Below are 115,343 nucleotides of genomic sequence, written 5' to 3'. Positions count from 1 at the left end.
CCGGGTCCACACTTCTATCTGGGCGGTCGCACCCACGTCAACCGCCATCTCTACCTCGGTGCCAACAGCCGGGCGTGGTTTTTCGGTCCAGTTACGGTCGCCGGTGAAGTTGTGCGCCAGATCACGCCCAGCAACAAAACCCGCGATGACTATTCATTTGTGCTTGATCCCAGCCGTAGCCCCAGCGGCTCATCGGCGCAGCAACTTGCCGATAGCGTCACGCTGCCTATTACGTCCAGCTTGCCGGTGACAAAAGGGCCGGGCGGCTACTCTACTAACCCTGACGTTTATCGTGTCGCTCCGATCAACTGGCTCATCAACGACATCAACTTGCCGAATGGCTACGGTCCAGCAGCCCCGATTGTCGGTGCCGGCCCAAACAACAACGGCATTGGAACACCGTGGGGTGTAACCAATGGTCATTCACCCGGCAAACAGCGCATCGTGCCCTTGTTGCTGCCAACACAAACCAACGGCTTCAACGCGATTGAAATCCTTCGGCGCGCAAACCCGAATGAGAACCGCGAAGTGTTGCGTAACTCGCGGTTCTTCGAAGGACAAGTCTCGACTCGTGCGACAACCATTCGCATCCTGCTTGACGATGACCTTGACCACTTCCCACCCGAGATACCGGGCGGCACGCGCGCGTATGATCTTGAGGCGCTGTCCAACCCTAACACACCGCTGTTTCAACAATTTTGGATTCAGAACAACCCGAACGTTGTGGAGTTCAATCCCCTCGCTGGTAGCGACCATCCTGACCAACCGGCCAGTGTGCTGCCAGCCGGTAGCGGTGGTCAGCCGCGCAAATACAATCAGAATGATACGTTGACGGTAGCGACCGGTGCGCAACGGCGCGTCCTGCCACCGCAGACGAACTTGGTCAATCAGCAGGCGTACTTCCAAGCTACAGCCAATAACGCCGACGATCAGACGCGCCGCAAGCGGACCTACATCAAGATTGAGCTGCTGGTGAACAACAACCCCGGCGGAGACCCGAACGTTCGTCCGGCGCGCTATGACATCACCCCGCACATTCTTAACCTTGGTATTACATCAGGACCGATTCCGGTTTTGCGCGACCTGCCGGCGAACAACCTGCAAGCCGGCCAGCCAGAGCCGGAGACGACATATGCCGCTGTTTACGCCCTTAACGACGGCGGGAGCATCACGCGCCTTCAGGACCAAAATCCGAGCAACATTCCGCGCAACTTCTTGCCCTTCCTAACTGAAAGCAACTCACCCAGCTTCATTGGGCGATTCATGCACACCTTTGGAGGGCCGAACGAAGTGCCGCCGGTCGCCATCAGCAGTCCCGTCGGCCCGGTCAATCAGCGCATCACCTACTGGTACGAACCCAACACCATTTTGACACTCCAACGGACGATGCTGCCCTTCACGCCGCAGACCAACGTCAACATGACCAACGCCGATCCGCCGCAGACGGACGACCGCGGCCGGCCCGTCGATGCGACGGAAACGGCGTCGTTGCGTGGGCGATTGACGAACGCCGGCGATCCGTCCACAACCGGCTACCCGGCGCGCTTCAAGAGCCTGCTGGCCAAGCCCTACTTCCGCTTCACGGACGACTTTGACAACCGGAGCTATATCAAGGGTTCGTATGACGTTGGCCCCGACGGAACGCGCAACACGGCGGACGACATGTTCCTCATGCCGAACCCGATGAAGAGCGACATCCCGCGTGAGGAAATCTTCAACGGCGAAAACAGCAGCGGCGACAAGCGGCAGGAGCGTTTCATCCGGCGCGTGCGTGTACGAGCGGCTCGCCTAAGGCAGCCGTCGGCAGGAGCCACACCAATTCCAGACGGACACACTCCACTTAGGTTTTTACTTCCTGACCTGACAGTACCCGGTGACAACCCAAGCTATGACACTGGTATTGTCAACGGTGTGAGGTACCAGACAAGCTTCAACCAAATCATGCGTTCGCCTAACTTCTGGACGAACGATCCAGCCAGCCCGGCGCGCGTGCTGCGGGTGGAACGCCAGTTGGTGCGCCTCCTGCGGCACTTTGTCTTTCGCCCCGGCATCCCCGGCTTCTACGCCATGCGCCATGACAACCTAAATATTCTGGGCAATCCGGTGGCGCCCGGCGCGGGCGCCGGCAGCCTTGGCGATGGGCGACTGGACAACGATTTGGACTACCTCAACCAAGGTCCGGCGACGTATCCGGCTTCACCGGCGAACGCCTACATCACTGGACCTTACACGCCTACGTACAACGTTAACCTCAACACGACGACGCCCGACGCGCCGGCGAACGGCGCACCGCCGGTCGGCTATCCGGGGGCCGGACCGAACGGCGTCATTGACCTACAGGACATGACGCCGTTTGCCAACGTCAACGACCAACAACTGCTGGCCAAATGCCTTTTCAACCCGACCGGACTAACCACGGCGGAACAAGTACGGCTGTTCCCGCATCTGCTGCGTGCGGCACCGCAGTTTACGGTGAACTTCCTTCAGACGCTGCGGAGCGCGGAGCTTGGCACGCCGGGCCGCTCAACCGACCCGTCGCTGGGCAACATCACGGGCATCGGCGACTTTGCGACGGCCGGCATTCGTGGCGTACCGGAAGTGGCGCGCGAAAACCTGACCTTCGACTGGAACGGCGACGGCGTGATTGAGCCGCCGCACTACCCGTTCGAGAATCAGCGCGTTGACTTGAATGCGGCGCGGCAAATTCCAGCCAATGAAAACGGCGAGTGGTTCCCCGGCGACGGCGACACCGACGATGCCGGCGAACAGATGAGCGCCGTCCCACGGCTCGTAGGTGTTACCGATCCCGGCACGCAAGGCGTTCCCCGCATGGGCTACTCGCCGGAGAGCAACATCAATTCGCTACTGCCTTCGACGTTGCGCGTCTTGCACACGCCCCCACCGGCAAACAACATCAATCGTGTGGCGCGTCGCACGACCTCGATGCCGATTGAAATTATTTTCTGGGAGGCAGGGCCGTCCGAACCAGGCTTTGAAGCCCTTCCTGATCCCGAAGGCGGACTTAATACCGTACCGGGCGATCCAGTCGGCAACACCGCCGCCACTCTTCCCCCTTCAGCCGGTTTTACGGAATCCGGCGAGTTCCAAAACTGCTTCCGCATCAAAGTTCCATTCAACACGTTCCTTGGTAAAGCCGAGGCTCAAGTTGGCACGCCACCAACACTAACTCGTTACAACGTCCGCGAGGCGGTGGCGATTATCTTCCAGCATCCGCTGGCTTCGCGAGTCTATCCAACGGCAGTTGGTGTTGATACGACCGGCATTGGACCGGTTACGCCCGCCTTTGATGCCGGAGCGGCCAACAATCCGCCAACAATCATTGGCCCAGCGGCCGGCACGCAAAACCTTAACCTTGAAACCCAGATCGGTCGGCGTTTGGGCTTGAGCGATGCCAACTACGCCTTCCCGGGTCACGCCTACATCGCCTTCGCGCCAAACCCGACCAATCCGACGCTGCCGCCGGAAAGTAACGCGACGCTGATACCGCGAATACGCATCGAGATGGATCGCGCCTTCCCGATTAACGTTTATGACCAGCGCGAAGGGCGCCACGTCAACCGACGCTATGGTTTCCAAGGGATTCCCACGGCATCCGATTACTACAGCGGCGATATTGGCGGAGCTCCCAACCGTGTTGTCGCCGCAGTCTGGCCGGCCTGGCCCGGCACTGATCAACTGCCTGATGATCAGCGCCTTCTGGCAAACATGGCGTACCGGTTGCCGATGCCCAGCCCAATTTGTTATGAGCGGCGCGGGCTGATGAACCTCACCGACCTAAACGTGGGCAACCTCAAGCGGTTGTTCCGCGGCGACTTTGACGCCTACCTTGCCAATGTTGAGGCCGCCACTTCCGGTCTGACGGCCAATCCAGGCGGCGGCTTCACGTCGGGGCGTCCTGTACAATCAGGCGTGCCTGGAGCCAAGATAGACGTGTCGGACAACGGCTTCATCGTCTATTTCTCCGACCGGCGCGGTGATTTCAATAACGACGGCATCTATGATTTCAACGATGTCTATGGCGAAAACAATGTCCTCAACCCGCTGGACGACAGTTGTGAGACCGACCCGGGAATGGTGAGCGATCCGCAGCAAGGCGGCATTATGGTTTCATACGCCAACGTCGCCAACGGCCCTGGTCCTAAACCCGGTGACGGACGGCTGCGGCGGGATATCGCTTGTGAAACCCAGCCGCTCGACCCGCCAACGCTGACCAACCCAGCCCGTTGCGGCGAAGCGCCGCACGGAGCCGTACCTGTTAACGACGGCTATGAATACTTTGGAGCCTCGGCCAATCCTGCCGCCCCAACGGCTGGCACAGGCCATGGTGTGGTAGCACAGTCCACACGCTACACCTACACGCCTAACCCGGACGGCACGCGGAGTGTTTCCGCGACGTTCACCGGCTTGGCCTATCAAACCAGCGGACCGAATAACCCGTTCCCCAGCGAACTAACGGCAGCGGTCAACGGCGGCGCTGGGATGCGTGTCTGGCGGATTGTGGATTCTGCTAAGACCGGCCGCATCCGCGCCTTCCGGCGGGCGCTCCGCATCACCAACGCTATGGATATTCCGCGTCACTTCATTAATCGGCCGGCTGGCAACGGACGCGGCTACACGGGGTTGACAGTGGTGACGGAAAATCCGTCGTACCTCCACGGCAACATCAACGCGATCGGCGTCTTTGAGAACTTCCAAAATGAGGACACCTCGCTCAACAGCCGGATTCCGCGTGGCGGGCCGACGCCTTCGGAAAACTATTGCCAGACCGGCAACATCCACAGCGCGTCGCCGCCGCCGAACGATTGGTGCACCAACTCGCTTGAACCGAATGACCCGCTGTTGCACGGCTCGATGGGGATATACGCCGACGCCGTCTCGATTCACTCCAATGGGTGGTCGGATGCGCGGATGTTTATGACTGGTTTCAACTACCTGTATCGTCCACAGGCAAGCTTGCGCCGCATCGCCGTCCGTACAACCGTCAAGGCGGCGTGGCTGACCGGGGCGCCGCGCACTGGAGCAGGCAACAACAACCCCGGCAACCTCACTGGGCAGGTTCAAAATAGTAATGCTGACGCACCTGACCCAGAAAGCTCAATGAACTTCGACAACAACACCGATGGTGGCTTGCACAACTTCCCGCGTTTTGCCGAAGACTTCGGTGGTGACCTACACACCCGCAACTTCAACTACAACGGGTCGTTCATCTTCCAGTTCTTCAGCCATCAGGGGAACGGACCGTTCCTGATTGGCGGTGACGGCAACTACACGCCACCCAACCCACGCAACTGGAACTTTGACACGGCCTTCCTAGTGCCAACCGGTGTACCGGCCGGGACGCCCTTCTATTTCTTCTACAAGAACGGCAGTTACCGGCAGGTCTTCCTCGAAAACAACCCGAACTAGTGCGCACGCACGTCGGCTTTCTCTTAGGCGGAGTCGCCCTTCGGCGGCTCCGCTTTTTTACGCTCAAACTTTTTCTGGGTAGAAAGGCTTGCTCGCCTTAGTCAGACAAGAGGCTGCCTGCCGCTCCCGAAGCTGTCGTTACTGTGGTGCGTCAGAGATTCCCTGAGAGTCCACACGCAAGCGCTCGGTACGGCCAGCCCCTGGTCGGCTACGCAGCAGTTTGCGGCGTGTGACCCGCCAAACGTGCTAGCAAGCGCGCTAGAAACGCCTCATCACAACCACGACATTCAGCCGTTCGGCGGGCGGCTTGGTCGCAGGCTTCCTGCTCCGGGTGACCGGCATGGCCCGGCGTCCAAGTCCAAGTCACATGGTGCGGCGCGGCGGCGCGGTCTAATCGTTCCCAGAAGGCATGGTTGGCCTTGCGCCGAAAGCCGCCTGTCATCGTTTCCACGACGTAACGCGAATCCGTCACGACCTCCACTTGGCACGGACGAGTCAGCGCCTCCAACCCGATGCAGGCGGCGACGATCTCCGCCTGCTGGTTCGTCGCCGGTCCCAAGTATTCGACGACCAGCTTGCGTGTTGCGCCTTTCGCTCCAACGTATGTCAGCAGCGCCGCAGCCGCTGCCGCTGCTTCCTCACGACCGTTGCCAAGGCTTGATCCGTCGCACACAAGCCGCACCTGTGGAAGCTGCATTCTCGCCACCCTGTGACTTGTCGTTCACCACCGGGAACGGCAAGATACGCCGACAACGGGCATTCGGACAACACGTTCAAAACCGGCTTTATTATGACGATTTTAGTCACCGGCGGCGCGGGCTACATCGGCAGCGTCACCGTAGAGCAGCTTCGACGGGCGGGGCGGCCCGTCGCCGTTCTTGACAATCTTTCTCGCGGCCATCGGGCGGCCGTCCCACCGGATGTTCCGCTCTACGTCGGCGACATCGGCGACCGCGAGCTTGTCCGCCGCATCATCCGCGAGCAGGATGTGACGGCGTGCATCCACTTTGCGGCGCTGGCGCTTGTGCCGGAATCCGTCGCGCATCCAGCGCTGTATTACGACAACAATGTACGCCGCTGCCAAACGCTGTTGGATGCGCTACGGGAAGCCGGTGTGCGGCGGTTCATTTTCTCATCCACATGCGCGACCTACGGGCTGCCGCAGACGATACCGATGACTGAAAACCATCCGCAGCAGCCGATTACGCCCTATGGATGGTCGAAGCTCTTTGTCGAACGTATGCTCGCCGACTACGACCGAGCCTACGGGCTGCGGTTCGTCGCGCTGCGCTACTTCAACGCCGCCGGTGCGACGGACGACCACGGTGAAGACCACGAACCGGAAACCCATCTCATCCCGAATGTTCTGCGCGTCGCACAGGGCAAGGCGGAGGCTGTTGAGGTTTACGGCGACGACTACCCGACGCCGGACGGGACGGCTGTTCGGGATTACATTCACGTCGGCGATCTGGCGGCGGCGCATGTCGCCGCGCTAGACGCCTTGGCTGCGGGGCAACCGTCGGCCTTTCTCAATCTAGGGACGGGACATGGCTATTCCGTCCTCGAAGTGATTGCGACAGCCCGGCGCGTGACAGGGCATCCAATTCCGGTGCGGATAGGAGCGCGCCGACCAGGCGACCCGCCGCAACTCGTCGCCAACCCGCGCGCTGCACAGGATTATCTCGCCTGGCGGCCGACCCGCTCGGACCTAGAGCCAATCATCGCCTCTGCGTGGCGCTGGCACTGCCGTTATCCAAGCGGTTACCCCACGGCGGAAGCCGCCGCACGAGCCGTCAGCGAGCCATAGCCAGCAGCGTCGCCATGCGCCTGGCGATGGCGTCCGGCGTCACATAGAGCGCCGAAATCAAGGCCACGGCGTCGGCTCCAGCCGCCCGAACCGCCGCCATTTGATGTTCGTCAATCCCGCCGATGGCGACGAGCGGTTTGGTCGTGACGGCGCGCACGGCCCGGACGCCTGACAAACCGACCACCGGATCGGGGTTGTCCTTGGTGCGGGTTTCAAATACGGGGCCAATCGCCAGATAATCCACCGGCAGTTGGTCGGCCGCCATCGCCTGCGCAACGTTATGGGTAGAATAGCCGATGACGGCGAACGGACCGAGTATCTCCCGTGCGGCGACCGGATCAAGGTCGTCTTGCCCCAGATGGACACCGTCCGCACCAGCGGCTTTAGCGACATCTACGCGGTCATTGACAATGATCCGCACGCCGCGCGGCCGCGCCGCCGCCAGCGCCGCACATACAGCTTCGTAAAGCGTTTTAGCGTCCGCCTGTTTGTCACGAATCTGAATGAGCGTCGCGCCGCCCGCGATGAGGTCTTCCACCAGAGACGGCAGCGGACGCCCAAGCGTTGGCGAGGTAATTGGGTAGATGGGCGGCAATTGCAGCGACATCGGACAAAGTATGGTTTCCACAGGTTCAGGTGGCGGCGGGCGAGCGTTGTATCTCGCTTTTCATCCGGCTTTCAAGGTATGTTCGAGGCAGTAACCCTCGCAATCCAACACTCTGTACCGACATCGTTTTTCAATGCCTTCCGTGTCCACATCCGCAGCGCGCGCCAGCGACGCCGCCGACCACGCCGACGTCAAGCCCGTGAAAACCACGCCGTCACGCAAAACTAAAAAAACCGCTCCCGCCGACGGTACGCCGCAATCGCTTGCCGACGCCCAGCCGGTGTTTCCCTTCACCGCCATTTTGGGGCAGGAAGAAATGAAACGCGCCCTGCTCCTCAACGCCGTCAACCCGAACATTCGCGGCATTTTGGTGCTTGGCCATCGCGGCACGGCGAAATCCACCTCGATTCGCGCCCTAGCGGACGTACTGCCGCCCATCGAGTTTGTCGCCGAGTGTCCCTACCGTTGCCCGCCGGAGAAGCCGGCTGGGCTGTGCGACACCTGCCGCACCGCCAAGCCGCGCGCTAAGCTCCCGACGCTGGTTGGGCGCGTCCCAGTGGTTGATCTGCCGCTGGGCGCAACGGAAGACCGCCTGTGTGGGACGCTTGACATAGAACGCGCCCTGAGCCAAGGGCAAAAAGCCTTTGAGCCGGGGTTGCTGGCTAGAGCGAATCGAGGCTTTCTCTACATTGACGAAGTCAACCTGCTCGAAGACCACTTGGTGGACGTGCTGCTGGATTCGGCGGCGGGCGGCGTCAACATTGTCGAGCGGGAAGGCGTTTCAATCGCTCATCCAGCGAAGTTTACGCTCATTGGATCGGGCAACCCTGAAGAAGGCGAATTGCGCCCGCAACTGCTCGACCGTTTTGGGCTGATGGCCGAAATTCGCACAATCACAGACATTGACACTCGCGTTGAGATTGTCAAACGGCGGCTGGCTTTCGAGCGCGATCCGGTTGCCTTCCGCGCCGCCTACGAACCGGCTCAGCAGGCATTGCGCGCGCAGCTTATCGAGGCGCGCGACCGGCTTGACGCGGTTGAAGCGCCTGACGACATCCTACGCTTTATCGCCAAGCTGTGCGTCGCACTCGATGTGGACGGCCATCGAGGCGAGATTACGTTGCTCAATGCGGCGCTCGCCAACGCCGCGTTTGAAGGACGAATGCAGGTCACGCTTGATGATGTGCGCGCCGTGGCGACACTCTCCCTGCGTCATCGCCTGCGCAAAGACCCACTTGATCGGACAGACGGCGGCGAAAAAATTCGTTGGGCGCTTGAAAAACTTGAAAAAGAAGCCGGCTGAACCCACCAAACCATCACACTACGGGGAAGCCTTCCTATGGCGCTGATTGGTCAAACGGCCCGCGTGAGCGCCGCGCTCGCAGCGGGACTGATGCTGGGACTGGGGCTTGGTTCGACGGGGACGGCGGTGCTCGGGCAACGCAGTGAGGCAGCGCTGCGCGTCAACCCACAGGAACGGACGCTGGACGCCAACTTGTTCGTCCAAACATCGGCGGAGTACGTCGCCTGCTGCCTGCAAACCTACGCTTGGGCAAGCGAGCGCCTGCGGCAACGGCTGGCGACCGCGCCGCCTTCGGAACTGCCTCCGGCGGTGATTATGGATTTGGATGAGACCGTTCTGGACAACGCCGGCTTTCAGTCGTATCTCGACCGCGAAAGCAAAGTGTATGACCAGGCAGCTTGGGATCGCTGGGAACGTGACTTCTCGGCCGAAACGCGCCTTGTACCGGGCGCGAAAGGCTTTATTGAGGAAGCCGAACGGGCCGGTGTAACGGTGTTTTACATCTCGAATCGCACTATGGCGGAGCCGACCATTGCCGCGCTGCAGCGCAACGGACTGTCAGTTGAGCGCATCGGCGAGCGATTGTTGCTGCAAACTGATACATCGGACAAAACGGCGCGGCGTAGGGCGGTTGAGGAGAAGTACCGCGTGCTGCTCTACGTCGGTGATAATCTGCGGGATTTTTCAGAAATCTTTGTAACGCCCAAGCTCGCGCCGGAAGATGCAATCGCCGCACGGCGTACGGCGGTTGAACGCCAGGCCTATCGGTTCGGGACGGATTGGTTTCTGTTGCCCAATCCGGTGTACGGCGAGTGGAAGAAGCCGTTAGGCGATGAACCACGCCGCTTTTTGCGGCCGACGAAGATGAAATGAAACCAACGCGAGACGCAGCGTTGCGCTGATTGGGTGACGCAGGGCTCGTCTTTCGAGACGCCTGCCGAACCTTTACGTTTGGCCGACGGCCGCCGCAACGCTGCTGTCCACTGTGCGAGCGTCCGGTCCGCAGGATAAAAAGTCCCAGCTTTGCCCCAGGTTGCGACCGCTATGCCGCTCGCGCCTTACGCAGGACAAAGCCCGCACACCCGACTCGAAAAGCGGTGAAAGCGGTTATGACGTGGTGGTTTCCGTAAGCGTTAGTCCCTGTGCTGTAAGGTGAGCATCTAGGACCTCTCCCCCGTTTGCGGTAAGCGCAGCGCAAACCTCAGCGCGGCGACCCTCGGCGACAATAAACACCACGCAACCACCGCCGCCGGCACCACATACTTTGCCGGCTAGCGCCCCCGCTTCCTGTGCCACCGCCATCAACCGCTCGATGCACGGTGTAGAAACGCCCTCCGCCAGTTGGCGTCGGTGATTCCATTCCCACCGAAGGCAATCCGCGACAGCCGCGATGTCGCGTGCGCGCACCGCCGCGCACATCGCCTGCGCTAGATCGCGGATTCGCGCCAGTGCAGCTTGCGTCGCCGCGTCGCCGTCAATGTGGCGCTTGAAGATTTCCCAGTTGTTCGCTCCCGAAAAATGCGCCTGTCCGGTGTGGCAAACAACTGTATGGGCGTCGAGCGTCGGCAACCAGTCGGCGGCCAATGTTTCACAGTGTACACCGCCAACGCCGAGATGAATGGCGTTGATGCCGCCGTACATCGCCGGGTAGTAATCTTGGACACCAGCCGGTACGCGAATCACCTGTGTTTCAATATCGGGAGCGACAGCGAGTAAACGCTCCGGCGAATATCCGGCGTTGGTCAGTTGATTAAGCGACCCAGCCAGCGCGATGACCAGCGCCGACGAGCCACCCAACCCTGATCCGTGGGGCGCGGCGCAGTCGGTCACGACTTCTACCCCGCTGGGCGGCGCAAAGAAAGCAACCAGCCGCGCCAAAAGCTGGAGTGGCGTGTCAAACCGCAAGTCGGCGCATGACGGATACACCTCGCGTCGCCCAATGTCGCGCGATTCAAGAACAATCGTCGCATCGGCGCGCGTGCTGACCGTGCAGGTCGCCGGCAGGTCAAGCGCAACATTGACCGTCACCGCGCCGGGATGGAACAAATACAGCGGCGGCAGGTCGAGCGTCCCGCCAGCCAAATCAACGCGGGTTGGCACCGTCGCCGTAATCGTTCTTGTCATGAGGCAGCGGGCTTGGTCTTGACGTAGCGGAGACGTTCAACGGGCCGCCCACCCAGCAGGTGTTCATGCACGATCGCCGGAGCGTCTTCTACCGTGACGCGACTATACCAAACCTGTTCGGGATACACGACGACCATCGGGCCATTGCCGCACTGAGCCAGACAGCCTGATTTGTTGATGCGAATTGTCTCCAGCTTGCCGGCGGCTTTGACTTCATCCCGGAGCGCCTGCCAAATTGCCTCGCTACCTTGCGTTGGGCAGGTTTTGCCGGAAACGCACACAAACACATGCTTTTCAAAAATACTCATCGGGATTTCCTTTGCTTGCGTGAAGAGGTGCGTATGGGGCGCATCTTGGCGAAAAGTCCAGAGCTTGAAAAGCGGATTGTGCGCATTCGCCTGGTTGTTTCCATTTGGACTGTCTGTGTAAAGTAGCGCCGACGCCGCTTTGGGGCGCTACTCTCCCCTAGGTTGATTCAGGCACCGTTATGTCAAAACACCGTCTTCCCGACTCGCCGATGCGCGTTGTTCCACACACGCCGCCCGGCGGCCTCAACGGTCAAGAGCCGACTGCCGCCGCTAAGAAACCACGCCCTAAAGACGACATCAAGCCCCCAGAAAAGTACACCTCATTGCTCAAAGCGGGCGCTGGCGTAGGCATTGCGTTAGGCATCGCCACCGTAGGCAGTCTGCTGCTGTTTCGCCTCCTCAACCGCCTGAAGGTTGAGGGTTTGGAAAACATTCCTGACTCGCACGAGAACGTCCTCTACTGCCCAAACCATTCGTCGCTGCTGGACAACTTCGCGCTCGGCGTCGGCCTGTACATCCCACGCATGCTGTTCCGCCCGGAGTACATGCCCATCAACTTGGCCGACCGGAAAAACTTTTTCGGCGACCCCTCCTCGCGGCGATTCAAGGATCGGGTATTGCGCGTCTTGGGTGAGTATTTCTTCAAAAACCTACGCACCTTCCCAGTTGACCGGCGCGGCGTCGGCCTCGAACAAGTTGACCAGTGGGTGGAAATGCTCCGGCACAATATCGTGATTGTGTTTCCAGAAGGGACGCGCTCACGCACCGGCGAGATCGGCCGCGGCCGCGCTGGCGTCGGAAAACTCATTTACGATGCGCGCCCAACGGTCATCCCGGTTCGGTTGATCGGGACAGACGAAGTGCTCGGCGTTGGGAAACTGATTCCCAGCATTTTTCGTACGGTGCGCATCATCATCGGTAAACCGCTTGACTTGAGCGATCTGCTCAATCAACCGCTGCCGGAAGACGAACGGGCGCGGCATGACCTCTATCGCGCGATTTCCAGCCGGGTAGTGGACGCTATCCGCGCCCTGGGCAACGGTAAACCTCTCCCGATGGACAGCTCCCGGCAAACAGATGAAGCGTCCGAAAGCAAGTCGAACGACGCGGCGCAGCAGTCCGCCGAACAGCAAAGTGCGGATACTCTAAAGCAAATTTGAAAAAAATCAGGTTTGACCGCAGAGGGCGCAAAGGAACGCAGAGGTTAAGGGCATGGGAGCACACGGATAGCTGGAAAATGCTTACGAGGCTTGGCCTCGACCCCTCCGCCTTCCTTGCGTCCTCTACGGTCAGACCTCCTACCGCGCTGGGAAGGTCACTTTCATCCCAAGCGTTTTCACAAGGAACGCCCAGATGTCGGCGGCCTCCTCGATCAGCTTTGCCGTCGGTTTCCCGGCGCCGTGGCCGGCCTTGGTTTCAATCCGAATCAGCACCGGCGCATCGCCTTTGTGCGCCGCCTGCAACGCCGCTGCGAACTTGAAACTGTGCGCCGGCACCACGCGGTCGTCGTGGTCGGCTGTCGTTACTAGCGTCGCCGGATAGCGCGTCCCTGGCTTGAGGTTGTGCAGCGGCGAGTAGGCGTACAGCGCCTTGAACTCCTCCGGGTTCTGCGGCGAGCCGTAATCCGACTCCCACGCCCAGCCAATCGTGAACTTGTTGAAGCGGAGCATATCCATCACGCCCACCGCCGGCAGCGCCGCACCGAACAGTTCCGGGCGCTGCGTCATGCATGCCCCAACAAGCAACCCGCCGTTGCTCCCACCTTGAATGGCCAGCTTGGCCGGCACGGTGTACTTCTCTTTGATGAGCCACTCGGCCGCCGCGATGAAGTCGTCGAACACATTTTGTTTGTTGAGCTTCGTGCCGGCTTGATGCCACGCTTCGCCGTACTCGCCACCGCCGCGCAAGTTGGGAATCGCCAGCACGCCGCCCATCTCCAACCACGCGATCCGCGCCGGTGAAAACGCCGGCGTGAGTGAAATGTTGAAGCCGCCGTAGCCATAGAGCAGCGTCGGGTTCTTGCCGTCCCGCCTGAGACCCTTACGGTGCGTGATAAACATCGGGATGCGCGTCCCGTCCTTGCTCGTGTAGAAAACCTGCTTGGTTTCGTAATCCGCCGGGTTGAATGTCACCTTGGGCTGCTTGATTAGCGTGCTTTTGCCGGTTTCCAGATCGTACCGGTAGATGCTCGTCGGCTGCGTAAAGCTCGTGAAGGCATAGAACGTTTCGGTATCCGTCGGCTTGCCGCTAAATCCGGTCGCCGTACCAATACCGGGCAAACTCACTTCGCGGATGAACGCGCCGTCTGTCGCAAACACCTTGACCTGGGTTTTGGCGTCAGCCAGATAGAGCGCGATAAACCGTCCGCCGACGTAGTGCACGCTTTCGAGCGTGTCCACCGTCTGCGGAATAATTTCGCGCCAGTTCGCCGGTTCAGGGCGCGTCGCGTCAACAGCAATGAGGCGGCCGCGCGGCGCTTCCCAGTCGGTACGGAAATAGAACGTCGTTCCGTCGTTGCCGACCGGTGTAAAGTCGGCGATGAAATCGGCGATTAGCTCGACGACCGGCGCGTCCGGCTGCGTCAAGTCCTTGTAGAAAAACAGATTCTTTGGGCTCGTACCCATTGTGACGACGATGCCGAGGTAGCGCCCATCGTCCGTCACATAACCGCTGAACCCCCATTCCTTGTGATCCTTGCGCTCATAAACCAGCCGGTCTTCGGACTGGGGTGTGCCGACGCGATGGTAGTAAAGCTTCTGGAAGTAGTTTGTGGATTGCAGCAGGTTGCCCTCTTTCGGCTCGTCATACCGGCTGTAGAAGAACCCTTTTGAGTCCTTTGTCCATGATGCGCCGGAGAACTTAATCCACTGAAGACGGTCGGGTAGGTCTTCGCCAGTTTCAATGTTGCGGACGCGCCACTCATTCCAGTCCGAGCCGGCCGTAGCCAGTCCGTAGGCAAGTAGCTTACCGTCGTCGCTGACGGCGTAGCTCGTCAGCGCCACCGTGCCGTCCGCCGACAGCTTGTTGGGGTCGAGCAGAACACGGGCCTGCGGGTCGTCGGGCGCATCGCCGACATAGAGTACGCTTTGGTTTTGCAGCCCGTCGTTGCGTGTGAAGAAGTACTTGCCGCCCTCACGGAAAGGCACACCGAACTTTTCGTAGTTCCACAGCTGAGTCAACCGTTCGCGGATGCGCGCACGTTCGGGAATGCTTTCCAGAAAGGCGAAGGTAACTTTGTTTTGCGCCTCAATCCATGCCTTCGTGTCTGGGGCGTCAGCGTCTTCAAGCCAGCGGTACGGATCGGCGACCTTAACGCCGTGGTAGTCGTCCACTTGGTCAACCTTTTTCGACGGCGGATAGGTGATAGGTGATTTCGAGGCTTTCATCCTGTCAGAAAAACTTTGGGCGAACAGCGTTGGCGGAGCAGCCAACATCAACAGCGCCACACCAGCCGTCAGTGAGCGTCGCCACGCTCGTCGCTTGAACATTGCACAGTTCCTCGTGTGGTATGGAATTGCGCCCGCCGACGTTTATCCCCGGCGGCTTATTCTGCTGGTAACCATGACACGCCGCGCAGTAAAGGCCTAGGCACTTGGGTATCTAACCGCGATAACGAATTGCTCGCCGACCTTCGACCCCGGTTCGACTCACAGCCCAGACGGCGACGGCGCGCGCCGCCTCCGGTAGCGTCACCCGGCGCTGCGCCGCTGGTTGCACTTGCAGCTCCCATGCTTCACCAGTCTGAATGGCGATACACCAGCACGCTGTGCGTTCCGGGGTATCCGTACGCCAGACGGCGACGGGACGCCCCACCATCGGGTCTATGAGCACCTCCAGAGCCGGCGCCGGCGGTGGCGTTGCGTCCAACCACGGTGAAGCCGGCACGAGCGCTGGGACGGCGTACACTTCGTGCCGGAGCAAATCCGCCAAACCGCCTCGGTTGCGCCGGAAGACCCGGAAACTGAAGTGAATATTGCCGCCTTGCCGATTGAGGCGACGCGCCACTCTGACCTGCGCCGCGATTTCGCTTGCAGGAACAGCGCGCGGCGTCCCGTCAGCTACCTTGAAGGCGGCGCTGCCGGGCCAGACGTGGCGGCTGCGCCGGTTCTGCGCCAACCACCACTCAAGCAAACGTAGGTAGCTTTGCTGTTCGCGTTCAATCGGCCAGTATAGCTGTGGCGCGAGATAATCCACTAATCCTTCCGCCAGCCAGCGCCGGGAGTCGGAACACAGTTCCATGTAGGAGTTAAGGCCCTGAATACCCGGCGGGTGATTTGGCTGCCAGATGCCAAACGGACTAATTCCAAACTTGACGTGCGGCTTGAGCCGGCGTATCCCGTCAGCAACTTGCTCAAGAAAGACGTTGATATTGTGCCGGCGCCAGTCGTCGCGCGTCCGCCATCCCCTCCCCTGCCCGTACCGCGCCCAACTGTCGTCATCGGGAAAGGGGATCACATACCCCGACACGAGACGTTCCTTGTAGGGGTAGAAGTAGTCGTCGAAGTGCACAGCATCAATGTCGTAACGCTCCACGACATCGAGAATGACACGGAGCGAGTGGGCGCGCGCTTCCGGCTCGCCGGGGTCAAGCCAGTGATAGCGTCCGTAGGGTTTGGCTAAGTCCGGCCGGCGGCGCGCAATGTGCTGTGGGTCAACGCCGCCCTGCCGCGCCCGATGCAGCGCCCGAAAGGGATTGAACCAAGCGTGCAGCTCTAGTCCGCGCGCGTGCGCCGCTTCTACAGCGAACGCCAGCGGATCGTAGAACGGCGTCGGCGTCCGCCCCATCACGCCGCACAAATACTCCGACCAAGGTTCGTACGGACTGGCGTAGAGCGCGTCGCACATTGGTCGGATTTGAAAAATTACCGCGTTGAAACCAAGCGCCTGCGCCAAATCAAAAATCGCCGTCAGTTCGGCCTGTTGCTGTTCCGGGCTGAGGTTGCGCGCCGAAGGAAAGTCAATGTTCTCGACGGTCGCCACCCAGACGCCGCGAAACTCGCGCGGCAAGCGTGGGATGTCGGCGATGAGTTCTTCGGCGGCGACTACCCATCCGGCGTCTTGAACCGGACGACCAAAAACGCCGGACGCCGGTTGAAGCAGACCCCAGCCAACGCCGAGCAGCAGGTTTTTGAGGAACTCACCGCGTGTCATGCCCCGCCGACCACACGTACCAAAACTTGCCCCGGTCAGAAGCGAACCATTCAGAAATGAACGATGAAGTTGTCGCCAATCCGTTGTCCGCGCCCTTCACCGGACTGACGCACCGGCGACGCCTCTTGCATCAGATCGGCGCGGACAACCGCCGCCCGCGAGAGCGTCGTCCCGTCGGGAATGGTCACGCCGTCGCCGACGATGACCTCCCGCAGCCGCACTTTAGCGCCGATTGTGACACGGTTCCAGAGGATCGTACGTGCCACGTCGGCGTCGGCGGCGATGCGACAGCCCACGCCCTGAACAACGGCTTGTTCCTGCCCCGCTAGACGACAGGAAAAGTCAAGGTATCGCTCTAGCGTACTAAATTCGTACCAAGCCTCGTCCGGTGCGGCAATGTGCGCCGTAATGCGGCGGCCGTCGGCAATAGCGCGCGGGTACACGTCGGTTGTCGTATGCGAGAAGACACCCGGCGGGATGTAATCGAAAATGTCCGGTTCGAGAAGTTGGATGCCGGTGAAAAACAGCGGCGGCGGCTCATCCGGCGCGGCTTCAACGGTCGGGGCAGGGCCGAAGCCGCGAATGGCTCCGGCGTCATCTACGTCAACGACGCTGAATCGCTCGCGCCGAACATTTGGCTTGAGGATCAGCGTCGCCAGAGCGCACGTTTTCCGGTGGGTTGCCAGCGCCGCCCGCAAATCAATCGTCGTGACGAGCTTGCCGTTCATCACGATGAACGTCTCAGTCGGGTTGAGCAGCAATTTGGCGTGATCAAGCGCCCCACCAGTACCTAGGATGGCATCATGTTCGTAACTGTAGGCAATCCGACAACCGAACGCTGACCCATCGCCAAGCGCTGCGACAATCGCCTCGCCCCGGTAATGCAGGTTGACGACCAGTTCACGACAGCCAAAACGCGCCAGATAGGCGGCGCCGTACGTGATGAGCGGTCGTCCTAGCACTGGCAACGCCGGCTTGGGGCGATCCAGCGTGAGCGGAAAAAGCCGCGTCCCAAATCCGGCAGCCAAGAGCATGGCTTTCATAAACACTAGAGCAGTTTCCACGTGAGTGGAGCGGCCACTCCAGCGTGAAACACGTCAACAGTTTTGGAGTGCGACGGAACACCACCGCACTTCAAACGGTGAGCTGATCCGCTGCGTTTTCTTGGAAAGTGCACTTTGGCGCTCTCCGGCCTTGTCCAAGCTCTAGCCCTTGGTTCTACGAGCTGAACAGAGGCCAAAATGAAATCCGGGCAAGCGCGTTCAAGTCGAATCAACTCTGCCCGCTGCCGACATACAAATCAGTCACAGCCGATTATCGCTTGAACAGCTTACTGATAAGTTCTCCAACATCCTGTTGCAGAATGCTCTTCTTGGGTTCGTCCGGCTTGGCGGGCTTTGTCGGGGAAGCCTTTGACTTATCAGCTGGCTTTGGCGGCGCAGCAGCGCTGGTGGACGCCGGTTTGAGCGCTAGCATCTGCTTGGCTATGGCGTTGTCCGGCTGAATCGCCAACACCGCTTCAAACTGCTTGCGCGCCGATTTTTCCATCCCTGCCTGATGGTACATGTGACCCAGCGCTAGCCGCGCATCCACGTAGTTTTCGTCCAGCTTCAGAATCGCCAACAGTTGTTCTTCGGCTTCCTTCCGCAACTTGGGATTTTGCATACACAGTGACGCCAAGCGCGAACGGTAACGAATGACATCCGGGGCCAACCGGACCGCCTCCCGCAAGTAGGTCATCGCCGTGATGAAGTCCTTCCGCTCAATAGCCGCGCAGGCAAACTCATAGCTTCGCGCCGCCGCCTCAGCCGCCGCTTCAGCCGGTGCGGCAATTGAACCGGTGGTGCTACTGCCCGTCGGCATCCCCTGTGTATTAGTCCCTGTTACGCTCCCAAGGGGCTGCGTGGCGGACGGCGACGCTATGCGTCCCGTCGTTCCGCCGGGCGGCGCTGCAACACTTGGCGGGGTTGGTATCCGCCCTGTTGCGTCGGGGGCGGCGGCAGGCGGTGTGGTGTGGACTTGTTCAGTGAACGGTGCGGCAGGTGACACAGAAGGCGGCGTCGGCGTCCTGCTCGGCGCGGTCACAGAAGCGACTTTGGCTTCGGTGCGTTCGGTACTCTCTGGCGTCAACCCAATGAACTCGTCATACCGCCGGCGCACGTCCGGGTCACGCAGCTTCTCATACGCCTCGGTGAGGCGGGCGAAAATCCACTCGGCGTTGTCTAGTACATCCGGAGCGCCCAGCGTTCGATACCGGTCGGGGTGGTACTTCTTCGCCAGCTGGTAGTACGAGCGTTTGATGTCGGCGTCGCTTGCCGTTGGCGCTAGGTTCAGAATGTCGTAGTACGTGGTCGTCTTGAGCGACAGAAACTCGCGCAGCATCTGAAGCTCGAAGCGAGCTTCATCGGGATTGACGGCCTCCGGTTCGGGCGAACCAACTGGCGTGGAGGGCGTTGCCGACGACGGAGGAGCCGCCGACGATGCGACTGAAGCCGCAACCGGCGCAGCCGGTTGTGGATTGGCCATGGTCGGACGTGGATGCTCAGCCGTTAGGATACCAGCGCAGACCAACCCGTACACCACGCGCAAAATCGTCATCTCTGGTACGCCGCTGACCAACACCAGTTCATCAATCGTCATTCGCCCTGTAATCCGTGACAGAACAAAGCCCTCCGTACCATCAAGCGTCGCTCGTTGTAGTTGCGTCGCGGCGTCCGGAGAAAGCTCGATGTGCTGGGTCGTTGGCCCTAACGAGCGCCGGATGGCGTCCTCATTCGTCATGCGCCGTACGCCCATCAGGATGATGTTCGGTGTCAGTAGGTCAAGTTTGACATCGTGGGCGGCGCGTGTGCCTTCCTCAAACGAGAATTCGCCGCTCGTCCATTCGAAAGCGGCCAAAATGATGTCTGTCAAATGCTGGCGGGCGTAAGTTTCGACTTTCTCGCGCGGCATGACGCCCATTTCGACAAGCACCTGACCAAAACGCTGTTTGGCGTTCGGCCGTTGCACGGCGGCGTCGTACTGCTCACGGGTAATAAGGTCACGCGCCAGCAAAAAGTCGCCCAACCGTTCGTGAGGCAGGTTTGAAAGGGCAAACACCAAGTTGCCCTGCTCGACAAACACGGCGCGCAGCTCACGGTTGCGCGTCATCCGCAACAGACCCGTACGCCGGGACAAATGCAGGTCACGAATAATGTCGGCGAAGTTGAGGAGCGAAAGCGTACCGTTCATCAAACTAGGGTCGGGGTTGTGAACTGTCGGTGATCGAAGCAGGCTATAAAAGACAGCTTCGATTGTGCTTCGCTTTCGACAGGCGCACAAGCCAAATGAGCTAAAAATCCTTATCGAAGGATCGCCTCCCACCGGGACGAGGCTAATCGGCGGAGACGACTTCCATGGCGCATCCAACCTCCCCCGCCGGCGCGCCACCTAAGAAATCCTCACTGAGACCGGAGCGTGCTATGGTTGACCTTAGCCGTACCGGGCGGCCCAACAACTAAATCAGGGATGCTTGACCGAAGAGGTGCTCAATGCGTCAGCGTTTGTCCCGTTTCTGCGCCTTGCTTTGTGTTCTGAGCGGCTTTGTCGCCTTCCAGTTCACTGGTGTCACTGCCCAGACGCCGCCACAACCGGCAACCTCCGCCGCCGGCGAAGACGAATACACCCTCGACGTGGTCAATGTCTCGCTGCCGGTTACAGTTCTGGATCGGGAGGGACGATTCATCCCCAATCTTGGACAAAACGACTTTGAAGTTTTTGAAAACAAACGTCGCCAACCCATTATTGCCTTCCAGCGCCGTGACGGACTGGCACTCAATGTCGCCATCTTGATGGATACCAGCACTAGCGTTCGCTACCGGCTGGCGTTTGAACGTGAGGCAATTACGGAGTTCCTAAGTAAGCTGCTTGACAACCGCCGCGACCAAGCTTCGTTTGTGACGTTTGATGACGAACCCCGCATTCGCGCCGGTTTCACCAACGATTTCCAGCAGTTGGCGCGTGTCGTCAACAGCGTGACAACCGCCAACGGTCGTACTGCGCTCTATGACGCCGTTAAGAAAGTCTGCTTGGAGCAAATGCCGTCGGCAAGCACCCGGCGGCGTGCGATTCTCTTGGTGACGGACGGCGGCGACACAGCTAGTGAGACGACCTTGGACGAGGCCATCGCCATTGCGCAACGTACGGAAGTCACCATCTACGCCATCAGCACCAAAGGCGGCGGCGTGTTTCGTGTCGAGGGCAACCCGTATTTCAACCTGGACGACCGCAAGCTCAAGCGTCTCTGTAAGGAAACCGGCGGTGATGTCTTTTTTCCAAGCGATTCAAAGCAAACCAAGCGTGCGTTTGATCTGGCCAAGGAGTATCTTCGCAACCAGTACTTTCTTGTCTATGAACCCCGCGACGGTCGAACCGGTAAGCACTTCCGAGAAATTGAAGTTCGAGTGCCCAAATACCGTGACGCCCGCGTTCTCACGCGACGAGGTTATTTCCCAGCCGGGCCGGCTGCCGACGCCAACTAATTTCCGGCGTTTAGAAAGCTTCCCTAGCACAAACGAAGAAACCCCACTCACTAAGGCGACACCTCTATGAACCACCGCCTTCGGCTCTCATGTATTTTCCTTGCCGCTGCAGTCGGCTTGCCAGCCGCCGTCACCCACGCTGACACCATCCGGCTCAAGAACGGCCAGACCATCGTCGGCAAGATTGTGCGCTATGAAAACCGTCAGTTCGTGATTGTGTATGAACGGTCGTCGCCGACCACCCAAGCGACCATCGCCCTAGAGGATATTGAGAGCGTAGAGTTTGATGGGCGACCACTGCCGCCGGGCTATGACGGGCGACCAACGGATGCAGGCGGCGGCCGACCGTCCAGTCCGCCTGAACCACCGCCAACAGGCACATCGCCTGCCGCCGGCGACCTCGTGCAAACCGTCGCTGTTATTGCCCGCGACGATTGGACGTACACCCAGCTTGATGTACGTCGTGGCGATCGAATTCGGATTTCGGCGCGCGGAACGGTGTATCTTGACGCCCGCCGTCAGTCCACGCCGGAGGGCATTCCCGACGATGACCCCAACAAATTGATGCCGGGACGGCCGACGGGGGCGCTGATTGCCGTTATCGGCGATGACAATAACGACTTCATCTTCATCGGCAGTTCCCGCGAGTTTACGGCGCAGCGTAGCGGCAAACTCTACCTGAGCGTCAACGAAGGCGATCTGTCGGACAACAGTGGTAGCTATGAGGCCCGCGTCGAAGTTCAACGCAAACCCTAACGGGTCAAACGGCCTTAGGCGTCCACAACGGGTAAATTGTTTCCAAACACACTTTCTAGGTTGGGATGGCTCCGTAACTTTTGAGAGTAAACGCTTTATACTCTTAGGTCAGGAAGGATGTCAGGCCATGCCCATCTACGAGTATATGTGCGACAACTGCGGCGACCGCATTGAAGTGATCCAGAAGTTTTCTGATGCGCCGCTCGTCACCTGCGCAAGTTGCGGCCAAGATGCACTAAGTCGCGTCGTGTTCGCCCCTAGCCTCTCCTTCAAAGGCTCCGGGTGGTATATTACCGACTACAGCGCCAAGGGGCGTCGGGAAAATACCTCAACCGACCATGAAGAAAGGGCATCTAAGGCAACGTGCGGCAGCGATGCAGCGATGGACTGCGACGCTGGTTCATGTGCGCAAGCCGCGTAACAATCGTCGAACGACAGCGCGCGGCGTTATCTGGATTCTACCCTTGGTGAGCATGCTGCTTGTTGGAGCAGCGTCGCTCACCGCCTGCCGATCGTCGGCTGCTCAGTCCGTCGCCGTCATCAAAACGGAGTTCGGCGACATTGTTTTTGAGTTTTTTCCCGACGTCGCCCCTAAACATACCGCTCAGATCCAGTCACTTATTCGCAGCGGCTTCTACAATGGGACAGCCTTCCACCGCGTTGAGCCGGGAAGCCTCATTCAAGGCGGCGATCCAAACTCCAAAACCGGACGCGAAGATACTTGGGGCCTGGGACGACCCGACCTACCTAAAATTCCAGCGGAGTTTAGCGCCCTCAAACACGTACGCGGCACGGTGTCCGCTGCCCGCGTCGCCAATGACATCAACAGCGCCACAACGCAGTTTTTTATTTGTTGCCGTGCGCATCCCGAATGGGATAATCAGTACACCATCTTCGGCCGGGTGATCGCTGGCATGAACGTCGTGGACATCATCGCCAACGCGCCGACGGTTGAAGGCACAACTCGTCCGAAGCAGAAGATTACGATGCTTTCCGTGACGCTCGAACCACGCAGCAATTACCCTCCGACGCCCCCCCAGTATTGAAAGGTCACCGTCCACGCTTATGTCCGACCGCAACTCACGTTCGCCGGATGCGGATACGACGCGCACACCCGGTTCGGGGCCTTTGCCGCCGGAGACGTCCCCACGTGTCGAAGAAGGCGACGACGACATTGCGGCGGCCATTGACGAACTGATTCATCCGACTGGGGCTTTCGCTCCACCCTCGCTTGAGGACCAACTCGCGACCGAGCGCCGAACGGAAGCCGAGCTGAAAAGTATGTTCAGCTCGATTGTGTGGGAGTTTCTCGAGCCGGTAGGGCTGTCACTCTACACGCTTGCGGACTACGTTGCCCGCGCTGGCAACGCCTCCGAGCAAAGCCGTGTTGTCAAAGGCACGGTGGAAGCCTGCATCGGCGCGTTGCGGCCGCTGATCAAAGCCTCCGAAACGATCCAGTACCATGACATTCTCGACGTTCTCAAAGGTATTGAGCGACCGCTGCTGGATGTTCGGATGGGGAAACGCACGCTCACCGAACGCGATACGAAGAACCTTACCCGCGACTTCAACGAACTACGGCGGTTGATTCGTCAAAGCCTCGCGTCAGAGCCGCCGTCCCCACCGACCGAAACTGACGCCGTGCTGGCTGCTACGCCACACATTGCAGACGTCGCCGCCTATTTCAAGACGATTGATCCGGTCAACCTACAACGGTTGCATGCCGCTGGCATTACACGGCTGGGCGACATTGGTACGGCGTCGGCTTACGAGTTGGCGACGGCAGCCGGCATTCCCGTCCAAGTCGCCGAACAGGTCAAAGCCTGTGCTTTTCGGGCGATTCTCGACAACGCCGGCGCACCCCCGCCAAACAACGCGCCGAGCGCCACACCGAGTCCGCTCTCAGGCTCTCCGGTTGGGAGTGCGCCGGGGACATCACCCACGTTGGAAACGCCGGATGGTGGCCCGCCGTCGCTTGACCTCAGTGGAGAGTTTGCAGTTTTCGACGCCGACCAGCCTATTACCGAAGCCCGCCGGCTGGCGCACCTGCGCGACCTCATACAGCAGGAAGGGGCGCGTTATACTCAAGCAGGCGCCCGCCTAAGCGTTGAGTTGCACCGCGCCCACCGAGCGTTGTTGCAGTTGCGCGCCGAACATAATCGCTTGCGCGGCGAAGTCGAATTTCACCGCGAGGAATTACGGTCGCTGTTTGATGCATCGCCGGTCGGCGGCGAAGCCGAAGACGCACACAAAAACCTGCTGGCGGCGACCCAGCAAACGCTCGACGCACTAACGGCGGCCGTCAAGAAGGCCAACCTGTTCACTCAGCAACTGGCGGAGGCGCTGACGGAAGCCCGCGAACTGATAGGCGAGGTGAATGAGTTGCGCCGCCGACGGCGTCTTCGGCGGGGCGATTCGCGTGAGCCGTAGTCAACCAGAAGGCGTCGGCGTCAGACGCCGCTGCCGAACAGCCTCGTACAACACAACGCCCGCCGCCACCGATACATTCAACGACGTGATGCGGCCCAAAAGCGGCAGCGACACCACGACATCGCACCGTTCCCGCACCAAGCGCCGTATCCCCTTGCCTTCACTTCCAAGGACAACCGCTGTCGGGAGCGTGAAGTCCCAATCAACGTAGGGGCGTTCGCCGTCTCGCTCAACGCCAACGACCCAGATGTTCCGCTCACGCAGCGTATCGAGCGTTGCCGCCACGTTGACGACGCGGACGACCGGCAGGTACTCCGTTGCGCCGGCTGAGGTCTTCACCACAGTCTCGGTCAGCCCGACGGCGTGATGCTCTGGGATGACGACGGCGTGGGCGCCGGCACACTCCGCCGTACGAATGACGGCTCCAAGGTTGTGCGGGTCCTCGACTTGATCCAGTACAACCAGCAAAGGCGTGTCGGCGACGCCGGCCAGCACGTCGGCCAAATCGGCGTAGGCGGCCGGTGTGACATACGCCATGACGCCCTGATGGTTGGCGCGGCGCGTTGCAGCGTCGAGATGCGTGCGGTCGGTTTCAACGACCGGCACGCCCATCTGTCGCGCCAACGCGCGAAGCTCCTGCAACCGATGCGGTTTGCTTCCCTGCGCTACGAGGATTTCACGGACGCGCCGCCGTCCGCTGCGCAGCGCCTCCAGCACCGGCGCGACGCCATAAATGACCGACATCTTCCCAACGCCTCCCTTATGACGTTACCAGATGATTGCACCAGATGACTGCCTCCAAGGACGGACAAGCCGCTGGTTCACTTACCGGACTGATTCGGCTAGGGTACGAGCGTACACGTTACCGCCGCTGCAAGGACACATCGTCTCTATGCTTCATCGCCTGACCCTGCTCTGCTGCATACTGATGGTCTGCATATTGATGGTCACCGTCTCGACGGCCTGCTCCACCGACAAGCCGGTCTCCATCGCCGCCGCCGCTCCCGCTGCACCGCCAGCGACCGCGCCGCCGTCCGCAACGCCTAAGCCGTCCGGCGGAACCATCGCCGGACTGAGGCTCGTCAAGAAGCTCAATGTACCGGCCGGGCCGAAGTCGCTGCGGGTTTTGCCCGACGGCAAGCGCGTCATGACGTGCAACCTGTACGGCCGTCAGGTGACGTTCATTGACGCCCAAACATACGAAATTCTCAAGCGTGTGCCGGTCGGCGGCGAACCCGTTGAATGCACCTTTACGAAGGGCGGTAAGTACGCTTGGGTGTCCCTTTACGGCAGCGAGCGCGTCGGCGTCACTAGCGTCGTCGTCGTGATTGACACCGACACCTACCAGATTGTCGCGCGTGTTCCGGCGGGACGTGTCCCAAAGGTTGTGGCGGAAAGTCCCGACGGCAAGTGGGTCTATGCAGCCAACTAGCTGTCGAAGCCCATCACGGTGATGGATGCGGAGAAGTTCGTCAAAGTCAAAGATGTGCCGGTTGGGCGCGTACCGCGCGGGATTTGCTTCGTACCCGACGGCAAGCTGGCCTACGTCTGCATTATGGGTGGGTCCTCGCTAGCCGTAATTGACGTGGAGAACGGACACCAGAAGATTCGAAACATTGACACTGGCCGCAACCCGCGTCACGTCTGCGTGTCGCAGGACGGTAAGACGCTCTACGTGACGCTGAACGCTTCGGGGATGCTTATCAAGATTGACCGCGCTACGGAAACCATCATCGGACGCGCCAAAACCGGGACGCAGGCACGCTCCATGTCGCTGTCGGTGGATGACCGCTATGCCTTTGTGTGCAACTACGAAGACAACAACTTGGGCGTCGTTGACCTCGAACGGATGCAACAAGTCTTCACGGCCAAGACTGATGTTCACCCGATTGGGGTGACGACGATGCCGGATGGCAAACACGTCTGGGTGTCGAACTATCGGCCGAGTACGGTGTACGTTTTTGAAATCGAATACGCCGGTACGCCTGAAACGGTAGGTCATGACCGACCATCCGGTTGTAACCAATGTGCAGATGTGACGGGTCGGGCGGCGGCGTGAACACTTAGCCTCCGGCGAGTCCACCAACTCGTCATGTTCAAAGCACGGCTGAGCTTATGGCAGGCAAAAAGCCGCTTGGGCGTTGCCCTACATTTCCATTTTCACTGGGTTTTTCACCCTTGGAAGGTCTTTATGAACCCACCTGTGGTTGGGAAGGCAAGGCAGCGGTTCCACTGGAGCATCAGGTTGCTCTGGCTATGCCTGTGCCTGAGTCCGTCGCCTACGCCGGCGCGTCCGCCGGACGCCGTAACGGCGGTTCGGATGCTGCTTGATCGCCAAGTCGCCGCTTGGAATCGCGGCGACCTAGAGGGCTTTATGGACGGCTACTGGCGCTCACCCGAACTGATGTTCGTCTCGGGGACGACCGTAACTAAGGGGTGGGAAGCCGTACTAACGCGCTACCGCCAACGCTACCAAACGGAAGGGCGGGCGATGGGAACGCTTGACTTCCATGACCTCGTGATTGAACCGGTCGGGTCGCGGATGGCGCTTGTCCATGGCGGTTGGCGGGTGGTCTTACCAGACCAGACCGTCTTGGGGGGACGATTCACCCTGTTGGTACGCCGTTTCTCAGTCGGCTGGCGCATTGTGTACGACCATACCTCTTGAACGGCGACCTCAATGGGAGCGCGTTCCGGGGCCGACACGGAGGATGGCGACCGTGAGACGCGCCGTCGCTCCGTCGTACGCCGGCGTCACAGCCCCGTCAGGCGGTCGGCGATGTATTCTTCGCCGGGCTCTGGCGTCGCCGGTATGGACGACGGTGACGAAACTGGCGGCGTACCTTGACTATGGCCGTTGATGAACCGTGGTTTGGCGACGGCGGCGTAAGCCGGTTGCGCCGGCGCCGCCGAAGCCATTGGTAAAGTTGCGGTTTCCCTCACCAACTCAGCCTTACCGCGATGTTTGAGCGCTTCGATAAGGAAGTTTTCAAACATACGCCGTCCGTCACGGCTTTCGTTGCGGTGTTCCCACGGGCTGGGCAACTTGCGCCAGTCCTCAAAGGATTTTTCAAGGTGGAACTGAACGCCGTAGAGCAACTGTCCATCGCTACGCTTGACCATGATCTGGTTGCGGGTGAGTTCGCTCTTCGCCAACAACGAAAAACCGGGCGGGACGCGCTCCAACATCAGGCCGTGGTTTTGCCACACCCGCAGCGTGTTTTTCGGTAGTCGTCGTCCACGCTCGGTCAAAATACCGGCGAAAAGCGGGTCCTGTGGGCGCAGGACATGAATGAGGTAGTACTGGTACTCGCGCATGCGCTCCGTACGCTTCTCCCACGGATTGAGGCCATCCAGCGTCACTACGCGCGCACCAAACGCCTGCCCCATGATCTGGTGGCCGCCGCAGATGCCCAGCACCGGGATGGTCGTCCGCTGAAGGAATGACTCCAAGCGTGCAATTAGTTTGGGATTGTAGAGATCAAAGTCGCGCAGCGTCCCGCTGATAATGATGGCGTCAGGGTCAAAGTCGGCCACCTTGGCGTCGGTCAATTCATTCAAGCGCGCCACCAGCCAGTGAGGCTTCATGACCAAGTTGTTAATGTTCTGTGTGATGTTGCTGATGGCAAAACTGGCGACCTTGCGCTCCTCCGCTACCCAGGCTTCGGCGTCGAAGTTCGGTTCGTCCTTGGCCTTTTCACTAAGGTCAGACGTACAGGCGATCAGGTTGTCCAACACAAGCACGCGCATGTACTCAATGCGCTGAAGGATCGGCTCAAACTCGCAGTAGTCTTTCCACTGTCGCGCCATGCGGAACCACACCTTTCCTCGACGGGGACGCGAAACAACAGGGTTACAAATGATCGGCTCAATTGCCGCACCCTAGCCAACTTAGCCGGAGTTTGTCAAAACACACCGCAACGCCGTCGCCTGCTTGTTCTACGCGAATTGCGTCGCGCCGACCGTTGCAAGTATGCTTACCGCCCGGTTTCTTGAATGCTGTTTCAAAAAACCGAACTCATCTTCAGGAAAGTTACCATGTCCACTCCGGTTATCGTATCCACTACCGGCAACGCCACGGCGGAGGCACTGCTGCAAGACGCTCGCGCCCGCCGTGCTACCTTTCCCGACGAGCGTTTTCACGGGTTTACGGCGACCGTGGTCTTTGATGAAAACGCCCGCACCTTCAGCGGTTGCCTGACATTCAAAAACGCCCGCGAGATTATCTTTGAACTGCCCGGTGTGAGTCCTGAAAGCATCCAGTGGCTCCAGGACGTTCTTGCGATGAACATCGCCCACCGGCTGGAGCGAACGGGCGGCATGCCGGTTCCGACCGACTATCCGGTGCGGATTGTGCCGGGAGAGGAAAATGCGCTGGGCGTCAAGCTGGTTTTTGACGGTGACCCGATGGCGTCAAGCTACCGGATTCGGGATGGGGTAATTACCGAAGTGAGCCGGCGGATGCACGGCTCCCGCTTCACCATCACGACGCTTGAAGTCGTGACGACTGCGGACGGACGAAACCTACCGAAGCACTACGTTGTCACCTACTTCGATCCGGAAACCGGTCGCCTGGCGCGCGTGGCGCAATACACGGAGTTGTATGAACAGGTTGGGGAGATGTATCTCCCCAGTTACATTCGAGTCATCGAGACCGACGACGAAAAAACTACGGTGCGCGCGCTCGTCCTGCGCGACCTCAAGCTTTTGTCGGACTGACGGTTATGACACTTCGTGAACGCTTGCTGGCCGATTTGACCGCCGCGCTCAAAGCCAAGGACACAACCCGCCTTGAAGCTTTGCGCATGGTCAAGGCGGCGCTGCAGAAGCAAGAAATCGAGGTTCAACATCAACTCGACGACACCGAGATGACGGCGTTGCTTTCGACGCTCATCAAGCAACGCCGTGAAGCGGCGGAGTCGTTCGCTAAAGGTGGTCGTGAAGATTTGGCGGCTAAGGAACGCGCCGAGCTGGAGCTTCTGGAAAGCTACCTGCCGCCGCCGCCAAGCGCCGCCGAACTGGAGACGCTCGTGACTTCCGTCATTACCGAAACCGGCGCCGCTTCCGTCAAGGACATCGGGTTGGTCATGAAAACCGTAATGGCGAAGCTGGCCGGGCGGCCTGTGGATGGCAAAGCCGTCAACGAGTTGGTCCGCGCCAAACTTTCCCAGTGATCGGCATTTTGAGGAACGCCGCTATGGATCATACGGCGACTGCCGGCCCTCATCATCTCGTTGTGGATAGCCTGACCGAAGGCTTTGCCCGACTGATCTTCCACGGCGACGCCCAAGTGTACTTTGACTGCCCGCGACGGCTGCTTCCGGCCGGCATTCGGGAAGGCGACCATTTGCAAATGACCTTCACCCGCGACGACGAAGCCCGCGTGCGCGAGCAGGCCGAGGTCAAAAGTCTGCTCCGCGAGCTAACACAAGGGAATGACCCAGACCAAAAGGACTTCTACCTCTGACGGGCCATCTTTCCATGATGAGTTACCGCGACGCCGGTGTGGACCTTGACACCGCCAATGAAGCCAAGCACCGAATTCGAAACCTAGCGCGCGCAACCTTCAATTCGCAGGTGCTAAGCGACATCGGTGGGTTCGGCGCGCTGTTTCACCCTGATTTTAAGGGGGCCTCTGACCCAGTGCTCGTCGCCAGCGCCGATGGCGTGGGGACGAAGCTCAAGGTCGCTTTCCTTACTGGCGTCCACGATACAGTCGGCTATGACCTTGTGGCGCACTGCATCAATGACATTCTTGTACAGGGCGCACGGCCGTTGTTTTTTCTCGACTACCTTGCGACGGGAAAGCTCGCCCCAAGTATTGTCGCCGCCGTCGTGGACGGTCTGGCGCGCGCCTGCCGTGACTTCAACTGCCCACTCATCGGCGGCGAGACGGCTGAAATGCCGGGGTTTTACGCCGACGGCGAATATGATGTCGCTGGCTTTATTGTCGGCTGGGTGGATCGTGCACGCATCATTGACGGGAAGCGCATCGCCGTCGGCGACGTGGTGCTGGGCTTGCCCTCTGTCGGGCTGCATACGAACGGCTACAGTTTGGCGCGGAAACTCTTTTTTGAGACGGCTCGCTACGAAGCCGATACGTTTGTTGACGCCTTGGGCTGTACGGTCGCAGAGGAACTGCTCAAGCCGCACCAGTGCTACCTACCTGTCCTTGACCCCTTGCTCGACGGCGGACGGCTCAAGGGTTTAGCGCATATCACCGGCGGCGGTTTGCTTGATAACCTGCCGCGCATTTTGCCCGATGGCTGCGCCGTTGCGGTTCAGCGCGGGAGCTGGCCTACCTTACCCGTGTTCACCCATCTGGTTGAGCTTGGGCGGCTGTCGGAAACGGAAAGTTACCGCGTGTTCAATATGGGCGTCGGCATGGTGGTGGTAGTCGCCGAGGCAGACGCCGACGCTGTCCGTGACGCCATTCAAGCTCAGGGCGGCGAAGCTTTTACAATTGGACGTGTCATTAGCGGCGACCGAACCGTTCAACTGGTTTGAGCGCCGCAACGACGACCAAGGGGAGAACCACACCGATGCCGCTCCACCCGCAAGCCGAAGCTTTTCTGCAGCAGGTCGCCGCACTGGGCAACCCGCCACTCTGGACGCTTTCTCCAGCCGAAGCCCGTCAGGCGTTTCTTAGGCTGCGGGCGTTAGCTGGCTCGCCGGAGCCGGTCGCCCACGTCACACACCGCCTGATTCCGGGCAGCCAAGCGAGCATTCTCCTTCGCCTGTACGTCCCGGACGGCGACCGCCCGCTGCCGGTTACAGTGTACTTTCATGGCGGCGGGTTCGTGATCGGCAACCTCGACAGCCACGACAATGTTTGCCGTGCGCTGGCCAACCGTACGCCGACCATTGTGGTCGCGGTGGATTACCGTCTTGCGCCCGAAAGCCAGTTTCCGGCGGCACCGATTGACGCCTACGACGCGCTGCAGTGGGTCATCAGCCATGCCGAAGAGCTTGGCGGCGACCCGACACGCGTCGCCGTCGCTGGAGACAGCGCCGGCGGGAATCTGGCGACCGTAGCGACGCTCATGGCGCGGAATCGCAAGGGTCACCTTCCAGTGTTCCAAGTGCTGGTGTATCCCGTCACCGACGCCACTCACAGTCAACCTTCCTACGAAGAGAACGGTGAAGGATATTTTCTCACCAAGGATGCCATGCAGTGGTTTTTGGGGCATTACGTCCCGGCCGACCAAGACAAACGCCATCCCTACCTCTCACCGTTGTTCGAAAAAGACCTGACAGGGCTCCCGCCGGCGCACATTATCGTGGCGGAATACGACCCACTGCGCGACGAGGGGACGGCTTACGCCCGGCGCTTGGAAGCCGCTGGCGTCCGGGCTTCCGTTTCCCACTACGCTGGTATGGTGCATGGGTTTTTCTCACTGACAGGCTGGTTCGACGACGCGCAACGGGCGATTGACGAAGCCGCCGCTGTCCTTCGCCAAGCTTTTGCGGCGTCTTCAGCGCCAACCCCATAGCAGCACGATGACGCCCTGGCTGAAAAGTCTTACCGAAGGCATCCAGCCTCCTGACCAAACGTTCGCCGCCAAGGCGCGGGCGCGACAGGTGGAACTGGTCAAACCGCCAGGCAGTCTGGGACGGCTTGAAACGTTGGCTACTCAGCTTGCGGCCATCCAAAGGACCGAACAGCCGCAGGTTCGGCCGCGCGCCATTGTTGTGTTTTGTGCCGATCATGGGGTGTGCGCTGAAGGCGTCAGCGCTTTTCCGTCACGGATCACCCATCAGCATTTGCGGAACTTTATCGGCGGCAGAGCGGCCGTCGCCGTCCTTGCGGAAATGACCCAGAGTGAGTTGGTCGTTTGCGACGTTGGCGTGGACGCCGATGTTTCCGGTTTGCCCGGTGTTCGGCATCGTAAGGTGCGACGCGGCGCACGTAACTTTGCCGTCGAGCCGGCGCTGACGCCGGCGGAAGTTGAGCAGGCTGTTCGCGTCGGCTTTGAAACCATCAGTGAACTGGCCGAACGGGGCATACGTGCGGTCGCCGTCGGTGAAATGGGCATTGGTAACACGACAGCGGCGGCGGCCGTCACAGCGGCGTTGACCGGACAGCCGCCGGAAGCAGTGACCGGGGCTGGAAGCGGCCTTGCACCGGAAGGTCTGGCACGCAAAATCGCTGTCGTTCGACAGGCGCTGGAACAGCGCCAACCACGCGCTGCTGAGCCGCTTGACATCCTTGCAAAGGTAGGCGGCCTGGATGTGGCGGCGATGTGCGGCGCGTACTTGGGCTGCGCCGCCTGTGGCTGCGTCGCCGTGGTGGACGGCTTTGTTTCAACAGCGGCGGCGGCGCTGTCCGTCGCCTGTGCGCCAGTGGCGCGTGAGTATATGGTGTTTGGGCATCGTTCAACCGAGCCAGGGCATCAAGTCCTTCTTAGTTTTTTGGAAGCGACGCCACTCCTACACCTTGACATGCGGCTTGGCGAGGCGAGCGGCGCAGCGTTGGCGTTGACCATCCTTGAAGCGGCCTGTCGGCTGCACGGCAATATGGCAACCTTCCGTGAAGCGCAAATGGAGTAAACTGCGCAGCAACCACTGAACCATCCCCCAGAAACCCCACGACGGCGAGGTTCCAGCAATGACTTTCGACCAATCTTCACTCGTAGGACATACCATAGATGGCAAAGTACGGCTGGAAGCCATCCTCGGTCAGGGTGGGATGGGCGCAGTCTATCGTGGACGTCACTTGCTGCTGGGACGGACGGTCGCCGTCAAAGTGCTTCGACCTGAAACTCTGACAGTTGAAGGCGCGCTTGAACGCTTTTTCCGAGAAGCGCGCATGGCAGCGGCGACGGAGCATCCCAACATCGTCACGGTGTATGATTTTGGTCAGTTGCCCGACGGCGGTGCGTACCTAGTCCTGGAGTTTGTTGAAGGCAGAGGGTTGCGCTCGCTCCTACAAGAACAGCGAGTGCTGCCGCCGTCGTTGGCGTTGCCGATCTTAGGCGAGGTCTGCGCCGCCGTTGAGTTTGCCCATCGGCGCAACGTTATCCACCGCGATCTCAAGCCCGACAACATCATGCTCAAGCGGCGCGACGACGGCAGCGCCACGGTCAAAGTGCTGGATTTCGGTTTGGCGAAAACGCTGGAGGAAGCTGAAACATCGTCGAGCATTACGCGCACCGGCGAACTTGTTGGGACGCCGGCTTACATGTCGCCCGAACACTGCACCGGCGAAGAGCTTGACGCCCGGTCGGACCTCTACAGTTTGGGCATCATCGCCTACGAAATGCTCTGTGGACAGCCGCCTTTTCGCGGGCGTGTCGCCGCCATTTTGACGGCGCAGATTCAGCAACCGCCGACGCCGCTACGCGAGCTCAACCCGAATCTCCCAGCGACGTTGGAAGCAGCCGTGATGTCGGCTTTGGCGAAAAAGCCAGCTGAGCGCCCGGCGTCGGTAGCCGAGTGGTGGGCGCGGCTGGAGGCGGCTTACGTTAGCGCGTATGGTGAAAAGCCGAGTGCGACGATCCTACTGCCGCCGCCACCGGCGGCAGCGGTTACAGCAGTGGCAGCCGCCAGCGGCGTTGCATCGCAGCCGGTCGCTTCCGGTCAGTCGCCAGCGCTGCGCAGTGGCGGAGCGCTTCCGCCTCGGTCAGATACCGGTACCGGCATGCTCGGCGCGCAAGCACGTCTAGACAACCAACCAGCGCCGCCGTCCCACTCAAGTGTTCCAGCGTCTGTTCCGATACCTAGAGTTGAGACGGGGACGCTGGCGATTGGCGCACTGCCGGCGCAGGTAAGAGAACTGGCGCAAGAATCGGTCACGGCTCAGACGGTTGTAAGGGACAAAGCGCTTGTCAGCCGGCTTCGTTTGGAGCGCTTCCAGCGAGTCGGCTTGGTGGTTGGCGGCGCATTAGCGCTAGTCGCCGTCGGCGGGCTGGCGGCGACCAACTGGATGCGCAGCGCCACGACGCCGGTCTCCCAACCCCCACCGAATCAGCCGTCCGCTGTTACCCTTCCAGTTGAAGCCTCTCCTACGTCAACTGGGACACCTGCCGGTCTCCCTACGCCGCCGCCCGCCGTGGAAACCGCCGAAGCAAGTCCTACTCCGAATCTGTCTCCCAACGAAAACGTGTCACGGCGTTCTCCCAGCAAGGCCCGAGCGAACGCCGATACCGACCGTCCGTTGAGCGACCCGGGTCTGCGCAGCGGTAATGACAGCCGACCTGCATATCCGGAACCACCGTCCCCAGAACGGGCTGCACCGCCGCCGACCGCTCCGCCTCGGCCGCCGAGCGAAGCGCAGCCGCCGGCCAACACTACTCGCCCGACCTCGCCGCCAGCGTCACGGCCGCAACCTGAAGCCGGTACGGCGCGCAACCGTTCTGATGAGCGGCGACAGGAGCAAAACAAACGCCGATGGTGGGAATTTTGGAAAATCGGACGTGACAAAGATAAAGATAAATCCCGACGCCCACGGGATTAAGCGACCTGCCGACAGTTGCCTGTGCAGGTTTGTTCACTGTCATTTTTATGAAGGAAAACCCACGCATCGGATGCCCGTCGGCATGGCGGCTATCGCAAAACCCGTACGTAGCATTTACCAGGCAACTCGGACAGTGCACCGTTGAGCGTTAGATTGAGCAACGCCGCCATAGCGCGCGGCTGTCCGAGTCCGCTTTGAACGATGAGCGTATCAATGTGCACCGGTTGATCAAAACTAACCAGCGCCAGTAGAGCCTGTTCGTCTTCGGTCAGGGCAAGAGGCAAGGGATGTTGCGCCGGCGTCTCCGGTGACTGTTTGTGTCGCAGGCGGCGGCGCAGTTCATAGGAAAATTCCTCCACCACATCGCGCCAATCCATGACCAGTTTTGCGCCGTCCTGAATGAGCCGATTGGTACCGACTGAACGGCTGGACGTAATGTTGCCCGGTACGGCGAACACTTCGCGTCCCTGCTCAAGCGCCAACCGCGCCGTGATCAACGAGCCGGATTGCTCCGCGGCCTCGACCACCAATACACCGAGGCACAGTCCGGCAATAACCCGATTGCGGTAGGGAAAATTTTTGGGCGTCGGCGCTTTCCCAAAGGGAAATTCAGTCACCAGCGCCCCGGTTTCAGCGATTCGGTCGGCGAGCTTGGCATTTTCTCTGGGATAGACATCGTCCAAGCCCGTTCCGAGGACGGCGATGGTGCGCCCCTGCGCGTCTAGCGCGGCTTCATGGGCAACGGCGTCAATGCCGCGCGCCAGTCCTGAAACAATTGTGACGCCGCATGCCGCTAGGTCGCGCGTTAGCTTGGCGGCAGCGTTGCGGCCGTAGGTTGAGCAGGCGCGCGAACCCACCACAGCGATGCAGGGCTGGGCGATGGCTTCCCTCCAGGCGCCCTTGACGAACAGGATCAACGGCGCACCGTAAATCTCCCGCAACAGCGTTGGATAGTCACTATCCGCCAACGTGATGGCTCGGCCGCCGGAGCGCGCCAGCGCCGCTAGTTGCCGCGCCGCCTCTTCCGCCGCCTGCCCTTCCGCCAACGCCGTCACCACTTCGTCCGTCAGACCCAACGCGCGCCATTCATCCGGGGACGCCCTCAGCGCCGCCGTTGGGGTTTCAAAGTGGTCAAGCAACCGACGCCCCGTGACCGGGCCGACGCCGGACGTCAGCACCAAACGCAACCAGTCTTCCAGATCAGAGCGCATGTCGGTCGGCATGGGCGTCGGCGGTGGACGGTGACACATCGAGCGTAGCGGGTGCGGCGACCCGCTTGACAGCCTCCCAAATGGCGTTGAGTTCAGCAGGGTGGCTCTCAGACAGGCTCTTACCCTGCGCTGCCAATGTTCGCTCGACGGCGCCGAAGCGCTGGCGAAACTTCCGATTAGCTGCTTTGAGCGTGGCTTCAGGATCAAGGTGGAGCTTACGCGCGAGATTGACGACGACAAACAGCAAGTCGCCAACCTCTTCAGCGACTTGCTGTGGGTTGGCGTCCGGTGAGGTGAGCACCGCACGAAGCTCACGGGCTTCTTCATCAAGTTTGTCCAGAACAGCTGTTGCGTCAGGCCAGTCGAAATCGTAGTATGCGGCCCGCTCAGTCAGTTGCCGCGCCTCAATAAGCGCCGGCGTCTTCGGCGATACGCCGTCCAGCACCGACGGTGCGGCGTCCGGCTGACCGGCGGCGGCTTTTTCTTGCGCCTTGATCACCTCCCAGTTGCGCGTCACCTCGCGCGCGTCGCACACGTTGACTTCGCCGAACACATGCGGGTGTCGGCGGATAAGCTTCTCACGCAGCGTTTCAACCACATCGTAGATGTCGAACCGCTGCGCTTCGGCTGCAATCTGCGCATGGAAAATGACCTGAAGCAGCACGTCGCCGAGTTCTTTGCACAGTTCAGCGTCATCGCCTTCGTCAATGGCGTGCAGCACCTCATACGCCTCTTCCAGCAAGTAGGGCTTGAGGGTGTGATGGGTTTGCTCCCGATCCCAAGGACAGCCATCCGGCGCACGCAGCCGCGCCATCACCTCCACCAGTGCCTGAAAACGGCCTTCCGCCTCGCTCTCTGGCGTTGCTTGTGCCATGAAGACAACCTCCCGGTGTTTGCGCACACCACCTAACCATCAAGCGAACATTGACTTTGCCCCTCGGACAGGTCAAGCCGGAAGCGGCCGCAGGTTGGAAATTTTGGATAAGCAATGCTAGGTTGGGCGTTCATCTGAGCTTTCTTCCGTACTTCGACCGAACACAAGTCAAGCCGCAGTCGCTTGGCGGGAACTCACACATAAGGACTATGGACGCCAAATCACCAACGCCGTCGGCGGGGTCGTCTTCGCAAAATCTTCAGGACAACTTCCTCAATCAGGTGCGTCGTGAACGTACAACGGTAGCCATCTACCTCGTCAGCGGCGTGAAGTTGACCGGCCGCATTCGTGGCTTCGACAAATACTCGGTCGTTTTAGAAGCGGGTAACCAAGAACAGCTCATCTTCAAGCACGCGATCTCTACGATTTCCGTCCTGCGCAGTGGCCAAAGCCGGAGCGCCGCCCCACCGGCCGGCCCGGCGTCTGAGTCACCGACCGACGACAAACCGGCCGGCGATCCTAACGGCGGTGCGGCGTCGTAAGGCTCACCACCTATGCTCCAAAACAGCGGTTTCTTTATTAGCTTCGAGGGCATAGACGGCTGCGGGAAGACCACCCAAGCCGCTTGGCTGGCGGAGGATCTCGCACACGCCGGACGCCGCGTGACAAATACCCATGAGCCGGGAGGGACGTTGTTCGGCCAGCGGCTGCGCGAGGTACTGTTGATGACCGCCGCCCCACGTACGCCCAAGGCTGAAGCGTTGTTGTTCGCCGCCGACCGCGCCCAGCATGTCGCCGAAGTCATCTGTCCCGCGCTCGAACGCGGCGATGTCGTGATTTGCGACCGCTTCGCCGACTCCACCCGCGCCTACCAAGGCGGAGGCCGTCGCCTCCCAACCGACTTTATCGAGACAGTGATCCAGCTGGCGACAGGCGGTCTTGAACCGCACCTGACTTTTCTTCTTGATCTTCCCGTGAGGGAAGCGCGGGCGCGACTGACCGGACGTGGGGGTCCAACCAGCGGCTTTGACGCTGAAGACGGCGACTTTTACGAGCGTGTCCGGGCGAAGTTTCTCACGCTGGCGCGCGCACATCCGACGCGAATTTACGTTCTTGACGCTACGCAGCCGCCGGACGCCGTTCATGCCCAAGTCTGGGAGGTGGTTGGAAAGCGTCTTGGGCTTTTTTGAGCTTTTGTCCCAGTGAGTCTTAGGGCATGCGAGGATTTTGGCGCATTTTCCGCTTCAGCGTCCCCTGTCTATGCGAGCCAGCGTCACCCTCTGTTCCGTCCCGGAGAGGAGAATGCGGCGTGCATGATGCGCCTGCCCGGGGTATGTGACTTCCCTCTATGACCGTTGAGCTTGACTCGCAGACCGGTTTGACTCCAACCCAGCAGCAAGCGGTGGAAACGCTTAACAAGCCGCTGGTCGTCACGGCCGGACCCGGCGCTGGCAAGACGCGCGTCCTGACGGAACGTTACCTGTGGTTGCTGATGCAGCCGGGGGTCGGCGTCGAAAACATTGTCGCCGTTACCTTTACCAACAAAGCCGCCAATGAAATGCGTGAGCGCATCCGCCGCCGGATCGACGCCCATATCGCCGCCGCCTCAGGGACGGCCGAGGAACTCCGATGGCGGCAACGCAAGCGGCATCTGGAAGCCGCCGCCATCGGGACGATCCATGGCTTTTGCTCGCGCCTCCTACGTGAGTTTCCGCTGGAAGCCGGCGTTGACCCGTACTTCGCAACGCTGGACGAGTACACTGCAACGGTCATGCTCGACCTTGCGGCGCAGCAGGCCGTCACCGGAGCGATTGACGGCGGCGGGGCGCTGGTCGCGGAGTTGGTCGCCGCCTACGGACGAGCGGAACTGGTCGAGGCGCTCAAACAAGTCTTCACCCAACTGCGCAGCCTAGGCCTGACATTGGACGAAGCCGAACGGCTGACCAGTCAAAACACGCTTGCGGCAGCCGACTACGACGCACGTTGGCGGGAAACGGCGGCGCGCGTTGATGAGCTGCGGGGTATCGTCGCGGACGAAAGCGCCGCGAAAAAACCGGCGCAGACGATCCTTGCCGCCCAAAATTTCCTTGCCGTTTGGACTCAGGAAGCGGACGCTTTGGCGCAACCGCCGGCGTCTGAGCGGCTGCCGATGTTCCTCGCAGCGGTCGCACGTCTTCGGCAGGCGTTGCCTGACGCACGCGGTAAAGTGAGCGCCGTCGTCAAGGCGCTACAGGCTTGGTTGGGCACGCGCGCCAAAGACGGCGGCCAACTAGAAGCCGCCTACTTGGATGTGTGCGCGCGGGATTACCAGCGCGTTGTATTTGACCTCCTGCGCAGTGTTGACTTCCTGTACGACAAAGCCAAGCGCGAAGCGGGAGCGCTGGACTTCGAGGACTTACAACTCCGGGCGCGGGCGTTGCTGCAATCGGACGACATGCGGCGGAGAGTCTGCGCGCGCTACCGGCATTTCCTCGTGGATGAGTTCCAAGACACCAACCACCTTCAGCGGGACATCCTCGATGCGCTGGGGGCGGCGGAGTCGGCGGCGGGGCGAACGTTTTTCTTCGTTGGTGACCGTAAGCAATCCATCTACGCCTTTCGCGGGGCGGAAGTGGAGGTCTTTGAAGAAGTCATTGAAGCCGTCGCCAAGCAGGGCGGCGACCATCTGCGGCTGGATGTCAACTTTCGCAGCGATCCGCGTCTGGTGGCGTTTTTCAACGCGCTGTTCGGTCAAGTCATGCGAGCGCCGACCGGAAGCGACCCAAGCCGGCTGCGGGAAAGCGGCTTCATCGCCTATGAGAAAGGAGAGGCGGCGCGTCCGCCGCTGGACGCCGCAGCGCCCGCCGTCACCTTCCTCTACACCGCCGTACCGCGCCCGGAAGGCGGACGGTCGCCCCATGACGACTCACTGCGCGACATCGAAGCGGCGCGGCTGGCGCAGTACGTCAAAATGTTGGTGGAAAGACAAATCCCACTGGTCAACGCCAACAGCAGCCAACCGCGTCCGCCGACCTACCGCGACATGGCGCTGCTGCTGGGCGCGCTGACGGATGTGAAGGCGTATGAACGCGCTTTGCGGCACGCCGGCGTACCTTGCTACGTCGTCGCCGGACACGGTTTTTACGGACGACCGGAAGTCTCCGACCTCCTGACCTTGCTGGAGTTTCTCGACAACCGCGCCGACGACATTGCTCTGGCGGCATTGCTGCGGTCGCCGTTGTTTGGTTTGTCGGATGAGACGTTGTTGCGACTTCGGCTTGCGGATGAGGCGGTCGGCGACGGCGCGGCGCGCTCCCCGGCGCTATACACCAGCTTGCGGCGGGAGGTGCGTCAGCGGCAGGCCGCCCTGCCCGACGACCAGCGCCGGTTGCTTGAAGAAGCCGTCGCATTGCTGGACGACCTGCTGGCGGTACGCAATCGGCTGCCGTTGCCCGATCTGATCGAGCAGGCGGTGCGCCGGACGGGGTATGACGTGGTGTGTGCGGCGGCTGAAGACGGTCCGCAACGCCTGTCCAACTTGGACAAACTCATGGCGTTGGCGCGTGGGTTCTCTCGCCGGGAAACCCACTTGTTGCGCGACTTTGTGGCCTACATTCGTGAGTTCCGCCGCCTGGACGCCCGCGAAGCCGAGGCGCAACTGGAACTCGGTCTGGACGCCGTCGCCTTGCTGACGATTCACAAATCGAAGGGACTGGAGTTTCCCATTGTTCTGCTACCGGATTTGCAGCGCCGGTGGACTCACAAGGCTGGAAAATTCGTTTTTGAGCGCAACAGTGGGCTGGGGTTTGACATCCCGGACATGATGAGCAACCTGCGCCGGCCCGAAATAAAAACCAAGGTGCTCGACCGGCTCGCGCGCCGTGAGTACTTTGAACGCATGCGCCAGCTCTATGTCGCCATGACGCGGGCGCAAGACCACCTCATCCTTTCCGCCGCTGAAGAAGCGGCCGGCGGCGACACAGCTAAAGGCGCAGCCGGGTGTTTTCTCGACTGGATTAAGGCGGCGCTGCCGTTGCCAGACACGCCGTGCGAAACGGAAATCGTGGTAGGCGACGCGCGAATCCGTTTCATTGGCGTGGATGCGCCGGAAACCGCCCCAGCGGAAACCATTGCGCTGGAGAGAGAGCCGCCAAGCCGAGAGGTTTTCGTGCGGGAGACCGAACGCGACGCCCGCCGACGGGAACGCGAGCGGCGGAATCTCATCCGTGACCTTGAAGAGCAGCTGGCGCCAGTGCTAGCCGACGAGGACGCCGCCGCTGGTTGGTATCGCTACACGGCGCGACAACTGGCAAGCTTTGTCAACTGCCCCCGCCAGTTTTACTTTGCACGGTATTTGCACCCACTGGAGGACGAAGAAGGCGGCGCGACGCGACGCGGCGACGATGTGGAGCGCCCAGAAGCCCAGGCCCGGCTTTCGCCGGCGACGCGCGGACTCGTCATCCATCGGCTGTGCGAAACGTTGGAGCCGGAAGACCAAGACGACCGAGCGTTACACCAAGCCCTGCGAGCAGCGATCGCCTTCCTGCGGGCGGTAGGACAGTTGGACAATGTCGCGCTTGACGACAACGCCATAGCGCACGACGTTTGGTGGCTCGCACGGCGGTATGCGCAGAGCGAACTGCGGAAAACTGTTGACGAAGTGCGTGTCAAGTCGCGTGAAGATCAGCGCTACGCCGTCTGGAGTGAACGCGAGTTTATTATCCGGCGCGAAGCGGCGTTGGTCGTGGGCGTCATGGACAAAGTGCTCATCACGCCGCACGCGACAGGAGTAGGCGTAACAGCGCATGTGATTGACTTCAAAACCAATGCGTTCAAGGCTAAAAGCGGCGAACCCGGTTTTGAGGCGGAACTATCGGAAAAAGTCGCCCAGTACCGCCTGCAGTTACAGACCTACGCGCTGGCGTTGTGGGCGCTGACGCCGGAGGTGCGAGAAGTCCGCGCCACGCTGCACTTTGTTGCGCCTGATCGCGCCTTCACGCTGCCACCGGAGCAGGTTCAGCGGGAAGCGGCGGCGCGCGTCGTCGGCGACACAGTACGGGCGCTGACCGCCATTCGGACATTCGCTGCGACTGACTTTGAGGCCAAGCCGGGCGCGCGTTGTTTGGTTTGTCGGTATGCAGCCGTCTGCGCCGACGCCGTACGGGAAGAACCGGCGGCGCGCTAGTGGGCTTTCCGCAAAGCGGCGGAGCGGGTGTCCTGCTCGGGCAGACAAAAGATGATGGATTGATTGGGAAGCGTTCCGCACGCATCGGCGGTCTTGGTCAACACTCTGGCGACCGGACGGAAACGGCTGATCTCCGCAAGGAGGTCGTCGGGTAGTTGAGCTTCGTGGGCGCACCCGATCACCCACTGCGGGAAATGCGCCAAGCGACGAAGCAAGGAACGAAGGGCGGCTAGATACTCACGGCGTGAAGCCAGACGGCCGCCGAAGCGTCCAGTGTGCGCCAGCGTAAGCTGCACTAGGGCATCCGGCGCATCGCGAACCCACAGTTCGCGCCAGCCGTCGCGGTAATAAAGCGCCTGATCGTAAGGCGTCGGTGACGGTAGGCGGAGATAGATGACATCGGCCGTCGTCTGCACGACGAACACATGCGCCGGCAAACAAGTCGCCTGGTTCGCCAGCCCGTTGTCTATAACGCAATTGACGCGCGCCAACGCCTCAATTGCCGCATCCTCAAATGTTTGGCGCAAACGCTCCACGCTCGGATCAAAGGCCAGCCAGTAGTCGCCAAGATGCAACCCTAAACTGACACCCAGCGCCTGCGTAACGCGGTCGGCGGCGCGGAGAACCGCCTGACGGAAGCCGGCCAACCAGCGCGCCGCCGCTGGGTTAAACCACTGGCGCAAGGCCGGATTGTATGGGAAGTCAGGGTTGGCTTCGGCGTCGCGCGCCGCCTGCAACCAAGCGTCCACTTGGGACGCCGTAAGGACGTAGCCGTTGTTTTCAACCGCCGCCACAGCCAGACAAGCCTCGGCTTGACGTGCGTCATTGCTGAACACCTGCTTGCCAAGCAGTTTGAGCCGCCAACCAAGCGAGCCGTCGCCGCCGTAGGGCAAGGCGATGGATTGAAACGAGAGCGTCTGAAGCGCCGCCAGCTCGAAACCGAGGAAGGCAGCTTGCCGTCCATCCACCACCGTCATCCATGGCGTCGCCGCAGGCAGGGAGCGCTCACAGTTGTCACCGACCGTTGGGTCGCCGGCGGCGACGCTATCCAACCAACAGGCTGCAGCCACCGGGTCAAGCACCGTACCCAGCATGCCGCGCATCCGCTCCACAGCTTCAACTGGCGTGTACGCCGGCCGGAAAGGACGGTCGTTGGTCAGCGCGCACCAGACATCCGCGATGCGGAGCAACCGCGCCGGCAATGGAATCTGCTCGCCGCGCAGACCATCGGGGTAACCTGACCCATCCCAGTTTTCGTGGTGCCAGCGAACCAGCAATCCAACGGCCTCGGGCAAACCGCGTTTGCGGGCAAGGCGCTCACCGACAATCGGATGCCGCCACAGGGCACACCGTTCGGAGAAGGTGAGCGGACGCGCCGCCGTCAGAAACGGGAAATCGCCCCCGCCTTCGCCGACATCATGCAACAGAGCCGCCGCCCGCAGGTCGCGCCGTCCGCGTTCGGAAAGCCCAAAAGCTGCGGCGAGCCGATCCGTAACGGCGGCCAACCGAACGGCGTGGGGAGCAGCGTAGCCTTCGAGAGCGTCAAGCCGCGCCGCTTCAGCCTCGCACTCAGCCAAGCGCGCCGCCCATGGGTTCGGCATGGGAGCAACGTCGGCCATAGCCTAGAATGGCGTCGGCCGGCGGCGCAGCGGATGGTTGACGGGAATCAAAACGCTGAGTACTGCGCCGATGAAGCCGCCGCCCAGCGCAAAGATCAGCCCTCCGAAGGTGCAGAACGCCAAAAAGCGCAGGAAATCTAGGCCGTCGAGGTCGGGTGAGGCGAACCGCAGCAGGTAAAGTAATCCGGTCAAAATGCCGCCGAACACAAAGCCCAGCATGGCGTTGTGCGCCGCAATGCGCGGCGTGTCGGCATGACCGCCGTGGCGGAGAACGCCGGCGAACGTTCCAATGAGAAACCCGATCTCGGCGAACATCGCCCCGTTGCGTATCGGGTGCGTATCCGGCAGAAGTGTTTGGCGGAGCAACACATATAGAGCAACAACCAGCAGGCTGCTCACCAAACCGACGCGACTGCCGGCCAGCAGCATCGTCCAGAAGCGTTCGAGCGAGTCAAATGTCGGCTCACGAATCGCTCGCGGCGGCGCAACCAGCGGCAACACGTCTCGGCAGCGGGTGCAAATGTTGGTCGCCGGATCGTAACAATCGGCTTGGTGGCAGACTTCACAACGTACGGCAAGGGAAACTGATCTGACCCGTAACGGCTGGATTTCCTCCGCCATAAGGCATGACCTCTCTAGGAAACATGACCGGGGACGCCGACTGCACCCTTCCATGGTCTGCGGTGCAGGCTGTACGCAGTCGGCAGTGTACCGTGAGGCGGGTTTGCGACACTATGCCGACCGTGGCAAGTCGCCGACTGTGTGTCCAACAACGATGACGGGCGATTTTCACTGGGGATTCCAAGCGCCGAAAAGCTGCCTTGGGTATGGCTGCCGGTTTGCAATCATGAGTGGTATTGAAGTACAAACAGCGGCGGCGATTCCGCAACGTTACTCTGCCAAGCGTGAACACCTCAAGCTGAAATCCTTCCCTACGGGGCGGGGCAAGCGATGTGCATGCCGACCAAACCGGTTTTACTGATTGTTGACGATGACGAACTCATTCTGGATTTGTTGACCGACGTTCTGCAGGATGTGTTCACCGTCGTGACCGCTGAGAACGGCTTATCGGCGCTGGAAAAGTTGAGACGCTTGAAACCGTCAACGGCGTCATCACCGATTTCCAGATGCCTCGGCTGGACGGCATTGAACTGGCGCGGCGGCTGCGGCGGCGCCCAGACCTCCCGATTCTCGGTCTTTCGGGAACACTTGGCCCTCCTAAAGGATGCGCGGACGTGTTTGAGAACATCGTGTTCCTCCAAAAACCGTTTGAGATCGCAGAGTTGTTAGATGCGGCTTGTCGGCTCTTCCTTGCGACGGCGGACTAGGGGTATGCTGCGGGGACACGATCCCAGCAATGAAAGCATGACCCATGGCACACCGTATTCTTGACCTCTGCCGGCTGCTGCCCGGCCCTCTGGCCGGGCGAATGCTCGCCGATCTTGGTTTTGAAGTTCTGCGGCTTTTGCCGCCGACAGGCGATCTGACGCAGGCGCTTTCGCCGCAACTCCACGACTGGCTAAACGCCGGTAAGCAAACTGAAACCCTTGATCTGAAAACCCCGGAAGGCGTTGCGCGGCTCAAAAGTCTCGCCGCCGAAGCCGACGCGCTGCTTGAAACGAATCGGCCGGGGGTGATGGAACGATTGGGCGTCGGTCCTGACGTACTTCGCGCCGTCAACCCGAAGCTGACCTACGTTCGGGTGGCGAGTTACCGCGATGAAACCTTTCACGAAGCGCCGGGTCATGACCTGACCTACTTGGCGAGCGGTGGTTTCCTGCCGCGTTTCGGCGATGGCTGGAGGCATCTGCAAATCGCCGACGGCGCCGGCGCGCACTGGGCCGTCATCGCCGTGTTGGACGGTCTCCGCAAAGGCGGCGGCTTTTATGAAATCTATCTTTCCGAAGCCGCCGCCGGCTTCGCCTACCCGGTTCCGGTCAAACTTGACGGCAGCATCGTCTGTTACGGCGTCTACCCGACACGCGAGGGACAGCTGGCGCTGGCGCTGCTTGAGCCGCATCTCTGGCAACGGTTTTGCGCGGCGGTCGGACGCGAGGATTGGAAGGCTTCTGCTTTTTCACCGGCGATTGAAAGCAATCCGGTGTACGTCGAAATCAAGGCCTTGCTCGCGGAGCGTACCGCTGACGAGTGGGAGCAACTGGCGCTGAGACACAGCTTTCCGGCGCGTAAGGTGCAGTCCTACACCGTACCGGCGACGACCATTCCGTGGCGCGAAACGCACTGAACCGGCCTTACCAAGTCCAGGGAGTCAATCCGCATGCTGAAAGAACGACGGCACTACCGAACGTGCAACTTATGCGAGGCGATGTGCGGGCTGGCCATCACCGTACGCGGCGACGAGATCGTACGCATCGAGGGCGATCGCGAGGACCCTTTTAGTCAAGGCTACATTTGCCCGAAAGGCGTCGCCCTTCAAGACCTTCACTATGACCCTAATCGCCTGCGGCATCCGCTGCGGCGGACGCCCGGCGGGAACTGGGAGCGAATCTCGTGGGAGGCGGCTTTTGATGAAGTCGCCGCGCGCCTGCACGACATCCAGGCGCGCTATGGACGGAACGCCGTCGCTACGTACCAAGGCAATCCGGCGGTACACAACTTTGGTACGGTGCTGTCGTTTCCGTCCTTTGTACGGACCCTGAAGACGAAAAACATCTACTCGGCCAGCTCGGTTGACCAGTTGCCGCACATGGTGGCGGCGCACGCGATGTTCGGTCACGGCTTACTGCTGCCTGTGCCGGACATTGACCGAACCGCGTTTTTTCTCGTCATGGGGGCGAATCCGGTCGTCTCCAACGGCAGCCTGATGACGGCACCGGGCGTGTCGCGCCGGCTGGAAGCGTTGCGCCGACGCGGCGGCCGACTCGTGGTCATTGATCCACGCCGGACGGAGACGGCCGAACTCGCCGATCAGCATCTTTTCATTCGCCCCGGAACGGACGCCTACCTGCTGCTGGCAATACTGCACGTTCTGTTTGCCGAAGGGCGCGTCAGATTGGGACGATTAGCCGACTTCACGGACGGCGTGGAAACGCTGGCGACCATCGTGCGTGAGTTTCCGCCGGCGCGCGTCGCCTCTGTGACCGGCATCGCCGCCCCAACGATTGAGACCCTCGCCCGTGAGTTCGCTGATGCACCTTCCGCCGTGTGCTACGGCCGGGTTGGGCTGTCTGTTCAAACCTTTGGGACGACGGCGCAGTGGCTGGTCAATGCGCTCAATATCGTGACGGGCAATCTTGACCGACCCGGCGGCGCGATGTTTCCTAAAGCGGCGCTCGACCCCTTGGAACGCTTCACCGCCGGACACTTAGGCGCGTGGAAGAGCCGTGTCCGAGGGCTGCCGGAGTTCGCCGGTGAGTTGCCGGTGGCGGCGTTGGCGGAGGAAATTCTGACGCCCGGCGAAGGGCAGGTGCGCGCGCTGATCACAATCGCCGGCAATCCCGTCCTCTCCACACCCAACGGCAGACGACTTGATGCAGCGCTGGCGACGCTGGAGTTTATGGCGGCGGTGGACATCTACATTAACGAGACCACCCGCCATGCGCACATCATCCTGCCGCCGACAGGCTCGCTGGAGCATGAAAACTACGCAGCGATTTTTCACCATCTGGCCGTACGCAATACGGTCAAGTACTCTCCAGCGCTTTTTGCGCCTGCCGAAGACACGCGCCACGACTGGCAAATCTTCCTTGAGTTGGAAACCCGGCTGGCAAGCCGGACGCCTTTTGAGGCCATCAAGGCGCAGTTTTGGCGCGGCGTCCGACTCGGCCTCGGCATAGACGGCATGCTCGATTTGGCGTTTCGCTTTGGGCCGTATGGGACAGGGCTGTTCGGTGATGGACTGACGTTGGCGAAGGTCAAGGCGGCAGTTCACGGCATAGACTTAGGGCCGTTGCAACCGGCGCTACCCGGCCGGCTCTGGACAAAAAACAAGCGCATCGCTCTAGCGCCGGACCTTCTGACGCGCGACCTGCCGCGCGTTAGAAACCGTCTTGCTGAAGCCAACGGAGCGCAGACTGCTGATGACTTGCTGCTGATTGGTCGCCGCCAGCTCCGCAGCAACAATTCATGGATGCACAACAGTGAGCGACTAGTACGCGGCAAAAACCGCTGTACCCTACTGGTTCATCCCAGAGACGCGCAGCGGTACGGCGTCAAGTCAGGCGAGATGGTTAGGGTAACGTCGCGCGTCGGTGCGATTGTCGCGCCGGTCGAGGTTTCCGATGAAGTTATGCCCGGTGTAGTGAGCCTGCCGCATGGGTGGGGACATGACCGTCCGGGCATTCGGCTGGACGTAGCACGGCGCTACGCGGGCGTCAGCATCAACGATGTGACGGATGAACAACTAGTGGACGAAGCCAGCGGCAACGCGGCGCTGAGCGGCGTACCGGTGCGTCTGGAGCGTGTCTGAAATGTGATTTGATATGCGCCGCAACTTCACGGAAGGCTTGGTCTAGCTTTGTGTCTGAGGCGATTGATCACGACCGGCTGTTTAAGGAACTTCTGAGCGTCTTTTTCATCGAGTTTCTTGAACTCTTCGCCCCCGATGTCGCTGCGCTGGTGGATCGAGGTTCGCTCGAATTTCTGGACAAAGAGCTGTTTCTTGATGTTGTGAGGGGTGAGCGCCGCGAGGTGGATTTGGTTGTGAAAGGAAGGTTTCGCGGACGGGACGCCTTCTTTCTTATTCACGTCGAGACACAGGCGACACGCCGTGCGGACTTCGCCGAGCGAATGTTTCTATATGGCGCGCGGCTCTATGAAAAACACCGCCTGCCGATTTATCCGGTGGCGGTGCTGTCGTGCGACGCGCCGCGCAGCCTTGAACCCGACACCTTCACGTTTCAGTTCGGTGAGCGGACGCCGCTCAAATACACCTTTCTGGTCGTACAGTTGAATCGCCTCAACTGGCGCGACTTTGTCAACCGTCCAAATCCGGTAGCGAGCGCCCTGATGGCGAAAATCGGGATGGCGGCGGAGGAACGGGTAACGCCATTTGGATTGTGGCGGCGTTCCGCCACAATCCAAATGGCGTTACAACCACTGTGGCCGCGCGGTAATCGCATCTTTCGGTGCAACCTTGGGCATCGCGGAAATTTTATGAGCAACTCTACTGCGCGGCACGCTTGTGAAGGCGAGCGCGTGTCGCCAGCCGGCCAGTTGCGCTATAGTCGGCGGGCAAGTTCTGCATAAGGATTCACCAGAATTCAACGATGTCGCTTGAAATCTTGGACTCGCCGCCAGCGGCGGCCGCGCACCCGCCGCTTTCCACGGAACAACTCCACGAAATCTACCATTACCTGAAGCTGACGCGCCTGCTCGAAGAGCGTCTGGTCAATCTCTACCGGCAAACCAAAGTCGTCGGTGGGCTGTACCGTTCGCTGGGACAGGAAGCGACGGCCGTCGGCAGCGCCTACGCGCTTGACAAGTCGAAAAACGACATGATTGCGCCGCTCATCCGCGACCTTGGCGCGATGCTGGTCATGGGCGCGACGCCGCGCGAGTTGCTCTTGCAGTACATGGCTAAGCGCGACAGCCCGACCCGCGGACGCGACCTACAGATTCACTACGCCGACTTACGGCGCGGCTTTATCGGCCCGATTTCGCACTTGGGCGACATGCTGCCGGTAATGTGCGGCGTCGCGCTGGCGTCGCGTCTCCGGCGTGAGCCGCGCGTCTGCCTTGTGTACATAGGCGACGGCGCATCCTCAACTGGCGCGTTCGCGGAAGGGATGAACTTCGCCGCCGTCCAGCGCCTGCCGGTCGTCGTCATCTTGGAAAACAACGGCTACGCCTACTCGACGCCGACAAGCAAGCAAACGGCGGTCGAGCGTCTGGTGGATAAAGCCGTCGGCTTCGGCGTGCGCGGCGAGCGCGTGGACGGCAATGACGTATTGGCGGTGTACGAGGTAACGCGCCGCGCTGTGGAACAGGCCCGCGAAGGCGGCGGCCCGACGCTTATTGAGGCGGTGACGTTTCGGATGAAAGGTCACGCGGAGCACGACGATCAAAGGTATGTTCCAAAGGAACTGCTTGAAGCTTGGGCCGCCAAAGACCCGCTGGCGCGCTATGAACGCTATTTGCTTGACAACGGACTAGCGACGCCGGCGGATTTGGACGCCATCACGAGCCGGATTGCCCGCCAACTCGATGAGGATGTCGCCTTCGCCGAAGCCAACCCGATGCCGGAGCCAAGCTCGGCGCTGCTGGACGTTTATGCTTCCGACGCCGCCCAAGGCGGGTGAAGATATCTATGGCCGTTGCTTGTCCATCCGTTTCGTTTCGCTCGGCGCCCCCGCTGGTCAGCCTAACGAAAGCTTTTCCGACGCCGTTCAAGAACGTCGTCGCCACGGCGAAGACCTGTTATTCGGCGCGCGGGATTGTCCGCGACGAGGACATTCGGGAAGGCTTTGAGCCGTTGGCGCGCAGCATCTACGCCGCCGGCCACCATACGACCTACCAGCACGCGCACTTTCAGTTCGCACTGGCAAACGTGTCGCGGCAGTTCATCTGGAGCTTCCTGCACGCGCATCCGTTCTACAACTCGGAGCAAGTAAGCCAGCGGTATGTGCCGGTCAAGCCCGGAACGTACTTTATTCCAGCACTCACAGGCGAGGCGCTGACCGTCTATGAGACGACAGTGGCGCGGCAATTTGCCGCTTACGAGCAGTTGACGGACATGCTGCGCCCAGTCGTGACGGCGGAGTACCTGAAGTTATTCTCGAAGCATGACCCGGCGCATCCCAAGGTGCGGAGCAAAATCACCAAGCGCGCCATGGAAGTCGCCCGCTACGTGTTGCCGGTAGCGACGTTTGCATACCTGTACCACACAGTGTCCGGCGTGACGTTGCTGCGGTACTGGCGGCTGTGCAACCAGTATGACGCGCCGGAGGAGACACGCGCGGTAGTGGGCGCGATGGTTGCGGCGCTGCTGGCGCACGACCCCCTCTACCAGACGGTGCTGGAGGAGCCGTTGCCGCCAGAGGCGCATCAGGAGTTTGTTTTTGCGGGCTGGGGCGCAGATGACGGCGCGCGGCGGGCGTTTCGGGAGGCGTTTGACGCCTCGTTGGAGGGGCGGGTGTCGCGTCTGGTGGACTGGAAGGCGCACAATGAAGAAGTCGTGGCGGCGACCGTCCGCGAAGTCTTGGGTTTGCCGCCGTCGGCGCTGACCGACGACGAGGCCATCGCGCTGGCGCTCGACCCGGCGCGCAACCGGCTGCTAGGAGAAAGCTTGAACTTGACGACGCACGGGAAGGTGACGCGCGCGCTCGTGCATGCGCATTACACCTTCCGCAAGAAACTCAGCCACACGGCGGATTCGCAGGATCAGCGCCACCGGATGACGCCTGCCTCGCGTCCGCTGCTGACTGGGCATTTGGATGTGGAACCAGACTACGAAACGCCGGCGCTCATTCGACTGGATGAGCGGGCGGAACGGTTTTACGGCGAGACGATGGCGCGCGTATGGGAGGCTGTCGGGCGTTTGAAGGCGCTGGGCGTCGCGGCGTCGGACGCGGCGTATCTGTTGCCGAACGCCGTCTCGATTCGCTTTACCGAGTCGGCGGATTTGCTCAACCTGCACCATAAGCACCGGATGCGCCTGTGCTACTTGGCGCAGGAGGAAATCTGGCGGGCTTCGGTCGAGGAGGCGCAGCAGATTCGCGCCGTCAATCCGCGCATCGGGCGCTGGCTGGCACCGCCGTGCGCGCAGCGCGCCGTGGCTGGGGCGCGTCCAATTTGCCCCGAAGGCGAACGTTTTTGCGGTGTCCGGGTCTGGAAGCTGAACCTCAACGAGTACCAGCGCACGTTCTAGGCTGCGGCGGAAGGCTTGGTTTGGCGCAGAATGGCCGGATTGGAGCAGCGCAGCCAGTCCGCCTGCCAGCCTCCTCAGAAGGCAAGCCGCGCACCGCGCAAAAACCATTGCTTGACAGGCTATGGTGAGGCGTCTATGTTCGGCGACTTGACCTTTACGGGAGCAAAAGATTTTTCTCTATGGCCATTGGCGTAAAGCTCACAACGACTCGCAACAAGAAAAAGGCTGAAGCGAAAGCCGCTGCGGCTCCAATGACGCCAGAGCGGGAGGAACTTCTTCGTCCGCTGGCTTTTGATCTTTTTCTCCAACGGATACGCCAAGCCATTGAAGACACTGACCTCCCACTCGTCAAGATTGGTCTGGCCGTACTGATTGTGGCGACGATTTCCGGCGGCGCCTACTGGTTTTACAGTTACAACCGGGCAAAGGGTGAGCAGGCTTTCGCAGAAGCGCTAGCGATCTACAACGCCGAAGTCAAAGAGCCGCCCAAGGAAGGCGAAGCTCCCAAGGAAGAAGACCCACCGATTCCGGGCAAGAAGACTTTTACGGACGAAAAGACCAAGTACACCGAAGCGGCGGCGGCTTTTGACCGGGCGGCCGCCTACGCTTCACAGAGCTTCATCAGTCGTTACTACGCGGCGCTGAGCCGGCTCAAGCTTGATCCCGCCCAAGGCATCAAGGAATTACGTGACCTTTCTGTAACGCCGGGCGCGGTCGGCCAACTGGCCACGTTGGCGTTGGCCGATGCTCTGGCGGCCGAAGGGAATGTAGATGAAGCCATTGAGCAGTACAAACGACTGCGCGAAAAACGTGACCAGGCCGGGGCAAACGCCGTCGTCTCACCGGAAGTCATTGCTTTTGCGCTTGGGAAGCTCTACGAAAGCAAGCAGGACACCGCCGCCGCCGCCAAAGAATATGCGATTGCGGCCAAATCGCGGAGCGTGGCGCTGCTTGGACAGCAGGCTTACCAGCGGCTGGCGGCGCTTGACCCGGAAATGGCCCGGCAGCTCCCCGAACCAAAGCTGGGCGATGACGATGCCTTCTGACGACCACTCCTTCTAAGGCGCATCCATTTGACGCAGCCGCCGCGCCCATGTCCAATCTTGTTTGGCGCGTCATCACGGCGCTTCTCGCACTCCCGTTGTTGTTCTGGAGCGTATGGCTGTCCACGCCGCTGCTCTTTGTCGGGCTGGTCGTCGTCGCCACGCTGCTTGGCTTGGTTGAGTACTTCCGCCTTGCCGAGAAACTTGGCTTCGCGCCTTTTACGGCGATTGGCGTCTGCGGCGTTCTGGGCGTTCATTTGCTCTTCTACGTGCGCGCGATTGAACTGCTACCGGCTTGGTTGGGCGTCTTGCTGGGCGCGACGATGGTGCAGGGCGTCCTGACGGAGCGTGACTTCAAGAAATCCCTACCCTCTCATGCCGCCACCCTACACGGCGTTGTTTATGTCGGCGTTTTGTGCGGGTTTCTCATCGGACTCAAACGACTCGAACCCGTCGAACTCGGCAGCCGCTTCCTGACGTTTTTCTTTGTGGTCATCATGGCGGGCGACATCACGGCGTACTTTGTCGGCCGCGCCTTTGGCCGGCACAAACTAGCACCGCTTGTCAGTCCGGGGAAAACCATTGAGGGCGCAGCCGGGAACGTCTTCGGCAGCCTGATAGCGGCCGTGGCGGTGCACTACTGGTTTTTCCCTGCGCTGCCGCTGACGCACGCCGTCGCTTTGGCGCTGGGCATGAACATCATCGGTCAGCTCGGCGACCTGTATGAGTCGCTCCTCAAACGCGGCGCCGGCGCGAAAGACGCCGCCGCCGTCCTTCCGGGCCACGGCGGTTTGCTCGACCGATTAGACAGTTTGCTCTTCAATGCACCGGTGCTTTATTACTACGCAAGGTACGGACTGCCGTCAGATTGAACACTCCCCAACACGCCGACGGTAGGACACACCAAATTCCGACGACGGCGACGTAAGCGTTACGCTGTGTCCCAATGATGGAACACGCATGAAACAATCCACACTGGTCGTTGGCGTGACCTGCCTTGTTATTGGCTTCTTTATTGGGTTCGCCTATACCAATAGTCGCAATCGGGAATTCATCCGCGAGCAGACGGAAAAAGCCCGCGCCGAAGCCTTTGCGGCAAACAACGCCTCGGCCGGCGGCCCCGGCGGAGCGGCGCCAAACGACGCCATTCATCGCAACCCCAACGTTGAGACCGCTATCGCGGAAGCCGCCGCCAAACGCAACGACTTTGAGACGCAGACGCGGCTTGGCGTCTTTCTGGCTGAAAACGGCCGGATCGCCGAAGCGCGTGAATGCTTTGAAGCGGCGGTCAAGCTCCGTCCCGACGACTGGCAGGCGCTAGCCATACTGGGTCGCCTCCTAGCGGCTGAAGCGAAGTACTCGGAAGCCGTAGCGCGCTTTGAGGCTGCTTACAAACTCCAACCCAACAATGCTCAGATTGTCGTCGGGCTAGCCAATGCTCTCTTTGACGCCAAACGTTACGAAGACGCCCAGAAGTGGTATGAGAAGGCGCTAACGTTGACGCCTAAGGATGTCAATGTCATCACAGACTTAGGCTTGACCTACTACTTCCGCCGGCCGCAGCAACTGGACAAGGCGATGGCGTATTTCAAGCAGTCGCTAAGTATTGACCCAAATCACATACTGACTATTCAGAACTACGCAGTGGCGCTGCTTGACGCCAACCGGATTGAGGAAGCTAAGCCGTTAGTGGCCAAGCTGGAACAACTTGCACCGCAGAATGAAATGCTGCCTGCCATCAAGCAGCGGCTGGCGCAAGCCAACACAACCGGCAACATTCCGCCGCACTAAACCCCAAAGCGCAGGCTGGTGAATCTTCCAACGACGTATGGCGTAGCCCGTCTAGATCGCAGTTCATGCCGCGAGTCGCTCCACGCAAGCGGAAACAGCTCTAACGCGGTACGGCGACGCGCCGAACAATAGCGGCAATGATCTCATCCGGGGTTACGCCGTCAATTTCGGCCTCCGAACGCAACACGATCCGATGACGCAACGCTGGGGCGGCGACCGCCTTGACATCATCCGGTGTCACAAACGACCGGCCGTCCATAGCGGCGTGCGCCTTCGCCGTCAGAAGAAGCGCCACGGCCGCACGCGGACTCGCTCCCCACGTCAAGTTCGGCGCGGCGGGTGGGCGCGTATTGCGAATGATGTCCACGATGTAACGTCGGACGCCTTCCTCGGTAGCGACATCCCGAACCGTTGCCCGACACTGAAGAATCACGCTGACATCCGGCAGACTTTCCAGCGGTACGGCGTCGAGCCGACGGACATTGAAGCCGGTGTTCCAGTTGGCGACGACCTGCAACTCTTCCTCCAGCGTGGGGTAGTCCACCAGAATCTTCAGCAGAAAGCGATCCAGTTGGGCTTCGGGAAGCGGGTATGTGCCCTCGTACTCAATCGGATTCTGCGTCGCCAGCACCATAAACAACGGCGACATGCGATGGGTTTCACCGTCCACCGTCACCTGCCGCTCTTCCATGGCTTCCAGCAGGGCGGATTGCGTCTTGGGCGGCGTCCGGTTGATTTCATCGGCAAGCAGCAAATCCGTAAAAACGGGGCCGGGCCGGAAGGTAAACAAGCCGGTTGCCGTGTTGTACACGTTGGTTCCGGTCACATCCGCCGGCATCAGGTCGGGCGTGAACTGGATTCGATTGAAGTCCGCACCGATGACGCGCGCCAGCGTTTTGACCATGAGGGTTTTGGCCGTACCGGGCGGACCTTCGAGCAGGACATGGCCTTCAGCAAATAGCCCAATGAGGATTTGGTCAATGACGGCGTCCTGACCGACGACGACGAGATGCAGTTGCCGCCGGATGAAGTCGGCGACTTCCTGCACGGATAGGGTCATGACGGGAAAACACTTCCTTTCTTGCTAATGGTTAAGGGTTGCGCCTAGAACGTCGCCCTACAGGTCATCCGTCTCCAGCCCAAGCGCGCGCAGCCGCTCCGCCAACCGACGCGCCTGCGCTTCCGCCGCCTCCGCGCGCCGCCGCTCAGCGTTCGCACGCTGTCGTTCCACTTCCAACAACCGCCGCGCCTCCAACGCTTCCTCCTGCGCCTGCGCCAAGCGCGCCAACTCCTCCTGCACCACCTCCTCCGGTGACGGCGGCGACAATAGGCTTTCCACCGGCGTCACAAACCCTTCCAACACCCGCGAGCGCAACGTTCCCCCAGGCCGCAACACCTCTTCGACATACTTCCCATCCTGCCCAAACGCCAATGCCCTCATCTGCCGCCGCCGATCTATCACCCAGTACTCCGGTATCCCGCACCACTCATACTCGGCGCGCTTCTCGTCGTAGTCCTCTCGCCAGTTCTCGCTCGTCACCTCCACCACCAACCGCATTGGCTCTCCAAGCCGCAGCACCGCCGCCCCGCCCTCCCGCAACAACCACTCCCAAACTACCGCGTCGTACACCGCAATATCCGGCAACCGCGATGTGTCCACCTCCGTCTGCACCCCGGCGTTAACTCGCACTACATACGGCAGCCCATGTCGCGCCACATGCCGCAACAACACTCCAGCCGCATAGCTCACCACCAACTCGTGTTCCGCAGGCGGATTCGCCATCGGTACCAAAAGCCCGCGCACCAACTCGTAGCGCATATCCGTTCCGTCGTCATAACGCAGGTACTCTTCAAACGTCATCCGACGTTCAGCTGTCGAAGCCGCCGGCGTGTGCGTCATGGCTACCCCTTCCGCTCGTCAGAACGTCACGCCACATCTTGAGCAACCGCCCTCGTCATGTCGCTTCCCTTACCGAAGCTCACCGAGCATATCGGAAAAACTCAAATCGCTGGTCGGCGGCAAGCTGAACAAGGTTCGCAACACCGGCCGCCCTTCCAAACTCCGCCGAACTTCTGCAAGCAGACGTTCGGCTTCTTCTACGGTCGGCCTCGTGTCAGCCAAATCACGCAAAGCCTGAGCGAAGCGAAGCGCCAGTTCCTCATCCCGCTGCGCCAGCGCCGCCGCCGTCAAACGCGCCAACGTTTGGCGCTGTTCCGTCAGCCGCGCCGTACGTTGCTCGTGCTGCGCTGACACATACAGCGCCGCCGGCAGGGGTACGACCGGCTGCTGATAAACCACGCTGGGGAGACTGGACAGCCCGCTGCCTTTTGCCGCCTGTAGATTGCGCGCCAACGCCGTCGCCGTCCCCACGCGGTTGGCGGCCAGCGCCGCGCGAATGACATCTGCGCGGTCGGAGGACTGACCTTCTCGAACGGCCTGCATGTACATTTGCATAGCCTGTTCGGGACGATTGGTTTGTTCCAGAAATCGGCCGTAAGCCAGACGGGCCACTGTGGCGTAGGGCATCAGCGCCGCCCGTTCAAAGGTCTTTTGCGCTTCGGTTGTTCGTCCGGCGGCGTCTTGAAGCGCCGCTATGATGGTCAGCGTTTCCGCGTCCTCTCCCGCCGCGCCGCTCACCGGTATGTCCGCCGCACCCTGCCGGCGTACAATGTCAGCAAGCTGCTTGAGGCCAAACAGGCGCGCTTCCAAGGTCAGCCGCCGATCCAGCGCCAGCTCATAAAGCTGCTTGGCGGCGGCTCCGAGGTCGCCCAGACGCGCGCTGATGCGAGCCATTTCAACCCGATTTTCAGCGTCGCCCGGCGTACGCTGGTGGAGACGACGACGCCATATGAGAGCTTGCTCATAAGCGCCGTACTTCGCGGCCAACGTCGCCGCATCGGACAGCGCCTGCAGCGTTCCTTCACGCTCGACAAACTGTTTGAGCCGCCCCAGCGCCGCTTCCGTTTGCCGACGCATGAACTGCGCTTCAATCTGTCCCAGCACCGTCGCCGGGCTGTCATCCTGCAGAATGCGCAGCCGGTAGTAAGTTTCCAAAAAGGCGACAGCCTCCTCCGTCCGGCCTTCATTGAGGAGCAGGTGGTAGGCATGCTGCGCCCGTTGACTGGCGTCCGGGGCTTTGGCGTCACGGTCGGATTCCGAATCAGATTCCGAATTATTCGACGGCGGGGCCGGCGCGGCGACAAAGCGCCGTAATCGTTCCACGGCCGCCGCAACGCGGCCGGTGCGCAGTTCCACCGCCGCTTGCGCCATGACCAACCATTCCGGCTCAATCATGAACGCCTCTGGGTTAGCGATATACGTATCCGGCGGCGCGTCTTCACGCATGCGGCCGAAAAGCGTTTGCCGGAGCGCCGCCATCGCCTGCAGTTCGCGTTCCGCTTCCGTATAGGCCTTTGAAGCCACAAGCTGCTCCGCCCAAGCCTGCTGCACTTTAGACAGCGCGTCCGCCAACGTACCGCCGTCGGCAAGGTCTTCGGGGATGCCCTCATCATAGAGGTCATACTCCCCGCGCGAGTACGCATTCAGGATTTGCTGGGCGAGTTGCTCACTCACCAGCCGGTACAAGGGCAACCGGGCGCGAACCGGCAGCATCTCCGTCAACGTTAGTTGCAGACCCAAGGTGAAAGCCTCTGGGACCGCCGCTGTGACGCGCGTCAACAACGCGACCATCGCCGCCTCGGAAGCGGCGTCGCGGCGGGACAGCGCCGCCAGCAGAGCGACCAAAGACTCGTATGCCTCCGGGCGGGCGCGCTCGCGCAGCTTACGAACAAGGTACGTTTCAACCGGCGGCAGCGCCTCGTTCAGCAGGCCATAGTCGGCAAGCACCGATAAAAAGGTCAGATATGGCTTCAGCGCATCGCGCTTCCCTTCCAGCATCCGCCGCCAGACGCCCAACGCAGCCGTGCGATCGCCCATTTCGTACAGCGCCGCGCCTTCAGCGGCGAGAGCTTCCGGGTCTTCCGGGGCTAGTTCGCGCGCCAGCCGTGCATGCTCCAACGCCTCCGGGTAACGCTTGCGCGCCCGCAGGAAGTTCGACAACGCCGTTTGCGCCGTCGCCGAGCGCGGCGCGGCTTCGGTTTCGGCCGTCAAGAAGCGCAAAGCATCAGCGGCCCGTGCGTCATCCAGCGTGAGCCAAATCCCGTAGTTGCGCGCCGTACGAAACCAGTCTTCACCAACGACTTCTGCCGCCGGGTCTGGTTTCCGGTTGGCTTGTTCGCCGATTGGACGAATGCCCAGCGCCTGCCGGTACAAGGCTTCGACTTCCGGCGACTGGTTGCGGAAGTACAGCTCAAGCTGCGCCAGACGTGCCTTTTGCCACGCGCCCGACTGTCCAGCGTTTTCAATCGCCGTTTGCGCCAACGCCTGCTCACGGACGGACACAAGGAAGTTGATGAGCTGAAGTTGGTACGGTGAATACGCGGCGGCCAACTTCTGAAGCGCAGCGCGGTCGCCCTGCCGATAAAGCAACTGTAGGAAACGCCCCACCAGCGGGTCTTCGTCAGTCGCCAACGCTCCAGTGCGCCGCCAATAATACTGCTCCAGCGCCGTCCGCTCAGCTACTACATCCCCCACGTTGCGGCAGAAATCAGCCCGCGCGGCTGTAAAATCAAACGTTCCGGGAAAACGGTCGCGTGCTTCTTCAGCCGCCAACAACCTGAGCGCGGCGGGCGTATCGAGACGCGCTTCATAGAAAGCCAACAGCGACCGCAACGCGCCGATGTAGGCTTGATCGTCAGCCGACCGCCGCGCCGCATATGCGGCATCCTTGGCGCGGATCAGCGATGTTTCACAGGCTCGGTACAGACCCGCGTTGGCGGCAAGACTGGTCAACCGCTGGAAGTCGGCCGAATTAACCTCCGCCCGCGTCAAACGCTGCGTCACGGCGTCATCTAACTGCGCCAGTTGAGCCGCCGTCGCATAATCGCGCAGCACCTTGGGGAACAGCTCCCGACGCACCTTGTAATCCAGTTCATATCGCCTGTTCGATAGGACGCCGTTTTGCGGGGCTTTGGCCAGCGCCGTTTCCAACATTTCGAGCTTACTCAACGCAGCGACCGCCGATTCACGGTAAATCACCGTACGCAACCAACCGGCGACGATGCCTTCATCAAAAGCTTCCGTCGCAGGCGAGGCCATGACGCGCGCAAAGCCCTCATCGTAAAAACCGCCGGCTTCGGCGACAAAACCCGCTTCCAGCAAGGTTTCACCGGCCGAAAAATAAACCTCCGCCGACAGTCGCTTGCGCTTCAAAAATGACTCGCGCAACGCGGCGACGGCTTGCTCCGGCTTTCCTTGATCGAGATACACCTCCGCCGTCGCCGCCGCCCAGTTCGGATTTTGCGGGTCGAGTTCCGCCGCTCGCTTCAGTACGGCGAGCGCGTCATCATAACGTCCGGCCTGACGGTAAAGAGCGGCGAGCCGTTCCCTGAAATCACCGCGCTGCGGTTCATTGACAATCGCCTTGGCGTACTGCTCCGCCGCGCCGCCGATGTTCCCTTGAAACCGATACACCTCTGCTAGTACGACGTTCCAGCGGTAGTTGCGGTCGGCTTTGGTCGCCAAGTCCACGTAGTAGCGCGTCAGGCGCTCCAAAAGGTTGTATTGCTCGGCGTACCGCAGCGCCAAGCGCAGCCGCGCGTCATCCTCCGGCTCACGGTTGATGAGTTCAATGTACTGGTCAATGGCTTCTTCGTGCCGGCCAAGGCTTGTCAGAACTTGGATATAGCCCTTGCGGAATTCAAACTCATTCGCGCCGGCAGCCAAGGCGGCGAGACCTTGCTTGTACAGCGCCGCCAAGTCCTCGTTGCGACCGGTTTCTCCCAGCAGATTGGCCAACTGCGTAAACGCCTCAGTGTCAGTTGGGTTGGCGGCGTACCACTCACGCAGCGTTTGTTCCGCCTCAGCCGTCCGGCCGGCCTCGCGCTGCCGCTTCGCCAGCTGAAGCGTCAGCGTCCGACGGTAGTCGCCGACGGCGATGTCGCGCGATTGGCGCGCCAGCATTACGGCTTTGTCAATCGCCCCCAAACGGCCATAGAAACGCTCGACTTCCTGAACGACGCCAAGGTTGGTAGGGTGGTCACGCGCTATGGCGTCAAGCGTTTGCAAGGCGTCGTCGCGCTGGTTGCGGGTCTCAAAAAAGGCCGCCAGTTGCAGCCGATACTTGATGTTTTCGCGTTCGTCGCGCGCCAACGCAACCATCCGCTCCAACACTTGACGTTCATCTCCGGCGCGGCCGGCGGCGCGAAACTCGTCCCGAACGGCTTCGAGAAACGGGATGTCGTCCCGTTGGGCGGCTTCGCGCGCCAGCAACGCAAAGGCGGCGTCCTGCCGCTCGGCCGCCTTCAAAAAGTCGGCGTAGCCAAGGATGAGCGCCGGCGTGCTTTGTTTGGCCAACCGCGCTCGGAACGCCGCTTCGATGCGTCCCGGAAAGCCTTTGCGCCGGGACAGTACGGCGAGCCGTTCAATCACCTTGGCGCGTTCGGGGCCGGCGACGGCCAACGCCGCCATGTACTCGGCCAACGCCAAGTCGCGCTGCTGACGCTCCTCATACAGTGCGCCAAGCTGGTAGGCGTAGAGCGTGTCGTCGCCCGACCGTTCACGCAGCGCCCGCAGTGTTCGTACGGCGTCGTCATAGCGGTAGTAGTCCCAGTAGAGCGTCGCCAGTTCGAGGTACGCCTCCGGGTCGCCGGGCGCGCGGCGGACAATCTGCTCCCAGTAGGTCTTCGCGCCGTCCCAGTCCCCACTTTCAGCCCGAATCTCGCCAGCCAGCGTCAGAAAGCGATTTTCCGTCGGATGGACGGCCGCCAACTTCGCCCACAACTGCGCGGCTTCGTCACGCGCGGTGGGCTGCACGGAGGACAGTGAGCGCAGCAGCGTCGCCAGCCGTTCGGCGTAGTACGTCTCGCCGGGATACATCGCGGCCAGTTCCCGATACGCCTCAACCGCCTCTTCGTGCCGGGACAGCCAGAGTGCGGCGTCGGCGGCGAACTGCCGATGGGCGACGCCGGCCTGCGACTTGGCCGCCGCATAGCTTGCCGCCAGCCGGTTGTTCTCGGAGAGATACGCCAAGTATTCACTGCGCAGAGACGGATCGGCGAAGTAGTACCGACCGGCGAGCCGCGCCCACTCCGCCATCCGGTTCGTCGCGCGGTAGGCGTTGAGCATCCCGCGCACGAAAAACAGGTTGGTCGGAAAGCGATCATGCGCAAAACGGAAGAGTTGCAGGTACAGGCGGGCGTCGTTGTCGTTGTCGCTAAGCTGAACGTCCGCGAAAAAAGCCTCCAAGTAGGCTTGTAAGTCCTCATCATCCAGGGTGGCCGCCAGTTGACGCGAGTACTCGGCGAACGCCGCCCGGCGGTCATTGCGGACAAACCACCGCGCCAGCCGATGCCGCCACGTGTTGTCGCCAAAACGCTGCACTGCCTGCCGGTACGCTTTGAGCTGTTCATCCACGAGGCTTTGCTGCCCAAGCCAACGCAACAACCGCTCGTACAAACCTTCCTCGCGGGGGTGCTTTTTGATTTCACCGTAGAGAAAAGCTAGCGTTGGATTTGGCCCGGTCGGGGTCGCTTTGTCGGCCGTTGTCTTTGTCTCAGCAGCGAAGCTGGCGATGACGCGCTCCAGTACCGAAGCGTAGGTCACAGCCGCTTTTGGCTCCACCCTGTCGCCCAGATAGTTGGTCGGATAGTCGTAATCCTGAAAGGCGTCTTCTTCATCGTCGGCGTCGGGATCAGTTGGGTCATAGACTTGGTAAGCGGGGCGCAACCTGCCTTGCCTAGTTGCGCCGTCCGGCGTCGGCATGTCGGGCGTGAATACCCAGCGCCGGGATGAAACCGGCAGCAATGGCGTCCCAGCTGGCTTATGGGCGGCTAACCAATCCAAGAGCGCTGTCAGACGCCGCCGTTCGGCGTCACGGCGTCCGAGACGCGCCTCCGCTTCAGCGACTTGTACAGCAACGGCCGCGTAGTCGGGCGACTCAGGGAAGGCGCGCAAAAACTCGTCCCCCAGCCGAATTACGGTTTCAAACTCGTTCATGGCGGCGAAAGCTTTGAGCAGTTCCACATGAAGCGCTGGCAGTCGCGCCGAGCGGGGATACTCCGTCTGAAGCGCGACGAAAAAGCGATAGGCCAGCGCCCGATTGAAATAGGCCGCCGCCGACCGATTCGCCTGGGCATATTCGCGGGGGATGTTGTTGCCGGCCAGAATGAGCGACAGGATGCCGTTGAGAAAGCCCGCGCCGCGGTCAACTTGGGCAATGTCGGCGTAAAGGGATAGGTCGCCGGCGCCGAGCGTCGTACCCGCCTCACGCTCACCCGCTTCGAGCAACGCCGTAACGAGTTTCGCCAACGTCGCTTCGCGCTCCGGCGAACCGGGCGCGTTCCCGCCTGTCACATGCAGCGAGTAGAGAAACCGCGCACCAAGGTCGTACTGTCCGATGTTCATACACATCACGGCGGCGCGGTCGAGTTCGTCGCGCGACCAGCCGGTTTTTTCGCGGCGCTTTTCAAGTTCGATCAAGGTTTGCTCGGCCGCTGTCAGGTTGCCCTCGTACGCGAGGACGTTGAACAACCGCGCCGCCGTAGCAAAATCCGTTGCGCCCTTACGGAAGCGTTCTTGGAGCTGACGGCGGTAGGTTCGGTAACGGCCGTAGCGGCGCAGGAGGTCATACCAGTCCCGTACGATGGCGCGCGGCCAGCACGGATCAAAGGCTTGGTCATAAACAGCCCCAGCGGCGTCGCGTTGGCCGCGCTTGTCGTACACCTCAGCCCGCAGTTTGAGAAAGTGGCGCGCTTCCTCCGGATATTTGGGCTGCCATTCATCAAGCGCCCGGAGTGCGTCATCGAGTTTGCCGTCGGCGACCAGTCGCTCAAGGTAATGTTTCAAAAAGACCACATCCTGCGGCCGCTGCTCGATCAGTCGGCGGTACAAGCCGGCGACATCCACGTTGGTCAGCCCGCGTTTCTGAACCAGTTCGGCGATGCGGTCGGCGACGGCGGTGCGCTCAGCGGCGGAGGGGGTCAGGAGGGCGAGCCGTTGCAACGTGCGCACCTCATCGGCGTAGAGGCCGCGTCCGTGGTAAAACGCCGCTAGCCGCCGTAAACCGTCTGCGCCTTCCGGCTGTAGATTTGCGTACCGGATCATCAACTGCACGGCTTTGGGTATGTTTCCCAGATATTCATTCAGCCGTGCGCCGTAGCGTAGAAGCCGCACATCGGCCGGGTACTTTGCTTGCAGGGCGGCGACGGCGGCTTCGGCTTCAGCGAAGGGGCGGGGTACGAGCGTCGGCGCGCCCAAAAAGGTTTCCGTGACGTAGAGAGCGTCGCGCAGTTCCTGCGGCGTCGCCCGATTGGCGTCGGTTGTCGCCGGCGTCGGCTTCTTAGGCGCGGCGGGCGTTGTTTTTCGAGCCGGCGGCTGGGATCGAGCCTGAGTGTTCACCCACCAAGGCGGGGTGGTCAGGGTCATGGCGAGTCCGGCGACAAGGCCAACACACGCCACACAAGCAAGCAGCCATCCCACCGGCTGCACGTAACGCACACGATTCATTGGCAAGCACCCCGTAAGACGAGCAGAACCTAGACAGGCGTGTTTCTCTTGTAGCGCTTTGGCTGAAAAAAACGCTGCCCCTTCGGCATCCAAAGCGCAGAGCCGCATTTTGCTGAAAAGCCTCGCGGCAGGCAAAAGAAAAGCGGCGCGCCAAGTGGCGACGCCGCTCGAAAAAACATGCAATTTTCGGGAATGCTAAGGCCGCGCTATGCCGCTGCTGGCGGTCGAGGGCGCTGCTTCAGCCCGGCGCTTGACGACCCCATTCGGCGTCGGGGTAAACGCAATGCGCTGGCGACGAAAATCTATCTCAATCCGGCAGTGCGCGAGGAAATCGCCGCCTAGGATTCCGCTCTGTTCAAAACCAGAAGACTCATTCAAGCGTCGCATATCAATGACCGGCAGCCGCACGTCCTGCTGAACAAGATCATAGACGCGCAGGGTATTGACCCGTAGGATAGGCACTTGCTCTGCTGCGCCGGCCGCACCGACAATGCGAACGCTCTGATTCGGCAGGATTTTAGACTGCCAGTCATGCCGCTCAACGACGGATCGGTCAATGACCGAGGCGCTCGCCCCCGAATCAAAGATAAAGTTGAGGATTTGCCCGTCGTCAAGTTGTGTTTCAAGGCTGATAAGGCCACTTTCCGTCAGGCGAAACGGCAAGCGGGTAGTGCCTTGGTCGGCGGTCATGTCAGTGACTTCCTTGGGCGACGCATCGCGCGGCGCATAGCGCAACCCCAAGGTACGTTGCGGGTAGTCAAGCGTCAGGTTGAAATCGGCCAGCGTCGAAAGCCCCAGAAAACCATCCACTTTGGCGCCGTTCTCCGTCAGGCTCTGAATGTCGCGCAGATAAACCGGCACAGTGCCAAGCTTGATTGGGCCAATTTCAAGCGACTTAAGCACGCCGTACACAATCGGGAACATCCCACTACCGCCCACAGCGCGGGCATATCCGCCGGCCGCCACCGGCCGGACGCCGATTTTCTCCGCCGTTTCATTGGAAATCACACAGGCGCTAGCCCCGGTATCGAGGACGAAGTTGAACGGCCCCTTCCCGTTGATACGCACGCTGAGATGCGGCCGCCGACCTCGGAGTTCAAAAGGGAGCGCTACATCGGCGTGGGCATGGACGACATTGATCCGCGACGTGCCCAGATAGCTGTAGAAACGAATGACGCCCTCAATCCGCTCACGACGCTCCGTGTCGGTTCTGGGAGCCAAGCGTAGAAAATTGCGCAGCGATTCGGCGGCGAGGTGGAAGTTTTCCAACCGCGAAGCGATGCGGGCGGCCAGCAGGTAGTAATCCGCCTCTTCCGGGTTCTCGTTGATCGCCGCTTCAATCAACTGCGCCGCCAACTGAAGCTGGTTTTCATAGCAAGCCAGTTCGGCGATTCCTGCAAGAGCGACAGGGTTGTTGCGCTTGAGCGCCAAAGCCGCCTTGAGAGCGTCGAAACCGTCCCGGAACAACCCGGCGCGGATAAGGGCCACACCCGACAGGGCCAGCGCCTCGTCATGTTTTGCAGGCGACTCAAGCAGTGGACGAAGCTCTTGATAGGCCTCGGCGTGACGACGGCTCTTGAGAAGCGTCATCGCCAAACCGCACCGCGCCTGCGTCGCGTTGGCGTCTAATGCGAGCGCCTGACGGTAGGCTTGTTCGGCGGCGTCCAACTCACCATTGCGCAGCAGCTTGCGCCCCTGCTTGACGAGATTGGAAACTTGACGACGCGCTTCAGACGCCTCATCACCACCCACCGCTACAGGAGCGCCGAACGCTAGCGCGCCGCCGCCCACTAAACAAATCGCCAGCCACAGCACCGCGTGTCGGTACGTCGTCTTTTCAAACCACGTCCGTCCAAGCCACCGAACCACGTACAACAAGCCCGCCATGACCTCATCCCCCGTAGTCAATCTGAGACAGAAATCAATCACCGTCAGGCACAAGACAGGCGCTGTGTTTGTTCTTGGCCCGCTTGGTGAGCGGCGATCAACGTCAGCGCCAAAGACCGTTAAACGTACGGCCGATTCGGCACGAAGCGCGCTACGCACGCCGGAAAAAAGCAAAAGAGACGACCACGTTGACTTTTTTTGGCTATGTTGTTTGCGTGCCGCCGATTATAGTCTCAACAAGCGCTAAATGCAAAAAGCGCGCGCAAGGATTTTCCGACTGCACTGCTTCCGCCCCTACAAAGCCCCGTGCCACCTTTTGGCGATGCGGCGGCGGTTGTTTTGCCCTCATGGGCCATAATAGCTACAGTGGCGTCTACGCCCTTATGTCGCCTGATCGAAGGGATTCATGTTGTAATGCTTTGCCCTGAATGCCAGACCGAAGCTGCGCCGGGCGCTAAGTTTTGCCGGAACTGTGGCGAGCAACTGCCGGATACGACACCGCCGGCTGCTGTTGGGATGGTCGGCGACGCGGCATCGCCGTCTTTCTCGGCAGGTGAGCATGTCGTCGCTTCCTTGGTTTCGCCGCTCAAGCCGCCGGAAGCCTTCAAAACCGTTGTGGAGCAAGCAGTGACGCCCCTAGCGCCGCCAGAGGCATTCAAGACGGTTGTTAGTCCCACTGCTCCTGAAACGACCGCTCCGTTTTTCGGAACGCCGCCGACTGTTGCGACGCCGCCGGCTGGGGAACAGGTTGAAACAACCGACGACAGCAGCGGCAATCGTTTTGTCTACGCGATGCTGGCCTTGGCCGTTCTGGGGTTTCTTGCCGGGTTGGCGATGTTCCTTGCCGTGTATGTTTTTGGCGAGAAACCCAATCTCCACTCGCCATCTTCCGACGCAACATCACCAGCGCCGCAAACCGTGCGCACTGAGACGGAGATTCTTGACGCTTCCATCAAAAGCATTGAGCTGTGCGGCTTTCAGACGCTGCCCAGTGAACTGAACCCTTTCGATTCGCAAACCATCGCTAAAGCCTTTCCGGCGGGCGTTCGCCTGATCGCTGTGCGCATTAGGGGTAAGCTGCAAAAAGCTGGCGACGGCCAAACAAGCGATTATCAGGTTATTTGGCGGCGGGCTGAATCACCGGCGCCGCTGATGGCGCAAGCCATTCAGTCCGCTAGCGAAAACCAACCGATCATCCGACTGCTTTACTGGCAGGATGGTAAACCGTTGCCGGCAGGAGTGTATGTTGTCGAGGTGCGGGATGGCGACCGCCTCCTAGCGCGGGACTATTTCACAATCGGCGTCACGACTAGCCAGAAGTAGGCGCAAACCCATTCGATACATCGTTGGGTGCGTTGCGGGTTAACTTGTCGCGGCGCGCAGCTCACTTAACGCCGAACCAAGCACCCGCGCCGATGAGCGCAGCAACAGCAACACCAAACCCGTCGCCGTGATGAGGTCTGGCCAAGCCGATTCGGTCAGCCACACCAAGCCGGCCGCCGCCAGCACAGATATGTTCGCCGTCACATCGTTGCGCGAACATTCCCACACGGAACTCATGTTGATGTCTTCCCTCCTGTGCCGCCATAGCAACCACAAGCAGGTTCCATTTGCCGCCAAGCCAAGCAGCGCAAACACACTCATGACTTCAAACAGTGGCGCGTTTGGGTTGAGCAAATGGTGAACGATCCGCCCTGCCACAACCGTCGCCGCCAAGAAGATAAGACCGCCCTTGAACAAGGCGACGCGCGCTTTGGCGGCACGGTCGCGCGACACAACGTAGAGGCTCAGGCCGTAGGTCAAGGCGTCGCCTAGGTTGTCGAGACCTTCAGCCAGCAGCGCCGTCGAGCGACCATAGAGCGCCGCACCGACTATCACCCCAAACATGACAGTGTTGATGGTCAAGGCAATTTGCAGCGTCCGGCGCTGACGTCCATACAGCGCTTCCGAAGCGCAATCATGCTCGCAATACACACCCATTTGGGCAAACTCAGGCAAAGGTAATCGTTAGCGTATCGCCGCTGTAATCCGCACCAACAGCCTCCTTACTCCGCACTTCGGCCGGCAGTAGCACATTCCGCTTGAAGTGGCCGATTTCGAGAACAAGCTCGCCGGCCCGTGTCACCAGATCAAGCCGGTCAAGTTCCAGATTGGGCAGTTTCAACTTCAGGGCGTATTGCCCGTCAGCGGCGCTCTCTAGTGTCATCAGCGGAGACGGCGTTGCTTGCGCTAGAGGGTCATGGGTTTTGAAGACTTGCTCCGCCAACGCCGTCAGCGCCGTGATCCCAATTGGCTCCGCCAACTGGTTTGGAATCTCCACAACCGGCAATCCGTTCACCTTGGAACGGAGAAACTCAAGCGCCGCTCGTTCCTCCGCCGCGCCCCGAACACGATTGACAAACACGCTCTCAACGGGACACTCATACAAGTAATGATATGTCACCAGCCGCAACCCATCTTTGACGGCGATTTGTTCCGGCCGCGTCACCAAGCGATGGGAAGTGATTTCTGGGTTGGTTAGCGCCGCGCGCATTTCACCAACGCGCCTGCTGATTTCAGGAAGCATGTCCATCGGGTTACGGTTGGGAAACAACGCCTGCATGACTGGCGTCGCCAGCAGCGCTAAACGGCGATACCAAGTCTCAATGCTGGAAAGAATCCACTTGAGACCTTCCGGCCCGGCCAGCAATGTCATCATACCGGCGGTGGGCGGTGTATCCACAACAACGACCTCGTATTGCGCCTCACTAATGGCCCGCCAGATTTCTGTCATGGCGGTCAACTCTTCTAAAGCCGGAAACAAAACGACCTCTTGGACATAGGCCGACTTACCCGTGCCGATGCCGCGCAAAATGGTGGCAACGTAGTCCTGAATCTGCGACCACTGCGCGCGCATTTCCGCCAGTGCGCTAACTTCACGCCCATCAAGATTGGGGACAACGGAAGTAGGCGTGTGACCGACGGCGACGCCCAGAATATCGCCAAGATTGTGTCCGGCGCTGACGCTCATGAGCAGCGTCTTACAACCGCGTGCGGCGCACGCGAGCGCCGTCGCCGCCGCGAGCGTCGTCTTACCGACCCCGCCCTTGCCGAAGTACGTTATGATCCGCATAGAACTTTTTTCCTTAGAACGAAAAGGACTTTGGATAAAAAAGACCGCATATTTGGCCGCCAACGATAGGCGGTTCAGTGGCGGAACGCCACACAACAGCGCAGAACGCCGCTGCCTTTCAGTCCCACGAGGTTCAACGCCTTCGTTCTATCTGTCCGCCGGTGAAGCAACAGCCTACACCTTCCGTCGCCGCTGTCCTGATTGCCCGTAACGAGGCCGCCCGGCTACCGGCGGCTTTAGCGTCTGTCGCTTGGGCGGATGAGCGGATTGTCGTGGTGGACGCGGCGACCACCGACGCAACAGAGGAGGTCGCCATCGCCTGCGGTGCGCGCGCCGTACGCCACCCGTTTACTAACTACGCTGCACAGCGAAATTTCGGCGACACCCTGACAACCTGTGACTGGATCTTTTGCCTGGATGCCGATGAACGTGCCACGCCAACGCTGGGCGCTGCCGTCCGCCGCGCCATCGCTGCGCCAGGGCCATATGTCGCGTTTACTGTTCGCCGGCGCAACCGCTATCTTGGGCGCTGGGTTCGGTACGGCGGCTGGTATCCCGACCGACAGTTGCGACTTTACCGACGCGGGGCGGGCCAGTGGCGCGGCGAGTTTGTCCATGAGTCTTTCGAGCCGACCGGGCCGACGGGACGGCTGGACGGCGAAATTGAGCACGAAGCCATCAACTCGCTGGCTGAGCATCAGGCCAAAACGAACCGCTACACTGATCTGGCGGCGCAGGAGCTACGGGTGGGTGGGCGGCGCATACCGTTGTGGAAACTGCTGCTCTGGCCGCCCGCGACGTTCTTCAAGACGTACGTCATACAGCTTGGTTGCCTTGACGGCTTCGCTGGTCTGTGCATCGCATGGTTTGCGGCGCACTATGTGTTTTTGAAGTACGCCAAGGCGCGGCTGCCCGGCGACTAAGAAGCCAGCAAAGGGGGTCACTGCGTGATGACGAAGACAATTACCGCAGGCTTGTCGGCGCTCCCAACGATGGAGAACCGTCAAAGCCGAATACGACGGAGAAGACGCCTTGGCTGATCGGCTCAGACCGCCGCGCGAGCCGTTTGGCGGCGATTGAACCAGTAGAGCGGCAGCCCAAGGGCGATGATGCCTAATCCGATCCCCGACGACACCGGACTGGTTAGCAGCGTATTGATGATGAGCCATCCAGCTACGGCGAGAAATGCCAGCGGGACCAATGGATAGCCCAGCGTCCGGTAGGGGCGTTCCGCTTCCGGCTGCGTCCGGCGCAAGACAAACACCCCCGCCGTCGCCAGTGCGTAAAACACCCACGAGGCAAACACAACGTAGTCGGTCAACTGATCAAACGTCCCCGACACGGCTAAAATACAGGCCCACAACGCCTGCGCCGTCATAGCCCACGCCGGCACGGCGGCGCGGTTGAGCCGCGCAAAACTTGCAAAAAACAGACCGTCGCGCGCCATGGCGTACGGTACGCGCGCATTGGTCAGAATCGAGCCGTTGAGCGCGCCCAAACTCGACAGCACAAACGCCGCCGACACCAACCGCGACCCGCCGTCGCCGAGAAACGTCTCAACGGCTTTGGTCGCCACCGGCGGCGCGTCAGGATAGGCTGTCGAGTTGGCCGTCACAATCGCACTCATCGGCAGGGCGTAGCAGTAAGCCACGTTCGCCAAGCCGTACACCGCCAGTACAATCACCATCCCGATGATCAGCGCGCGCGGTATATTCCGTCCGGGGTCGCGCACTTCGCCTGCCGCCATCGGCAAATTGTTCCATCCGTCGAAGGCCCACAGCGCGGCCAACATTGCCGCTCCAAAGGTCGCTGCACTGATAGTCGCTGGACAGTCAGAAACCCAAAGATTCGCCCAGTTTCCCGTCCGCGAACCAAACAACACGCCGCCGACAATCATGACAATCGCCGCCACCTTGACAGCCGTTAGGAATGACTGCGCCCGACCGCCGATCACGACGCCCAAACCGTTGAGAATCGAGAAAACAATAATCGCGCCAATCGCCGTGACCTGCTGCGCGCCGAACCGCCACGAAACTTCCACCCCAAAGATATGAAAGGTGGGCGCGTACCACGCTGCGCCGTAGTCCACAAGACCGCCCAGAAAAATGGAAAAGCCGACGCCATAGATGGCAATCGAGCCAGCGGCCGCAACCGTGAACCGCATCCAGCCGTAAAGGAACGCTGGCAGGTCGCCGTAAGCGGCGCGTAAAAACACGTACTCCCCGCCGGCGCGCGGCAGCATCGCCCCCAGTTCGGCGTACGTGAGCGCCCCGGCCAACGACAGTAATCCGGCTGCAACCCACGCGGCCAGCACAGCCAAGGGTGAGCCAAGGCTCTGTCCCATAACGGCGGTTTTCAAAAACACTCCAGTGCCGATGATCGTACCGACGGTCAACGCCAGCGCATCGGTCAGCGTCAATTCACGCCGAAGTTTGGGTTCCTCAGTCATCGGGAATGCGCTTGGGGCGCGTCCGCCCGGCCGCAGCCGAACGCCAAACGGTCGGTTGTGCCGCTGATTGAAAGAAGATTACAAAGTAAAGGCGCACGCACATTACCTCGATTGCCCGACAAATCAAGCGCCAATGTCCACTGCCCGCCCCATTCATCATTTCACGCCACTTTTTCTCCTCATCGGACTTGCCCTGCTAGGGCCCGCCAGGATGGTCTCACACGCCCAACGCGCGACCCCGGAAGCGCCGCCTGTCCAGTGGACACGCATCAATGACTTCGATACGCAGCACGTCGCGCTCGACCTACACTTTGATTGGAAGACGCAGAAAGTCGGTGGTGCAGCGCGGCTGACGCTCAAGCCCGTCCGGTCGGACTTGTCCCGCCTTGTCCTGGACGCCGGAGAACCGATGCGCGTCTTTTCCGTCAAAACCGAAACCGGCGCCGCGCTTGACTACACCCACAACAAAGCGGCTGAAAAGCTCATCATCACCCTTGATCGTCGCTATCGCCGCGACGAGCCGCTGACGCTAGAGATTGCCTATGAAGCGACAGCGACACCCCCCAAAGGCGGCTTGTTTGGCGTCTTCGGTACGGGCCTGACCTTCATCCAGCCGACGCCGGAACGCCCAAACCGTCCGCGTCAAATCTGGTCGCAAGGTGAAACCGAGTACAACCGCAACTGGTTTCCATGCTTTGACTTCCCCAGCGACAAGTTTACCTCCGAGCTGCGCGCCACGGTTGAAACCTCATACATCGTGGTAAGCAACGGGCGGCTGGTTGCGGATACCGACAACGGTGACGGCACGCACACCGTTCACTGGCGAATGGAACAACCACACGCCAGTTACCTCCTCGCGGTCGCTGTCGGCGAATACCGTGTCATTGAAGGCGAGTACGACGGCATCCCTGTTCAATCCTACGTGTATCCAAACCGGTATGAAGACGCCCGCCGCGCCTTCGCCAACCTGCCGCACATGATGGCCTTTTTCTCTCAAGAGACCGGCGTGCGCTACCCCTACGCCAAGTATGCCCAGACGATGGTGGCCGAGTTTGGCGGCGGAATGGAAAACATCACAACCACGCATCTTTCCGACGCCATGCTGCCCCGACGCAACGAACCGCTGGATGGCGTCGAATCCCTTCAGGCGCATGAGTTGGCGCACCAGTGGTTTGGCAATCTTGTCACTTGCCGCGACTGGTCGGAAATTTGGCTTAGCGAAGGCTTCGCCACGTATTTTGAGGCGCTCTACATGGGCGCACGCTTCGGCGAAGCACGATTACGCTCGATCATGGAGGAGCACCACGCAACCTACCACACCGCTTGGAACCAAGGGCGACAGCGGCCGATTGTGACGCGCCGCTTCACGCACCCGGACGAGTTGTTCGACGCCTACGCCTATTCGCGGGGCGCGCTCGTCTTGGATATGCTGCGCTATGTCGTCGGCGATGAAGCTTGGCGGCGCGGCGTCGCCCTTTACCTAACCCGCCACCAGTTTCAGAACGTCGAAACCCACGACTTCCGTCGCGCCATGGAAGACGCCTCTGGGATGGGACTGGATTGGTTCTTCGACCAGTGGGTATATCGGATGGGCCACCCGGTCTTCACCGTCTCCCACCGGTACAGCCCAAAACGCAAGCGGCTCACGGTGACGATTCGACAGTCGCCAGCGCGCGGCCTACGGGGCGGTTTTCCGCAGGCGGAGTTCTTCCGAACGCCAGCCGATGTTGAGATTGTGTGGGCCAACGGCGTCAGCCGGCTTCGGTGGATGATTGAGGCGCAGGCGGAGCAGTCCTTCTCGGTCGAAGCGCCGACGCCGCCGCGGGCTGTTCGCTTCGACCCCGATCACCGGCTCATTCGGGAACTTGCAGGAGAGCCGACGGCGACGCGCGCCGACCAACAGGGTGACTTGGAAGGCCGGTTTCAAGCGACGGCCGGCTGTCAGTGCTGTCAGCAGGGGCGGCGGCAACGCGCATCGGCGACACCCGGCTGGGGCGGTTTACACACCGCCGCATGCAATCCACACGCAGGTCGTGTAGGCTTCCCGTACACTCATTACCGTGAGGATTAGGGCATGAGCGAACCCAAGTCACTCGACGAGCAGCTGACGCAACTCGAAGAGGAAATCCGTCGCCTCAAAATCGAGTTTGACGTGTATTTCAACGGCGGCCGCGACCGCCCGCCCTACGATACAAAGTGGCGCGTGGAAGCGATGATTAAGAAGCTGGAGGAAAATCGCTCGATGCGGTTTCACCAGCGATTCCGCTTCAATCAGATTACGGCGCGCTTTGTGGCGTTCCGGCGGCTCTGGGATCGAACGATCAAAGACCGAGAGGAAGGTCGCGACCTCCGCGCTCAATATCTAGCCAACTTCCGGGAGAGTGAAGAAAAGCGCCGTGAGGCGTTCAGTGAAGCCATTGACGAGCTCGATGTAGACGCCGTGTTTAGTGATTTTCTGCGGAATCCACTTCCGCCGCGCTTTGAACCGACGACGGTGCAGATTAGCCGCAATGCTCCGCAGGAGCAACAGGAAGCCAACATCCGCAAGCTCTACGAAAGCCTGCAAAACGCTAAGCGGACGGTCGGCGAGGCCAACACCACTACCTATGAGCAGTTTCGCCAGATTGTCGTCCAAAACGCCCAGAAACTCTGCGCTGAACGCAACACGTCGCAAGTCAGTTTCACTGTGGACATTGTGGACGGCAAGGTAAAGTTCAAAGCCAAGTAACCCTCAACGCAACGTCACCGCTCCACTATGGCTGCCCAACCCGACGGCGCATCGCGTGCAACTGATCGGACACAGCTTGCCTCATCTGCCGCCCCGCCAGCGCCGACCGAAGCTTCGGCGGCGGGCGCTCACTCTGCTACTGCCACACCGGGCGCGACTTCGGCGCAGACGATTCGCTTTGGGACTGGCGCGATGCCGGAGTCGTCTGTCCCGGACATCACTATTCGCGCCGGCGCTCCCCCGACGCAACCGGTCAGCGGTGAAACTTCCCCGCCCCGCCAACGCCCGGTGGAGGGGCTGGCGGTGGGTCAGCGTTTTCAGGGCAAGTACGAAATCCTGCGTCTACTCGGCGTCGGTGGGATGGGACGCGTCTATCAAGCGCGTCACTGCGAACTGGAGACGCTGGTTGCCATCAAGATCATGGCAAGCACCCTGTCAAGCGACCCCGAAGCGGTCGAGCGCTTCAAACGCGAAGCCAAGGCGATGGCGCGCGTCCAGCACCCAAACGCTGTGCGCGTCATTGACTATGGCGTGGAACAGGGTGACTGCTACCTGATTATGGAGTTTTTGCAGGGCGAAACGCTGCGTGAACGACTGGCGCGCAAGGGTCGCCTGCCGCTTGAAACACTCGTCCGCTACGCTGAACAGGTTTTCGCGGTGCTGGAGTTCATGCATCGCCGGAACATCACACACCGCGACCTCAAGCCGGACAACATCTTTCTGGCGCGCTCTGAGGTAAACGGCGAGGAAGTCGTCAAGGTGCTCGACTTTGGCATCGCTAAAATCCAGACTTCCACGGTCGCCAACATGACGACTGAAGGGACGATGATGGGGACGCCGCGCTATATGTCCCCGGAACAGTGCCGGGGCGGCGCCATTGATGGACGCGCCGACCTCTACTCGATGGGCGTCGTGCTGTATGAGATGTGCGCCGGCCAGCCGCCCTTCGACGGTGACAGTCCGATTACCGTTGCACTCAAGCACCTCAACGAGCCGCCGCCGCCCCTACGGGAGCGCAACCCGGAGATTCCCGAAGCCGTGGCGGCTGTCATCCACAAGGCGCTAGAGAAGTCGCCAAGTGACCGTTTTCGTACGGCGCAGGAATTTTCACAGGCATTGTTGGCGGCGGCGAATCTCACGCCGCGTGTGCTGCCTGACGGCCGCACACTTCCCCCAGACAACCCCAGCGAACTCGCCGACACACTCAAACCAGCGGCGTCCCCGGTCTCCAAGGGAGAGACGCGGGCTTATGGTAGTGGGCTGCCGCTTGACGAAGCGGTTTCCAAACGCTCCACTTGGTTGCTATACGCCGTGGCGGGCGTCGCCGTCCTGAGCTTCCTGATCGGCGGCGTCCAGCTTGCCGGCTGGTTGAATCTGCGTCCAACGCCGGCGGCGACGCCGCGGCCTTCCGAACCAGCGATTCCAAAGTCGCTTGAAAACTTCGTGTTCATCCCAGCGGGGACGTTTTCGATGGGACGCGATCTGGGCGGCGATGAGTTCACGGCGGATAAGCGCGTGCCGTTAGATGAAACCCCGGCCCACACGGTTTCCGTCGGCGCGTTCTATCTGGCCAAGTACGAAACAACCAACGCCGAATACAAACGGTTTGTTGACGCGACTGGTCATCCGGCTCCGCGCAGTTGGAAGCAGGGAAGCTATCCGCCCGGACAGGATGATTTTCCCGTCACAGAGGTGTCATGGAACGACGCCCGCGCCTACTGTGAATGGCTGACCAAAACCAACCCGGACGGCATGACATTTCGCCTACCGACAGAAGCGGAGTGGGAATACGCAGCACGCGGTACGGATGGACGCATCTTCCCATGGGGCAGCTTCTGGCGTGACGGGATGGCCAATACTCGGCAGGCCATCAACACGGCTCAGGTCCTGTTGTTGCCGGTCAACGTCGAGCCGAACAATACCCGCGACAAAAGCGCCTTCGGTGTTTTTGGTATGGGCGGCAACGTCTGCGAGTGGACGGCATCCGATTTTACTGTCTATCCGGGCAGCGATTACCGCCCTACCGGACGCGATTTGGAGTGCAAGGTCTACCGTGGCGGACACTTTGCCTCACCGTTGTCCGATGCGGAGGCTACCAGCCGCAAATGGAGACTGCCTGACACTACCCGCGAGTTTTTGGGATTTCGCGTTGCAGCTACCCCGCCCAAATCATGAAACGCCGATCCGTCTTGCTTTTGTTGGTCATCGCTGTTGGCGCGGGCGGTTGGCGCGCCTCGGCCCAGAAAGACGCTGGTGTGATTATTGAGAAAAAAGTGAAGACGGCGACGTATCGGCCCCCTTCGGTCGGTACGCTGGTGCTAGCGACCAACACCCCCACCGGTGAAGTATTTCTCAACGGCCAACTTGGCGGACGATTGACCGAAGCCAAGTTCACGAAACGACTAAGCCCCGGCCGTTATCGGCTGGAAGTACGCGCCGCCGACCACCTGCCGTTCACCCGCGAAGTCACGATTGCCGCCGGGCGGTCGGAAGCGATCATTGCTGAACTCAAACCGAACTTCGCCACCTTATCGCTGCCGAACCTACGCCTGCGGCCGACGCCCAAACCGACGGTTCTGGTGGATGGACGACCTTTAGACGAAACACGGTGGCGACTGGATGGCCGGCGACTGGAAGCGCGTATCAGCCCGCCGGGAACACGCCGTGTACAGGTCAGGCAGGGCGCGCGGGTTGTTTATGACGCCACCCTCAACTTGGAAGCCACTGCCGCCAAAGTTGAAATCGCCGAGCCGCCCAAGGCGATTCTCCGCATCGAGTCATTGCCGACGGCGCGCGTTTACGCCGACGACGTCTACTGCGGGGACATTTCACCCGACGGCACACTGGTCATCGAACAACTTTCCCCTGATGAAACACACCGGCTGCGGATCGAGGCTGAACGCTACCGGACGTTCGAAACTGACCTGACTGTGACGACCGAGCAGCCGACGGTTCTCCGCGCCAAACTAGAGGCCATCATTGAGTTCGCCGACAACTTTGCCAACCTCTACAAATGGGACGCGCCGACCGGCTGGGCGGTGGAACAGCAGTTGCTCCGCGTCAGCGGGCCATCCTTCGCCGTTGGATTGCCGAAGGATGTCGGTTTTCGCGGTTGCGAAATCAACTTCGACCTGCGGATTGCGCAGGGGCGGCGGGCGGCGTGGGTGGTGCGCGGACGCGACGAACGCAACGGGTATGTGTTTATCTTGGAAGCCCCAACGCCGACAACAAGCCGGATTGACACGTACCTCTATCGAGATGGCGTGCTGGGAACGCCTGTACAGAGCGACCCCCTACCACTGCGGCTTGAGGCGCAAAAATGGAATCGCATCCGCATCATTGCCCGTGACAACAAAATCAGCCACCTCGTGACGCCCGCTGACAGCCCGGATGAAATTTCCGTGGCGCTGTTCCAGGACCGCGACAAGCTGTTTCCGTACGGTGCGGCCGGGTTCGCGTCACTGCCGGATGCGGTTTTTTACATCGGCGGCTTCGTCGTTTGCCCAGAAGGGGCGACTTGCCGACCGGAAATCAGGTAAAACCGCCCTGCCAACGTCATACCCAAGACGGCGGGAGAAACCACAGATGGGGCTTCCCGACGTGGCAGTGCAGCGCCCGTGCGATGAGATTGCCCCACGGCATCGAAAGCCAAAACGTCAGTCGTGGCAACGGCAACATCGGCTTACCGACCTCCTGCAAGGTAGGTTTCAATGTGCGCCAAACGAGCGTCGAGGCTAGGAAGCGGATGGAACACCTGCTGTTTGACGCCGACGATGTCCGGCTGGGCGCGATTGATCGTCGCCAGCGTCATCAGGGTTTCACGCAGCACCTGCGGGTCGCCGCCGTTGTCGAGGTAGAACCTGTCCGCCGCCAACACGCTGCGGCGTCCCAGCGCGGGCAGGACAAACAGCCCGGCGAAGCTCCACCACGTCATGGCGACCGCCGTCACGAGCAAATCCGCCGGGCTTCCGGTCGCCGTTTGATCCGTCAGCGCCGCCGCGAAACCCAAGCCGACAGCCAACCAAAGACTTGAAACAACGATGCCCAGCGTTCGGTGACCGGTTCTAAGGTGTCCGATTTCACGCGCCAGCAGGCACGCTGTCTGTTCCGGCCGCAACTTCTCAAGCGTCGTTCGGCTTAGCCACAGGCGTGTCGTCGGCCCCCATCCCACAAGGCCGCCGTTGACAGCTTCATCATCGTCGCCGGTAAAAACGGCCGTCTTGGGCAAGGCGGCCCTAAGCGCGGCCGGCAGGGCGGTGAGGATAGGCTGCGCTTCAGAAGCGTCGAAGGGACGGAGACGGACGACAGGTGGCAGCAGAAAAGGCTGCAAGAAGGCCAGCGCCAAAGACCCAACCGCAACGACGCCGGCCGCCGCCCACTCCCAATCCGTCGGCAGCCATTCACGCAGTCGCCAGAGCGCGGTCAGTCCCAAAACAAACATGATGCCCTGACCGCCGACGCCAATCAGGTACGCTGTCAGCCATTGCCGTAGCGTACGGCGCGTCATACCGAAGCTGCGTTCGGCCGCCCAACCGGTCAGCAACTCAAAGGGGAAGTTCAACGCGGCGTGAACGGCGTAGAAAACCCCATAGCCGAACGCCGCCGTCCACAGCGACGAACGGCCTTCAACACCCAGCGCCTGAAACAAGGCGACATGCAGACCGGCCAATACGAAGACGGTGAAAAACAGCAGGTTCCAGCCAATCGAGCCGATGCCGCTCCAGAGGCGAAAATCTTGGTAGGCGCGCCCCGCCGCCGACAAAGCCGTTTGGTTCGTCATAGAACAGTGATGCAAAGGCTGCACAGGGATGGCGCAAGGAGGGAGACGCGCATCTTCACCCGTCAGGCGTCGCCGCGCAATTCGGCTTACCCGACGCCGACCGGACGGGGTAAGGAGCGCCCCGTGCCGCCCGCTGGGTGGTCAAGCTCGGCTCAGCAATGGCATGGTTGTACGACGGCGCACACTTGACGCATCAACTTCACCATCTCACGAAAGGCACTCCTCGACGTTCGTATGTCCTCGCTGCGGCAGGCCATCCTTGTTGCAACCTTTGGCGGCCCTGATGTGCTCCGCCTTGTCACCGAAGAAACACCCAGCCTTGCGCCCGGTATGCTGCGCGTTGCGGTGGAAGCCATCGGCGTCAACCGGGCCGACATCCTGCTGCGCACCGGAGCCTACCACGGCGTACGTCCGCCAGCGCGGCCGGGTCTTGAAGCGGCCGGCGTCGTGCTGGAATCACAATCGGCGGCATTCCCAGTTGGCAGCCGCGTGGTCATTTTCGGCAACCGTACCGGCCTCTACGTCACTGAAGCCGTCGTGCATGAATCCGAAGTCACCACCGTCCCTGAATTAGTCGCCACAACAACCGCCGCCGCGCTGCCGGTCAACTGGCTGACGGCGTGGTACTGCCTGCATCGCCTCATTGACCTGCGTCCCGACGACACGCTGCTCGTCCCAGCTGCCGCAAGCGGCGTCGGCGCGGCGGCGGTTCAGTTGGCGCGGAAGGTCGGCGCGCAGGTTATCGCGGCGGCGAGCACGGCGGAGAAACTCGCCTTTGCTGCGCGACTCGGCGCAAACGTGACGGTCAACTACGCCGAACTTGACCTTGTGGAAGCCGTCCGGGACATCACCAATGGCCGGGGCGTAACGGCGTTTCTTGACACCGTTGGCGGACAAACCTTCGCCGATGGCCTCAAGGTGTTAGCCCCGTTCGGGCGCGTTGCGGCTTTGGCGAATGTGACGCTAGAGCCGTCACTCATCAACGTGCGGGATTTTTATCCGAAAAACGCCCGGATTTACGGCTTTCAGTTGGGCAACCTGATGGCGGCCGGGCGCTACCCGGAAGCGCGCGCCGACCTTGAGGCGATTCTAGCGCGTGTGGCGGAAGGCGCGTTTACCGTCCCAATCGCGCACACCTTTCCGCTGGCGGAAGCGGCGGCGGCGCACCGGCTGCTTGAAAGCCGCAGCGTCCTCGGCAAGCTTTTGCTTGTCAACGCCGCGCACACGCCGGGCTAAACAGGCGGGCAGCATAGGCCCCTCCCTGCCAGTGGCGGGCAGGCGACCAGCGGCTGTATGGCCCAAGTCACCAGCGCATGGCCCGAAAAGCCGGCATGCATGAAGCGCATTGTAACGGCAGAATGGTAACGGCCACCCAAACCCATTGATGCGGTTCACGCTAAGCGGATGCGTCGCCCGCCCAAGCGGGAAAGCAGTCTGGGTCGGCTCACTTAGCTTGGAAAAACCTGTGCGCCCATGGCGGCGTGCTCAGCGAATGTGGAACACGCTCTGTACGACTTCGCCGTTGACCAACTCAGCTTTGCGCCACGAACTGTTGTCGTTGAGCCGAATCCACCGGCGCTCGTTGAGCATGTAATGCCAGTCGGTGTCGTTCTGGTAAAAAATCTGGCTTGTTCGGCATTCGAGAATGTTGAGGATGCCGTTGTCGTGGTAGTTCTGCTCGTCAAAATCGGTGATGGCTTTTTGCCCCATTTCGGAATATATCTCGTTGAGTTCGATAAGCAGATCATTGAGTTCGGGATCAAGTTCGCGGGCATTGAGGCCAATGCGCTGTGCTTCGCGCAAGGTGATGGGATAAATGTGCGATGGATACTCCGCGTTGAGCGTATGGCTAATCGCCTTAGCCTTCTCCATGTCGTCCATATGGTACGACAGAATCTCTGTACACAACCGCATGGAAAGCGAACTGGCTCGGTCAACTGCGCCAATCACCAGCGGATGGACGTATTTGAAAATCTCTTCGTAGGGGTTCTTTGTTTCCCCACGCGATTCCTGTCGCCATAGAGTCAGAATGCGGTTGAGTTCGTCGGGGCTGACGCGCACGCGCAGGTTGTCTTTGTCAATGGGCGACAGATCGTGCGTCAGCGCCGTGTCCACCGCCGACAGGTGCGCCAGCGGCCCCATCAAGATTTCATCCGCGCCCAGCGCAATCATCGTCGCCGCCGACAAACAGGCTAACGGCACGGCGACCGTGACGTGCGCGGCAAACTGACGCAGAAGATGCACAATCCGCAGCGACGCCGTACCGTCGCCGCCGTCCGACTTGATGAACAGCGTCACTCGATCCTGCTTGCCAATACCCCGCAGCAACTCGTAAAACCCAACGACATCATTCTGGCAAACCGACCCGCCAGGCGAGTTCCAGTACACTAAGAACGTCTCGCCAATCTGCGCCTCGATGCGTTTGACAATTGCTTGCGTCTGCGCCAGCAGAATCGGCGGACGCACCAGCTCCGGGACTCGTTTGGGTTTGCCGGCAGGCGCCGCCACCGTTTCCCGTGTTTCAAGCGATCCGTCCGTGTCGGCCATACGACCAAAGCCCCCTTCCGACTGAAATCGCGAAGCGAAGCGTGCAGCAAGCGTTCACACGCTTAGGCGTCTCCCGCCGGCCGCCACCGTTTTTCAACCGCTTGCTTAAGCAACGGCATTTTGTTTCGTACGTCGCGTTCGGCAATCAAGCGCCCAACGGCCTTCCACCCCACCAGCGTCAGAAAATCCGGCTCGTAAAAGACCATTCGGTTGTGAACGTCCGTCCGCTTGCCGCGCGGGATAAGCGTCCAGATGTCTTCACCTGACATAGCTCCCACGAAGCGACTGACCAGACGAGTCGCTTCCTGATGGATAATCTCGTACTCCACTGGGTCGAGGCCGTGCGCCACAAACTCGACCCGCAGCTTCGCCCCGACGCCGTGTTTTTTACGGCCGATGCGCGTAACGCGCGCCTCCGTCGGCGACCACAACGGCAGCAGGTGCGGTTCAACAAGGTATGGGAAAATGGCTTCCGGCGTCGCCTGAATCGTCACCCGACCTTCTAGAACGTCCACAGTACGCACACGCAACGCTCATCCTTGGGACAAAGTGCCCGACGCGGCGCTATCTTGGCACGACTTCACGGAACACCAAAACCAAAAAGCACCGGCATGCAAGGGCCGAAAAAATGCCTTGCAGATTGCCCTGCAAGGCCTCAAAACTGAGGAGGACGCGGAGGTTTTGTAGCTTAGGTCATCTTGACGACGTTTTCCGCCTGTGGCCCCTTGGGTCCGTTCACAATCTCATACTCAACGATCTGGCCCTCGCTGAGCGACTTGTAGCCGTCCTCTTTGATGGCCGAGTAGTGAACAAAGACGTCATTGCCGCCTGGATTTTCAATAAATCCATAACCCTTACTGTTGTTGAACCATTTGACCCTGCCGGTGGTACGCGACATCGGGGACTTCCTCCCGAAAGAAATACAGTTGACGATACGCGGTTGAGCAACTCGCGCCGCCTCACAACTCTCGCCGCTGGCGCACTTCGCGCTTCAACGACTGGGTGACGGCGGCCGGATTCAGTCAGCGGCAGGCAGGTTGTGTGTGAGGTGAGGCTGAAGGTAACGGTTGAAAACGTACACGTCAATACGTTTGTAAGTCGCAAAACAAAAAAAGACCGTCCGCCGTTGGCGGCCAACGGCGGGCGGAACGATTGACATTGCCTTGCGGCTTAGAAACCGAGAAAGGCGGCCAAGAAGGTAAACAGCACCAGTGTTTCGATGAGCACCATACCAATGAGCATGGTCGTAAAGATACGCTGACCGGCGCCCGGATTGCGTGCCGTACCTTCGCAGGCGGCAGCAATGGCATTACCGTCACCCAACCCGCAGCCGACGGCGGCGATGCCAACGGCCAGTGCGCCAAGCGTGATCTTGTACGTGCCGCCGCCTGTGCCATCGGCGGCCAGCGCCGGAAATGACATCGCCATCAAGAACGACGCCGTAGCCAAGGTTTTCAGGAAAAGTTTTTTCATCATGTGCGTGTCTCCAGAGAGGTGAGAAGTGGCGAGGTTACGGCGCCCGGCCCGCACTCGTTAACGCCAATGAGTGCCGCGTGTCCGGGATTGCAGCCTGCTACGTTGGGCGCGCAGCGTTCCAGCAACACGCGAAAAAGCGAATGCGCACACGAGGGCTAAGACGTGGCGCCAAGGAAAAAGCCTGACCGGATGACATTGCAATCAAAAACGCCTTTAGCGTGGCGCGCCGCCAGCGACCGTCAGGCGTGAGCGTGTTCATCACCATGGCCGTCATGCGGCACGGTTTCACTCAAGTAGATGATCGCCAGCTGAACAAAAATAAACGTCTGCACCACGGCGACGAACGTTCCCAGCAGCATAGGAAACACCGGAAGCAGAATTTTGTAGATTGTCCCGAACGCGACGCCAAGTTGTTCGTCCACAAACATGTTGATCATGAGGCGCAGGGCGAGGGTCACCGGGCGAATGGCGTTGCTGAACATTTCAAAGACGAAAATGATGCCGCCCATGATCGCCATCAGCCCGGCTGTTAGCCCGCCCGTGAAGTGCTTCAGGTAGCTGAGGCCTTGCTGCGCAAAGCCCATAAACATGTAGTAGATGAACGTCATCAGTCCGAGCGCCAGTGTGACGTTGAAGTTGGCCGTCGGCGACTCGAACAAGGGGAAAAGTCCCATCAGGTTCGAGGTCAAAATGAGCGCGGCTAGCGGCAGCAGGTAGCTCAGATACTTGAAGCCGTACGTCCCAGTAGCCTGCTCCACCATGTCACGCACTTGCAGAACGATGATTTCAACGATCTGCTGCCCGAAGCTCGGTTTGTCCACGGAAGGCTTGCCGACCAGCAGTTTGCAGCCGACCACGCAAATGACGGCGGCGATGAGCAGCATAATGACGTGACCGGGCAGCTCCTTGTCGGACAGGCCCGTCAAGTGATGGATTTGTTCAACGAGCCACGGATGCGGATGCGCCACGCCTTCATCCGCCAGAGCAAGGAAAACAGGAAAACAGGTCGTGGACGGTGTCATACGGATGGCTCACGTCCCGAAGTTACGCGGCCGGCGCGCGGTCGCCCGTACCACAGTTGTACGCAGGCTTCCACCACGACGGCCAGCGGCAGTGCAAAGAGTCCGCATACTATGGCAACCGCTGCGACGGACGCAACCTGCATGGCTAGCCAGATGACCGCGCCGAGGATCACCCAACGGAGGAAGAACTTCGCCATTTGAAAACGCGAGGGCTTGCCGCCGCCGGCCGTCGTCGCCGCGACGATGGCGCGCAGGCTGGCGCGCATCCACAGAAAGTTGAGGTGAGCAAGCAGGCCGCCGAGCGCCACGCCAACGCCGACGCTCCATCCGGACCTTGCCCCTACAGCCAGCGCTGCTCCGGCCGTGACGGCGAGCGTCACCCACTGGATTCGGCGCTCAATCATCGGCGGGCTGACCACTGGCGGGACATCTTCCGCAAACAAGGCCTCGGACGACAGTTTGGTTTGAGGCGACGGTTCGGACAAAGGCATGCAACCTATGCTGACTCAGAAGAAGACGACGCTTCGCTTGGGCGGCGCAAGCCGAACTTTTCCAGTCGGTACTGTAATGTGCGGAAGGTCAGCCCAAGGAGTTTGGCCGCACGGGTGATGTTCCAATCGGTTTTTTCCATTGCCTGCAGAATCAGCGACCGCTCAACTTCCTCAAAGGAGATGCCTTCGGGTGGAAGCCGAAATTGGAAGGGCTGCGCCGGCGCGGCGTCCGGCAGGCCGGCCGCCTGCCGGATTTCAACCGGCAGGTCTTCTACGCCGATTGTCTCACCTTCACACAAGAGGGCCGCTCGCTTGAGCGCTGATTCCAGTTGGCGCACGTTGCCAGGCCAGTCGTAGGCTTGCAGTACACGCAGCGCCTCAGGCGTGATGGCGTAGCGCATTGCGCCGCGTGACTGCCGCGCCAGAAAACGCTCCACCAGCAGCGGAATGTCGTCGCGCCGGTCACGCAGCGGCGGCAGGTGAATGGGGATGACGTTGAGGCGGTAGTAGAGGTCTTCGCGGAAGGTTTTCGCCTTCACCATGTCTTCCAGCGGCCGATTCGTCGCCGCGATGACGCGGACATCTACCTTGACGACTTTGGTTGAGCCAACCCGCTGTACTTCCCCTTCTTGGAGAGCGCGCAGGAGCTTGGCTTGCAAGGTGACGTTGAGTTCACCGATTTCGTCCAGAAACAGCGTTCCTCGGTCGGCGACTTCAAACAGCCCCTTCTTTTCAGCGACGGCGCCGGTAAACGCCCCCTTTTCGTGACCGAAAAGCTCCGATTCAAGCAGGTTTTCGTTGATGGCTGCGCAGTTGACGACGTAAAACACCGCGTCGGCGCGTGGGCTGTGCCGATGCAGGGCGCGGGCGACAAGTTCCTTTCCAGTACCGCTTTCACCCCGCACAAGAACGGTTTCTTCGGAAGCCGCCACCTTGAGAATGATTTTTTTGAGCTTTTGCATCGGCTCACTGTCGCCTATCAGCGCGTCGTCCAGGGCATCAAGGCGGGCAAGCGCCTGCGCCACAACGGACAGCAACCGTTCACGGTCAAGCGGTTTTTCAAGGTAGTCCACGGCTCCGAGGCGCAGCGCATGTTTGACGGATTCAATCGAGCCGTGCGCCGTCATGAGGATGACCAGTTGCGAAGCATCGGCCTGCATCAGGGCGCGGAGCAGGTCGAGTCCGCTTTGCCCGCCCATTTTCAAGTCAGTGAGCACCAAGTCGAAACGTTCGACTTTGGTCATGCGCAGCGCGGCTTCGGCGCTTGGCGCGGTCGCCGTCCGATAGCCTTCCGCGGACAAAATCATGTCTAGGATGTCGCGCTGATTTTTTTCGTCGTCCACGATGAGGATGCTGCGTTTCGTCGGCATCGTTTTTTGGTCGGCGTCAGAAAGCCACTGATGACGTTTCCCAGCGATGGCTCTCACGGAAAGTCAAACTACCCGGCCGGCTTCTGGAGAAACCGGCGGCACGGCGACAGTTTTGCCCACATCTTCGGAAAACGACTTCGAAAAAAGGTCGGCGATGGTTCTTTCAAGGCAACCGAGCCGGTTTGACTTACCCGTTGCCATCTCCGCCAAGCTCGCTCCTCTCGCCAAGCCTCGGAAGCCTACCCGCTCACCGAGGAACTTCTGGCGCTAGCGACGCTTCTACAGCCTCCGCCGCATGGATGACGGCCGTCTCGCTCGCTTCCCGGTCGGTCGCCAGTTCATCGCAGGCATAGAGCGCCAAGCCGTGTTCGAGAATGTCCCGCAAGGGCACGAAGGCGTCGCTCCCATCGGGCAACCGGGTATAGAACCTGTGGTCAAGCGTGCAGCGCAACGTCCGCCCGTCCTCCAGTTCGACTTCGACGACTTCCTTTTCGCCAGTCGGAAACGCCTCCACCAACTCGTTGACGACCACGGCGCGGCCGTCCCAACTGTAGGTCTTGAACGGCTCACCGACGCGCTCCACATCGCGCTCGGCCAAGGCCGCCACCGTCAGCAACTCGCCCGTTAGGGCGTCGCGTACCGTCGCGTCGCCCGTGACGCACTTGTTGAAGGCGTAGTCGGCGAAACCTTCAAGCTGTTGCCAGAGTTTTTCAAGTTTGGCGCGGTCATGCCCGCGCTCGACGGCTTGGGCAATGAACTTCGCCTTGTGGGCGTCGAGTTCCTCGCGCTTTTTCTTGCCCATGGCGCGGCGCACAAGGTCGGCTTCGCCAAGCGAATAGCCGGCCAGACGCTGAAAAATCGCCATGATCTGTTCTTGGAACACCGGCACGCCGTAGGTGCTCTCCAAAACGTCTTGCAGTTCCTTGAAATCGTACGTCACACGCCGCCGTCCGTGTCGCCGCTCGATGTAGTCGTCCACCATGCCTGAATCTAGCGGCCCGGGCCGGTACAGCGCGTTGAGTGCGACGATGTCGTCTAAGCTGCTCGGTTTGAGCCGGCGGGCGATCTCACTGATGCCGTCGCCTTCAAACTGAAACACGGCGTCCGTCGCGCCGTCGCTGAACATTTTGAGGGCCGCTGGGTCGTCGGTTGGAATCGTCGTCAGGTCGGGACGCACGCCGGTCTCCTTCTCGATGCTGGCCAGACAGTCCTCGATGATGGTCAGCGCCGTCAGCCCAAGGAAGTCCATCTTGAGCATGCCGGCCTTTTCGAGGTCGTTCATGTTGTACTGCGTCGCCGTGACTTCGACTTCTCCACGTTCGCGGTCGCGGGTCTTGGTTTTGAAGACCGGCACGAGTTCGTGTACGGGACGCGGCGAAATCACCACTCCGGCGGCGTGAATTGAGGAGTGCCGTGCGCCGCCTTCCAAGCGCCGCGCCAGATCAATCAATCGCTTGACCTCCGGCCGCCGGTCATAGGCTTCCTTCAGTTCCGGGACCATCTTGAGGGCGTCGGCGATGGCGACATTGCGCCCGCGCTGCGGCGGCGGAATGAGCCTGGCGATCTTCTCGACCTCCGGGTAGGGCATTTCCAAGACGCGCCCGACATCCTTAATGACCGCCCGCGAAGCCATTGTGCCGAACGTCGCAATCTGCGAAACGTTTTCGCGCCCGTAAAACTGACTGACGTACTCAATGACCGCGCTACGCCCACGCATGCAGAAATCCACGTCAATGTCGGGCAGCGAGACGCGCTCCGGGTTGAGGAAGCGCTCAAAGAGCAAATCGTGGGCGATGGGGTCAACATCGGTAATGTGCAAAGCGTAGGCGACCAGCGACCCAGCCGCGCTGCCTCGTCCAGGGCCGACCGGAATGCCGCGTTCGCGGGCGTGCCGGATGAAATCCCAGACGATGAGAAAATAGCCCTCGTAGCCCATGCGTTCGATGACGCTGATTTCGTACTCCAGTCGCGCCTGATACTTCGCCGGGTCGGCCGGTTGGATGCGGCGCAGCCGTTCTTCCAGACCACGCCGTGTCACGCTTTCAAAGTAACTGGTCAACGTAAAGCCTTCCGGGACGGGAAACACCGGCAAGTAGTTCGGAGCTTTACCGAACGCAAACGTACACATCTCAGCGATACGCACCGTATTGCGCAGCGCCTCTGGGTTTTCATTGCCCCACAGGGCCCACATCTCCTGTGGGCTTTTGACATAGTGGTCGGGCGAGTAATGAAAGCTCGCTTCGCGCAGCGATTTGCCAGTTTTCAGGCACAACAAGACGCGATGGGCTTCGTGGTCGGCCGCCGTGAGAAAGTGTGCGTCATTGGTGACAACCAGCGGGATGTCCAAGCGAGCGGCAATCTCGGTCAATGCGCGGTTGACCTTGGTTTGGTCGTCTTCAAGGCCGCGATGCCACTGGAGTTCAAGGAAATAGCGCCCACGCCCAAAGATTTCGTTGTACTCGCCGATCTCGCATTCAGCGCGATCCTGCTTGTCGCGCAAGATGAGCGACGCCGGAACGCCGGACATACAAGCCGAGAGCGCCACCAAGCCTTCGCGGTGCGCGTGCAGCACTTCCTTGTCAATACGCGGGTTGTAGTAGTACCCCTCGGTGTAGCCAAGCGACGCCAGCCGGACGAGATTCTTGTAGCCCGTTTCATCCGTCGCTAGCAGGATGAGGTGGTTCGTCCCACGTTCGCCGTCCGCGTCGGCTTTGCCTCGGTCATGGCGCGACCCGCGTGCAACGTAGGCTTCCATGCCAATGATGGGTTTGACGCCGACCTTGTTCATGGCGTTGGCGAAGCCCATTGCGCCGAACATATTGCCGTGGTCGGTCACGGCTACCGCTTTGAAGCCCATCCGTTGGGCTTGTTCCGCCAGCGCGCCGTGCTGGATGGCGCCGTCGAGCAAGCTGTAGTCGGAGTGCAAATGCAAGTGAACGAAATCCTGCGTCGCCATATGTCGAGGTCGTCCCGCCTTGGATCCTGCGCAAATATGTCTCCCGGAGGGTGCTTACCAGTGAGGCTAACCACTTCCGCCGAGGGAATGCAAACCGCCTGCCGAGCGGACGGCCGCCTTGTGGTTTGGCCTGCATGTGGAAGCACCGGCTTGGCTGGTGGGCGCTGATAGGTCCACCTCAAACCTGCACGGGGCAGACAGCGACCATCGGCGACTAATCGAATTCGGTCACTCGCTTTGGAGTTATTCTTGCTTGAATGGAGTCGTACCCCTCCGGCGTGAACTGCATTCATTGAGGATTTGACGAATCCTGCTTACTACGCCTTCTCGAAGAGCACGTATCCATCGTCGCCCAGGTTGTGTTGGGGCGCTGTTGGGCCGGATTGGCGAAGATCAACTAACCCGGATTGCTTCGACCGGTCAACCTATTCTGACCACACACACCGGCTGCGGCGGAACATCGCCGGACGGTGGTTCCTCAAATCAGGCGTTGGTATTAGCCAAATTCGCCAGAAAGCTCACGTCAAGGTTGTGGCGTTTGAGTAGGTTTTCAAAGCCGGCCTTATCCACCGCTTTGATGTAGGCTTCCTGCGGCTCAACCCGCTTGTTTTTGACGTGATCAAGCAGAGCGTCGTTGAGCGTGACGTTCCCTTTAGCCTTGCCGGTTTGCATCGCCGATGGAATCTGGAAGGTCTTGCCTTCGCGGATGAGGTTGGCGATGCCGGTATCGCAAATCAGGGTTTCTAACGCCGCGATGCGCCCGCCGCCGATCTTCTTGCAAAGTGTTTGGGCGATGACGCCTTTGAGCGACTCCGACAGCATGACTCGAATCTGCGACTGGCGGTCGGCAGGGAACTGGTCAATGATGCGATCCACGGTCGAAGGTGCTGTCGAGGTATGAAGCGTCCCAAACACGAGGTGTCCGGTCTCGGCCGTCTCAATCGCAATCGAAATCGTTTCAAGGTCGCGCATTTCACCCACGAGAATGATGTCTGGGTCTTCACGGAGGGCGGCGCGCAGGGCGTCCTTGAATGAGTCCGTGTGCGTGTGAACCTCACGCTGGTTAATCAGACACTTCTTGTTTTCGTGGACGAACTCGATCGGGTCCTCAATGGTAATGATATGGTCGCGGCGGTGGCGGTTGATGAAGTCAATCAAGGCGCACAGCGTTGTGGACTTGCCGCTCCCGGTCGGGCCCGTCACCAACACCAACCCTTTGCTCAGGAAGCACAGCTTGAGAATTTCCTTCGACAACCCCAGCATTTCCGCCGTCAGAATCTTGCTGGGGATGACGCGGAAGACGCCCCCCATGCCCTTCCGATCCATAAAAATGTTGCACCGGAAACGGGCGGCGTCGCCGAACTCATAAGCAAAATCGGTGTCATGCCGCCGGTTGAATTCCTCGCGGTTTTTGTCGGGCATTAGCTCCCACAAAATCCGTTCAGTGTCGGCGGCCGTCAGCGGCTGTTCTTCATAGCCCGGCATGACCACCATATCGCCGTCCAGCCGGAGCATCGGCGGAACGGACGCGGAAATGTGCATGTCGGACGCCTTGAGTTCGAGTTGCTTCTCAAAAAGCTTGTCAATCTCAAGCGGTCCACGCTTGCGCAAGTGAACAGCCGGCCCCTGCCCAGCGGCCGGGGACGGCGCAGCAGCAGGAGCGACAGACGGCTGTGGCGTGGGCGGGGTCGGCGGGGGCGTTACCGTCGGCTGTTTCCCCGACACAGTCCCTGAAAACGCTGTCCCGGAAGAAGGCGTCGGCGGACGGGGTACAGTTCGTGTTGGCGGAATCGGCGGCGTCGGACGCGGGGGCGTGGCGGCCGGCGGAGGTGTAAACGTGCCGGACGAACGGGCGGCGGGCGGCGGTGGCATCGGCGCGCTCGGCGTGGCCGGCTTCGCCGTCACCGTCTCGACTGGTACGAAGCAAACCTTCATCCCTCCGCCTTCCTTGGTAATGCACACATCGAACGTACCCGCGCCGTTGACGCTCAGTCGAAAATTCGTCGTCGGTTGGCTCATCAGCGCCGTTTTCTTGTCATCCGGGATATGGGGCTGCAAGAGCCGGTAAATGTCAAACGGCGTCATCGGGTTGCGACTCAGCTCCGTTGCGCCGGATGAGTTGAACACGGTTGGCGCCTTTCCGGCCTGCAAAACAAGTTGTTCTGCGCCCGCCATGCGCGGATCCTTGAGCAGGCTTTCAATCGTCGCCGACATGGCGCATCCTCCCCAAAGACACGTTCCCGGTGGTAAAAGCAAACATCTTCAAAGCAAAACGTCGGTTGGCGGTCACAAATCTAGTCGGCGACCTACAGCGATGCAAGGTTGGATTGGCGTTCGTGAAGCATGTAACGGCATTTCCTTGCGTGCGTGTATAGTCGCCGTAGCATACGTTTCCAGGGAAAACAGAAAACGTGCGGAACCTCGCACTGCCGTCTATTCGCGCTCGGCTACAAAGCGGAAACGGCATCGCCTGCGGGGGAACTTACTGCTTTGAGGAGAACGGTCATCATGGGTGACGCCACAATCCATGGCGTGACAGGCGCTTTCTCAGTCTCAGGCGAAAGCGAACACACACACCCAACGCCCGCCCAGCGACTTTGGCGACTCTTGGCGCTGGATTCGCGCGATTTGCTGGCGATTCTCGCCTACACGACAGTCGCTGGGCTGTTTTCTCTCGCCGTGCCAATTACGGCTCAAGTGCTCGTCAACAACATCGCCCAAGGGCAATCCCTTCAGCAACTGGTGGTGCTGTCTTCGCTTGTCTTGTTTTTCCTCAGCCTGGCCGGCATCCTACGTCTCTTTCAACTGGTGTTGCTGGAACGGTTGCAGCAGCGGATTTTCGTCCGTGTTTCCATCAACTTGGGCAACCGCCTGCCGCGCGTGCAACTTGGCGCACTCACCGGCGAGTACGCCCCGGAACTGGTCAACCGCTTCTTCGATGTCATCAACATCCAGAAGGCTTTCGCCAAGTTGGCGTTGGACGGACTGGACGCCGTTCTCAAGGTTTTCGTTGGGCTGCTGCTGCTGGCGTTTTACAGCACCACGCTGCTGGGCTTCGACATCGCCGTAGTCGCCGCCGGGTTGTTCATCATTTTTGTGCTTGGCGTCAACGGTCTGCGAACAAGCATTCTGGAGTCCAAGAAAAAATACAAAGTCGCTGCGTGGCTTGAGGAATTGGCGCGCTGCCATGTCAGTTTCAAAATGAGTGGCACGCTTGACTTCCTCGCCGAACGCACGGACGCCCTTTCAGTCGCCTACGTCAAAGCGCGCCGCGCGCACTTCGCCGTGCTGTTCCGCCAAGCGGTGGGGAACTACTTCTTCTACGCGCTGGCCAGCGCCGGGATTCTGGCCATCGGCGGCTGGCTTGTCATCAACCGGCAACTGACTATCGGGCAGTTGGTGGCGGCCGAGATTGTCGTCGTTTCCGTCTTGGCTGGATTGGACAAAGTCATCAGCCAGCTTGAGCACGTCTATGACCTGCTGACGGCGCTCGACAAGGTGGGCCACGTCGAAGACCTGCCCATTGAGCGGACGACCGGCGTCGTCCTTCCGGTGTCGGAGGAAGGCGCGTCGGTGGTGTGTCGCAATGTGCGCTTCAGCTATCGCCCCGGCATAGAGGTGTTATCCGGTGTGGATTTAAGCGTGAAGCCGGGCGAGTGGGTCAGCGTCGTCGGGTTGAGCGGCGCCGGCAAATCCACTCTGATGGCGCTTATTTGCGGCCTGCTGGAGCCGTCTCACGGGACGGTTAAGATCAACGGCATTGACGTACGTGATGTCAATCTGGATGCGCTGCGGTTGGTCGTCGGCATGGTGGGCGACCGCGAAGAAATTTTTGAAGGGACGATCGAGGAGAACATTCGCGTCGGGGCGGACTGGCTGACCCAGGAGGACCTGCGCTGGGCGATTGACATGGTGCGGCTCACCGATGAACTGGCCGACCTGCCGCAGGGATTGCAAACCCCGTTGGTGAGCGGGGGATACAACCTCTCCCGTGGGCAGGTGCAGCGGTTGCTTTTGGCGCGCACTATTGCGCGGCGTCCGAAGCTGCTGATTCTTGATGAAGCTTTTAAGGGCATTGACGAGTGCACCAAGCTGAAAATTCTCGACGCCATTTACGACCGCGCTCACCGCTGGACGATTATTGACATCTCGCACGATTCTGAAGTCGTTATCCGGTCGTCCATCATTCACGTACTAGACAAAGGCGTGATTGTCGAAAGCGGCTCGCCCGAAGAGTTATCTTGGCGGCGCGGCGGCGCGTTTGCGTCGCTTTTCCCAGAGGTCTCACGCCAACTCGTCGGGAAGCGGCTGACGACGGGCAAAGGATAAGCCGCCGAGGCGCTTTCGGCCTCGATTGGAGTAAGGAGAAGTCGTATGGCTCAGACTGCGCGTCAGCTCAAGGCTGTTCCATTGCCGTCCCCTGCAACGACGCCGCAGGCGCTGCGGCTCGTAGAATCGCCGCGGCCGGCGCAACCGTTGGCCTTACTCTTGGTGTTGTTTCTCATCCTGGTCATCTTGGCGCTGATCTACGTGCCGTGGCAGCAGTCCATTACGGGGGTCGGGCAAGTGATCATCTACTCACCCAACGAACGCCCGCAAAACGTCCAAGCCCAGATTCCCGGTCGTCTCAAGGGTTGGAAGGTCAAAGAAGGTGATTTTGTCGAAGCAGGAACAGTCATCGCCGAAATTGCGGAAATTGACGCGAAGTTTCTCGATCCGAACCAGCTTGAGCGTTTAGAGCGGCAGCGTGAATTTCTGACGGCTCAACGTGAGGCGGCGCAAAACCGCGCCGCGGCGCTTCAACAACAGATCGCGGCTCTAGAACAGTCGCGCAACTTAGCCATTCCAGCGGCGAAGGAGCGGGTGCGGCAGGCGGCCGACCGACTGCGTGCCGCTGAACAATCGCTGGAAGCGGCGAAGCAAACCTTGTTGGCGAACGAGTTGAACTTCGAGCGGATTCGTGACCTCAACAAGGGCAAAAAGGACGCCGACGGCAACTGGATCATTCAGCCGGGTCTGCGTTCCGACCGCGATTTTGAGTTGGCACGGCAGGCGGTGGAGACATCGCGGGCAGAGGTGGCGCGACTTGAAGCGTTGCTAAATGTAGCCGTACAAGACCTCAAAGTCGCTGAACTTGATGCAAAGCGCGTCGAAAACGACACCTTGGCGTCGCTCAGCAGCGCCCAGAGCGCGTACGCGGCGGCTCAGGAAACCATCGCCTCGCTCGGCAACAGTCTTCAGAAGCTCGACATTGACATCCAGAACTTTCGGGTGCGCGTCAGTCAACGGCAGGTCGTCGCCCCGCGCGCCGGACAGGTGACACAGTTGCGCGCCGTCGGGGAAACCGAAACGCTCAAGGCGGGCGATGTCTTATGCGTCCTCGTCCCACGGGTGACGGAAGAGGAGCAAGCCGTCGAGTTGCTCATCAGCGACTTTGACGCGCCGCTGGTGCGCATCGGCGATCCAGTCCGACTGCAGTTCGAGGGTTTCCCGGCCGTCCAGTTTGTCGCTTGGCCGTCGGTCGCCATCGGGACGTTCGGTGGTCGGGTTGTCGCTATTGACGCTGTGGACGACGGCATGAACCGCTTTCGCCTGTTAGTCAAACCCGACTACGAAGCCATTGAGAAGGGTAAGGACGACCCGTGGCCGCGCCTTGACATGCTGCGGCCGGGGACGCAGGCGACCGGCTGGGTCATGCTGCGCGTGGTGTCGCTGGGCTTTGAACTCTGGCGGCAGTTCAATGGCTTCCCGCCGATGTTCGACCGCAACCCGATTGAACGCAGGAAAAAGCCCAAGGATGACAAAGCCAAGGTCAAGGAAAAGGGCGACAAGGATGACGACGCGGACAAAGGCGACAAGTAAGCGCGGTTTGGCTGCAGCAGCCTGCGTTGGACTCTGGTTGACCGGTTCAGCGGCGGCGCAATCCGCCCTGCCGGGGATTGTGTACGCCCCAACCACCGATGAACGACGGCTGGCGGCGGCTGTTGCGCATGCGGCGGCTGAGCCGCAATCGGGCCGCCGTCCAAGCGCTCCGGCCTCGTCTCCGGGAAGCTCCAAGCCCCCGCTGCTGCTGGAGCAGGTTTTCCGCCTCATCGAGGATCGCCACCCAAAACTGCGCGGCTCTGTCATTGAGCGGCAGGTCGCCACGGCAAAGCGGATAGAGAAACAAGGCGCTTTCGACCCAATTTTGTCTATTTCGACGGACTATCTGCGCTACAACAGTTCGTCCAAGCGCGGCAAGGTCTCGGAAGCGTTCGGCGTCGGAACGGAAGTCAACTTTCTAACGCGCTCCGGGATTAAGTTTTTCGTCGCGTCGAACCTCAACTTGGGCGCGACGAAATCACCACTGTCCGCCACGGGCGACGCTGGTGAATACCTGTTTGGGCTGAAGGTTCCTCTGTTCCGCGACTTCCGCGTCAACGCCAAATCCATCGGCGAGCGGCAGGCGTTTCTTGGCGAGACCCAAGCCGACATCGCCGTGACGCAGACCCGCTTGGAGCTTTTCCGTAAGGCCGCCGACGACTACTGGGACTGGGTCGCCGCGAAGCGCCGGCTAGATGTAGCGCGCGACCTTCTGAGATTGGCTGAAATCCGCAATGACGCCATTCGGCAACGGACAATTGCAGGCGACCTCCCGCCAATTGACGCCGTTGAAGCCGAACAGGAAGTACAACGCCGACAAGCCGCCCTCGCCAAAGCGGAGCGGGATTTCCAGAAAGCACAGTTCAAGTTGTCACTGTCGCTCTGGCTGGACGACGTAACGGCGCAGCCGCCGCCGGATGAAGGCAGCGTGCTGGATGTCAGCCTGCAACTTGAGCCGACCGAAGTGACGGAGGCCGAAATCCAGGACGCGATCCGGCTGGCGCTGCAACGCCGCCCGGAGTTGCAAGCCATCGCCGTACTCAAGGATATTACGCGGCTTGACTTGGATTTGGCGCGCAACCAGCGGCGTCCGATTCTCGATTTCGCTCTTGCGCCGGGGCGAGATGTTGGCCTCGGCGGTATCGGGACAACGCTCAAGGCCGGCTTCATTTTTGAGTTGCCGCTTCGCCAGCGCACCGCCGACGGACGCATCGCGCAAGCGCAGCTCAAGCTTCAAAAGCTTGAACTTGAAGAGCGGGCGCTGCGGCAGCAAATCATCACGGAAATCAACGATACCGCTTCCGCGATCAACGCCGCCTGGCGGCGGTATCTGGCGACCAAGCGCGAACTGGAGGCGGCTATCGTCCTGGAGCGCGGCGAAAACCAGCGATTCTTGTTAGGGGATAGTTCGCTGTTTCTCGTCAACCAACGCGAACGCGCTACAGCCGAAGCTCGCAACAAGCTCATTGATGTACAGGCTGAGTACGAACAGGCCCGCGCGGCGCTGCGCTTGGCGACCATGCAGTTTTAGAGCCATTTCACATCTGCAGGGCGGCGGTCGGTGCCCTTAGCATTTATGACGGCGGCGACCTGTCGGCGTGGACATGACTCCAGATTACTCCGATGGGTGGCGGCGCGGTCCCACTAGCCTCGCAAACAGCGCTTGGGCCCCGACCGCCTCCCGGCGCCTTCGCATCCACGATTTCCCTCAACACAACCTCGACCATCGGCCGCTGCGACAGCCCTTTCGCCGCCGGCTGGCGCAGATTGACTTGCCCCATTTGTCCGGCGACTGCTCCGGCGCGGGTTCAGTCGCACCAACAAACAACGCCGAGCAGGCCGCATCCTAACTCCGCCACGCCGACGCAGCCTTGCCGAGGACAAAATCCGCAAGTGTTTTTACTCAACCCGAAAACGGACGAAACGCAACTTTTGTCCGCTTCTTACCACTTGGACGCGGTAAAGGCCCGGCAAAAGAGGGTAGCCGCCGACATTCATCGTGTGATTGAACGTTATGCCGCCCCACCGCTGCGCATACCGCACATCGTCTTCGGTAAATGGCTCGCCGTGAATGACGCACATGAGTCTTCCGGTTCGATCGCCGGGGGCGTCGTCCACGTACCAGTAGGTGCTGTAGATGTCGCTGGTTGACACGCTCGGGACGGTAACGCGACAGACAATCTTTCCAATCCCTCTGGGAAAGGACGACTGCGGTATAAAGTCGCCGGACGCTGAAACAACGCCCATCTGTATTTCAAGCGAATTTACGGTGGACGAACTGGCGTCGGTCGTTGCGCCGCCGCTGCGGGTTTGACTGGTAGGTGCGGCGGGACTCGTCGCCCGGCTCGGCGGTTTGGATGAATCCGGTTGCGCCGGTGCCGCCTGCCGGTTGCGGTCCGACCGCACTCCAGCCGACGACGTGCGCTTCAAGCTCACTAGGAAGTAGAGCGTTAGCCCGACCGAGGAAACCAGCAGCGCGCCGATCGCCAACAAAACGACGACGGCGGCAGGCGTTGAAAGCCCTTCTCGCGGCTGGGGGGATACGGGATGGTACATGGCAAACACCTCCTACGCTGTGTCGGGGTGAGCGGAAGAGGGGGTGTCACCAGTCTGCGCAACGGTCTGTTTTTGGGTCAATCTAACGGAGCGTCGCGCCCAAAAACAACGCCCGCCGGCTTGGGCCAAGCGGGCGTCGGATGTATCGGTTGGACAAAAGTTACGTCGTTGGCAGATCGTTCCCCTGTACGATGCCCAGCGGCTGGTATGCGCCAAGGCCGGGAAACACCGTACTGAGTTGTGTGTTCCTCAAGCGCCGTACCAAGATCTCCGCCAAGACCTGCCGATAATCGGTCGTCACCGCCAAGTCGCCGCCGTCCAGCGCGTTGCTGGACAGGCCGGGCCAGCGACCGAACATCCGCCCACCATTCACACTGCCGCCCAACACCAGCATGATGGAAGCGCGTCCGTGGTCAGTACCGCCGCTTTGGTTTTCGCGCAGCGTTCGCCCGAACTCGCTCATAGCGACAAGCGTGACGCGCTGCCGGTAACGAACCATGTCGTTGTAAAACGCCAGTAGGTTGCGCGCGAGCGAATCCACGTTGTTGGCGTAAGTCCCGGTTGTCAACCCCTGATTGTTGTGCGTATCCCAGCCGCCGACATCCAACGTCGCAACGCGCAAACCGACATCGAGCTTGATGAGCCGAGCGATGGTGATAAGCGCTGCGCCCAAGGAGCCGGTCTGCGTTTCCGGCTGGGCGTACGTTGCACCGTTTTCCGGCGTGTAGGCCGGCAGCGTCCCGCCGGTCGGCGGCCGCCCAATCGCGCTGTTGACCGACTGGATGGCGTGAATGGCGTTGAAACCCGCCATGTGGAGCGGTGTTGTGCCGGTGTACATCCGCGTCATCGCCGGGAAAATTGTGGGGTCGCCGGGCAGCGCGAAGTTGGCAAGGTTCGGCATGGCGATGGCGCTGCCGCTGCCAATCAACGCGCCGGGCAAGCTGCTGGAGGCGGCGACGGTAGGTAAAACGCCCCCCTGTCCGCCCGAACTCGTGATGTGCCGGGTCAACCACCCCGTCTGCTGCCGCGCCGTCGGCACGCCGCCTTCCATCAAGCTTTGCGCGTCAAAGTGACTCCGGTTGGCGACGGTCAACCCTACCGCATGCACAATCGCCAGCGCCCCAGCCTGATACAGGTCAAGCAGCGGCCGGGCGCTCGGATGGAGCCGAAAGTCCACGCCGTTGCCGATGGGATTCGCCAGCGGCAGGCCGGCGTCGGTACCGCTCTCCCGCAGGCGTAGTGTTGACCGTGAAGCGACATAGTTTGGCTCGTTGACCGGCGCGGCGAAGTTCAAGCCGTCAATCCCACCCCGCAGGTATAGCACGACTAGAATTTCATTCGTCCCGGCGGTTTGCCCATACACCAACCCACCAATGCGGGCTGTCCCCGTCGCGGCATAGGCGGCCGCCAGACTTGAACCAACAACAAATTGGCGTCTTGTTAGTGGCATAAGCCCATAGCTCCTTTCTCCTATCGCCACCAGAAATCCGGCGACACGCACAGGCGCGCGACCATCAGGTTGATGCGGTTGGTGACTTCGGCGGTCGTCCCCGACGGCGGCGCGTCAGGGGAAGCTGTTCCACGCAAATACTCAATCAACTCGGTATAGACCTCCGGGCGTACTGGACGCCCCATAATGCGCGCGATGAAGTAATCCACAATCTGGCGCGTCGTTGTCACACCCGACGGCAAACTCGCGCGCAGATTGTGCTGGATGCCGCTGTAACCGTTCGTCAACGTCACCGTAATGTTCCGCCAACTGGCACGGAAGGTGTTGGTGTTGAGCCAGTAGCCGCTAACGTCGGGAAAACCGTTTGGCGCGGGCCACGCAAACAGCGCATGGCCAGCTTCGGCGACCAGCGAGTACGGCACATAGCCGCCGCCGTTGTCGGCCAAGTTGGCGTCTATCGCTCGCAGGAACGAAATGGTGTGCTCAAACGGCTGCTTGGTCTTTTGCCCCCAAATCTGCGCAAACTCCGGCGACCGCAGAATGACCCGCACCACGCGCGCAATCTGATCGTTTGCCGTCAGGTTTTCCCGCCACGCGACGACGGCGCGCTTGACAAGTTCCGGCGGCGGATTGTCGGCCACCAGCCGGCGACACAGCTTCGTACAAATAAACCGCGCCGTACTCGGATTCGCCGCCAAAATGTCCAAGATGCGGCGCCCCTGCACCATCGGATCGGCGGAAGTCGCTGCTGGCAACGGGACGTTGAGCACCGTCCGCGCCGCCGGGTCGTTCCACTGCGGCACAAAGACAAACTGCCCGGTGTTGGGTAGGGTCGTGCTACCGACGCGCTGCCCGGCGGCGATCGTCCAACCCGTCAGCGCCGCTGCGACTTGATTGACATCATTTTCCGTGTAGCCGGTTGAAACCTGTCCGCTGGGGAACACCGGTGCATCGGCGGCGTTTGGAAAGTAGTTGTTGGCGCCGAGCGTATGCAATTCGAGCAGTTCACGGGCGAAGTTTTTGTTGGGCGCCGTGTTCCGGCTGCTGACGAGGTTGAGGTAGTACATCATGGCAATGCTCTTGGTGACTTCTTCGAGCATCACACGAAAGTTTCCAAGGGCATGCCGCCGAAACAAGCGGTTGTAGAGCGGCCATGTCGCATAAATACGCGGGTTGGAGCGGGCGTCCACATTGAAGTGGTCATGCCAAAAACCCACAAGAACTTCCCGCAACTGCCACTTGCTGTACATCGCCCGCAGCACGGTTTCGACACGCACCTCTTCCAGCGGACGATTGCGCTCAGCGAACGGTAGTGAAACGCTCGTGTCGCCAAGCGGCCACAATTCACTGAGCGGCTTGTCCAGCGCCGTCAGCGGGCGCATCTCGTCCACCGCCGGGTAGCCGTCGCCGGCCGGATAGCTAATGCGTAACCGTGCGCTCTGGCGCTTAGCCAGAAACAGCGCGTCGTCAGCGTCGTTGGGATGAAGCTGCTCTTCGACATAGGCTTCAAAGCCCATTGCCCGAATGCGCTCTAGGTCGCCGGGGCGCGGACCAAAAGCCATGCGATTAGCAGCGATCACTTCAAGCGGCGGTATGTCGGGAACGCCCGCCGCCTGCGAGGTGTCACTATACAGTACAGATGTGTCTTCAAACCGGTCGCCGCCGGTGAAGAACGCCGTCGCAACACTACGACGCGAAAAAGAAGAAGAAGCGGCCGAAGTCATAGCAATCTTTCTCCATATCGGCAGTCCCACACACAGCCGGCGGCCGCGCGCGAGACAGAGGTCAGGTCAGTCGGTGGCGTGCCGTTTTAGAGCGTCGCCTGCGCCAAAAAGTCTGAATTTTGTCGCCGCCGATGATTGGCACATCGGCGGTGACGCCATCAACCGTACGCCGTCGGCGGGTTGCCCCAGTTTAGGCGAATGGCAAGATGCGCTGTTCGCCCTTCAAAAAGGATTTCCCTACTTTGTCACAGCAATGTAGCGTGGAACCAAGCCCGCTGTCGCCCCCTCTAGCGGGCGTCATTCACGTTCAGGCCAAGATTTCAACGAGAGTCGGTATCCGTTGACCATGCCGTCTGAAGTCCTGTCATCCGAGCCGACATCTGCCCGTTCGCGCCGCAATCTTTTACCCTACCGGCTGGCGACGCAGATGTTGTTTGTGCTGATTCACGTCCTACTGATCCGCGCAGCGATTCCGAATCTGGCCTGGGCGATCTACGGGCTGATCTTTTGGGGCGTTCTAGTCTATCTCACAGCGCGAACAGGGCGCTGGGTGTGCGCTTGGATTTGCTGGCTTGGCGGCGTCCAAGACGTTTTCGCCCGCTTCGCCAAGGCGCGGGTGACCTTCAATCCCCGCATCACACAAATTGGTGTGTTGGTTGTCGCCGTCTTGTGGGTACCGCTGGCGTGGCTGTTTTGGCGCGACGCCATGACGGCGCATACCAGCTCAATGGGCTTTGATGCGGACAACCTCTGGTCGCATGCGCTGCACCTTGGGCTGCTTGCGTTCGTGGCGGGGAGTGTGTTCGTCTTGGGTAAGCGCGGAGCGTGCCGATACTTTTGTCCGTTTGGCATAGTGGTGGACAGCTGTCGTAAGATGCATGCGGCGCGCGCCCGACCGGGACTTGTTCGGTTGGGACGGCGGCGCGCACCGGCCACGTCGGAGCGCGAAGCCCGCGCCGACAACGCCTCATAAGACCGGAGCTGGCGCTATGATCTGCCATGCTTGTGGGCGCGAGGTGCGCCTTTTCGGACGGGTTGGCCGTCTTGACCGCTGCCACGAATGCGGAGCCGACCTCCATTGCTGCCGCAACTGTCGTTTCTTTGACGCCGGTGCGCGGTTCGAGTGCCGCGAGCCAATCGCCGAACCAGTGCGCGACAAGGCGGCGGCCAACCACTGCGAACATTTCGCCCCCAACACCAAGGTGGCGCTGACCAGCGCTTCCAAAGCGCGGACAGCAGCTGACGACGCTCGTAAGGCGTTCGAGCAATTATTCAAAAAGAAGCGTTAGCCCTGCCCTGATCAGCGTGGCGCTCCCAGAAAGGCAAGGATGCGAGCCAAAGACTTAATGACGAACGATTTTGATTTCATCTCCGGCGAAGCGACAGTGCGCGAAGCGCTTGCGCTGATGAACCGAAGGCGCGTCCACTGCCTGATTGTCCTACCGCGCGACGAGTACGATGGGCACGGCATCATCACCGACCGCGACATCGTCTACAAGGTCATCGCTACTGGCGGTAATCTCGACCGGGCGCATGTTCACCAAATCATGACGAAGCCGATGTTTTTCGTTGAACCGCTGCACGACATTCGCGCCGTGGCGCGCCTACTGGCGGCGCATAAGCTGACGCGCGCGCCGGTCGTCGAAGTCGGTAAAATCATCGGCATTGTTTCGATTACTGACATCATCCGGCATTTTGGCTGAGGCGTTGGCAACGCCCCAGCCGTCGCCTGCCGCGGATGACGCAAGCGAAAACGGGGCGACAAGGCGGCGGCTTCCGTGTATAGTTGCACGCTCGCGCCCTAAACTTGCCGCTTGCGCCGCGCCCGTACGCCCTTGAAAGCGTCAAAAGAGCGCAAGCAGGCCGACCTGACCCAGAGGTAGCCCAGTACGATGGCGACGGCTAACATCGGCACGATTGTTTCCCTGTGCAAACGACGCGGTTTCATTTTTCCGGCCAGTGAAATCTACGGCGGTTTAGGCTCAACGTGGGACTACGGCCCGCTCGGCGTCGAACTCAAAAACAATGTCAAGCGTGCCTGGTGGAAAGCTGTCGTCTATGACCGCGACGACATCGAAGGACTGGACGGTGCGATTCTCATGAACCGCCTCGTGTGGAAATACTCCGGCCATGAAGCGACCTTCAGCGATCCGCTTGTGGACTGCCGGGAGTGCAAGGGGCGGTTTCGCGCTGACAAAACCGAAGAACTGGATTGCCCGCGCTACAAACGCAAGGTCGCGGCGTGCAGCGCCAACCTGACCGAACCGCGCGCCTTCAACCTGATGTTCAAAACCTATGTCGGCCCTGTGGAAGAGGATGCCGCGCTCGCCTACCTGCGGCCGGAAACGGCCCAGAGCATTTTTGTCAACTTCAAAAACATCGTGGACTCGCGCTGGCGTAAAGTGCCGTTCGGCATCGCCCAAATTGGCAAGGCGTTCCGCAACGAAATTGTGCCGGGCAACTTCACCTTCCGCACCCGCGAGTTTGAGCAAATGGAGATTGAGTTCTTCTGCAAACCGGGGACGGATGAAGAATGGTACGCGCACTGGATTGAAGAACGCCACAACTGGTACATCCGCTACGGCATTCGGCCGGAAAACCTACGCCGGTATGTCCAAAAGCCGGAGGAACTGGCCCATTACGCGCGCGCCTGCACCGATTTGCAGTACCGCTTCTTCCCTGAACGTGAGGACGAAGAAAAGCAGTGGGATGAACTTGAAGGCATCGCCAACCGCACCGATTACGACCTGAGCGTGCATTCCAAGGGCAAGCAAGACAAGTGGAACCTGCACAATGAACACTCGACGCAAAGCCTGATGTACCGCGACCCGGTCACGAACGAGAAGTTCATCCCCTATGTCATTGAGCCGTCGGCTGGAGCCGACCGGGCGACACTGGCGTTTTTGCTTGACGCCTACAGCGAGAAGCCGGGTGCGGACGGCGAACCGCGCGTCGTGTTGAAACTCCATCCGGCGCTGGCACCGATCAAGGTCGCTGTTCTGCCGCTGGCGCGCAACAAGTCAGAACTCGTGGAAAAAGCCAAGGCCATCAAGGCCGATCTCCAACGGCACGGCATTCGCGCCGTTTACGATGACACAGCGGCGATCGGTAAGCTGTACGCCCGACAGGATGAAATCGGCACACCGTTTTGCGTTACAGTGGATTACGACACCTTGGGCATTGGAAAAGCTAAGGACGGCGAACAGGAAACCTCCTCGACCGCAACGGCGGCCCTTAAGGATACGGTTACGGTACGCGACCGCGACACTTGGGAACAAGTACGGGTTCCAATCGCCGGTCTGTGCGCTTTCTTCGCCGAACGGCTTGGGCCAACCCTGTGAAGCGCCGGCACGTCCCCCAAATCTTGTCCGGCGCTGAAGTCCCGACATTCTGTTTTTTGTCCCTAAGGAGTGTTTGTATGCAGAACCTGAAGCGATCCATTTCCCTCAGCGTTGTTGTGGCGGCTGGCGTCTTCGCCGCCTGCGTTGTGAAAGACAACGTCCCACCACCGCCGCCGATGAAACCTAAGCAGGAACAAGTCAAGACGGTAGAGCCGACCAAGCCTCCGACGGAAACGAGCGCGAAGCCAGCTGAGCCGGCCAAGCCGGCCGAAGGCGCGGAAGACCCGCTTATTGCCAAGGGCCGCGAACTTTATAACAACAATGCCTGCGCTGGCTGCCATGGCGACAAGGGACAGGGCGTGTTGCCGAATGCGCCGAAGTTTACCGACCCCGAATGGCAAAAGAAGGAGAAGGACGAAGAAATCATTGCTTCGCTCAAGGGCGCAAAGGCCGCACAAGGCATGCCAGCGTTCAAGGGCGGCAACGGCACAGACGAAGAGCACAAGGCGCTGATAGCCTACATCCGCTTCCTTGGCAAGCCGGCTGGCAAGTAGTCACGCCCAAAGCGCCGCCTTACCAATCGGGCCGGGCGCGGCAGCGACCGGTCCGGTTGCTGTCCCGTTGGGGCGATCCCGAAGGAGACCTTGTTAATGCTTTCCATTCGTCTGACAAGCAAGTTGGCATTCGCTGTCCTGACGGCGCTGATCATAGGCGGCTGGGCCGCCGAATCCCGGCCTGCCGCCTCTGATGACGCCGCCGCCAAGCGTCTGGCGCGCGGCAAGCGGCTCTATAACGGCGCTGGCGCATGCGTCGCCTGTCACGGAGTGGACGGAAAGCCAAGTGTTCCTGACGCGCCCGACCTAACCGACGCCGCTTGGCAGCGCAAGCGCACCGACAATGACTTCGCCAAAGCCATCGCTGAAGGCAAGGGGACGATGCCCCCCTTCAAAGGCTCGGCGGCGGACATTGAGGCGCTGGTGGCGTACGTTCGCTCCCTCGCCAAGTGAGCGCCGTCAACCGACCCGGCTCTCAAAACTGTCTTAACCCAATGACCACCCTGTGGAATGACGCTTTATGAAAGTGGGCATCGTCGGCTTTGCCGGTGCCGGTAAAACCACCGTGTTCAACGCCCTGACGGGCCTGGCCGCCGAAGTCGGGAGCTACGGCGGAAAAGACCGCCCGAACCTAGGCAACATCAAAGTGCCTGACGCCCGTGTGGACACCCTCGGCGACATTTACCGCACGAAGAAGCGCACCTACGCGGAAGTGGCGTTTGTGGACGTTGCTGGGCCAACGGACAGCGCACGCGCCGGCGGGTTAGACGCCAAGCTCGTCGCCGCCATGCGCGACGTGGACGCGCTGGCGCATGTCGTCCGAGCTTTCCTTGACCCAGTTGGCGCGCGTCCGACCGACCCAGCCGCTGACATCGCCGCCTTCGACGCCGAACTCATCCTGTCGGATCTGATCCAAGTCGAAAACCGTCTGGAACGCCTCAAAAAGGATCAGAGGGCGACGGCGCGCGAACGCGAGCTGTTCGCACGGTGCAAGGCGGCGCTCGACGCCGAACAGCCGCTGCGGGCGCTAGATTTCGACGACGAAGAACAGCGCTTGATGGCCGGCTTCCGTTTTCTGTCGCTCAAGCCGCAGATGGTTCTGCTCAATGTCGCCGAAGCCGACATCGCCGCCGGGATTCCGGCTGCCGTTCTTGACGCTGCTCACACGCGCGCCATACCGACAGTGACAACCATGTGCGGGCCAGTCGAAATGGATATCGCGCAAATGGCACCGGAAGAACAGGGGGATTTCCTGCGCGATCTAGGTTTGACGGCCCCGGCGCGCGACCGTTTTATTGTGGCCGCGTACGGTTTGCTCAACCTCATCAGCTTTCTGACCGCCGGTGAAGACGAATGTCGCGCTTGGCCGATCCAACGGGGGACAAAGGCCCAACGCGCAGCTGGCAAGATTCACTCCGACATTGAACGCGGCTTCATTCGCGCCGAAGTCATCGCCTACGCCGACTTCATCACCTTCGGTTCCGAAGCCAAGTGCAAGGAGGCCGGCAAGCTGCGGCTGGAAGGCAAGGACTATGTCGTCCAAGACGGCGACATTATTCACTTCCGCTTCCATGTGTGAGGTTTGACGTTTCTACGATGGCCGACGACGCAATCCATCCTAAGCAGGATGACACGGCTGAAACTACGAAGCCCAAACGCTCCGAGCTGCGTGAGTTCATTGAGATGATCATCACGACGCTCATTATGGCCCTGTTTGGAATTACCTTTGTTGTTCGGTCGGTGAACGTTCCGACCGGCTCGATGAACAACGCGATTTACTCTGGCGACTTTTTGCTCGTTAACAAATTCATCTTCGGCTATGAGGGCGGCGTCCCGCTGGACGGCTGGACGCCCCACCGACCGATTCGGCGCGGCGACATCATTGTGTTCAAGTTCCCGCAAAGCGAAGACCAGAACTACGTCAAGCGCGTCATCGGCCTGCCCGGCGAAACCATCGAGATTCGCGGGCAGCGGGTTTACATCAACGGCAAGGAACTGCCCGAAACACGCATCATCGCCGAAAACGACCTCGAAGACGGCGGGCGGCTCAATGTTTTAGAGGAGTATCCGGTGGAAGGCGCGCAGTGGAAAGTCTATTACCGTCCCGGCTCGGATTTTGAGTATGAAGGTCGTGAGGACGAACCGTTGGCGGAGACACCGTTGCCGAGCGGACGTTACCGCGACTACAAAAATGAGCCGCACTACGGCATTGGGCGGCCGTTCAAGATTCCCGAAGGCTGTTACTTCACCATGGGTGACAACCGCGACAACAGTCTGGACAGCCGGTACTGGGGGCCGGTACCACGCGATTATGTCATCGGACGGCCGCTGTTCGTCTATGCCTCGTTTGACCCCAATCCGCAGGCGTCGCTGGGCGAACGGCTTGGCTCGTTTTTCTCCAAGGGTCGCTGGAAGCGGCTCGGCGCGCTGGTGAAATAGCCGCCTGCGACGCTAGCTTGGCCGTGCCTTCTTCAAAAATTCCGTTTCACATCCGGGCCGCCGCAAAGTAGGTTGGAAACGAAGTTTCGGCTTCGACTTTAGGTTTCCTCTGCGAGGTCGCGCCCTATGATTGCTACAGCATCCGTCATTCAGGATACGAAGGCGGCGGCGGCGGACAAGAGCTTGATTAGCCCGCGTTTCTACGTCACCGACTACAAAAAGATGAACGCTCTGCGCTTTGATCACATGGCTGACGCCTTTAAAGCCATGCACAAGCGCTTCGCCGACGACCCCAACAAGCACTTTTTCAAACGGGACGACGACCCGGACTTTGATCAGGACTTCTCACATCTACCGAAGTCGTTCAAGGACTTTCTCATCCGTGGGTGCATCGGCGAATTTTCCGGCGCGTTGCTCTACAAGGAAATCGCTGACCGGATTGAGGACCCGATTCTGAGCGACACCTACCGGCTAATGGCGCGCGACGAGGGCCGGCATAGTGGTTTTATCCGGCTTGCTTTGCGCGACATTGGCGCTGATCTGGATCTTCAGTTGCTTCAGAACGAAAAGGAATTCGTCAGCATGCACCCGAAGATCATCCTCTACACCACCTATCTCTCGGAGGTCATCGGGTACTTCCGCTACATCAACATTTATTCGCACCTCGAAGCACACCCCGAATATCGCTACCACCCGGTTTTCAAGTACTTCGGCGGCTGGTGTCAGGATGAACTCAAGCATGGTGACTTCATCGGCCTCCAGCTTGAGGCCCAGAAGCACCTGTATCTAAACGGCGGCTTCAATCGCCTGCTGATTCGTTTCTTCTCGCTGGCGGTTTACGTCACGATGTGGCTGCGCGACCTCAAGGCGCAGGATTTCTACGCCTCCATTGGTTTGGACTGGCGGGCGTACGACCTGAAAGTGATTCGGGAAACGAACGCCTATGCGCAGCGCGTGTTCGGTCTCCGGCTTGATGTGGACAACCCCAAGTTCATCCGCATTCTGGATCGAATGGCCGAACGCTACACGCGGATGATGGAGCGCGAAGCCGCCGGAGCCGGCAAGTTGGCGCTGGCGCCGATGCAAGCCGCGATGGCCGCCGACTACCTGCGGTTGCTGGCCATGAAGGTACGGACGGATGCGCCGCCACCCATCCCGGACTATCCGGTTGCGCCTGTCGTTAAGGGCTTCGCAGTCAAACAGAAGAGTGGGCTAGTCACGGCCTAGCGCAGGTGGATGCCGACTGTTCTCGGGATCGCCATTTTGGGCAGCGGGCGCGTTGCGCGCGCCCGCTTGCGCGAGCTAGATGAACGCTATGATACGCGCGTAGCGGTCGTGGCTTCCCACAACTTTGACCGCGCCTACGAACTGGCATTTCCCATCGCCGCCGCCGCCACTGACGATTGGGCAAAGGCGATTACCCGTCCGGACGTAGACGCCGTCATGGTGTGCTCGACGAACCCACGCCATGCGTCAATGGCGCGGGCGGCAATCGAAGCGGGCAAGCCAGTCAGTGTGGACTATCCGCTGGCGCTGTCTCTGAAGGATGCCGAGCAACTGGTAGAACTGGCCTATGCACGCGGCGTCGTGCTCCACGTCGAGCATATTGAGTTGCTGTCGGCTTGGTTTGAGGCCTTCTGCAAGGCGCTCCCGCGTCTGGGACGCCTGCACCGTCTCAGTTGGCGCAACGTCAGCCACCGCCCGGCCGCGCCGGAAGATTGGACGTTCGACCGCGCTCACGGCTTCTCTCTTTTTCAGCAGGCCGCCATCCCCAGCCGCATCATAACTTGCGTCGGACAGGCGACTTGGGTTGAAGGTGAAGAAACTTTTTCAGGCGAAGACGGTACGCGCTTCACCCGTCGCGCCACCCGCGTGCGCTTCGGCTTCGGCGACAACGGCGTTGGTGAAATTCACGACATCCTCACCCAGTCGGAAGAAACTGGGCCGGCAGCTGAACTCGAAGCCGTCGGCGAACACGGCGCACTGGTGGGACGACAGCACCGGGAAGTTTGGTACACCGACCCAAACGGCACGACAACCTCCCTTCCGGTCCTACCGCGCACGGGGCTGTTTGCACAAGACATTGCTGCGTTTCTAGACGCTGTCGCCGGGCGCGGACGCCCCTATGTTTCGCTTGAGCATGTCCTCGAAACCCTACGCTTCGCCGACGCCGCCGAACGCGCCGTCCAGAGCGGTCGGCGCGTCACCTTGGCTACGACGGTTGCGCCCTAAACCGACTGCACGTAGGGCAATAATGCAAGGTGTTTCGCGCGCTTGATGGCGCGGGCCAGCCGCCGCTGCATTGTCGGGCTCACGCCCGTCAAACGACGCGGCAGGATGCGTTTGTTCTCACCGATGAAGCGTTCCAGCAGCTTTACGTCCTTGTAGTCAATATAGTCAATCTTGGCCTCCAGCAGCGGGCACCGCTTCTTTCGCCGCCCCACTCGCCGATTGCTAGCGGAGCGTCCGGTGGTTCCGCCAGCGCTGCGCCGCGCCGCGCCAGCGACCGCCGGCGCTGGTGAAGGGTGCTCTTGTGCTTGTGCGGCCTCTGTTGAGGTTTCCACACTTTCTATTGTCTCCGAGACTTCAGCCATATTTTTCTCCTTTAGGAAGCTTTCAGGGTGAGCCGGTGCTAGCTGTATGACCGTGCTCGCACGGCGAGCGACCGGCTTAGTGAATCAACTCTCCGGGCGGCAAAGCAAGTCTGTCAAGCACCTCGGCAGCGCCTTCTACGCCAAGGGCTGCCATAGCCTTCAGGTCCATCCGCAATTCGGCAATGGCGCGCGGGTCAAGTTCCTCACCCTGCAAGCCGTCAGCTACTTCGTACGCTACCTGTACTCGTCCAAGCCCCAGCAAGGTAATAATTTCCTCACAGCACATATCACTTGGATCACCGCCCTGCGACCGCTCCTCCTCCAGCAACTCATACGCCTGCTGAAACGCCTCGCGGGACTCGTCAAGTTGGTCGGCCATACGGAGCGCAATGCCTAGCTTGACAAAGGTCAACGGCACTTCAAGTCCGCCCGCAATCGCCTCCTTCAGTTCACAGGCAGCAGCGCGCGCTTCGCCCCTAGCAAGCAAGGCGGCGCCCAAACCATAGCGTGCGAGTGGATTATGCGGATCTAACGCGACGGACTCGCGGTAGGCGGCGATGGCCTCCTCAACGCGCTCCATCGCCATTAGCAAGTCGCCCAAGTCGAGGTGCACACGCGGGTCGTCCGGGGACAGCTCAAGTGCAATCTGAAACTGCTGGAGCGCTTCGTCGTACCTTTCCATGTCGGCCAGCAGGCCGCCCAACCCAAGGTAGTGCAACGGCTCATCCGGACCAAGCTCAACGGCGCGTCGGTAAGCGGCTTCAGCCTCAGACAACCGACCGGCTTCCGAGAGAAAATTGCCGTAGTTGTAGTGGCTTAACGCTTCATTCGGCTCTAGTTTGAGCGCGCGTTTAAAATACTCCTCAGCCAGTGCGAATTCGCCTTCTTCGATGTAGAAAGCACCCAACAGATGCAGGGGGCGGACATCGTTTGGCGACAAACGCTCAACCTCGCGCAGATAACCCACGCCTTCGTTGTACCGCTCGGTATCGAGTAGCAACGCCCCAAGCCGAACCAGCACTTCGGGCGACTGCGGTGCCAGCGCTAGAGCTTTGGCGTATGCTGCTTCCGCCTCATCCAACTCCCCTTCCTCAAAGTAGGCGTCGCCTTTCTCCAAAAGCTTTTCCAGCGACGGCGTCGCCAACTTGGGCGATGTTTTTGATTTGCGTGATTTACTGGGCATAAGCGTGGGACGGATGCGCCGAGACAAGGCATCCAAGTCGGAATGGTTGGGCTACAGGACGGCCAGCGCACGTCGCCGCGCTTCGCAGGCGGTTAGGTCCTGCGCCAACCGGGCGTGATCTAGTTGAGCGCCGATGAAAACAAGGTGTTCTTCAGGCGAGGGCGACAGCGTGACAGGGCGAAGGTAGAGGTCGCCGTTGACATACATCATCACCCACAAACCTTCCTCACCGTCAAAGCGGAGGAAACCTTTGGCGCGTACGATTTCGGGCGGCAAGTTACGCATAAAGCTCTCAAAGCGCTCGCGGACGAGTGGGTGCAGCAATCGGCACGACATGGAGTGAAAATCTGTGTGCGCTTTGTACTCGTCCCCGCCAAAGGCTTCGAGGTTGGCCCGCATAGCGGCGCGGCGACGCTCGCGTTCCGCTGGCTCGACATCCGCCAGCAGCCAGTGAAAGTCCTCATCGCCGGCAACGCGGCCGTGCGTCGCCAGATACACTGGCGCATATGGGTTGTTCTCCGCAACGTAGCGCCGAATGTCGGCGATTTGCTCCGGCGTGGCTTCATCCGCCTTCCCAATAACAACTACATCGGCAAACTGCGTTTGGCGTTTAACAATGGCTTTCAAGACTTTAGACAGGCGCGTGAAGTTCTTCGGGTCGGTGACCGTAACCATTTTGGCGATGGTCACGCGGTCGAGCAAATGTGGCGCGGTGGCTTGATCGAGCAAATCCACCGGATCGGCCAACCCGGTTGCTTCGACAAAGATCATTTCCGGGCCGCGGGCGGCGACTTCGGTAAACGCCTGAACGAAGTCTTCTCCCATCTGGCAGCAAATGCAGCCGTCGCTCAGTTCTAGAACGCTAAAGCCTTCACCCCGGAGCAGTTCCCCGTCAATACTGATGTCGCCGAACTCATTCATCAACACAGCCACTTTTCGGCCCAAACGGCGCAAGTGGTGTAGGACGGCGAGCAGCAAGGTGGTTTTGCCACTACCTAGAAAACCCGACAGGACAACCGCCGGAATCGGCGATGCAGCGGCCGTTGCGGCTTCCATAACCATTTCCTTTCCAGCGCGTAAAAAGGTCTAGTTACAAAGCCCTTAAGTATCACTTCAGCGCGGCGTCACCAAGCCGGCGTTGAAACCGCGCCGTCATTCCCCAACTCGTTGCAGGTGTACCAGATTGTTCACAGGCAGGCCCTTGATCTTACCGGCTAGGACGACCAGCCGTTCGCCTTGTTCAATCCATCCAAGGCGCAAAAGCATCTCGATTCCTTCGGCGAACAATTGACTCATCTCCTTGGGATTCGGCATCAGCAGCGGCTCAACGCCCCACACGGCGGACAGTTGCTGATAAACACTGACGTTGGCTGTAATCGCCGCAATTCGCTGTTTTGGGCGCAGCAGCGCCAGCGCTCGCGCCATTTTGCCGCCTTCGGTAAACACCGCAATGACGCGCGCGCCGACGTTTTCCGCCGCAAAGACGGCGGCTTCGGACAGCGCCCGCAACGAAGAAGCGCCCTGCAAGCTCATAAACTTGCCCACCCCAGCACGCCACGACTGCTGACCGGCGAAGGCTTCCTCGGTGTAGTCTATAATCCGGCGCATCGTCCTGACGGCTTCGATCGGGTATTTCCCGGCGGCCGATTCGGCCGACAGCATCACGGCGTCCGTACCGTCCAGGATGGCGTTGGCCACGTCAGAAGCTTCGGCGCGCGTCGGACGCGGATTCTCTACCATAGACTGCAGCATCTGCGTCGCCGTGATGACAATCCGCCCCTTGCGGTTTGCATGGCGGATGATTTCTTTCTGAAAAATCGGGACGCGCTCGGTTTCGGCTTCCACGCCCAAGTCGCCGCGCGCCACCATGACGCCGTCCACGATGTCAAGAATTTCATCCAAGTGGTTGAGCGCCTCCGGCTTCTCAATCTTGGCAATGAGCGGCGTCTGCGCGCCCAACTCGGCGATGTAGTTTTTACACTGTCGGCAATCCTCCGCCGAACGTACAAACGACAGCGCCACATAGTCCACTCCCTGCGCAAGACCAAACCGCAGGTCGTCGCGGTCTTTGTCGGTCATTGAGGGCAGCGAGGTCGGAATGCTGGGCAGGTTGACGCCTTTGCGCTCGCCGAGAACGCCGCCGTTGAGGATCAGGCACTCCACATCGCTGCCGTGAACGGCTGTGACGCTCAGTTCGATCAAGCCGTCGTCAAGCAAAATGCGGTCGCCTGGCTTAGCATCGTACGCCAGGCCGTCATAGCTGCAACTGATGCGCTCGGCGTTGCCGGGAATATCCTCCGGCGTAATGACAATCCGGCGCCCGGCAACCAGCGTGACCGGCTCGCCCCCGATGAGCCGTCCAGTACGGATTTTCGGGCCGCACAGGTCAAGCAAAATCGCCAGCGGCTGGTGGAGTTCCCCGGCCAAATGACGCAGCAATTGGATGACCTCGGCGTGACCTTCGTGCGTACCGTGCGACATGTTGATCCGAGCGACATTGACGCCGGAGGTCAGCAGCGTACGGAGGACTTCCGGGGAGCGTGAGGCCGGCCCGATGGTGGCCACGATTTTGGCGCGCGCCATAGCGGTGGGTTCCTCGCGGGATGAATCAACCAGCGGCCGGAGCATAGCGCAGGGCGCTGCATCCGGTCACTGCCGGCCGGCACCGGGATCGCTCCATATCACCGGCGTCCGACCATTGAAAACCGGTTCTACTTGGCGTAGTACCCCTTGCGTGCAAACACACGCCATTCCTTTGCCTCACCGGGGCGCGTAATCTTCACGGCAATCGTCCGAAAGCTTCCATCACGGGACGGATTGGAAGGGCTGTAGGTCACGATGTACTGGTAGCGCAAATCCGTCTCAATCTGCTGAAACGCGGCGGCGTACTCGGCCGGACTGCGTGGGAAGAAGGCCCGCCCGCCGGTGGACTCACACAGTCGCTCCAGCGTCCGGCGGTCCAGTCCGGTGACGGTGACGCCGCCGAAGCCGTTCGGAACACCGCCGGGAATCCCGACGGCGTACACCTGCACATCGGAGCGCAGCGCCATATCAATTGCTTCACTGAGTTTGTACCGACTGGTCGTATCTTCGCCGTCCGTGAGCAAGATGATCACACGCCGTCCGGCTTCGCGCGGCAGCATTTCACTGGAGACGACGTACACCGTATCAAACAGGCTTGTTCCAGTGATGGACGGATCAAGCGGCGGCGTCCCCCCATACACGTAGCCGCCGGACTCAAACCGCACATCGTCAATGGCGCGTTCCAGCGCCGCCAAGTTGTTGGTGAGTTTTTGGCGCATCTCGATGTCGCGGCGAAACGTCACAACGCCGGCTAGGTCTTTTTCCGGTCGCAGCACCTGACGGAGAAACGCTTTGGCGGCCGCCCGTTGCTCGGCGATGCTGTACTGCTGACTACCGCTGATGTCGAACACCAAGGCGAAGGTCAGCGGCAGGTCGCTTTCGCGGGTAAATGAAAAGATTTCCTGCGGCTTGCCGTTTTCCAGCACTTGAATGTCCTGCGCCGTCAGGTTGTTGATGTAGCGGTTGCGCTTGTCCACAACGGCGAAAGGCACTGAAACAAGCTGGGTTTGAATGTTGAGCGTGTCTTCCGCCTGGGAAGCGGGGACGCCGGTTTCCTCCGGCGGTGTAACGACGCGCGGCCGCGCCGGTTCGGCGGGCGGCGTCGTGGACGGCTCGGCTGGCGGCTCGGACTTCGGCTTGGGCGGTTCATACCGACGGGGCGGCGTCTCACGCTTCCGACCGCTCTGCGCCGAAGACGACGCCCATCCTGCTCCCAATGCGGCGACAACCACCAGCACCCCGACCAACCAGCGCAGCCCTTGCGCACAAACCATGCCCGGCTTCCTCACATAAATCCGCCGCCTGCTTGGAACACGGTTTTTTCCGCCCGCCAACATACGGCGTGATGCGGGCGTGGACGCCTGCGCGCCCAAAGGACGACGCCCGCCGGATGGTTATTCTACGATGAAACGTTCGTCAGGGAAGGGATGCAGGTTGTATTCGCTCGCCATACTCCGCGCGTAAGCGCCGGCGTCGGCGATCGCCAGCCAGTCGCCTTCCCACACTTCCGGCAGTTCGATGCCCTGCGCCAAAAAATCGGACGACTCGCACAGCGGCCCGACCACATCCACCGTGCGCACGGGCGTCGGACGACGCACCACCGGCAAAATCCGATGGCGCGCTTGGTAGAGCGCCGGCCGAATCAAATGGTGCATGCCGGTGTTGACAATGACAAAGGTTTTGTAGGGCGTCATCTTGACATACTCCACGCGGGCCAGCAGGATGCCGCACCGCGCCACCAGAAAGCGGCCCGGCTCAAAGAGAATTTCGTCCGCTAAGTCCTGCACGTTGCGCCGCACTACCTCAGCATAGCGCGCAAAGTTCGACAGCTCGCGGGTTTCATCCCCGGTGTCGTAGTGAATGCCGAAGCCTCCGCCGACGTCGAACGTGGCGAGCGGAAAGCCGCGCTCACGCAGCGCGGTCACCAACGGGCGCGTGTTTCGCAAGGCTTCGGCGAAGTTCTCGACGTCAACGATCTGGGAGCCGATGTGCAAAGACACGCCGACGACTTGCACTCGGCCGGCGGCCTGCTCGGCCAGCGCCAAGCACGCCATCACAGCTTCGGCGTCAATGCCGAATTTGTGATTCCGAAAGCCGGTTGCAATGTAGGGATGGGTTTCGGCGTTCACGGATGGATTAAACCGGAACGCCACCCGGGCCGGTCGGTCAAGCGCCTCCGCTAAGGCGATGATGCGGCGCATCTCGCCGACGGACTCCACATTGATTTGTTTGATGCCGGACGCCAGCGCCAGCCG

Annotated in this window: 93 protein-coding genes (2 of these 93 cut by a window edge); 52 read left to right on the top strand and 41 right to left on the bottom strand. The window is 60.7% G+C overall.

Annotation, left to right across the window (positions count from 1 at the left end; translation table 11 throughout):
• Nucleotides 1-5,427: the 3' portion of a hypothetical protein gene (locus NZ585_07150; GenBank protein ID MCS7079812.1), read on the top strand. Its footprint begins 543 nt before the window's first position; the window shows 5,427 of its 5,970 coding nt (coding positions 544-5,970); its start codon lies beyond the left edge, outside the window; its stop codon occupies nt 5,425-5,427.
• Between the two features lie 208 nt (nt 5,428-5,635).
• On the opposite strand, the gene NZ585_07145 is transcribed toward NZ585_07150, so the two are convergent.
• The gene (locus NZ585_07145; GenBank protein MCS7079811.1) at nt 5,636-6,124 is read right to left on the bottom strand and encodes a ribonuclease HI; all 489 of its coding nucleotides are present in this window, start codon (nt 6,122-6,124) and stop codon (nt 5,636-5,638) included.
• A gap of 93 nt (nt 6,125-6,217) precedes the next feature.
• Between NZ585_07145 and galE the strand changes: the two genes are divergently transcribed.
• On the top strand, nt 6,218-7,234 hold the full coding sequence (gene galE / locus NZ585_07140; protein ID MCS7079810.1) for a UDP-glucose 4-epimerase GalE: 1,017 nt from the start codon (nt 6,218-6,220) through the stop codon (nt 7,232-7,234).
• Here galE and thiE read toward each other — a convergent pair.
• Nucleotides 7,221-7,862 (bottom strand): thiamine phosphate synthase, encoded by a 642-nt coding sequence (thiE, locus tag NZ585_07135; GenBank protein MCS7079809.1) that lies wholly within the window; start codon nt 7,860-7,862, stop codon nt 7,221-7,223. The two genes, galE and thiE, sit on opposite strands and share 14 nt — an antisense overlap.
• A gap of 112 nt (nt 7,863-7,974) precedes the next feature.
• Between thiE and bchI the strand changes: the two genes are divergently transcribed.
• Together bchI and NZ585_07125 are read left to right on the top strand one after the other, a co-directional pair.
• Complete coding sequence (gene bchI / locus NZ585_07130; GenBank protein ID MCS7079808.1) at nt 7,975-9,144, top strand: magnesium chelatase ATPase subunit I; 1,170 nt, start codon at nt 7,975-7,977, stop codon at nt 9,142-9,144.
• Between the two features lie 36 nt (nt 9,145-9,180).
• The gene (locus NZ585_07125; GenBank protein ID MCS7079807.1) at nt 9,181-10,017 is read left to right on the top strand and encodes a hypothetical protein; all 837 of its coding nucleotides are present in this window, start codon (nt 9,181-9,183) and stop codon (nt 10,015-10,017) included.
• 234 nt (nt 10,018-10,251) lie between these two features.
• Here the strand turns inward: NZ585_07125 and NZ585_07120 are convergent, their stop codons facing one another.
• Complete coding sequence (locus tag NZ585_07120) at nt 10,252-11,268, bottom strand: GHMP kinase (GenBank protein ID MCS7079806.1); 1,017 nt, start codon at nt 11,266-11,268, stop codon at nt 10,252-10,254.
• The gene (locus NZ585_07115) at nt 11,265-11,576 is read right to left on the bottom strand and encodes a ferredoxin (GenBank protein ID MCS7079805.1); all 312 of its coding nucleotides are present in this window, start codon (nt 11,574-11,576) and stop codon (nt 11,265-11,267) included. The genes NZ585_07120 and NZ585_07115 overlap by 4 nt, the downstream gene beginning before the upstream one ends.
• 179 nt (nt 11,577-11,755) lie before the next feature.
• Between NZ585_07115 and NZ585_07110 the strand changes: the two genes are divergently transcribed.
• Complete coding sequence (locus tag NZ585_07110) at nt 11,756-12,736, top strand: 1-acyl-sn-glycerol-3-phosphate acyltransferase (protein MCS7079804.1); 981 nt, start codon at nt 11,756-11,758, stop codon at nt 12,734-12,736.
• 138 nt (nt 12,737-12,874) lie between these two features.
• Here NZ585_07110 and NZ585_07105 read toward each other — a convergent pair whose 3' ends face one another.
• From NZ585_07105 to NZ585_07090, 4 genes are all read right to left on the bottom strand, one after another.
• Nucleotides 12,875-14,962, bottom strand: coding sequence for a prolyl oligopeptidase family serine peptidase (locus tag NZ585_07105; GenBank protein ID MCS7079803.1), 2,088 nt, complete (start codon nt 14,960-14,962; stop codon nt 12,875-12,877).
• Between the two features lie 214 nt (nt 14,963-15,176).
• Nucleotides 15,177-16,727: a family 10 glycosylhydrolase gene (locus tag NZ585_07100; protein ID MCS7079802.1), complete on the bottom strand. Its 1,551-nt coding sequence runs from the start codon at nt 16,725-16,727 to the stop codon at nt 15,177-15,179.
• Between the two features lie 50 nt (nt 16,728-16,777).
• Nucleotides 16,778-17,770: an NDP-sugar synthase gene (locus tag NZ585_07095; GenBank protein MCS7079801.1), complete on the bottom strand. Its 993-nt coding sequence runs from the start codon at nt 17,768-17,770 to the stop codon at nt 16,778-16,780.
• A 271-nt stretch (nt 17,771-18,041) separates the two neighbouring features.
• Nucleotides 18,042-19,958 (bottom strand): DnaJ domain-containing protein, encoded by a 1,917-nt coding sequence (locus NZ585_07090; protein MCS7079800.1) that lies wholly within the window; start codon nt 19,956-19,958, stop codon nt 18,042-18,044.
• Nucleotides 19,959-20,257: 299 nt separating this feature from the next.
• Between NZ585_07090 and NZ585_07085 the strand changes: the two genes are divergently transcribed.
• From NZ585_07085 to NZ585_07065, 5 genes are all read left to right on the top strand, one after another.
• On the top strand, nt 20,258-21,247 hold the full coding sequence (locus NZ585_07085) for a VWA domain-containing protein (GenBank protein ID MCS7079799.1): 990 nt from the start codon (nt 20,258-20,260) through the stop codon (nt 21,245-21,247).
• 66 nt (nt 21,248-21,313) lie between these two features.
• Entirely contained in the window at nt 21,314-22,003 is a 690-nt protein-coding gene (locus tag NZ585_07080; GenBank protein ID MCS7079798.1) for a hypothetical protein, read from the top strand.
• Nucleotides 22,004-22,130: 127 nt separating this feature from the next.
• Entirely contained in the window at nt 22,131-22,424 is a 294-nt protein-coding gene (locus NZ585_07075; GenBank protein MCS7079797.1) for a zinc ribbon domain-containing protein, read from the top strand.
• Nucleotides 22,378-23,049 (top strand): peptidylprolyl isomerase, encoded by a 672-nt coding sequence (locus NZ585_07070; protein MCS7079796.1) that lies wholly within the window; start codon nt 22,378-22,380, stop codon nt 23,047-23,049. Before NZ585_07075 ends, NZ585_07070 begins: the two co-directional genes overlap by 47 nt.
• A gap of 19 nt (nt 23,050-23,068) precedes the next feature.
• Nucleotides 23,069-24,433, top strand: a complete 1,365-nt coding sequence (locus tag NZ585_07065) for a hypothetical protein (protein ID MCS7079795.1) — start codon at nt 23,069-23,071, stop codon at nt 24,431-24,433.
• Here the strand turns inward: NZ585_07065 and rlmB are convergent, their stop codons facing one another.
• Nucleotides 24,434-25,177, bottom strand: a complete 744-nt coding sequence (gene rlmB / locus NZ585_07060) for a 23S rRNA (guanosine(2251)-2'-O)-methyltransferase RlmB (GenBank protein ID MCS7079794.1) — start codon at nt 25,175-25,177, stop codon at nt 24,434-24,436.
• A 148-nt stretch (nt 25,178-25,325) separates the two neighbouring features.
• Between rlmB and NZ585_07055 the strand changes: the two genes are divergently transcribed.
• The 3 genes from NZ585_07055 (at nt 25,326) to NZ585_07045 (ending at nt 27,101) form a co-directional block, all read left to right on the top strand.
• Nucleotides 25,326-25,865 (top strand): hypothetical protein, encoded by a 540-nt coding sequence (locus tag NZ585_07055; GenBank protein MCS7079793.1) that lies wholly within the window; start codon nt 25,326-25,328, stop codon nt 25,863-25,865.
• A gap of 21 nt (nt 25,866-25,886) precedes the next feature.
• Nucleotides 25,887-26,492, top strand: coding sequence for a hypothetical protein (locus NZ585_07050; protein ID MCS7079792.1), 606 nt, complete (start codon nt 25,887-25,889; stop codon nt 26,490-26,492).
• A 132-nt stretch (nt 26,493-26,624) separates the two neighbouring features.
• Entirely contained in the window at nt 26,625-27,101 is a 477-nt protein-coding gene (locus tag NZ585_07045; GenBank protein MCS7079791.1) for a DUF4440 domain-containing protein, read from the top strand.
• Between the two features lie 86 nt (nt 27,102-27,187).
• Here NZ585_07045 and NZ585_07040 read toward each other — a convergent pair whose 3' ends face one another.
• A complete protein-coding gene (locus NZ585_07040; protein ID MCS7079790.1) occupies nt 27,188-28,243 on the bottom strand; it encodes a gamma-glutamyl-gamma-aminobutyrate hydrolase family protein in 1,056 nt (351 codons plus the stop codon).
• A gap of 228 nt (nt 28,244-28,471) precedes the next feature.
• On the opposite strand from NZ585_07040, the gene NZ585_07035 reads away from it, so the two are divergent.
• Genes NZ585_07035 through NZ585_07005 form a run of 7 tightly spaced genes read left to right on the top strand, consistent with a single transcriptional unit; the run spans nt 28,472 to nt 34,889 of the window.
• Nucleotides 28,472-29,152, top strand: a complete 681-nt coding sequence (locus tag NZ585_07035; protein ID MCS7079789.1) for a DUF3386 domain-containing protein — start codon at nt 28,472-28,474, stop codon at nt 29,150-29,152.
• Between the two features lie 5 nt (nt 29,153-29,157).
• Entirely contained in the window at nt 29,158-29,607 is a 450-nt protein-coding gene (locus NZ585_07030) for a GatB/YqeY domain-containing protein (protein ID MCS7079788.1), read from the top strand.
• Between the two features lie 23 nt (nt 29,608-29,630).
• A complete protein-coding gene (locus tag NZ585_07025; GenBank protein MCS7079787.1) occupies nt 29,631-29,900 on the top strand; it encodes a DUF3006 domain-containing protein in 270 nt (89 codons plus the stop codon).
• Nucleotides 29,901-29,914: 14 nt separating this feature from the next.
• A complete protein-coding gene (gene purM / locus NZ585_07020) occupies nt 29,915-30,940 on the top strand; it encodes a phosphoribosylformylglycinamidine cyclo-ligase (GenBank protein ID MCS7079786.1) in 1,026 nt (341 codons plus the stop codon).
• Nucleotides 30,941-30,975: 35 nt separating this feature from the next.
• Entirely contained in the window at nt 30,976-31,926 is a 951-nt protein-coding gene (locus NZ585_07015) for an alpha/beta hydrolase (GenBank protein MCS7079785.1), read from the top strand.
• Between the two features lie 7 nt (nt 31,927-31,933).
• Nucleotides 31,934-32,983, top strand: a complete 1,050-nt coding sequence (gene cobT / locus NZ585_07010; GenBank protein ID MCS7079784.1) for a nicotinate-nucleotide--dimethylbenzimidazole phosphoribosyltransferase — start codon at nt 31,934-31,936, stop codon at nt 32,981-32,983.
• Between the two features lie 58 nt (nt 32,984-33,041).
• Nucleotides 33,042-34,889, top strand: a complete 1,848-nt coding sequence (locus NZ585_07005) for a protein kinase (protein MCS7079783.1) — start codon at nt 33,042-33,044, stop codon at nt 34,887-34,889.
• A gap of 89 nt (nt 34,890-34,978) precedes the next feature.
• Here NZ585_07005 and dprA read toward each other — a convergent pair whose 3' ends face one another.
• Both dprA and mazG read right to left on the bottom strand, forming a co-directional pair.
• Nucleotides 34,979-36,112 (bottom strand): DNA-processing protein DprA, encoded by a 1,134-nt coding sequence (gene dprA / locus NZ585_07000; protein ID MCS7079782.1) that lies wholly within the window; start codon nt 36,110-36,112, stop codon nt 34,979-34,981.
• A complete protein-coding gene (gene mazG / locus NZ585_06995) occupies nt 36,090-36,974 on the bottom strand; it encodes a nucleoside triphosphate pyrophosphohydrolase (GenBank protein MCS7079781.1) in 885 nt (294 codons plus the stop codon). The genes dprA and mazG overlap by 23 nt, the downstream gene beginning before the upstream one ends.
• Nucleotides 36,975-37,183: 209 nt before the next feature.
• Here mazG and hfq point away from each other — a divergent pair, with 209 nt between their 5' ends.
• The 3 genes from hfq (at nt 37,184) to NZ585_06980 (ending at nt 42,138) form a co-directional block, all read left to right on the top strand.
• Nucleotides 37,184-37,516, top strand: coding sequence for an RNA chaperone Hfq (gene hfq, locus NZ585_06990; protein ID MCS7079780.1), 333 nt, complete (start codon nt 37,184-37,186; stop codon nt 37,514-37,516).
• Between the two features lie 12 nt (nt 37,517-37,528).
• Nucleotides 37,529-38,164 carry a dTMP kinase gene (tmk, locus tag NZ585_06985; GenBank protein ID MCS7079779.1) on the top strand — a complete coding sequence of 212 codons (636 nt, stop codon included), beginning with the start codon at nt 37,529-37,531 and terminating at the stop codon, nt 38,162-38,164.
• Between the two features lie 158 nt (nt 38,165-38,322).
• Nucleotides 38,323-42,138: a UvrD-helicase domain-containing protein gene (locus NZ585_06980; GenBank protein MCS7079778.1), complete on the top strand. Its 3,816-nt coding sequence runs from the start codon at nt 38,323-38,325 to the stop codon at nt 42,136-42,138.
• Here NZ585_06980 and NZ585_06975 read toward each other — a convergent pair.
• Together NZ585_06975 and NZ585_06970 are read right to left on the bottom strand one after the other, a co-directional pair.
• Nucleotides 42,135-43,739, bottom strand: a complete 1,605-nt coding sequence (locus NZ585_06975) for an HD domain-containing protein (GenBank protein MCS7079777.1) — start codon at nt 43,737-43,739, stop codon at nt 42,135-42,137. The genes NZ585_06980 and NZ585_06975 overlap by 4 nt on opposite strands.
• Nucleotides 43,740-43,760: 21 nt before the next feature.
• Nucleotides 43,761-44,378: a hypothetical protein gene (locus tag NZ585_06970; GenBank protein ID MCS7079776.1), complete on the bottom strand. Its 618-nt coding sequence runs from the start codon at nt 44,376-44,378 to the stop codon at nt 43,761-43,763.
• Nucleotides 44,379-44,824: 446 nt separating this feature from the next.
• On the opposite strand from NZ585_06970, the gene NZ585_06965 reads away from it, so the two are divergent.
• The 9 genes from NZ585_06965 to NZ585_06925 all read left to right on the top strand — a co-directional run bounded on the left by NZ585_06965 (nt 44,825) and on the right by NZ585_06925 (nt 54,419).
• On the top strand, nt 44,825-45,085 hold the full coding sequence (locus tag NZ585_06965) for a response regulator (GenBank protein ID MCS7079775.1): 261 nt from the start codon (nt 44,825-44,827) through the stop codon (nt 45,083-45,085).
• 44 nt (nt 45,086-45,129) lie between these two features.
• Nucleotides 45,130-46,002, top strand: coding sequence for a CoA transferase (locus NZ585_06960; protein ID MCS7079774.1), 873 nt, complete (start codon nt 45,130-45,132; stop codon nt 46,000-46,002).
• 33 nt (nt 46,003-46,035) lie between these two features.
• Nucleotides 46,036-48,186, top strand: a complete 2,151-nt coding sequence (locus tag NZ585_06955) for a molybdopterin oxidoreductase family protein (GenBank protein ID MCS7079773.1) — start codon at nt 46,036-46,038, stop codon at nt 48,184-48,186.
• Nucleotides 48,187-48,236: 50 nt separating this feature from the next.
• On the top strand, nt 48,237-48,965 hold the full coding sequence (locus NZ585_06950) for a hypothetical protein (GenBank protein ID MCS7079772.1): 729 nt from the start codon (nt 48,237-48,239) through the stop codon (nt 48,963-48,965).
• A gap of 20 nt (nt 48,966-48,985) precedes the next feature.
• Nucleotides 48,986-50,017 (top strand): thiamine pyrophosphate-dependent dehydrogenase E1 component subunit alpha, encoded by a 1,032-nt coding sequence (locus NZ585_06945; GenBank protein ID MCS7079771.1) that lies wholly within the window; start codon nt 48,986-48,988, stop codon nt 50,015-50,017.
• An 8-nt stretch (nt 50,018-50,025) separates the two neighbouring features.
• On the top strand, nt 50,026-51,585 hold the full coding sequence (locus NZ585_06940; protein MCS7079770.1) for an FAD-dependent thymidylate synthase: 1,560 nt from the start codon (nt 50,026-50,028) through the stop codon (nt 51,583-51,585).
• Nucleotides 51,586-51,764: 179 nt separating this feature from the next.
• Entirely contained in the window at nt 51,765-52,631 is an 867-nt protein-coding gene (locus tag NZ585_06935; protein MCS7079769.1) for a hypothetical protein, read from the top strand.
• Between the two features lie 47 nt (nt 52,632-52,678).
• Complete coding sequence (locus NZ585_06930; GenBank protein ID MCS7079768.1) at nt 52,679-53,500, top strand: phosphatidate cytidylyltransferase; 822 nt, start codon at nt 52,679-52,681, stop codon at nt 53,498-53,500.
• A gap of 88 nt (nt 53,501-53,588) precedes the next feature.
• A complete protein-coding gene (locus tag NZ585_06925) occupies nt 53,589-54,419 on the top strand; it encodes a tetratricopeptide repeat protein (GenBank protein MCS7079767.1) in 831 nt (276 codons plus the stop codon).
• A gap of 100 nt (nt 54,420-54,519) precedes the next feature.
• On the opposite strand, the gene NZ585_06920 is transcribed toward NZ585_06925, so the two are convergent.
• The 4 genes from NZ585_06920 to NZ585_06905 form a co-directional block, all read right to left on the bottom strand.
• Complete coding sequence (locus tag NZ585_06920) at nt 54,520-55,479, bottom strand: MoxR family ATPase (protein ID MCS7079766.1); 960 nt, start codon at nt 55,477-55,479, stop codon at nt 54,520-54,522.
• 57 nt (nt 55,480-55,536) lie between these two features.
• Nucleotides 55,537-56,319 carry a Uma2 family endonuclease gene (locus NZ585_06915; GenBank protein ID MCS7079765.1) on the bottom strand — a complete coding sequence of 261 codons (783 nt, stop codon included), beginning with the start codon at nt 56,317-56,319 and terminating at the stop codon, nt 55,537-55,539.
• Between the two features lie 69 nt (nt 56,320-56,388).
• Nucleotides 56,389-63,984 carry a tetratricopeptide repeat protein gene (locus NZ585_06910; protein MCS7079764.1) on the bottom strand — a complete coding sequence of 2,532 codons (7,596 nt, stop codon included), beginning with the start codon at nt 63,982-63,984 and terminating at the stop codon, nt 56,389-56,391.
• 195 nt (nt 63,985-64,179) lie between these two features.
• Nucleotides 64,180-65,871, bottom strand: a complete 1,692-nt coding sequence (locus tag NZ585_06905) for an aspartyl protease family protein (GenBank protein ID MCS7079763.1) — start codon at nt 65,869-65,871, stop codon at nt 64,180-64,182.
• 414 nt (nt 65,872-66,285) lie between these two features.
• On the opposite strand from NZ585_06905, the gene NZ585_06900 reads away from it, so the two are divergent.
• Complete coding sequence (locus tag NZ585_06900; GenBank protein ID MCS7079762.1) at nt 66,286-67,194, top strand: hypothetical protein; 909 nt, start codon at nt 66,286-66,288, stop codon at nt 67,192-67,194.
• Between the two features lie 39 nt (nt 67,195-67,233).
• Here NZ585_06900 and NZ585_06895 read toward each other — a convergent pair whose 3' ends face one another.
• Complete coding sequence (locus NZ585_06895; GenBank protein ID MCS7079761.1) at nt 67,234-67,851, bottom strand: cation transporter; 618 nt, start codon at nt 67,849-67,851, stop codon at nt 67,234-67,236.
• A 10-nt stretch (nt 67,852-67,861) separates the two neighbouring features.
• Nucleotides 67,862-68,983, bottom strand: coding sequence for an ArsA family ATPase (locus NZ585_06890; GenBank protein ID MCS7079760.1), 1,122 nt, complete (start codon nt 68,981-68,983; stop codon nt 67,862-67,864).
• A 161-nt stretch (nt 68,984-69,144) separates the two neighbouring features.
• Between NZ585_06890 and NZ585_06885 the strand changes: the two genes are divergently transcribed.
• Entirely contained in the window at nt 69,145-69,906 is a 762-nt protein-coding gene (locus tag NZ585_06885) for a glycosyltransferase family 2 protein (GenBank protein MCS7079759.1), read from the top strand.
• A 122-nt stretch (nt 69,907-70,028) separates the two neighbouring features.
• Here the strand turns inward: NZ585_06885 and NZ585_06880 are convergent, their stop codons facing one another.
• Nucleotides 70,029-71,432, bottom strand: a complete 1,404-nt coding sequence (locus NZ585_06880; GenBank protein ID MCS7079758.1) for an amino acid permease — start codon at nt 71,430-71,432, stop codon at nt 70,029-70,031.
• Between the two features lie 211 nt (nt 71,433-71,643).
• On the opposite strand from NZ585_06880, the gene NZ585_06875 reads away from it, so the two are divergent.
• From NZ585_06875 to NZ585_06860, 4 genes are read left to right on the top strand one after another with little or no spacing between them, the layout of a single operon-like run.
• Nucleotides 71,644-73,503 carry a M1 family metallopeptidase gene (locus NZ585_06875; GenBank protein MCS7079757.1) on the top strand — a complete coding sequence of 620 codons (1,860 nt, stop codon included), beginning with the start codon at nt 71,644-71,646 and terminating at the stop codon, nt 73,501-73,503.
• Between the two features lie 3 nt (nt 73,504-73,506).
• Nucleotides 73,507-74,160, top strand: coding sequence for a hypothetical protein (locus tag NZ585_06870; protein MCS7079756.1), 654 nt, complete (start codon nt 73,507-73,509; stop codon nt 74,158-74,160).
• A gap of 27 nt (nt 74,161-74,187) precedes the next feature.
• Nucleotides 74,188-76,335, top strand: coding sequence for an SUMF1/EgtB/PvdO family nonheme iron enzyme (locus tag NZ585_06865; protein MCS7079755.1), 2,148 nt, complete (start codon nt 74,188-74,190; stop codon nt 76,333-76,335).
• Entirely contained in the window at nt 76,332-77,699 is a 1,368-nt protein-coding gene (locus NZ585_06860) for a hypothetical protein (protein MCS7079754.1), read from the top strand. Before NZ585_06865 ends, NZ585_06860 begins: the two co-directional genes overlap by 4 nt.
• Nucleotides 77,700-77,715: 16 nt before the next feature.
• On the opposite strand, the gene NZ585_06855 is transcribed toward NZ585_06860, so the two are convergent.
• Together NZ585_06855 and NZ585_06850 are read right to left on the bottom strand one after the other, a co-directional pair.
• Entirely contained in the window at nt 77,716-77,838 is a 123-nt protein-coding gene (locus NZ585_06855; protein MCS7079753.1) for a hypothetical protein, read from the bottom strand.
• 4 nt (nt 77,839-77,842) lie between these two features.
• Nucleotides 77,843-78,940: a M48 family metalloprotease gene (locus tag NZ585_06850; GenBank protein ID MCS7079752.1), complete on the bottom strand. Its 1,098-nt coding sequence runs from the start codon at nt 78,938-78,940 to the stop codon at nt 77,843-77,845.
• 234 nt (nt 78,941-79,174) lie between these two features.
• Between NZ585_06850 and NZ585_06845 the strand changes: the two genes are divergently transcribed.
• A complete protein-coding gene (locus NZ585_06845) occupies nt 79,175-80,176 on the top strand; it encodes a zinc-binding dehydrogenase (GenBank protein ID MCS7079751.1) in 1,002 nt (333 codons plus the stop codon).
• 249 nt (nt 80,177-80,425) lie between these two features.
• Here NZ585_06845 and NZ585_06840 read toward each other — a convergent pair whose 3' ends face one another.
• The 9 genes from NZ585_06840 to NZ585_06800 all read right to left on the bottom strand — a co-directional run bounded on the left by NZ585_06840 (nt 80,426) and on the right by NZ585_06800 (nt 91,016).
• Nucleotides 80,426-81,487, bottom strand: coding sequence for a hypothetical protein (locus NZ585_06840; protein ID MCS7079750.1), 1,062 nt, complete (start codon nt 81,485-81,487; stop codon nt 80,426-80,428).
• Between the two features lie 62 nt (nt 81,488-81,549).
• Nucleotides 81,550-82,011 carry an SRPBCC family protein gene (locus NZ585_06835; protein ID MCS7079749.1) on the bottom strand — a complete coding sequence of 154 codons (462 nt, stop codon included), beginning with the start codon at nt 82,009-82,011 and terminating at the stop codon, nt 81,550-81,552.
• A gap of 164 nt (nt 82,012-82,175) precedes the next feature.
• Nucleotides 82,176-82,385, bottom strand: a complete 210-nt coding sequence (locus tag NZ585_06830; GenBank protein MCS7079748.1) for a cold-shock protein — start codon at nt 82,383-82,385, stop codon at nt 82,176-82,178.
• Nucleotides 82,386-82,657: 272 nt separating this feature from the next.
• Nucleotides 82,658-82,963 (bottom strand): ATP synthase F0 subunit C, encoded by a 306-nt coding sequence (locus NZ585_06825; protein ID MCS7079747.1) that lies wholly within the window; start codon nt 82,961-82,963, stop codon nt 82,658-82,660.
• Nucleotides 82,964-83,202: 239 nt separating this feature from the next.
• Complete coding sequence (locus NZ585_06820) at nt 83,203-83,985, bottom strand: F0F1 ATP synthase subunit A (protein MCS7079746.1); 783 nt, start codon at nt 83,983-83,985, stop codon at nt 83,203-83,205.
• Nucleotides 83,982-84,476, bottom strand: a complete 495-nt coding sequence (locus tag NZ585_06815) for an ATP synthase subunit I (GenBank protein ID MCS7079745.1) — start codon at nt 84,474-84,476, stop codon at nt 83,982-83,984. The genes NZ585_06820 and NZ585_06815 overlap by 4 nt, the downstream gene beginning before the upstream one ends.
• A gap of 5 nt (nt 84,477-84,481) precedes the next feature.
• Nucleotides 84,482-85,846 (bottom strand): sigma-54 dependent transcriptional regulator, encoded by a 1,365-nt coding sequence (locus tag NZ585_06810; GenBank protein MCS7079744.1) that lies wholly within the window; start codon nt 85,844-85,846, stop codon nt 84,482-84,484.
• 247 nt (nt 85,847-86,093) lie between these two features.
• Nucleotides 86,094-88,802: a DNA polymerase III subunit alpha gene (gene dnaE, locus NZ585_06805; GenBank protein MCS7079743.1), complete on the bottom strand. Its 2,709-nt coding sequence runs from the start codon at nt 88,800-88,802 to the stop codon at nt 86,094-86,096.
• A gap of 483 nt (nt 88,803-89,285) precedes the next feature.
• Nucleotides 89,286-91,016 (bottom strand): type IV pilus twitching motility protein PilT, encoded by a 1,731-nt coding sequence (locus tag NZ585_06800; protein MCS7079742.1) that lies wholly within the window; start codon nt 91,014-91,016, stop codon nt 89,286-89,288.
• A 294-nt stretch (nt 91,017-91,310) separates the two neighbouring features.
• Between NZ585_06800 and NZ585_06795 the strand changes: the two genes are divergently transcribed.
• From NZ585_06795 to NZ585_06785, 3 genes are read left to right on the top strand one after another with little or no spacing between them, the layout of a single operon-like run.
• Nucleotides 91,311-93,131, top strand: a complete 1,821-nt coding sequence (locus NZ585_06795) for an ATP-binding cassette domain-containing protein (GenBank protein MCS7079741.1) — start codon at nt 91,311-91,313, stop codon at nt 93,129-93,131.
• A gap of 45 nt (nt 93,132-93,176) precedes the next feature.
• Nucleotides 93,177-94,664 (top strand): HlyD family secretion protein, encoded by a 1,488-nt coding sequence (locus NZ585_06790; GenBank protein ID MCS7079740.1) that lies wholly within the window; start codon nt 93,177-93,179, stop codon nt 94,662-94,664.
• Nucleotides 94,636-96,195, top strand: a complete 1,560-nt coding sequence (locus NZ585_06785) for a TolC family protein (protein ID MCS7079739.1) — start codon at nt 94,636-94,638, stop codon at nt 96,193-96,195. The genes NZ585_06790 and NZ585_06785 overlap by 29 nt, the downstream gene beginning before the upstream one ends.
• A gap of 368 nt (nt 96,196-96,563) precedes the next feature.
• On the opposite strand, the gene NZ585_06780 is transcribed toward NZ585_06785, so the two are convergent.
• The 3 genes from NZ585_06780 to NZ585_06770 all read right to left on the bottom strand — a co-directional run bounded on the left by NZ585_06780 (nt 96,564) and on the right by NZ585_06770 (nt 100,394).
• Nucleotides 96,564-97,220 (bottom strand): hypothetical protein, encoded by a 657-nt coding sequence (locus NZ585_06780; GenBank protein ID MCS7079738.1) that lies wholly within the window; start codon nt 97,218-97,220, stop codon nt 96,564-96,566.
• Nucleotides 97,221-97,380: 160 nt separating this feature from the next.
• Nucleotides 97,381-98,670, bottom strand: coding sequence for a DUF1501 domain-containing protein (locus NZ585_06775; protein ID MCS7079737.1), 1,290 nt, complete (start codon nt 98,668-98,670; stop codon nt 97,381-97,383).
• 20 nt (nt 98,671-98,690) lie between these two features.
• Nucleotides 98,691-100,394: a DUF1800 domain-containing protein gene (locus NZ585_06770; GenBank protein MCS7079736.1), complete on the bottom strand. Its 1,704-nt coding sequence runs from the start codon at nt 100,392-100,394 to the stop codon at nt 98,691-98,693.
• A 346-nt stretch (nt 100,395-100,740) separates the two neighbouring features.
• Here NZ585_06770 and NZ585_06765 point away from each other — a divergent pair, with 346 nt between their 5' ends.
• The 10 genes from NZ585_06765 to NZ585_06720 all read left to right on the top strand — a co-directional run bounded on the left by NZ585_06765 (nt 100,741) and on the right by NZ585_06720 (nt 108,960).
• Nucleotides 100,741-101,367 (top strand): 4Fe-4S binding protein, encoded by a 627-nt coding sequence (locus NZ585_06765; GenBank protein MCS7079735.1) that lies wholly within the window; start codon nt 100,741-100,743, stop codon nt 101,365-101,367.
• 16 nt (nt 101,368-101,383) lie between these two features.
• Nucleotides 101,384-101,683, top strand: a complete 300-nt coding sequence (locus NZ585_06760; protein ID MCS7079734.1) for a hypothetical protein — start codon at nt 101,384-101,386, stop codon at nt 101,681-101,683.
• A gap of 57 nt (nt 101,684-101,740) precedes the next feature.
• Nucleotides 101,741-102,097: a CBS domain-containing protein gene (locus tag NZ585_06755; protein MCS7079733.1), complete on the top strand. Its 357-nt coding sequence runs from the start codon at nt 101,741-101,743 to the stop codon at nt 102,095-102,097.
• A 189-nt stretch (nt 102,098-102,286) separates the two neighbouring features.
• The gene (locus tag NZ585_06750) at nt 102,287-103,735 is read left to right on the top strand and encodes a glycine--tRNA ligase (GenBank protein MCS7079732.1); all 1,449 of its coding nucleotides are present in this window, start codon (nt 102,287-102,289) and stop codon (nt 103,733-103,735) included.
• 77 nt (nt 103,736-103,812) lie between these two features.
• Nucleotides 103,813-104,289, top strand: a complete 477-nt coding sequence (locus tag NZ585_06745) for a cytochrome c (protein ID MCS7079731.1) — start codon at nt 103,813-103,815, stop codon at nt 104,287-104,289.
• 96 nt (nt 104,290-104,385) lie between these two features.
• Nucleotides 104,386-104,742: a cytochrome c gene (locus NZ585_06740; protein ID MCS7079730.1), complete on the top strand. Its 357-nt coding sequence runs from the start codon at nt 104,386-104,388 to the stop codon at nt 104,740-104,742.
• A gap of 67 nt (nt 104,743-104,809) precedes the next feature.
• The gene (gene ychF / locus NZ585_06735; GenBank protein MCS7079729.1) at nt 104,810-105,868 is read left to right on the top strand and encodes a redox-regulated ATPase YchF; all 1,059 of its coding nucleotides are present in this window, start codon (nt 104,810-104,812) and stop codon (nt 105,866-105,868) included.
• A 17-nt stretch (nt 105,869-105,885) separates the two neighbouring features.
• Nucleotides 105,886-106,728: a signal peptidase I gene (gene lepB, locus NZ585_06730; protein MCS7079728.1), complete on the top strand. Its 843-nt coding sequence runs from the start codon at nt 105,886-105,888 to the stop codon at nt 106,726-106,728.
• A 126-nt stretch (nt 106,729-106,854) separates the two neighbouring features.
• On the top strand, nt 106,855-107,955 hold the full coding sequence (gene acsF, locus NZ585_06725; protein ID MCS7079727.1) for a magnesium-protoporphyrin IX monomethyl ester (oxidative) cyclase: 1,101 nt from the start codon (nt 106,855-106,857) through the stop codon (nt 107,953-107,955).
• A gap of 9 nt (nt 107,956-107,964) precedes the next feature.
• On the top strand, nt 107,965-108,960 hold the full coding sequence (locus NZ585_06720) for a Gfo/Idh/MocA family oxidoreductase (protein MCS7079726.1): 996 nt from the start codon (nt 107,965-107,967) through the stop codon (nt 108,958-108,960).
• Here the strand turns inward: NZ585_06720 and rpsR are convergent.
• From rpsR to lysA, 6 genes are all read right to left on the bottom strand, one after another.
• Entirely contained in the window at nt 108,957-109,172 is a 216-nt protein-coding gene (gene rpsR, locus NZ585_06715; GenBank protein MCS7079725.1) for a 30S ribosomal protein S18, read from the bottom strand. The two genes, NZ585_06720 and rpsR, sit on opposite strands and share 4 nt — an antisense overlap.
• Before the next feature lie 226 nt (nt 109,173-109,398).
• The gene (locus tag NZ585_06710; protein ID MCS7079724.1) at nt 109,399-110,505 is read right to left on the bottom strand and encodes a tetratricopeptide repeat protein; all 1,107 of its coding nucleotides are present in this window, start codon (nt 110,503-110,505) and stop codon (nt 109,399-109,401) included.
• 51 nt (nt 110,506-110,556) lie between these two features.
• Nucleotides 110,557-111,561 (bottom strand): GTP-binding protein, encoded by a 1,005-nt coding sequence (locus NZ585_06705; GenBank protein MCS7079723.1) that lies wholly within the window; start codon nt 111,559-111,561, stop codon nt 110,557-110,559.
• Nucleotides 111,562-111,657: 96 nt separating this feature from the next.
• Nucleotides 111,658-113,088: a pyruvate kinase gene (pyk, locus tag NZ585_06700; GenBank protein ID MCS7079722.1), complete on the bottom strand. Its 1,431-nt coding sequence runs from the start codon at nt 113,086-113,088 to the stop codon at nt 111,658-111,660.
• A 128-nt stretch (nt 113,089-113,216) separates the two neighbouring features.
• Nucleotides 113,217-114,362 (bottom strand): VWA domain-containing protein, encoded by a 1,146-nt coding sequence (locus NZ585_06695; GenBank protein MCS7079721.1) that lies wholly within the window; start codon nt 114,360-114,362, stop codon nt 113,217-113,219.
• 120 nt (nt 114,363-114,482) lie between these two features.
• Nucleotides 114,483-115,343 carry the 3' portion of a diaminopimelate decarboxylase gene (gene lysA, locus NZ585_06690; GenBank protein ID MCS7079720.1) on the bottom strand. It continues 339 nt past the right edge of the window, so 861 of the gene's 1,200 nt are visible here — the last part of the coding sequence; its start codon lies beyond the right edge, outside the window; the stop codon is at nt 114,483-114,485.

The organism is Chloracidobacterium sp. (genome assembly GCA_025057975.1).
Classification (GTDB): domain Bacteria; phylum Acidobacteriota; class Blastocatellia; order Chloracidobacteriales; family Chloracidobacteriaceae; genus Chloracidobacterium.
This window is presented reverse-complemented; position numbering and strand designations above follow the sequence as displayed.

Excerpts from the sequence above, each read along its gene's own strand:
- NZ585_07050 (MCS7079792.1), top strand. The coding sequence starts at position 25,887 with ATGGATGCGGAGAAGTTCGTCAAAGTCAAAGATGTGCCGGTTGGGCGC.
- NZ585_06935 (MCS7079769.1), top strand. The coding sequence starts at position 51,765 with ATGGCCATTGGCGTAAAGCTCACAACGACTCGCAACAAGAAAAAGGCT.
- NZ585_06850 (MCS7079752.1), bottom strand. The coding sequence starts at position 78,940 with ATGACGAACCAAACGGCTTTGTCGGCGGCGGGGCGCGCCTACCAAGAT.
- bchI (MCS7079808.1), top strand. The coding sequence starts at position 7,975 with ATGCCTTCCGTGTCCACATCCGCAGCGCGCGCCAGCGACGCCGCCGAC.
- NZ585_07080 (MCS7079798.1), top strand. The coding sequence starts at position 21,314 with ATGAACCACCGCCTTCGGCTCTCATGTATTTTCCTTGCCGCTGCAGTC.
- NZ585_06775 (MCS7079737.1), bottom strand. The coding sequence starts at position 98,670 with ATGCCACTAACAAGACGCCAATTTGTTGTTGGTTCAAGTCTGGCGGCC.
- NZ585_06940 (MCS7079770.1), top strand. The coding sequence starts at position 50,026 with ATGGCCGTTGCTTGTCCATCCGTTTCGTTTCGCTCGGCGCCCCCGCTG.
- NZ585_06910 (MCS7079764.1), bottom strand. The coding sequence starts at position 63,984 with ATGAATCGTGTGCGTTACGTGCAGCCGGTGGGATGGCTGCTTGCTTGT.
- lepB (MCS7079728.1), top strand. The coding sequence starts at position 105,886 with ATGGCCGACGACGCAATCCATCCTAAGCAGGATGACACGGCTGAAACT.
- NZ585_06880 (MCS7079758.1), bottom strand. The coding sequence starts at position 71,432 with ATGACTGAGGAACCCAAACTTCGGCGTGAATTGACGCTGACCGATGCG.
- NZ585_06870 (MCS7079756.1), top strand. The coding sequence starts at position 73,507 with ATGAGCGAACCCAAGTCACTCGACGAGCAGCTGACGCAACTCGAAGAG.
- NZ585_07005 (MCS7079783.1), top strand. The coding sequence starts at position 33,042 with ATGACTTTCGACCAATCTTCACTCGTAGGACATACCATAGATGGCAAA.
- NZ585_06820 (MCS7079746.1), bottom strand. The coding sequence starts at position 83,985 with ATGACACCGTCCACGACCTGTTTTCCTGTTTTCCTTGCTCTGGCGGAT.
- NZ585_07115 (MCS7079805.1), bottom strand. The coding sequence starts at position 11,576 with ATGAGTATTTTTGAAAAGCATGTGTTTGTGTGCGTTTCCGGCAAAACC.
- NZ585_07015 (MCS7079785.1), top strand. The coding sequence starts at position 30,976 with ATGCCGCTCCACCCGCAAGCCGAAGCTTTTCTGCAGCAGGTCGCCGCA.
- NZ585_07125 (MCS7079807.1), top strand. The coding sequence starts at position 9,181 with ATGGCGCTGATTGGTCAAACGGCCCGCGTGAGCGCCGCGCTCGCAGCG.
- NZ585_06930 (MCS7079768.1), top strand. The coding sequence starts at position 52,679 with ATGTCCAATCTTGTTTGGCGCGTCATCACGGCGCTTCTCGCACTCCCG.
- NZ585_06760 (MCS7079734.1), top strand. The coding sequence starts at position 101,384 with ATGATCTGCCATGCTTGTGGGCGCGAGGTGCGCCTTTTCGGACGGGTT.
- NZ585_07035 (MCS7079789.1), top strand. The coding sequence starts at position 28,472 with ATGTCCACTCCGGTTATCGTATCCACTACCGGCAACGCCACGGCGGAG.
- NZ585_06900 (MCS7079762.1), top strand. The coding sequence starts at position 66,286 with ATGCTTTGCCCTGAATGCCAGACCGAAGCTGCGCCGGGCGCTAAGTTT.
- NZ585_06830 (MCS7079748.1), bottom strand. The coding sequence starts at position 82,385 with ATGTCGCGTACCACCGGCAGGGTCAAATGGTTCAACAACAGTAAGGGT.
- NZ585_06865 (MCS7079755.1), top strand. The coding sequence starts at position 74,188 with ATGGCTGCCCAACCCGACGGCGCATCGCGTGCAACTGATCGGACACAG.
- ychF (MCS7079729.1), top strand. The coding sequence starts at position 104,810 with ATGAAAGTGGGCATCGTCGGCTTTGCCGGTGCCGGTAAAACCACCGTG.
- acsF (MCS7079727.1), top strand. The coding sequence starts at position 106,855 with ATGATTGCTACAGCATCCGTCATTCAGGATACGAAGGCGGCGGCGGCG.
- NZ585_07085 (MCS7079799.1), top strand. The coding sequence starts at position 20,258 with ATGCGTCAGCGTTTGTCCCGTTTCTGCGCCTTGCTTTGTGTTCTGAGC.
- NZ585_06745 (MCS7079731.1), top strand. The coding sequence starts at position 103,813 with ATGCAGAACCTGAAGCGATCCATTTCCCTCAGCGTTGTTGTGGCGGCT.
- NZ585_06860 (MCS7079754.1), top strand. The coding sequence starts at position 76,332 with ATGAAACGCCGATCCGTCTTGCTTTTGTTGGTCATCGCTGTTGGCGCG.
- NZ585_07030 (MCS7079788.1), top strand. The coding sequence starts at position 29,158 with ATGACACTTCGTGAACGCTTGCTGGCCGATTTGACCGCCGCGCTCAAA.
- cobT (MCS7079784.1), top strand. The coding sequence starts at position 31,934 with ATGACGCCCTGGCTGAAAAGTCTTACCGAAGGCATCCAGCCTCCTGAC.
- NZ585_06770 (MCS7079736.1), bottom strand. The coding sequence starts at position 100,394 with ATGACTTCGGCCGCTTCTTCTTCTTTTTCGCGTCGTAGTGTTGCGACG.
- NZ585_07040 (MCS7079790.1), bottom strand. The coding sequence starts at position 28,243 with ATGGCGCGACAGTGGAAAGACTACTGCGAGTTTGAGCCGATCCTTCAG.
- galE (MCS7079810.1), top strand. The coding sequence starts at position 6,218 with ATGACGATTTTAGTCACCGGCGGCGCGGGCTACATCGGCAGCGTCACC.
- tmk (MCS7079779.1), top strand. The coding sequence starts at position 37,529 with ATGCTCCAAAACAGCGGTTTCTTTATTAGCTTCGAGGGCATAGACGGC.
- NZ585_06975 (MCS7079777.1), bottom strand. The coding sequence starts at position 43,739 with ATGCCGAACCCATGGGCGGCGCGCTTGGCTGAGTGCGAGGCTGAAGCG.
- NZ585_06790 (MCS7079740.1), top strand. The coding sequence starts at position 93,177 with ATGGCTCAGACTGCGCGTCAGCTCAAGGCTGTTCCATTGCCGTCCCCT.
- NZ585_07090 (MCS7079800.1), bottom strand. The coding sequence starts at position 19,958 with ATGAACGGTACGCTTTCGCTCCTCAACTTCGCCGACATTATTCGTGAC.
- NZ585_06970 (MCS7079776.1), bottom strand. The coding sequence starts at position 44,378 with ATGGCGGAGGAAATCCAGCCGTTACGGGTCAGATCAGTTTCCCTTGCC.
- NZ585_07095 (MCS7079801.1), bottom strand. The coding sequence starts at position 17,770 with ATGAAAGCCATGCTCTTGGCTGCCGGATTTGGGACGCGGCTTTTTCCG.
- dnaE (MCS7079743.1), bottom strand. The coding sequence starts at position 88,802 with ATGGCGACGCAGGATTTCGTTCACTTGCATTTGCACTCCGACTACAGC.
- rlmB (MCS7079794.1), bottom strand. The coding sequence starts at position 25,177 with ATGTCGGTCATTTATGGCGTCGCGCCGGTGCTGGAGGCGCTGCGCAGC.
- NZ585_07110 (MCS7079804.1), top strand. The coding sequence starts at position 11,756 with ATGTCAAAACACCGTCTTCCCGACTCGCCGATGCGCGTTGTTCCACAC.
- NZ585_06765 (MCS7079735.1), top strand. The coding sequence starts at position 100,741 with ATGCCGTCTGAAGTCCTGTCATCCGAGCCGACATCTGCCCGTTCGCGC.
- NZ585_07075 (MCS7079797.1), top strand. The coding sequence starts at position 22,131 with ATGCCCATCTACGAGTATATGTGCGACAACTGCGGCGACCGCATTGAA.
- NZ585_06815 (MCS7079745.1), bottom strand. The coding sequence starts at position 84,476 with ATGCCTTTGTCCGAACCGTCGCCTCAAACCAAACTGTCGTCCGAGGCC.
- NZ585_06915 (MCS7079765.1), bottom strand. The coding sequence starts at position 56,319 with ATGACGCACACGCCGGCGGCTTCGACAGCTGAACGTCGGATGACGTTT.
- NZ585_07100 (MCS7079802.1), bottom strand. The coding sequence starts at position 16,727 with ATGACACGCGGTGAGTTCCTCAAAAACCTGCTGCTCGGCGTTGGCTGG.
- NZ585_06795 (MCS7079741.1), top strand. The coding sequence starts at position 91,311 with ATGGGTGACGCCACAATCCATGGCGTGACAGGCGCTTTCTCAGTCTCA.
- NZ585_06905 (MCS7079763.1), bottom strand. The coding sequence starts at position 65,871 with ATGGCGGGCTTGTTGTACGTGGTTCGGTGGCTTGGACGGACGTGGTTT.
- NZ585_06780 (MCS7079738.1), bottom strand. The coding sequence starts at position 97,220 with ATGTACCATCCCGTATCCCCCCAGCCGCGAGAAGGGCTTTCAACGCCT.
- NZ585_06750 (MCS7079732.1), top strand. The coding sequence starts at position 102,287 with ATGGCGACGGCTAACATCGGCACGATTGTTTCCCTGTGCAAACGACGC.
- NZ585_06875 (MCS7079757.1), top strand. The coding sequence starts at position 71,644 with ATGGTCTCACACGCCCAACGCGCGACCCCGGAAGCGCCGCCTGTCCAG.
- NZ585_06855 (MCS7079753.1), bottom strand. The coding sequence starts at position 77,838 with ATGTTGCCGTTGCCACGACTGACGTTTTGGCTTTCGATGCCGTGGGGC.
- NZ585_06980 (MCS7079778.1), top strand. The coding sequence starts at position 38,323 with ATGACCGTTGAGCTTGACTCGCAGACCGGTTTGACTCCAACCCAGCAG.
- NZ585_06695 (MCS7079721.1), bottom strand. The coding sequence starts at position 114,362 with ATGGTTTGTGCGCAAGGGCTGCGCTGGTTGGTCGGGGTGCTGGTGGTT.
- NZ585_06785 (MCS7079739.1), top strand. The coding sequence starts at position 94,636 with ATGACGACGCGGACAAAGGCGACAAGTAAGCGCGGTTTGGCTGCAGCA.
- NZ585_06920 (MCS7079766.1), bottom strand. The coding sequence starts at position 55,479 with ATGACCCTATCCGTGCAGGAAGTCGCCGACTTCATCCGGCGGCAACTG.
- NZ585_06955 (MCS7079773.1), top strand. The coding sequence starts at position 46,036 with ATGCTGAAAGAACGACGGCACTACCGAACGTGCAACTTATGCGAGGCG.
- hfq (MCS7079780.1), top strand. The coding sequence starts at position 37,184 with ATGGACGCCAAATCACCAACGCCGTCGGCGGGGTCGTCTTCGCAAAAT.
- NZ585_06825 (MCS7079747.1), bottom strand. The coding sequence starts at position 82,963 with ATGATGAAAAAACTTTTCCTGAAAACCTTGGCTACGGCGTCGTTCTTG.
- NZ585_06925 (MCS7079767.1), top strand. The coding sequence starts at position 53,589 with ATGAAACAATCCACACTGGTCGTTGGCGTGACCTGCCTTGTTATTGGC.
- NZ585_06720 (MCS7079726.1), top strand. The coding sequence starts at position 107,965 with ATGCCGACTGTTCTCGGGATCGCCATTTTGGGCAGCGGGCGCGTTGCG.
- NZ585_06845 (MCS7079751.1), top strand. The coding sequence starts at position 79,175 with ATGTCCTCGCTGCGGCAGGCCATCCTTGTTGCAACCTTTGGCGGCCCT.
- NZ585_07045 (MCS7079791.1), top strand. The coding sequence starts at position 26,625 with ATGAACCCACCTGTGGTTGGGAAGGCAAGGCAGCGGTTCCACTGGAGC.
- NZ585_07145 (MCS7079811.1), bottom strand. The coding sequence starts at position 6,124 with ATGCAGCTTCCACAGGTGCGGCTTGTGTGCGACGGATCAAGCCTTGGC.
- NZ585_06960 (MCS7079774.1), top strand. The coding sequence starts at position 45,130 with ATGGCACACCGTATTCTTGACCTCTGCCGGCTGCTGCCCGGCCCTCTG.
- NZ585_06890 (MCS7079760.1), bottom strand. The coding sequence starts at position 68,983 with ATGCGGATCATAACGTACTTCGGCAAGGGCGGGGTCGGTAAGACGACG.
- NZ585_07055 (MCS7079793.1), top strand. The coding sequence starts at position 25,326 with ATGCTTCATCGCCTGACCCTGCTCTGCTGCATACTGATGGTCTGCATA.
- NZ585_07105 (MCS7079803.1), bottom strand. The coding sequence starts at position 14,962 with ATGAAAGCCTCGAAATCACCTATCACCTATCCGCCGTCGAAAAAGGTT.
- mazG (MCS7079781.1), bottom strand. The coding sequence starts at position 36,974 with ATGGCACAAGCAACGCCAGAGAGCGAGGCGGAAGGCCGTTTTCAGGCA.
- purM (MCS7079786.1), top strand. The coding sequence starts at position 29,915 with ATGATGAGTTACCGCGACGCCGGTGTGGACCTTGACACCGCCAATGAA.
- dprA (MCS7079782.1), bottom strand. The coding sequence starts at position 36,112 with ATGCCGACCGACATGCGCTCTGATCTGGAAGACTGGTTGCGTTTGGTG.
- NZ585_06810 (MCS7079744.1), bottom strand. The coding sequence starts at position 85,846 with ATGCCGACGAAACGCAGCATCCTCATCGTGGACGACGAAAAAAATCAG.
- NZ585_06755 (MCS7079733.1), top strand. The coding sequence starts at position 101,741 with ATGACGAACGATTTTGATTTCATCTCCGGCGAAGCGACAGTGCGCGAA.
- NZ585_06740 (MCS7079730.1), top strand. The coding sequence starts at position 104,386 with ATGCTTTCCATTCGTCTGACAAGCAAGTTGGCATTCGCTGTCCTGACG.
- NZ585_06895 (MCS7079761.1), bottom strand. The coding sequence starts at position 67,851 with ATGGGTGTGTATTGCGAGCATGATTGCGCTTCGGAAGCGCTGTATGGA.
- NZ585_07120 (MCS7079806.1), bottom strand. The coding sequence starts at position 11,268 with ATGACAAGAACGATTACGGCGACGGTGCCAACCCGCGTTGATTTGGCT.
- NZ585_06945 (MCS7079771.1), top strand. The coding sequence starts at position 48,986 with ATGTCGCTTGAAATCTTGGACTCGCCGCCAGCGGCGGCCGCGCACCCG.
- NZ585_07070 (MCS7079796.1), top strand. The coding sequence starts at position 22,378 with ATGCAGCGATGGACTGCGACGCTGGTTCATGTGCGCAAGCCGCGTAAC.
- pyk (MCS7079722.1), bottom strand. The coding sequence starts at position 113,088 with ATGGCGCGCGCCAAAATCGTGGCCACCATCGGGCCGGCCTCACGCTCC.
- NZ585_06705 (MCS7079723.1), bottom strand. The coding sequence starts at position 111,561 with ATGGAAGCCGCAACGGCCGCTGCATCGCCGATTCCGGCGGTTGTCCTG.
- NZ585_07025 (MCS7079787.1), top strand. The coding sequence starts at position 29,631 with ATGGATCATACGGCGACTGCCGGCCCTCATCATCTCGTTGTGGATAGC.
- NZ585_06840 (MCS7079750.1), bottom strand. The coding sequence starts at position 81,487 with ATGGCCGACACGGACGGATCGCTTGAAACACGGGAAACGGTGGCGGCG.
- NZ585_06800 (MCS7079742.1), bottom strand. The coding sequence starts at position 91,016 with ATGTCGGCGACGATTGAAAGCCTGCTCAAGGATCCGCGCATGGCGGGC.
- NZ585_07065 (MCS7079795.1), top strand. The coding sequence starts at position 23,069 with ATGTCCGACCGCAACTCACGTTCGCCGGATGCGGATACGACGCGCACA.
- NZ585_06710 (MCS7079724.1), bottom strand. The coding sequence starts at position 110,505 with ATGCCCAGTAAATCACGCAAATCAAAAACATCGCCCAAGTTGGCGACG.